General features: G+C 45.7%; 89 protein-coding genes and 1 riboswitch (2 of these 90 only partly in view). Of the genes, 33 read left to right on the forward strand and 56 right to left on the reverse strand.

The features are described from left to right. Positions 1 to 754: the 3' portion of a phosphotransferase enzyme family protein gene (locus BMX95_RS13140; protein ID WP_081204754.1), read on the forward strand. It extends 305 nt beyond the left edge of the window; the window shows 754 of its 1,059 coding nt (coding positions 306–1,059); the start codon falls outside the window, past its left edge; its stop codon occupies positions 752 to 754. Positions 755 to 756: 2 nt separating this feature from the next. After that, positions 757 to 2,064, forward strand: a complete 1,308-nt coding sequence (locus BMX95_RS13145; RefSeq protein WP_081204753.1) for a sugar MFS transporter — start codon at positions 757 to 759, stop codon at positions 2,062 to 2,064. Between the two features lie 165 nt (positions 2,065 to 2,229). Here BMX95_RS13145 and BMX95_RS13150 read toward each other — a convergent pair whose 3' ends face one another. The 3 genes from BMX95_RS13150 to BMX95_RS34500 form a co-directional block, all read right to left on the reverse strand. Further along, positions 2,230 to 2,508, reverse strand: a complete 279-nt coding sequence (locus BMX95_RS13150) for a LytR/AlgR family response regulator transcription factor (protein ID WP_081204752.1) — start codon at positions 2,506 to 2,508, stop codon at positions 2,230 to 2,232. Next, positions 2,501 to 2,857, reverse strand: a complete 357-nt coding sequence (locus BMX95_RS13155) for a LytS family sensor histidine kinase (protein ID WP_081204751.1) — start codon at positions 2,855 to 2,857, stop codon at positions 2,501 to 2,503. Before BMX95_RS13155 ends, BMX95_RS13150 begins: the two co-directional genes overlap by 8 nt. Before the next feature lie 203 nt (positions 2,858 to 3,060). After that, positions 3,061 to 3,273, reverse strand: a complete 213-nt coding sequence (locus BMX95_RS34500; RefSeq protein WP_133054094.1) for a hypothetical protein — start codon at positions 3,271 to 3,273, stop codon at positions 3,061 to 3,063. Between the two features lie 601 nt (positions 3,274 to 3,874). Between BMX95_RS34500 and BMX95_RS13165 the strand changes: the two genes are divergently transcribed. The 4 genes from BMX95_RS13165 (at position 3,875) to BMX95_RS13180 (ending at position 9,925) form a co-directional block, all read left to right on the forward strand. Beyond that, positions 3,875 to 5,572 (forward strand): ribulokinase, encoded by a 1,698-nt coding sequence (locus BMX95_RS13165; RefSeq protein WP_081204749.1) that lies wholly within the window; start codon positions 3,875 to 3,877, stop codon positions 5,570 to 5,572. 62 nt (positions 5,573 to 5,634) lie between these two features. Continuing rightward, the gene (locus tag BMX95_RS13170; protein WP_081204748.1) at positions 5,635 to 6,333 is read left to right on the forward strand and encodes an L-ribulose-5-phosphate 4-epimerase; all 699 of its coding nucleotides are present in this window, start codon (positions 5,635 to 5,637) and stop codon (positions 6,331 to 6,333) included. A gap of 198 nt (positions 6,334 to 6,531) precedes the next feature. Then, positions 6,532 to 8,031 (forward strand): L-arabinose isomerase, encoded by a 1,500-nt coding sequence (araA, locus tag BMX95_RS13175; protein WP_081204747.1) that lies wholly within the window; start codon positions 6,532 to 6,534, stop codon positions 8,029 to 8,031. Between the two features lie 139 nt (positions 8,032 to 8,170). After that, positions 8,171 to 9,925, forward strand: a complete 1,755-nt coding sequence (locus BMX95_RS13180) for a sodium:solute symporter family transporter (RefSeq protein WP_081204746.1) — start codon at positions 8,171 to 8,173, stop codon at positions 9,923 to 9,925. A gap of 212 nt (positions 9,926 to 10,137) precedes the next feature. Here the strand turns inward: BMX95_RS13180 and BMX95_RS13185 are convergent, their stop codons facing one another. The 21 genes from BMX95_RS13185 to rhaT form a co-directional block, all read right to left on the reverse strand. Then, a complete protein-coding gene (locus BMX95_RS13185; RefSeq protein ID WP_081204745.1) occupies positions 10,138 to 11,265 on the reverse strand; it encodes a glycoside hydrolase family 88/105 protein in 1,128 nt (375 codons plus the stop codon). A 7-nt stretch (positions 11,266 to 11,272) separates the two neighbouring features. Then, complete coding sequence (locus BMX95_RS13190) at positions 11,273 to 14,152, reverse strand: exo-beta-1,4-galactosidase (protein WP_081204744.1); 2,880 nt, start codon at positions 14,150 to 14,152, stop codon at positions 11,273 to 11,275. Then, positions 14,149 to 15,006, reverse strand: a complete 858-nt coding sequence (locus tag BMX95_RS13195; protein WP_090519420.1) for a rhamnogalacturonan acetylesterase — start codon at positions 15,004 to 15,006, stop codon at positions 14,149 to 14,151. Before BMX95_RS13195 ends, BMX95_RS13190 begins: the two co-directional genes overlap by 4 nt. A gap of 1 nt (position 15,007) precedes the next feature. Continuing rightward, positions 15,008 to 16,897, reverse strand: a complete 1,890-nt coding sequence (locus tag BMX95_RS13200; RefSeq protein ID WP_081204742.1) for a rhamnogalacturonan lyase — start codon at positions 16,895 to 16,897, stop codon at positions 15,008 to 15,010. A 164-nt stretch (positions 16,898 to 17,061) separates the two neighbouring features. After that, positions 17,062 to 18,738, reverse strand: a complete 1,677-nt coding sequence (locus BMX95_RS13205) for a GH39 family glycosyl hydrolase (RefSeq protein WP_081204741.1) — start codon at positions 18,736 to 18,738, stop codon at positions 17,062 to 17,064. Positions 18,739 to 18,773: 35 nt separating this feature from the next. Continuing rightward, positions 18,774 to 20,234 (reverse strand): glycoside hydrolase family 28 protein, encoded by a 1,461-nt coding sequence (locus tag BMX95_RS13210; protein ID WP_242673273.1) that lies wholly within the window; start codon positions 20,232 to 20,234, stop codon positions 18,774 to 18,776. 161 nt (positions 20,235 to 20,395) lie between these two features. After that, positions 20,396 to 21,355, reverse strand: a complete 960-nt coding sequence (locus BMX95_RS13215) for a glycoside hydrolase family 43 protein (protein ID WP_081204740.1) — start codon at positions 21,353 to 21,355, stop codon at positions 20,396 to 20,398. Between the two features lie 71 nt (positions 21,356 to 21,426). Further along, a complete protein-coding gene (locus tag BMX95_RS13220; RefSeq protein WP_081204739.1) occupies positions 21,427 to 21,753 on the reverse strand; it encodes a hypothetical protein in 327 nt (108 codons plus the stop codon). A gap of 31 nt (positions 21,754 to 21,784) precedes the next feature. Then, positions 21,785 to 22,234: a hypothetical protein gene (locus BMX95_RS13225; protein WP_081204738.1), complete on the reverse strand. Its 450-nt coding sequence runs from the start codon at positions 22,232 to 22,234 to the stop codon at positions 21,785 to 21,787. Positions 22,235 to 22,346: 112 nt separating this feature from the next. Continuing rightward, on the reverse strand, positions 22,347 to 22,619 hold the full coding sequence (locus tag BMX95_RS13230; protein WP_133054093.1) for a hypothetical protein: 273 nt from the start codon (positions 22,617 to 22,619) through the stop codon (positions 22,347 to 22,349). A gap of 21 nt (positions 22,620 to 22,640) precedes the next feature. After that, a complete protein-coding gene (locus BMX95_RS13235; RefSeq protein ID WP_081204736.1) occupies positions 22,641 to 22,898 on the reverse strand; it encodes a hypothetical protein in 258 nt (85 codons plus the stop codon). Positions 22,899 to 22,923: 25 nt separating this feature from the next. Next, the gene (locus tag BMX95_RS13240; protein WP_081204735.1) at positions 22,924 to 23,229 is read right to left on the reverse strand and encodes a hypothetical protein; all 306 of its coding nucleotides are present in this window, start codon (positions 23,227 to 23,229) and stop codon (positions 22,924 to 22,926) included. 34 nt (positions 23,230 to 23,263) lie between these two features. Beyond that, positions 23,264 to 24,280 (reverse strand): 3-dehydro-L-gulonate 2-dehydrogenase, encoded by a 1,017-nt coding sequence (gene yiaK, locus BMX95_RS13245; RefSeq protein WP_081204734.1) that lies wholly within the window; start codon positions 24,278 to 24,280, stop codon positions 23,264 to 23,266. A 160-nt stretch (positions 24,281 to 24,440) separates the two neighbouring features. Then, entirely contained in the window at positions 24,441 to 27,245 is a 2,805-nt protein-coding gene (locus BMX95_RS13250) for a family 78 glycoside hydrolase catalytic domain (RefSeq protein ID WP_081204733.1), read from the reverse strand. Between the two features lie 353 nt (positions 27,246 to 27,598). Beyond that, positions 27,599 to 28,930 carry a rhamnogalacturonan acetylesterase gene (locus BMX95_RS13255; protein ID WP_081204732.1) on the reverse strand — a complete coding sequence of 444 codons (1,332 nt, stop codon included), beginning with the start codon at positions 28,928 to 28,930 and terminating at the stop codon, positions 27,599 to 27,601. Between the two features lie 82 nt (positions 28,931 to 29,012). Then, positions 29,013 to 30,356, reverse strand: coding sequence for a glycoside hydrolase family 88/105 protein (locus BMX95_RS13260; RefSeq protein WP_081204731.1), 1,344 nt, complete (start codon positions 30,354 to 30,356; stop codon positions 29,013 to 29,015). A 705-nt stretch (positions 30,357 to 31,061) separates the two neighbouring features. Then, positions 31,062 to 32,450, reverse strand: coding sequence for an FGGY-family carbohydrate kinase (locus BMX95_RS13265; protein ID WP_081204730.1), 1,389 nt, complete (start codon positions 32,448 to 32,450; stop codon positions 31,062 to 31,064). A 127-nt stretch (positions 32,451 to 32,577) separates the two neighbouring features. Continuing rightward, a complete protein-coding gene (locus BMX95_RS13270) occupies positions 32,578 to 33,852 on the reverse strand; it encodes a sugar isomerase (RefSeq protein WP_081204729.1) in 1,275 nt (424 codons plus the stop codon). 101 nt (positions 33,853 to 33,953) lie between these two features. Continuing rightward, a complete protein-coding gene (rhaM, locus tag BMX95_RS13275) occupies positions 33,954 to 34,268 on the reverse strand; it encodes an L-rhamnose mutarotase (RefSeq protein ID WP_081204728.1) in 315 nt (104 codons plus the stop codon). A 92-nt stretch (positions 34,269 to 34,360) separates the two neighbouring features. After that, positions 34,361 to 36,484, reverse strand: coding sequence for a bifunctional aldolase/short-chain dehydrogenase (locus BMX95_RS13280; protein WP_081204727.1), 2,124 nt, complete (start codon positions 36,482 to 36,484; stop codon positions 34,361 to 34,363). A gap of 31 nt (positions 36,485 to 36,515) precedes the next feature. Next, a complete protein-coding gene (gene rhaT / locus BMX95_RS13285; RefSeq protein ID WP_081204726.1) occupies positions 36,516 to 37,607 on the reverse strand; it encodes an L-rhamnose/proton symporter RhaT in 1,092 nt (363 codons plus the stop codon). A gap of 202 nt (positions 37,608 to 37,809) precedes the next feature. Between rhaT and BMX95_RS13290 the strand changes: the two genes are divergently transcribed. Then, positions 37,810 to 38,841 (forward strand): GntR family transcriptional regulator, encoded by a 1,032-nt coding sequence (locus tag BMX95_RS13290; protein WP_081204725.1) that lies wholly within the window; start codon positions 37,810 to 37,812, stop codon positions 38,839 to 38,841. Between the two features lie 497 nt (positions 38,842 to 39,338). After that, positions 39,339 to 39,962: an RNA polymerase sigma factor gene (locus BMX95_RS13295; RefSeq protein WP_081204724.1), complete on the forward strand. Its 624-nt coding sequence runs from the start codon at positions 39,339 to 39,341 to the stop codon at positions 39,960 to 39,962. 1,324 nt (positions 39,963 to 41,286) lie between these two features. Here BMX95_RS13295 and BMX95_RS13300 read toward each other — a convergent pair. Next, positions 41,287 to 41,559, reverse strand: coding sequence for a hypothetical protein (locus tag BMX95_RS13300; RefSeq protein WP_081204723.1), 273 nt, complete (start codon positions 41,557 to 41,559; stop codon positions 41,287 to 41,289). 23 nt (positions 41,560 to 41,582) lie between these two features. On the opposite strand from BMX95_RS13300, the gene BMX95_RS13305 reads away from it, so the two are divergent. Both BMX95_RS13305 and BMX95_RS13310 read left to right on the forward strand, forming a co-directional pair. Beyond that, entirely contained in the window at positions 41,583 to 42,803 is a 1,221-nt protein-coding gene (locus BMX95_RS13305) for a FecR family protein (RefSeq protein WP_081204722.1), read from the forward strand. A gap of 65 nt (positions 42,804 to 42,868) precedes the next feature. Next, positions 42,869 to 44,044 carry a phospholipase D-like domain-containing protein gene (locus BMX95_RS13310; protein WP_081204721.1) on the forward strand — a complete coding sequence of 392 codons (1,176 nt, stop codon included), beginning with the start codon at positions 42,869 to 42,871 and terminating at the stop codon, positions 44,042 to 44,044. Between the two features lies 1 nt (position 44,045). Here the strand turns inward: BMX95_RS13310 and BMX95_RS13315 are convergent, their stop codons facing one another. After that, positions 44,046 to 45,053 carry a metal-dependent hydrolase gene (locus tag BMX95_RS13315; protein WP_081204720.1) on the reverse strand — a complete coding sequence of 336 codons (1,008 nt, stop codon included), beginning with the start codon at positions 45,051 to 45,053 and terminating at the stop codon, positions 44,046 to 44,048. 339 nt (positions 45,054 to 45,392) lie between these two features. Between BMX95_RS13315 and BMX95_RS13325 the strand changes: the two genes are divergently transcribed. The 3 genes from BMX95_RS13325 to BMX95_RS13335 all read left to right on the forward strand — a co-directional run bounded on the left by BMX95_RS13325 (position 45,393) and on the right by BMX95_RS13335 (position 49,078). Beyond that, the gene (locus BMX95_RS13325; protein WP_081204718.1) at positions 45,393 to 46,709 is read left to right on the forward strand and encodes a gluconate:H+ symporter; all 1,317 of its coding nucleotides are present in this window, start codon (positions 45,393 to 45,395) and stop codon (positions 46,707 to 46,709) included. Between the two features lie 51 nt (positions 46,710 to 46,760). Continuing rightward, on the forward strand, positions 46,761 to 47,870 hold the full coding sequence (locus BMX95_RS13330) for a D-TA family PLP-dependent enzyme (RefSeq protein ID WP_081204717.1): 1,110 nt from the start codon (positions 46,761 to 46,763) through the stop codon (positions 47,868 to 47,870). Positions 47,871 to 48,013: 143 nt separating this feature from the next. After that, the gene (locus BMX95_RS13335) at positions 48,014 to 49,078 is read left to right on the forward strand and encodes an oxidoreductase (RefSeq protein WP_081204716.1); all 1,065 of its coding nucleotides are present in this window, start codon (positions 48,014 to 48,016) and stop codon (positions 49,076 to 49,078) included. A 3-nt stretch (positions 49,079 to 49,081) separates the two neighbouring features. On the opposite strand, the gene BMX95_RS13340 is transcribed toward BMX95_RS13335, so the two are convergent. The 3 genes from BMX95_RS13340 to BMX95_RS13350 form a co-directional block, all read right to left on the reverse strand. Next, the gene (locus BMX95_RS13340) at positions 49,082 to 49,558 is read right to left on the reverse strand and encodes a cupin domain-containing protein (RefSeq protein WP_081204715.1); all 477 of its coding nucleotides are present in this window, start codon (positions 49,556 to 49,558) and stop codon (positions 49,082 to 49,084) included. A 113-nt stretch (positions 49,559 to 49,671) separates the two neighbouring features. Beyond that, positions 49,672 to 50,046, reverse strand: coding sequence for a hypothetical protein (locus BMX95_RS13345; protein WP_081204714.1), 375 nt, complete (start codon positions 50,044 to 50,046; stop codon positions 49,672 to 49,674). A 65-nt stretch (positions 50,047 to 50,111) separates the two neighbouring features. After that, positions 50,112 to 51,098, reverse strand: a complete 987-nt coding sequence (locus BMX95_RS13350; RefSeq protein WP_081204713.1) for a LuxE/PaaK family acyltransferase — start codon at positions 51,096 to 51,098, stop codon at positions 50,112 to 50,114. Between the two features lie 50 nt (positions 51,099 to 51,148). Here BMX95_RS13350 and BMX95_RS13355 point away from each other — a divergent pair, with 50 nt between their 5' ends. The 3 genes from BMX95_RS13355 to BMX95_RS13365 all read left to right on the forward strand — a co-directional run bounded on the left by BMX95_RS13355 (position 51,149) and on the right by BMX95_RS13365 (position 53,692). After that, a complete protein-coding gene (locus BMX95_RS13355) occupies positions 51,149 to 51,619 on the forward strand; it encodes a hypothetical protein (protein WP_081204712.1) in 471 nt (156 codons plus the stop codon). A 43-nt stretch (positions 51,620 to 51,662) separates the two neighbouring features. Next, a complete protein-coding gene (locus tag BMX95_RS13360; protein ID WP_081204711.1) occupies positions 51,663 to 52,505 on the forward strand; it encodes a UbiA prenyltransferase family protein in 843 nt (280 codons plus the stop codon). A 68-nt stretch (positions 52,506 to 52,573) separates the two neighbouring features. Then, positions 52,574 to 53,692 carry a M42 family metallopeptidase gene (locus BMX95_RS13365; protein ID WP_081204710.1) on the forward strand — a complete coding sequence of 373 codons (1,119 nt, stop codon included), beginning with the start codon at positions 52,574 to 52,576 and terminating at the stop codon, positions 53,690 to 53,692. A 17-nt stretch (positions 53,693 to 53,709) separates the two neighbouring features. Here BMX95_RS13365 and BMX95_RS13370 read toward each other — a convergent pair whose 3' ends face one another. Then, entirely contained in the window at positions 53,710 to 54,990 is a 1,281-nt protein-coding gene (locus BMX95_RS13370) for a transglutaminase-like domain-containing protein (RefSeq protein ID WP_081204709.1), read from the reverse strand. Positions 54,991 to 55,099: 109 nt separating this feature from the next. On the opposite strand from BMX95_RS13370, the gene BMX95_RS13375 reads away from it, so the two are divergent. Genes BMX95_RS13375 through bioB form a run of 3 tightly spaced genes read left to right on the forward strand, consistent with a single transcriptional unit; the run spans position 55,100 to position 57,656 of the window. Next, positions 55,100 to 55,279, forward strand: coding sequence for a hypothetical protein (locus BMX95_RS13375; RefSeq protein ID WP_081204708.1), 180 nt, complete (start codon positions 55,100 to 55,102; stop codon positions 55,277 to 55,279). Then, complete coding sequence (locus tag BMX95_RS13380) at positions 55,276 to 56,649, forward strand: class I SAM-dependent methyltransferase (RefSeq protein WP_081204707.1); 1,374 nt, start codon at positions 55,276 to 55,278, stop codon at positions 56,647 to 56,649. The genes BMX95_RS13375 and BMX95_RS13380 overlap by 4 nt, the downstream gene beginning before the upstream one ends. 32 nt (positions 56,650 to 56,681) lie before the next feature. Continuing rightward, positions 56,682 to 57,656 carry a biotin synthase BioB gene (gene bioB, locus BMX95_RS13385; protein WP_081204706.1) on the forward strand — a complete coding sequence of 325 codons (975 nt, stop codon included), beginning with the start codon at positions 56,682 to 56,684 and terminating at the stop codon, positions 57,654 to 57,656. A gap of 170 nt (positions 57,657 to 57,826) precedes the next feature. On the opposite strand, the gene BMX95_RS13390 is transcribed toward bioB, so the two are convergent. The 6 genes from BMX95_RS13390 to BMX95_RS13415 form a co-directional block, all read right to left on the reverse strand. After that, a complete protein-coding gene (locus tag BMX95_RS13390) occupies positions 57,827 to 58,234 on the reverse strand; it encodes a response regulator (RefSeq protein ID WP_081204705.1) in 408 nt (135 codons plus the stop codon). 124 nt (positions 58,235 to 58,358) lie between these two features. Then, the gene (porQ, locus tag BMX95_RS13395) at positions 58,359 to 59,429 is read right to left on the reverse strand and encodes a type IX secretion system protein PorQ (protein ID WP_081204704.1); all 1,071 of its coding nucleotides are present in this window, start codon (positions 59,427 to 59,429) and stop codon (positions 58,359 to 58,361) included. 222 nt (positions 59,430 to 59,651) lie between these two features. Then, complete coding sequence (lon, locus tag BMX95_RS13400; RefSeq protein ID WP_081204703.1) at positions 59,652 to 62,051, reverse strand: endopeptidase La; 2,400 nt, start codon at positions 62,049 to 62,051, stop codon at positions 59,652 to 59,654. A gap of 415 nt (positions 62,052 to 62,466) precedes the next feature. Further along, a complete protein-coding gene (locus tag BMX95_RS13405; RefSeq protein ID WP_081204702.1) occupies positions 62,467 to 62,907 on the reverse strand; it encodes a DUF3276 family protein in 441 nt (146 codons plus the stop codon). Positions 62,908 to 63,043: 136 nt separating this feature from the next. Continuing rightward, on the reverse strand, positions 63,044 to 64,867 hold the full coding sequence (locus BMX95_RS13410; RefSeq protein WP_081204701.1) for an ABC transporter ATP-binding protein: 1,824 nt from the start codon (positions 64,865 to 64,867) through the stop codon (positions 63,044 to 63,046). A gap of 121 nt (positions 64,868 to 64,988) precedes the next feature. Next, a complete protein-coding gene (locus BMX95_RS13415) occupies positions 64,989 to 65,336 on the reverse strand; it encodes a hypothetical protein (protein WP_081204700.1) in 348 nt (115 codons plus the stop codon). A gap of 109 nt (positions 65,337 to 65,445) precedes the next feature. Between BMX95_RS13415 and BMX95_RS13420 the strand changes: the two genes are divergently transcribed. Further along, positions 65,446 to 67,155: a glycoside hydrolase family 13 protein gene (locus tag BMX95_RS13420; protein ID WP_081204699.1), complete on the forward strand. Its 1,710-nt coding sequence runs from the start codon at positions 65,446 to 65,448 to the stop codon at positions 67,153 to 67,155. A gap of 73 nt (positions 67,156 to 67,228) precedes the next feature. On the opposite strand, the gene BMX95_RS13425 is transcribed toward BMX95_RS13420, so the two are convergent. Then, a complete protein-coding gene (locus BMX95_RS13425; RefSeq protein ID WP_081204698.1) occupies positions 67,229 to 68,443 on the reverse strand; it encodes a baeRF7 domain-containing protein in 1,215 nt (404 codons plus the stop codon). Between the two features lie 178 nt (positions 68,444 to 68,621). Here BMX95_RS13425 and BMX95_RS13430 point away from each other — a divergent pair, with 178 nt between their 5' ends. Together BMX95_RS13430 and BMX95_RS13435 are read left to right on the forward strand one after the other, a co-directional pair. Then, the gene (locus BMX95_RS13430; protein WP_081204697.1) at positions 68,622 to 70,616 is read left to right on the forward strand and encodes a serine hydrolase; all 1,995 of its coding nucleotides are present in this window, start codon (positions 68,622 to 68,624) and stop codon (positions 70,614 to 70,616) included. Positions 70,617 to 70,911: 295 nt separating this feature from the next. Further along, positions 70,912 to 71,313, forward strand: coding sequence for a hypothetical protein (locus BMX95_RS13435; protein WP_081204696.1), 402 nt, complete (start codon positions 70,912 to 70,914; stop codon positions 71,311 to 71,313). A gap of 157 nt (positions 71,314 to 71,470) precedes the next feature. Here the strand turns inward: BMX95_RS13435 and BMX95_RS13440 are convergent, their stop codons facing one another. The 14 genes from BMX95_RS13440 to BMX95_RS13505 all read right to left on the reverse strand — a co-directional run bounded on the left by BMX95_RS13440 (position 71,471) and on the right by BMX95_RS13505 (position 90,616). After that, positions 71,471 to 73,048, reverse strand: coding sequence for a RagB/SusD family nutrient uptake outer membrane protein (locus BMX95_RS13440; protein WP_081204695.1), 1,578 nt, complete (start codon positions 73,046 to 73,048; stop codon positions 71,471 to 71,473). Positions 73,049 to 73,059: 11 nt separating this feature from the next. Continuing rightward, complete coding sequence (locus tag BMX95_RS13445) at positions 73,060 to 76,086, reverse strand: SusC/RagA family TonB-linked outer membrane protein (protein ID WP_242673272.1); 3,027 nt, start codon at positions 76,084 to 76,086, stop codon at positions 73,060 to 73,062. A gap of 87 nt (positions 76,087 to 76,173) precedes the next feature. Next, positions 76,174 to 77,196 carry a FecR family protein gene (locus tag BMX95_RS13450; RefSeq protein ID WP_081204693.1) on the reverse strand — a complete coding sequence of 341 codons (1,023 nt, stop codon included), beginning with the start codon at positions 77,194 to 77,196 and terminating at the stop codon, positions 76,174 to 76,176. A gap of 75 nt (positions 77,197 to 77,271) precedes the next feature. After that, positions 77,272 to 77,841, reverse strand: coding sequence for an RNA polymerase sigma-70 factor (locus tag BMX95_RS13455; protein WP_081204692.1), 570 nt, complete (start codon positions 77,839 to 77,841; stop codon positions 77,272 to 77,274). Between the two features lie 64 nt (positions 77,842 to 77,905). Next, positions 77,906 to 78,748 carry a protein NO VEIN domain-containing protein gene (locus BMX95_RS13460; protein WP_081204691.1) on the reverse strand — a complete coding sequence of 281 codons (843 nt, stop codon included), beginning with the start codon at positions 78,746 to 78,748 and terminating at the stop codon, positions 77,906 to 77,908. A 97-nt stretch (positions 78,749 to 78,845) separates the two neighbouring features. Beyond that, complete coding sequence (locus tag BMX95_RS13465; RefSeq protein ID WP_081204690.1) at positions 78,846 to 79,064, reverse strand: hypothetical protein; 219 nt, start codon at positions 79,062 to 79,064, stop codon at positions 78,846 to 78,848. Between the two features lie 103 nt (positions 79,065 to 79,167). Further along, entirely contained in the window at positions 79,168 to 79,677 is a 510-nt protein-coding gene (locus tag BMX95_RS13470) for a hypothetical protein (RefSeq protein ID WP_133054091.1), read from the reverse strand. Between the two features lie 563 nt (positions 79,678 to 80,240). After that, positions 80,241 to 80,996 carry a hypothetical protein gene (locus BMX95_RS13475; protein WP_081204688.1) on the reverse strand — a complete coding sequence of 252 codons (756 nt, stop codon included), beginning with the start codon at positions 80,994 to 80,996 and terminating at the stop codon, positions 80,241 to 80,243. Positions 80,997 to 81,204: 208 nt separating this feature from the next. Further along, complete coding sequence (locus tag BMX95_RS13480; RefSeq protein ID WP_165759120.1) at positions 81,205 to 82,746, reverse strand: DUF5018 domain-containing protein; 1,542 nt, start codon at positions 82,744 to 82,746, stop codon at positions 81,205 to 81,207. A 26-nt stretch (positions 82,747 to 82,772) separates the two neighbouring features. Then, the gene (locus BMX95_RS13485; protein ID WP_081204686.1) at positions 82,773 to 84,440 is read right to left on the reverse strand and encodes a hypothetical protein; all 1,668 of its coding nucleotides are present in this window, start codon (positions 84,438 to 84,440) and stop codon (positions 82,773 to 82,775) included. A 10-nt stretch (positions 84,441 to 84,450) separates the two neighbouring features. Next, entirely contained in the window at positions 84,451 to 86,154 is a 1,704-nt protein-coding gene (locus BMX95_RS13490; protein WP_081204685.1) for a PKD-like domain-containing protein, read from the reverse strand. Between the two features lie 23 nt (positions 86,155 to 86,177). Further along, positions 86,178 to 87,323: a YncE family protein gene (locus BMX95_RS13495; protein ID WP_081204684.1), complete on the reverse strand. Its 1,146-nt coding sequence runs from the start codon at positions 87,321 to 87,323 to the stop codon at positions 86,178 to 86,180. A gap of 9 nt (positions 87,324 to 87,332) precedes the next feature. Continuing rightward, positions 87,333 to 89,315 (reverse strand): TonB-dependent receptor, encoded by a 1,983-nt coding sequence (locus BMX95_RS13500; protein ID WP_207631732.1) that lies wholly within the window; start codon positions 89,313 to 89,315, stop codon positions 87,333 to 87,335. 161 nt (positions 89,316 to 89,476) lie between these two features. Next, entirely contained in the window at positions 89,477 to 90,616 is a 1,140-nt protein-coding gene (locus BMX95_RS13505; RefSeq protein WP_081204682.1) for a DUF5074 domain-containing protein, read from the reverse strand. A gap of 142 nt (positions 90,617 to 90,758) precedes the next feature. Continuing rightward, a riboswitch (cobalamin riboswitch) is annotated at positions 90,759 to 90,960 on the reverse strand. A 208-nt stretch (positions 90,961 to 91,168) separates the two neighbouring features. Between BMX95_RS13505 and BMX95_RS13510 the strand changes: the two genes are divergently transcribed. From BMX95_RS13510 to BMX95_RS13535, 6 genes are all read left to right on the forward strand, one after another. After that, entirely contained in the window at positions 91,169 to 91,597 is a 429-nt protein-coding gene (locus tag BMX95_RS13510; protein WP_081204681.1) for a MarR family winged helix-turn-helix transcriptional regulator, read from the forward strand. Between the two features lie 37 nt (positions 91,598 to 91,634). Then, the gene (locus tag BMX95_RS13515) at positions 91,635 to 92,993 is read left to right on the forward strand and encodes an MFS transporter (RefSeq protein ID WP_081204680.1); all 1,359 of its coding nucleotides are present in this window, start codon (positions 91,635 to 91,637) and stop codon (positions 92,991 to 92,993) included. Continuing rightward, positions 92,902 to 93,453, forward strand: coding sequence for a cysteine hydrolase family protein (locus BMX95_RS13520; protein ID WP_081204679.1), 552 nt, complete (start codon positions 92,902 to 92,904; stop codon positions 93,451 to 93,453). Before BMX95_RS13515 ends, BMX95_RS13520 begins: the two co-directional genes overlap by 92 nt. Before the next feature lie 183 nt (positions 93,454 to 93,636). Beyond that, positions 93,637 to 94,368, forward strand: coding sequence for a glycoside hydrolase family 11 protein (locus BMX95_RS13525; RefSeq protein WP_081204678.1), 732 nt, complete (start codon positions 93,637 to 93,639; stop codon positions 94,366 to 94,368). A 92-nt stretch (positions 94,369 to 94,460) separates the two neighbouring features. After that, positions 94,461 to 95,270, forward strand: a complete 810-nt coding sequence (locus BMX95_RS13530) for a formylglycine-generating enzyme family protein (protein WP_081204677.1) — start codon at positions 94,461 to 94,463, stop codon at positions 95,268 to 95,270. Between the two features lie 403 nt (positions 95,271 to 95,673). Further along, entirely contained in the window at positions 95,674 to 96,135 is a 462-nt protein-coding gene (locus BMX95_RS13535; protein WP_081204675.1) for a hypothetical protein, read from the forward strand. Between the two features lie 397 nt (positions 96,136 to 96,532). On the opposite strand, the gene BMX95_RS13540 is transcribed toward BMX95_RS13535, so the two are convergent. The 5 genes from BMX95_RS13540 to BMX95_RS13560 form a co-directional block, all read right to left on the reverse strand. Then, positions 96,533 to 97,822: a glucuronyl esterase domain-containing protein gene (locus BMX95_RS13540; RefSeq protein ID WP_081204674.1), complete on the reverse strand. Its 1,290-nt coding sequence runs from the start codon at positions 97,820 to 97,822 to the stop codon at positions 96,533 to 96,535. Positions 97,823 to 97,993: 171 nt separating this feature from the next. Beyond that, positions 97,994 to 101,275 (reverse strand): glycosyl hydrolase, encoded by a 3,282-nt coding sequence (locus BMX95_RS13545; RefSeq protein WP_090519404.1) that lies wholly within the window; start codon positions 101,273 to 101,275, stop codon positions 97,994 to 97,996. Positions 101,276 to 101,306: 31 nt separating this feature from the next. Beyond that, a complete protein-coding gene (locus BMX95_RS13550; protein ID WP_081204673.1) occupies positions 101,307 to 102,785 on the reverse strand; it encodes a RagB/SusD family nutrient uptake outer membrane protein in 1,479 nt (492 codons plus the stop codon). 10 nt (positions 102,786 to 102,795) lie between these two features. After that, entirely contained in the window at positions 102,796 to 106,173 is a 3,378-nt protein-coding gene (locus tag BMX95_RS13555) for a TonB-dependent receptor (protein ID WP_165759119.1), read from the reverse strand. A 335-nt stretch (positions 106,174 to 106,508) separates the two neighbouring features. Next, entirely contained in the window at positions 106,509 to 107,042 is a 534-nt protein-coding gene (locus tag BMX95_RS13560) for an RNA polymerase sigma-70 factor (RefSeq protein WP_081204671.1), read from the reverse strand. A 44-nt stretch (positions 107,043 to 107,086) separates the two neighbouring features. Here BMX95_RS13560 and BMX95_RS13565 point away from each other — a divergent pair, with 44 nt between their 5' ends. The 5 genes from BMX95_RS13565 to BMX95_RS13585 form a co-directional block, all read left to right on the forward strand. After that, complete coding sequence (locus tag BMX95_RS13565) at positions 107,087 to 108,358, forward strand: FecR family protein (protein WP_081204670.1); 1,272 nt, start codon at positions 107,087 to 107,089, stop codon at positions 108,356 to 108,358. Positions 108,359 to 108,419: 61 nt separating this feature from the next. Then, positions 108,420 to 109,019: an RNA polymerase sigma factor gene (locus BMX95_RS13570; RefSeq protein ID WP_242673282.1), complete on the forward strand. Its 600-nt coding sequence runs from the start codon at positions 108,420 to 108,422 to the stop codon at positions 109,017 to 109,019. A gap of 102 nt (positions 109,020 to 109,121) precedes the next feature. Further along, positions 109,122 to 110,372 carry a FecR family protein gene (locus BMX95_RS13575; RefSeq protein WP_081204668.1) on the forward strand — a complete coding sequence of 417 codons (1,251 nt, stop codon included), beginning with the start codon at positions 109,122 to 109,124 and terminating at the stop codon, positions 110,370 to 110,372. Between the two features lie 181 nt (positions 110,373 to 110,553). Further along, positions 110,554 to 114,000, forward strand: coding sequence for a TonB-dependent receptor (locus BMX95_RS13580; protein ID WP_165759117.1), 3,447 nt, complete (start codon positions 110,554 to 110,556; stop codon positions 113,998 to 114,000). Positions 114,001 to 114,020: 20 nt separating this feature from the next. Beyond that, positions 114,021 to 115,343 carry the 5' portion of a RagB/SusD family nutrient uptake outer membrane protein gene (locus BMX95_RS13585; RefSeq protein WP_081204667.1) on the forward strand. 180 nt of this gene lie beyond the right edge of the window, so 1,323 of the gene's 1,503 nt are visible here — the first part of the coding sequence; it begins with the start codon at positions 114,021 to 114,023; its stop codon lies beyond the right edge, outside the window.

Raw genomic sequence — 115,343 nt, forward strand, 5'->3', positions numbered from 1 at the left:
TTTTGTGGCCCGGTCGCATTCCATCGACAAGGTGAATACCCCCGAACAGGCTTTTGAGGCAGCCCGCCAGTTTGCCCGCTTTACCCACCTGTTGAGTGGTTTTGATACCCGGTTATTGAAGATCACCATACCCCGGTTTCATGACCTTTCATTGCGATACCAGCAGTTTACTACGGCCTTAAAAAATGGCAATCCGCAACGAATACAGGAAACAGCAGCACTGATCAGCTATTTACAACAGCAGCAGCAACTGGTGCAAACTTATGAGCATATTAAAAACGACCCCGGATTTCGCCTGCGGGTGATCCATCACGACACCAAGATCAGCAATGTGCTTTTCGATGATGCCTACAAGGGCCTGTGTGTAATTGACCTCGATACCGTAATGCCCGGTTACTTCATCAGCGATGTGGGTGATATGATGCGGACCTACTTGTCGCCGGTTAGTGAAGAAGAAAAGGACGTGCAGCTGATCACCATCCGGGATGATTTTTTTGCCGCTATTGCCTGTGGCTACCTGGAGGAGCTGCGCAACGAATTAAGCGATAGCGAAAAGCAACATTTTGTTTATGCCGGACAGTTCCTGATCTATATGCAGGCCCTGCGTTTTTTAACCGACCATTTGAATAATGACGTATATTATGGCGCCCGATACGAAGGCCACAATTTTATCAGGGCCCAAAACCAGGCCGTGCTGTTACAACAGTACAATGCCAAATCTGCTTTGTTCAACCAAATTATTTCAACTATATAACCATGACTACTGCTAACACCCTTGCCGCACCTGCATCCAGGCAACGAACGAATACAACGGCCATTTTCATCATTGGCTTTTTGTTTTTCATATTTGGGTTTATTACCTGGTTAAATGGCAGCCTGATCCAGTTCTTAAAGCTGGTATGCCAGCTTGAGAACGATGTACAGGCCTTTTTTGTAACCACAGCTTTTTACATGGCTTATTTCTTTTTGGCTATGCCTTCTTCCGTTATCTTAAAAAGAACAGGTTTTAAAAAAGGAATGGCGCTGGGACTGTTCGTTATGGCCATTGGGTCTGTTATTTTTATTCCTGCCGCTAAAGAAAGAAGCTTTGGTTTGTTCCTGACCGGTTTGTTTATACAGGGCACGGGACTGGCCTTATTACAAACCGCTTCCAATCCATATATCAGTATTATCGGGCCTATTGAAAGCGCGGCCAAACGCATCAGCATCATGGGCATTTGTAATAAAGTAGCCGGTATTATCAGCCCGCTGATCTTAAGCGCCGTGCTGTTAAGCAATGCTACCGAGCTGGAACAAAAGATCGATGCTACTACCGTGCCTGCTGATAAAGAGCAATTATTGAATGCCCTGGCCGGCCGGGTCGTTAGTCCATATATCATTCTTGCGGTGCTGCTGGCGACCCTGTCTTTTTGTTTGCTGAAATCCCCATTGCCCGAACCGGCTGCTGATAAAGCCGAAACCACTACCCTGCCCAATCTTACTGACAATAAAAAAAGCATCTGGGATTTTCCGCACCTGGTATTGGGTGCCCTGTGTATCTTTTTATATGTAGGAGTTGAAGTGATGGCTGGCGACGCCATCGGCATCTATGGTAAAACAATGGGGATGCCATTGGATGTAACTAAAAAATTCACCTCCTATACCCTGGCAGCTATGCTGGTGGGTTATGTGGTAGGCATTTTCACCATCCCTAAGATCATTTCGCAACAAATGGCGTTGAAGGTCTCCGCCATTTTAGGCATCCTGTTCTCAGTAGCTGTTTTTGTAACCCAGGGTTATACTGCCATTACCTTTATTGCCCTGTTAGGACTGGCCAATGCGCTTATGTGGCCTGCCATTTGGCCATTGGCGATAGATAAGCTTGGTAAATTCACAAAAACGGGTTCTGCCCTGCTGGTAATGGGCATTGCCGGTGGTGCCGTATTGCCCTTATTATACGCCACGCTAAAAAAAGAAACCGGGTTGAACCTGCCCAATAACCTGGCGTTCTTTATTTGTGTGCTGCCTTGTTATTTGTATATACTCTACTACTCAATAAAAGGCTATAAAGCCGAACGTAAGTAATCATCCTTCTTCATATAAGAATGCCACCCGCCGAGCGGGATGGCATTTTTGTTTTTAATGATCTCCCAGGAGGGGATTTCTTAAAACAAGCCTCCCCATCTGTCTGCCTTCTGCTCTCTGCCCTCTGCCCTCTGCCCTCTGCCTTTTAAAGCTGAACCTTATACATTATATCAGGAAAGAACCCGATCTGGTATACCGTGCCCACCTGTTTCTGTACTTCACCACTGGTTTATGTGTGAGTGATTGCAGAAACTGAATGCCGGTAACGCCAGGCATCTGAATATCGAGGAACAGCAGGTCAATAGGTTCGCGGCGCAACACATCCATAGCCTCGTACGCGTTTTTGCAACGCTGAACCAGGTGCAGGAAGGGAATGCGTTTGATGTTGTCTTCCAGCAGATCGAGCGATAAGGCTTCATCATCAACAGCCAGGCATTTAATCATGCGTTACAATTTTAAGGGAGGCGTGAAACCAGTTGTCATTCTTCTGAGCAGCCAACTGGTGTTTACCCGGATATAAGATCTTCAACCGCCGTTCGAGGTTCGTTAAACCAATACCGCCTGTTTTATCGGGCAGCTGGGTAGTATAGGCAATCGTTTTGTTCGACACTGATAACGATACCTCTGTTTCCGTTGCCGTTAGCCGGATATCGATCTCCGGCTCTTCGGCCACATTTACCCCATGTTTGAACGCATTTTCAATAAGCGGGATCAGCAGCATCGGTTCAATACAATGTGTGTAATTGCCCGGCTGCACCATAAACAGGATCTTCACCGAATCGCCAAACCGCATCGTTTGCAGATCGATATAACTGCGAATGTATTACACCTCTTTGTGCAGGCTTACCTTTTCTTCATCCGAATCGTACAACATGTAATGCATCAGGTTCGACATCTTCAGCAACGCCGGTTCAAGTAAATCTGATTGCCCGCCATCACCATCATACAACCAGGCACCAAAGCAAACAGGGCACTGATTACGATTACTGAAAAAATTTACATAAAGATCCGTTTCTTCAACAGGAACCTGGGATACAGCACATAAGCATTGAAATAAAACCCGGCCGTTTCCAGGGCAGTGAAACAGATCCCCGGCCATTGAATAAAATGAGCGTCCGATTCCTTCATCGGGATCAAAACGATAGGCACCACCACTATGAGGGCAGTGAACAACACATGCAACAGAATATTTACGAGCTTTCCTTTCAAGGGGCGATAGTTGATGATACGAAAGTAGATTTTTTAGAATTACACCAACTTATCGAATGACAACCGGGCTTATTTTGGAGACGACAGGCTTTTATGTGGAGACCAGATCCCCGGGGTTAGGTAATGCATTTTGTTTCGAAAGGTGCAGTTGCAGGTTGCAGTCACCGGTTGCCGGTTTCCGACTGCCAGTCGCCTCTTTGGATGCGACGGCATTCAACTTTAAACTTTCAACTTTCGGCTTTAAGCCTTAACCATTGCCTTTTTCTCTCTGCCTACTGCCCACTGCCCTCTGCCTTCTGCCCACTGCCTACTGGCTTTTACAACTTACCACTATCTATCTTATTTTTAACGACTTAGCACCTTTCAATCCCCCAAGCCACTAAAAATCCGCTAAAACTATTAGCTTACCCTGCCGCCAGCTACAGGTTTACCCTGATATTTCCCCAACCGGCCAACAAGTAATTTTTGAATATTCATTCTTTAAGTGTTATTTTGACACAAAATAGACATAGAGGGCGATTCACGCCGTATCTTTGAAGGCAGAAATCACATTCCTGATTTGGATCAGTCAATAAAAACACACTTCGTTTTAGTTGCCGATATGAAAAAAGAAAATTATGTAATAGGGGTTGACTATGGCACTGATTCTGTGCGGTCAATCATCGCAAACGCTGCCAATGGGCAGGAAGTTGCATCAGCAGTTTTTTATTATCCCCGTTGGAAAGATGGTTTGTACTGTGACCCCGGCGTAAACCAGTTCAGGCAGCATCCGCTCGACTACCTGGAAGGCCTGGAGCAAACTATTACCCGTTGCCTGCTACAGGCAGGTCCTTCGGTAACGGCCAACATCAGGGCCATTTCAGTGGATACCACCGGTTCTACCCCCGTAGCGGTGGATGAAACCGGTACTCCCCTCGCCCTGTTACCACGGTTCGAGAAAAATCCCAACGCCATGTTCGTGTTGTGGAAAGACCATACTTCTGTTCCGGAAGCTGCGGCCATCAACGCCCATGCTGAAAAATATGACATCAACTACCTGCAATACGTAGGTGGCATTTACTCGTCGGAATGGTTCTGGGCAAAACTGCTGCACATTTTGCGCGAAGACAAGGAAATTCGTGAAGCCTGCCACTCATGGGTAGAGCATTGCGACTGGATCCCCTTCGTACTGACCGGTGGCAAACAGGCCTCGGCCATGAAACGCAGTGTATGCGCAGCCGGCCACAAGGCCCTGTGGGCAGCTGAATTCGGCGGTTTACCCCCCGATCAATGGTTTGCCGACTTAGACCCCTTGTTAGCCGGTTTTACCAAAAGATTGTTCACCAACACCTATACTTCCGATAAAGCTGCCGGCACCCTGAGCCCTGATTGGGCCGCCAAACTGGGCCTTTCTACCGATGTGGTGATCGGCGTTGGTGCTTTTGACGCCCACATGGGCGCCGTAGGCGGACAAATTGAACCTTACCACCTGAGTAAAGTAATGGGTACTTCTACCTGCGACATGCTGGTAGCCCCGCTGAACGAAGTGGAAGGCAAACTGGTTAAGGGTATTTGCGGCCAGGTACCTGGTTCCGTGCTGCCCGGTATGATGGGGCTGGAAGCTGGTCAAAGTGCGTTTGGCGATGCCTATGCCTGGTTCAAAAAGGTGCTGGCCTGGCCACTGCAACATGTACTGGCTCAATCAACCATAGTAAATACAGAAACTGCAAAAGCCATCATGGATGAAATAAGCGATAAGCTCATCCCTGAATTAAGCAAACAGGCAGCCTTGTTGCACATAGATGAAAACAGCGAGCTGGCACTTGACTGGTTCAATGGCCGTCGTACTCCCGATGCCAACCAGGAACTGAAAGGCGCTGTTACCGGAATGAACCTCGGCAGCGATGCGCCCCGTATTTTCAGGGCCATTGTTGAAGCCACCTGCTTTGGCGCCAAAGCCATTGTTGACCGGTTCAACCACGAAGGCGTTCCCGTAAAAGGACTGATCGGCCTGGGTGGTGTGGCTAAAAAATCGCCGTTCATTATGCAAATGATGGCCGACGTTATGAATATGCCTATCCGTATTCATAAATCAGAACAAACCTGCGCGCTTGGTGCCGCCATGTTTGCCGCTACCGCAGCCGGCATATATAATAAGGTGGAAGACGCCATGGATGCCATGGGTCAGGGTTTTGATGCTACTTACTATCCCGACAAGAACAAAGTAGCCCTTTATCAAAAGCGCTATAATAAATACAATAAGTTAGGTGGGTTCATTGAGAACTCGGTTAAGTTAAAGGAAGCAGTATTGTCAAATTAATAAACAGTTGCCAGGTACCAGTTCCCGGTTACCGGGGCCAGGTAACTGGCAACCTCTTAAATATGAGCAAGTATCAAGATATACAACAAGCCTGTTACAAAGCCAATATGCAACTACCGGAGTTGAACCTGGTTCTTTTCACTTTTGGTAATGTAAGTGTCGCCGATAGAAATCTCGGCGTTTTTGCTATTAAGCCCAGTGGCGTGCCCTACAAAGACCTGGTAGCCGATGAAATGGTTATCGTTGACTTTGACGGTAAGATCGTAAGCGGCAACATGCGCCCTTCGAGCGATACCAAAACACACGCCGTATTATATAAAGAATGGGATAAAATAGGCGCTATAGTGCATACACACAGCACCTACGCTACTGCCTGGGCCCAGGCGCAACGCGATATTCCCATCTTTGGTACCACACATGCCGACCATAACACCGTGGATATTCCCTGCGCACCGCCTATGAGCGACGAGATGATCAAAGGGAACTATGAATTTGAGACCGGTTATCAGATCATCAACTGTTTCAATGAGCGGAAATTATCATACGAAGAAGTGGAAATGATCCTGGTGGGTAACCACGCTCCATTTGCATGGGGAAAGAATGGCGACAAAGCCGTTTATAACGCTGCAGTACTGGAAGAAGTAGCCCGCATGGCCTACCTTACCGAACAGATCAATCCGAAAGCCCCGCGCCTGAAAGATGCCCTGATCGATAAACACTGGCAGCGCAAGCATGGTAAAGACGCTTATTACGGACAATAGGAAGAAAGGCTAAAGCTGTAAGGTAAAAGGTTAAAGCATTCGCAGCAATCTGTATTTCCTTTAGGCTTTCACCTTTAGGCTTTCACCTTGTAACTGCTTTCAACCTGCCTCTTTAGATCACAAGAACTGACTATTAGAATAAATTACATTAATACCTAGCACCCGTCACATGACGATTGCCAACTAAATGACCCATTTATGGAAGATTTGAAAAAACTGGAAGTATGGTTTGTAACAGGAAGTCAACACCTGTATGGCGAAGAAACCCTGAAACAGGTTGCCGACCACTCAACGCAAATTGCACGGTCACTCGATAAAGATCCCCTTATCCCGGTGCGTGTGGTGTTTAAACCCGTGGTTAAATCACCAGAAGAAATATACCAGGTTTGCCAGGAAGCCAACACTACCCCTACCTGTATTGGTATCGTTGCCTGGATGCACACCTTTAGCCCCGCCAAAATGTGGATCGGTGGTTTGAAAGTGTTGCAAAAACCTTTGTTACATCTGCATACCCAGTTTAACCGCGATATTCCCTGGAGCAGCATCGATATGGACTTCATGAACCTGAACCAAAGCGCCCACGGCGACCGCGAATTCGGTTTCATGGTTAGCCGCATGCGCATGAACCGTAAAGTAGTAGTTGGTCACTGGCAGGAGCCTACTGTTGTGAAAAGTGTGGAAGTATGGATACGCGCTGCCGCTGGGTGGAACGACTGGCAAAACGCCCGCTTCTGCCGCTTTGGCGATAACATGCGCCAGGTTGCAGTAACTGATGGCGACAAAGTAGAAGCTGAACTGAAATTTGGTTATTCCGTAAACGGCTATGGTATTGGCGACCTCGTTGAACGCATCAATGCGGTTAGCGACAGCGCTATTGCCCAAACAGTAGCCGAATACGAAGAAATATATACGGTACAGGCGGCCCTGCGTAAAGGCGGCGACCGTCACAATGCCCTCCGTGATGCGGCAAGACAGGAGATCGGGATGCGCACTTTCCTGAAAGAAGGTGGTTTCAAAGGCTTTACCGATACGTTCGAAGACCTGCATGGCATGGTGCAACTGCCAGGTATCGCTTCTCAACGCTTAATGGCGGAAGGATATGGTTTTGGCGGTGAAGGCGACTGGAAAACATCAGCCCTCGTACGTGCCATGAAAGTAATGGCAACCGGTTTAAAAGGCGGTAACTCATTCATGGAAGACTATACCTACCATTTTGACCCCAATAACCAACTGGTGCTGGGTTCTCACATGCTGGAGATCTGTCCTTCCATTGCCAACGACAAACCGACTGTTGAGATCCATCCGCTGGGTATCGGCGGCAAAGCTGATCCCGTTCGTCTGGTGTTCAATGCAGGTTCAGGCCCGGCTTTAAACGCTTCTATCGTGGATATGGGCAACCGTTTCCGCCTCATCGTAAATGAAGTGGTAGCAGTAGATCCTATCCAAAGCCTGCCTAAACTGCCAGTTGCGCGTGTGCTGTGGAAACCTTACCCAGACATGAAGACCGGTTGTGCAGCGTGGATCCTGGCTGGTGGTGCGCACCACACTGGTTACAGCCAGAACCTGACCCCTGAACATATGGAAGATTTTGCAGAAATGGCGGGCGTTGAGTACTTACTGATCGGCAAAAACAGCAATCTGTACGATCTTAAAAATCAATTAAGATGGAATGATCTGTATTATCGTCATTCTATTTAAAAAATAATCTACATATTGCATCCGCTTTTTGGGACAATTTTTTCAAAATGCATCATTTTGAAGGAATTGTCCCAAAATTTAATAGGCTAAATGACTTCTAAACAACCAACATTCATTTAAAAAACTATTGCAGCCCGCTATGAACACGCTTTCGTCAATTGATTACATCATTTTCGTACTCTACTTTGTACTGGTAGCCAGCTATGGTTATTATGTGTTTAAGAAAAAGAAGGCACAGGAACATGACTCAAAAGCATTCTTCCTGGCCGAAGGTTCGCTAACCTGGTGGGCCATTGGCGCCTCGCTCATCGCTTCCAATATCTCTGCCGAGCAGTTTATCGGGATGAGTGGTGAGGGTTTCTTTGTAGGTACGGCGGTAGCGGCCTACGAGTGGATCGCTGCAATAGCATTGATAATAATTGCCGTTTGGTTCATGCCGGTGTATTTGAAAAACCGAATTTTCACCATGCCGCAGTTCCTGAAAACGCGGTATAATGATTCAGTGGCATTGATCATGGCCATTTTCTGGTTATTCCTTTACATTCTGGTAAACCTCACCTCTATTTTATACCTCGGCGCCACCGCCATCACCGGTTTGGTGGGTGATGCAACTGCCGGTACGCCCGAATTTCAAAATATTCTCCACCTCATCATGATCGGATTAGCGGTTTTTGCCCTGATCATCACGCTGGGTGGAATGAAAGTAATTGGTTATACCGACGTAATTCAGGTAGCCGTTTTGATCATTGGTGGTTTGGCTACTACATACCTCGCCTTAACCATTGTAGGCGATAAACTGGGTGTGGGTAACAGCGCCATCGCCGGTTTCAAAGCCCTGATGAACGATTCGCCCGAACATTTTAAAATGATCCTGCCCAGGCCTGCTGCTACCACGGGTACGATCAATACACCGCTCAACCTCGATATTCAAAAATGGGTGGTGTTACCGGGTATCGCCATGTATTTTGCCGGTCAGTGGATCGTGAACCTGAACTATTGGGGTTGCAACCAGTACATCACACAGCGTGCCCTGGGCGCCGATCTGAAAACGGCCCGTACCGGTCTCATCTTTGCCGGTATGCTGAAATTGATGATGCCGGTGATCGTAATGCTGCCTGGTATTGCCGCATTCGTTTTACATAAACACAATGCCCTGCCTGGTTTTAGTGGTAGTAAAGACGGCGCTTATTCAGCCATCCTTAGCTTTCTGCCCAGCGGATTGAAAGGTTTGTCTATCGCTGCCCTGACGGCCGCTATTGTGGCTTCCCTCGCCGGTAAACTGAACAGTATCTCTACGATCTTCACACTGGATATCTTTAGTAAATATATAGCCAAAGAAAAAGCTGATGAAAAGAAACTGGTGATCACCGGTCGCTACACGGTGCTGGTTGCCAGCATTCTTGCTATCCTGTTTACCTGGAATGACCTGCTGGGTATTGGCAGTGAAGGTGGATTTACCTTTATTCAGAAATACACCGGTTTTATTAGTCCGGGGGTATTCGCCATGTTCCTGCTGGGTATGTTCTGGAAACGAACCACTGGCACCGCTGCTATTGTAGGTGTGGTACTGGGGTTTGTACTGGCCATCTTCTTCAATAACTATGCAGTTGGCATCTTTGGTAAAGAAACCTGGTTATATACCGCTTATACATACGAAACACTTGGTAAAGACGGACTGGCTCATGCTACTACCGAAATCCCCTTCCTCATTAACATGGGTTGGTCTTTCGTAATCACCGTAGCTACCATGATTGGTATCTCCCTGGCCGGACCGAAAATTAATCCTAAAGCATTTATGACCGATAAAGCTTTATTAAAACTTGACAACCGCACCATTGCAATGATTGTAATTACATTAATATTATTGTCTGCGTTGTATGTGAAGTTCTGGTAATCGACATTACGGTAATGAAAAAGGCCTCCCGATAAATCGGGAGGCCTTTTTGTTTTCGACAGGCATATTGTGAGTAGTGAGTGGTCAGTAGTGAGTGGGCTCGCGACGACTCAGCATTTACAAAAATTAGTTACCTCGCTAATAATCAGCAGTCACAAATAATTTCGAGCCCACTCACTACTCACTACTGACCACTCACTACTCACTACTCACTATTTCAGCTTATACATCTCGCTCCCCGCCAGTAAAAAACACCCGAGGCCGTAATCTTCAAAATCGGGAATGTGGTCATAGGTTACTGGCTGACCATCTTTGGGTTCTTTGCCTGTTCCCTGTACATAACCCAGCATGCCATCGGTGTGTACACAGTCTTTTACCAGGGCGTTCCAGGCTTTCAGCATTATAGGCCTGTAGGTTGCTTTGTCTATGAGGTTGTTATTGATGCCCCAGGCCATGCCATATACAAACAAAGAAGTACCGGTTAATTCTTTACCACCAAAGTTGGTAGAATCGGCCAGGCTCACGTTCCAGAAACCATCTGTGCGTTGTAAGGGGATCAGCGCCTTCAGCATGTCTTTATAGTCCTGCATGTATTCATTGTAGTGTGGATCGCTTTTAGGCAGCAGCTGCAGCGTACGTACCAGTGCAGCCACTACCCAGCCATTGCCGCGGCTCCAGTAACAGCTGGCGCCATTGGGTTCTTTATACGGCGGATCAAAATCCTTATCGCGCCACCACAGGTGATTCGCGGGGTCGTACAAACCGTTATCGCCATGTTTGTGTTTGGTGTAGGCATACATATCGTACATGCGGTTGTAGTAGCTGGTGTCATTGTACAACTTACCCAGGCGAACATACACAGGCATGCCCATTTGCAGGGCATCTACCCAGCTCCAGTCGTCGACCTTGGATGTAGCCTTCATGGCATCGATTGACGCTTTTATATCTTTAATGCGTTCTTCTTTTTTATCCATCAGGTACAGGTCAATATAGGTTTGACCGCAACATTGGTTATCGGCATTGCGGGTTTGAATGCCGCTGTTCAGCCCCCAGTTGTGTTTTACGCCCCAGTCGATGGCGTAATTGAGGTATTCTTTCTTTTTGTCGATGCTGTACAGGGCCATCAATCCTTCGTAGTATACGGCGCGGGTCCAGATGTTGCTGGGCCGTTCTTTGTTGGTGATAATAGTTTTACCGGCATCGGGCCATTTGTTCATGAAATACTGATTGGTCAAACGCATGGCGCTTAACACCTCTTTCTTTGCCGGCGCTTTTTGCGCCTGCAAAACGGTCGTCAGCAATAACGAGCCGGCTAATAACAATTTTGTTCTATTAAACATATTATCCTTAGTTTACTTTAGGTTTCAATTCATCGGGACTGTCCTTTGTATAGCCATTCCAGGTGTCCCGGGATGGTTCAGTGAATAACGCCTGCACGGCAGACAACTCCACTGTTGATGTTGGGTTAAACGCCTTTGAATGGATATAGATATCAAGGCTATGCCACAATTGCCTGGTAGCCGGCCGGTCCTCTAAATGCTGAAGATCGATACTACACAACAACAATTTGCCCTTGCCTACTTTAGCCTCCAGCAACAGGCCCAGTTTCCGGTTGATGAACCAGGTATTTATTGGCTGCAGCAATGGTTTGAACCCTTTCGGGAAATCTTCCAGGTGCATCACCTGGGCTTTGTTAACTACATCCCACCATTGCAGATCGCTGTAAGAAGTAGCAGGGAAATTTTTAAAGGCCGGATGGCCGGGATCACAAACAATACCCAGGGTATGAGGCGGACGCATTTTAAACCAGCTGGTATTCCAGAATACGGGAGTAAAGTAATTTACAACTTCTTTCCCTTTCCGGATCTTTCCGGCAGCTTTCAGAAACACTTTTCCGCCATTTTGTAAAACAGCCATGGCTTTTTTATCGAGCGTATCGCAGGAATATACATCATCATACCAAACCGGGGCTGGTAATACGGCCGGGAAAACCCATACATTCCAGTCATTGCCATATTCTGTGCCAGCGATAGAGATATCGAGGTTCAATCGCATGGGCGTTTTGATGGCTGACAATGGATATTGTATAGTACCAACCGGTAAACAATTGCCAAGGACATAATCTTTTTTATCGAATGTTCCATTCGCCAATACTTTACCCGTGCTGTCTTTTATTACCCAGTTGATCACCGCATTCTTCAATTCACTTCTACCATAATTAAATAACTCTACCCGGGCAGTCAGTTTCTCATCATTGCTATAAACAAATTTAGGCATCCGGGTAAGCGGCACTACGGCATTACAAAAGCGCTTTACCTGTTGCGGGGTGATGTATGGTTTATCCTGCCACAAGGCATTCAACATGCCAACTAACGCAGTACCCTGACCGGGGAAATCCTGCAGGCCCAGCAATTGTATACCGGCCAGTCCTTTTGTCCGAAATGCTTTTTCTATTTCATTCTTGTAACACAATACCTGCAGTTTGCCGCTGGCCATCAGAAACTGGTTAGCCTGATTGGCCATGCCATGTTCTGCCAGTTGCTCGCGGAACAATTCAAAATTCTTTTCTTTATATACACCGGTGAAGCGGTCTATTTCATTGAAGTCGGGGAATACACACCACTGCCCCATTTCATGCACCACATATGGCACATTGAATTTTTGAATACCAGCACTGTAATCAGAATCACTTTCCGGGGCTGCATTCACCCAGTTCAAACCACGGGCGCCAGCTTTTACCATGTATTCATTCTCCGGCACCAGCGGCCAGCTGTTGCCTACCGAAGCGCCGGTATACACGCGGCGTTTGTCCTTTGCCTGCCAGTAATGGATCATCTCGGTAAGGAATTTCACCTGGTTACGACCAGCGGGTTCATTGCCACCGGGCGCTTCCATACAAAACGAAGCGTAGTTGCCATACCAGTCGGCCATGCGATTGGTCTCTTCGTACATGTATTTATCAATAGGTTTGCCATCGCCTAAGGAAGTGCCATGATTCACCCAGCCCGGTCCTTCGGGTTGTAAATAGAACCCGGTGAGATCGGCTGCTTTGAAGGCAGCCTCGGGTGGACACCAGCTGTGAAAGCGCATATGGTTCAATCCATGCGCTTTGGCGGTAGTAAACAGTTTTACCCAACCGGCTTCATCCATGGGTGGAAAACCGGTTAACGGAAACTCACAATTATTTACCGTACCCCGTAAGAACACCGGGCGGTCATTGATGGTAAACCCTGTTCCAACAATCTTAAACGACCGCATACCAAAAGTGATTTCTTTCAATTCCTTCTCTCCATTAGGCGTTTGCAGGGTCAGCTGCAGTTTATACAAAGCCGGATTGAACTCATCCCACAGCTGGACTTCATCAGTCATAGGCACCATAAACTGGTGGGTGGTAAGCGTATCTTTATTCAGGGCTATTGAGGCAGATACTGCCGGCACCTGGTGCGGAATTTTTGTATTAAAGGCAGTAGCCCCCAGTGTTATGGTGGCCTTGCCTTCCTGCTGTCCTTTTAATGTTACTATTACAATGGCCTGTTTATTGGCCACATCAGGATACACCTGCATGTTTTCAACATGTACTACAGGTGCAGCCTTCAACTCCATTTTACCGATGATGCCATTCCAATTGCCCTCGGTATGATCGGTTATACTATGTGAATCTGGCCCTACATTGATTGCCTTGATGCGGTTATCAACCCGAACCGAGATCACATGTTTACCGGGCGACAGCAGCGTTGTAAGATCATACACATGCGGCGCTACCAAACTGTTTTGCATCCCGGCTTCCTTCCCATCTACCCAAACCAGGGTTTCGGTATGACATCTTTCCAGGAACAGCTCAATGTGTTGATTGGTCCAGCTGGCGGGGATGGTCACTTCTTTTTGGTACCACGCCGCGCCTACATAATATTTGGCCGGGGTTAACCAGAATGGAAACTTCAGGTTACCGGGCTGCCGGTATTTCTCCATCCGCGGATTGAAAAACCAACTGCTGTCATAAATACTGCCGGTCCATTTTGTTTGCAGCGTTACGTCGTCGCCCTTGCCATTTGTCAACATGGAACCGGGCAGTTTGATATTGTCTCCGAGTTTTTTATTGAACCATTGCTCCTGCACGCCCACATCATTGCGGTCGATCTGGAATTGCCAGTTGCCGGCCAGGGAGAGGGGCTGCGCGGATACGAGGTTGCTACAAAAGAAGATGATAATAAATAAGGTCAGTCTCATTTCTTCAGGTATTCTTTTAGGTCGTTATTTCTAAAGCCCTGGATCCCTTTCACTACCATATCACGATTCAGCAGGGAACCATTTTTGTTGGGATGGGTATGATCGCCGGGAAAGAAATGTTTTACCGAATCGGCGCCCAGTTTATCATACTGATCGGCAATGAGGTCGTTCAGGGGAAGAAAGAAAACGCCATTTGCTTTGGCTACTTCCTCTGCCCATTTGCCGTAGTCGTTGTTGGCCCGTTCTACTTTGCCATCCTTAAAAATATTCCTCGGTATAGGCGAACACACAATTGGGATAGCGCCCTTAGCCTTTGCATCCTGAACATATTTGCGCATATACCAGCCATAGGTATGCACCACTTCATTCACTTTACGAATAGGGTTATAAATAGCGGCACTGTCTTCGCCAATACCTTTAATGGTACCACGCGCACGTGCTGTATCATCGAGCGGACCGCTATCATTATGCCCGAACTGCATGATCACATAATCGCCGGGTTGCAGTTTTTCCAGTACACGGTCCCAACGGCCTTCCGTTATAAAGGTGCGGCTGCTTCTGCCGCCGATAGCATGGTTCTGTACGCTTATCCGGGTGGTGTCGAACCGGTCGGCCAAAAAGCTGCCCCAGCCCCACAGGTCCTGTTTACCGGTACCATCACCATTCTTTACGGTAGAATCACCAATGATGTAGATCGTGTGCCTGCGCGCCTGCCAAACTACAAACGAAGAAACAAGGACCAGCAATCCAATCACAGTCAATGAAAGGACCAGCTTTCGGGCCTTCCCCCATCCCCCCTCCAATGGGAGGGGGGCTTGTTCTACATGCGCTTTTTCACTGTTATTATTTGTCATGTTATTTATTTTTTGCATTGTCGTTTTTACGTGGTTCAATAATACTGATCGATGGATGTGGAGGTAAGGGCATGCCTTCACCCATATAAAATCCCGGATGCGGGGGTTGGTTGTAGGCCACATTCTGCCAAACGATGCTGAGCCGGTATTGCGGGTCCTGCATCAGCGTGTAGAATTTATATGTTGTGGGAATGGTAGTGGAGAAGATGCGCAACTCCTGGTTGTCGCTGGTACGGTAAATTACTTCTTCGCGCCAGTCGCCCAGCATATCGGCAGACAAACAGGGATTGGATTTAGTGCCGTTGTTATGCTGACAATTATACACCCGCGCATCGAGCAGGCTGGTCAACGTACTATTGGTATAATCCCATTTGCCTATCTGTGTGGCATTCAGGATCTCGCTCAGTACATCACCATCCCAGTAGATGCCCATATTGCAGGGCGGTGTTTTTTCGGCGATCTTGTTCCCTTTGCAATCAAACAACCCTTTGATGCCTGCGCCGGCTACCCAGCATTCATACCCTTTATAACGGGGATCGATATCCAACGCGCATGCGCGGCCGGGCCCTTCCCCATCTTCACCGGCTGCTACGGAAGCTTTCTTCCAGATCACTTCTCCCGTTTTGGCATCGCGGAAGTTAGCACCCGCATCACCAAAACGTTCCTGCGTACTGAATACTTCCTTGCCTGGTCTTTCGGGGTCCAGGTCGCTTACATGCAAGGCATCTGCATGACCAATGCCGGTTGTATACATGCCCTTGCCATCGTCGTCAACGGTCATTTGTCCGTAGATGATCTCGTCTTTGCCATCGCCATCCACATCGGTTACTGTTAAGTTGTGGTTGCCCTGACCGGCAAAGTCGGGGTAGCCTTTCTCAGTATCAAATACCCAGCGTTGAGTGAGCTTATTATCTTTCCAATCCCAGGCGGCTAATACGCTGCGGCCATAATAACCGCGGCACATCACCAGGCTGGGATGCACCCCATCGAGATAAGCCACACAAGCCAGAAAACGGTCAACCCGGTTGCCATAGCTGTCATTATGCCCATTGCCGCCAGTGCCACCCCAGCCGTCTATACGGCCGCGCAGCGGTACATAATCTGTGGTATACAAGGCAGCGCCGGTACGGCCATCAAAGATGGTGAGGTATTCCGGGCCCTCCAGGATGCGGCCATTGTTATTTACATAGTGTTTGGTGGAGTCGCCGATTACTTTTCCTTGTCCGTCAACAGTACCATCGGCCGTTTTCATGGCAATCTCGGCACGGCCATCGCCATCCAGGTCATATACCATGAACTGCGTATAGTGTGCGCCTTCCCGAATATTGCGGCCCAGGTTGATCTCCCACAATAATTTTCCTTCCAGGGTATATGCCTGAAAAATGGGTGGATCGGTTATCCCATTCTGTGAATTATCTTTTCCTTTTCCTGCCTGATGTAAAATGATCTCATAAGTACCATCTCCATCCAAATCACCCACACTGGCATCGTTGGGTGCATACCCGGCAGGTGTCTTTAAGGGAATAGAAATATAGGCCGGCGCAGCGGCCTTTAAGGTATATGAACGGGCATCTTTTGTTTCTTTACCATTCACAATAGCAGCTACCTGGTAAGTATAGGTTTGGGTGGAATCTGCTTTTTCATCGAGCCAGGAAGTAACGGCAGTGATTGGTTTTGCATTCACTTTGACAGCCTTTCCATTATTAACCGAACGGTACAGGTTAAAAGCAACATTATCCGCATCGGTTGCCAGCATACGCCAGCTTACAAAAGCATGTCCTTTTCCATCGGGCATCGCAACAATGCCTCTGTTAAGATATTCCATTTGGCGTTGCGAAAAGATCGTTACTGGTACTAACAGGATTACCAGGTAAACAAGAATTTTATTCATATGGCTACAAAGTTCTTAGTTCTTGAGTTATTAGGTTCGTAGGTTATTAGGTTCTTTGTTTGCGGTTCTTAGTTCGCGGTTTTCGGCCTCCCCCGGCCCCTCCATTACTATTGCCCATTGCCTATTGCCTTCCATCTCTGCCCTCTGCCTTTTGCCTTCTGCCCTCAATACTCAATCTTTACAAAGACGATCCCCTGTCTGGGGAGTTGCATGTTCATCTGCAATAAGCCATTTTTTACAGTTTCTTTAGAGGAGCCGGTTTGCTCCAGTTGTCCGGCCTTTTCCAATTGTGTTATTTGTGCTGAAGTGGGTTGCTGCGGCGACCCCATCTTTTTCCAAACTTCATAGGAATTGCTGTGGTCTGCATCTATGCGGTATTGTTTCAGGGTAACCTGTTTACCGGTGATGCCGCTGCATTGTAATACTACAGTAGCCGGTTGGCCGGTGGTATCATCGTCGTGGTAATTCCAGATCATAGCCGTGGCGGAGTGATCGCTTTTGGCGGCGACAGCGCCAATATCGGTGGTTTGTTTCCGCACCCCTGAATCGCGGATACTGAATAAAGGATACATCTGATCACTGGTTACTGCCACCCGTTTGCCCTTCATCATGCCAAACATCCGAAATACGTTCAGTACCGGTTTATCAACGCCGTTAGTGGCCAGGTCGCGAAAGCCATAGAACCAGGGCTGGTTCTCAAACTCAAACGACCAGGATACGGCGCCAAGCAGATCTACCTTGTAATAATCGGCCAGTAAATATTTTCGGGCAAATGCGGCAGCCGTATAAGAAGAATACATGGTGCCATTGCGATATGCATTCTCCGGATTGGTAGCCATTCCACAGGCGGCACAACCTTCAGGATCACTCTCCCCTATTACGATCGGTAAATGCTGCCATTTTTTAAAAGAAGCAACGATCCCGAACCCACTGCTGATATCACGCAACTGGTTGCTGATGCCCATACGCACATGGCCGTTTACAATATGAGGGGCTCCCTTGGCATGAAATGCAATGAAATCGAGCGGTGCCCCAATTTTGCCGGTAGCGGCATTGGTATCGCTGATACAATGGTTCAAAAATGTTTTCAGGAATTGTGCAGCACCGCTGCCTGATGGCCCCGTTACATGCGGACCGCCTAAACGGGCAGTTGGCAAGGCGCGTTTCAACGCATCGGAAGTATAATCATACAACTTGCAATAGTCCTGCACGGTGCCTTTCCAGTAGCCGTTGCCGCCATTGGGCTCATTCCATAATTCCCAGTACCAGCTTTCTACTTCTTTTTTTCCATACCGCTTTACACAATGATCAACCCATTTATACACGAGCGCTGCCCATTTTTTATAGTCATTGGGGGGATACGCCCAACCGGTAAAGATCTTACTATAGGGCTGTCCAGGCTGCCAATCGTGTTTATAAGGTTGCGGGTGGCTCGATAATGCTTCAGGCATAAACCCAATTTGCGCCAGCGGCTTCATACCGCGTTTTACGTAGGTATCAAAAATACTGTCGGTGATGGTCCAGTTGTAGATGGGATTGCCACTGGCATCTTCGGTATACGCATTGGTAGAACCCCATTTTAAAGCAGGCGTCCCATCGCCGCTGGTCAATAAATTATGGGCACGTACATGAACCGGCACGGGGCTTAATGCCGCGATCTCTGACAACAACTTTTTCCCATCTTTCATATAGGTATAGTTCGGTTCATCGTAACCAAACCAGGCCCAGATGGGTTTCATGTCGCCGGTTTCTTTGGCGAAATTGATCTGTATAGTAGCTTTCTCCTGGGAAAAGGCACCTGTTGTAAGGCAGCAGCATATGACAATGGCAAATCGTTTCATCAACCTGTTTTTTAGTTCGTATGTTCCTGGGTACTTTACAATTTCATATCCTCAGAATTACTTACCTGTAATTGTTTTCCATCTGCACCAACAATAGATACATGCTCAAATCTCCATCCCTCGCCAAAATCAATTGTGCCGGCGGTATTGCCCTGCACATTTACATTGTTGAAAAGGAAATTCTGTAGCAGCGATTCTTTTATACCGGCTGCGTTTACTACTTTCTTCACCCCTACTGCTTTTATATCTGACACATACACCTCTTTAAAATGCGGAAAGCCTTTTTCTATTGGTTCTACTTTGGTGAGTAATATTTTCCAATGTTTTGGCAGGGAATCGGAACTATATCCATCGGGTAATTTTGAATAACTGTAGGCCGGATTCCAGTTCATAGTGAACGAGAAAGCAGTGCCTACACTGTCCATTTGCGTGTTGCAGAAATGAATGTCTTCGATGGTACCGCCACGGGTAAGGGCTGATTTTATAAGCAATCCATTACTCGTTCCCTTACCATGTAAGTTGGTGGCGTATACATGGTGAATGCCGCCGGAGGTTTCACTGCCCAGTGTCAGTAAACCGGCACCTTTGCCTGCCATACAATTGCGGACCACCACATATTCCGTTGGTTTGTTCACCCTTAAACCATCCCAATCGCGACCGGCTTTTAAACAAAAATTATCGTCGTTACAATCTATGTCGCAGTTTTCTATCAGTACCCAGGTAGAAGAATCCACGTCTACCCCATCGGTGCTGGGGCCTTTGCCATCTTCATTGTTGCGGATCACCACACCGTTTACAGTAACGTAAGAGGAGTATAATAACTGCACCGTCCAAAAACCGGCGTTTTTAACCGTGATGCCTTTGATGGTAACATCCGAAGCATTTTGTACCAGGATGGTGCGCACGCGTTTGGCATCATAGTCTACGATCCAGCGCAGGCCTTTGGCTTCATATTCTTTACGCATGGCCCAGTATTTATCCCAGCAAAATTTTCCACGGGCATTGATGGAGCCTTCGCCGGTAACAGCGGTATTGGTGGCGCCGATCACATTGATCAATGCGGCGGGCCATTTCATTTCAATCCCGGCAATGCGGGTATCTATTTCAGGGTAATCGTCAAAGTTCTGGCTGCCGAGCAGTTCTACGCCTTTATCCAGTTGCAGTTGCACATTGCTTTTTAAAAACAAGGCGCCGGTAACATAGCTGCCGGGCATAAATGTCACCATGCCACCACCTGCATTGGCGCAGGCATCTATAGCGGCCTGAATGGCTTTGGTATTCAGCGTTTGTGCATCTGGTTTGGCACCATATTGATTAACCGGGAATCTCTTTTTGGCAGAAGGGAATTTGCGGGCACCTGTTTGTTTTACCCAGGCTGGTTCTTTGCTGCCCGGAGTGCTTTGGGCGCTGGTTGAAATAACTATACTACAGGCAATACAGGCAAGTATGGCATATTTCAATAAAGTCAACCGTTTCATCATGGTCGTTGCAAACATTAGTACTTGTAAAATTAGGGGAAACGGTTGTGGAGCTATCCTGAAGTATCCTGAAAGGCAGTGGGCAGTAGGCAGTGGGCAGTAGGGAAAACAGCCAAAGTCTAAAGGCAAAAGATGTATTGCTTTATCCTTTCTCCTGCTGATTTTAACCTGATATTAATTTAACCGTTCTTCCTACTGCCCATTGCCCACTGCCCTTCCTTCTTCAATTTATCCAATTCCTTCTTTGTAATAGTAACCACCGTTCCATGGCGAATGCCTGTAGGCATATCCAGTTGCTCAGAGATTTCTGTCCAGTGAACCAGGTCGGTGGAGGTAACGGCGCCATATTTATGTTCGCGGTATTTATCAAAATATACGATCCATTGGTTGCCCTTTTTTAATACGGTAGGCCCTTCGGCCCAGTAATTTCCGGTAATGGGTGCGGAAGGCGCGCTGTAACCGCCAGTTAACGTGGTGCCGGTAGCTATGCGCAGGTTCTTTTGGGCAGGATAACGGGTTTCATCTTTCAGGAACATCGCGTATTGTTTACCATTTTTTTGAATGGTGGCGTCAATTACGTTAAATCCCTGATCGTATAATAGGGCGGCCTTACTAAAGGTTTTAAAGTCTTTGGTAGTTACATAGTAGATGCGGTGATTTTTATCGCTGGCAGAATCGCCCTGGGGAAAACGGCCGGGAATGGTACTGGCCCAATAGATTAGGTATTGTTTACTGGCATCGTCGTAAAAGACCTCGGGAGCCCAGGTATTGAGCGTAGTTGGTTCGTGCTCCATTACGGGGATGGTTTGTTGGGCACTCCAGTGAATGAGGTCCTTGGAAGAAGCGTACCCGATACTTCTTTCGCTCCAGCTAACCGTCCAAACCATATGGAAAAGCCCGTCGGCCCCGCGGATAACGCAGGGGTCGCGCATGAGTTTATCTTTTCCGGCGGTAGGCGTTAAAAAGGAGCTGTCATTTTTCAATGCGGTCCATTTTAAACCGTCGGAACTCCAGGCCAGGTGTAAGCCATCTTCACCATTGCCTTTGAAATAACTAAAGAGGTATATGGATTTGTTGCTTTGTGCAGTAACCAGAGAAATTGGGGCAAAAAGAAGTAGAAGCCAGCAATAGATTTTCATTATGGACCCTCGTTTGGGCAGCAATATAAGACAAATGATGAATATCAAGTGTCAAACCTACGCTCATTGGGTTATGCCACATCAAACGGATTGGTTACCTGGGCAGGTGGCGTGTTAGCCAGGCTTTCGTTAATGGTATGCAGCCTTTTACTAATATCGCCTGCTTTGCCTGCCGAAGCTTTAACGTAGGAAGGCAGGTCTTTAATGATGATGATCGCCATTATTACCAGGAAGCTGATCACAAAAATGCCGCCGGTTAAAATAAAAGGATTGATCTCGAACCAGGTGGGTTGCCGGGAAGTTCCCACGCCACGTAATTTAAATTCAATGAATGCGCCGGTTATAAATACGGCATTGAGGAACGATGCTACGATAAAATAAGGCCAGTTTTTTCGCATGGAAGAATGGTGTGAAGGTTTATAATAATGATTACATGTTTATGTCGTCGTAATACACGAGGAACCATTTGCCGCCTTTCAGCCTGAACCGGCGTTCTACTTTGAAGCCGCTTTGATCGATCCAGAATTTTTCTGTAACCAGTGAATCGGTCATGGTGAGGCTGTGCCTGCATTCCGTTGTATCGGGATCAAGCGCTACCGGTGTTTTTAAAAACTCCCAGTTCTTTTTTGACCACCGGGTATTTTCAACGTCGTTCACACACTGTCCATCTATGGGGAAAGGAATTCTGGAGAGCTGAAAGCCTGAGTCGGCATGGAACTTTGTATTAAAGCTGTCGAATGATTCTGCGCCGGGGATATTAGTGCCAAGGGCGGCGATGGTGGGTGGGGCCTGAATGGCCATGGATGCTTTTTTGTTGTCACTCCTGTTACAGGCAAACAAAACGCTTACAAACAAAGGAAGAAACTGGTAAGGTTTCATAGTGATCAAATTAGGTTTTAGAATAATATCACACCATCCTGCTGATATTTTCTAAAATCCAAATACCGTTCCTTTTCTTACTAATGTTGAAAACTTGTTCGCGGTTGGGCTTCTATATAAAAATAAATAGCTTGAGCACAATGACCGTTATCACAACAAATACTGTTTCAATAAGCCAAATGTATGCAACACGTTTCGTTACTGCTAACTTAACTATTAGATCTGCAATTAAAAGTATCAGCAATACGGGGCTTAACATAACCGCCAGTACTAAGCTCCACCCTCCTGAACTTTTCATAGCTGCCAATGCCCAAACAATTCCAATCACGCCAATCGCTAAAGCCATTATACAGGGAGAAATGTAATATAATTTTGGTCGTTTCATAACGGGCAACTGGTTTATGATTTAAAATGCAAACCGCCAGGTTATTAAAATGGCGCACATAGTAACCGCTTCTATGAGCCAGATGTAATTCACATTTCCTTTGGTCAGGGATTTTATTACATAGTCAACACCCAGCAATACAACTAATGCCGGAACAAAGAACAAAAGGCCTAATCCTTTTGCACTGGTTATCGTAATTATACTAAACACAATAGGGATCAAACAAAGCACAGCTGCTACGATAAACGGCGAGCAATGATACATGATATACTTTTTCATAAGAGGGTCAATCTTTAGGGGTCTTTTATAATGATATTTCGTTTAGGTCAACAGTTAGCAACCAACACTTACATGCAGGCCAACAATTTTCAATACCTGGTTCATCTTCATGAAATGATCCGGTAGTTAAAATCGCGGCAGGGTAATGAACCTTGTCGTTATCAAAATTCAGCGGAAAGTTCTTGAAGCTGGAAGCAGTCGAAGTATCCAGCGCAGCCATTACTGCCGCAGGTGCTGCATCAGGGGGCTTTTCAGTCTTGTTCGACTGACAGGAGTAAAATGCACCTATAAACAGAGGGAATGCGAGTAAACGCATTACACTTTTATGCATATTTAGGGGTTAGTTGCGGCCCCAAAGATAAAAATTATTGGTTTAACGCATTCACTGTTTTCCATACTTCCTTTACTACCGGTATGCCCTGCTGCAGGTTACGCTGCCGGGTTTGCAAAACGCGCTCACCGGGAAAGGTAATGGACTTGTTATTTTCGGGTGTCGATCGGTGATAATCGGTAATGATATTCCTCACCACCTGGGCTATGGCGGCATGGCTGCCGAGTTTATTGGTGTCTATGGCTATAAAGACCTGCGATACGGCCATCTCCGTTTTTTGCTGCGTTATTTCATGAACCGGTAATCCGCCTGATAATACGGCTGCCAGTACGTCCAGCAGCAACGACAGCCCCGCTCCTTTCCAGTAACCAATGGGCAGCGGCCGGCGCGATGTGCGAATGGCGCCCGGGTCGGTAGTGAGTTGTCCATTAGTATCAAAGCCACCGTATACGGGTAATTGCTCTTTTTTCATATCGGCCAGTTCCAGCGCCCCAAACGAATATTGCGACATGGCCATATCCAGCACAATGGCTTCCTGTTCGTAAGGCAATGCCATTACCAGCGGATTATTCCCCAGCTTATTGTCTATTGCCCCCCAGGTAGGCATCAGGGCTGTGGTGTTCGTCCAGCCGATAAATACAAAGCCGGCCTTGGCCGCCTGCCAGCCATAGGTTCCGCCCCGCATCCAGTGGTTGGTATTGGCCAGGGCCACACAACCAATGCCATGTTGCTGTGCCAGCTGCATAACGCTGTTGGTCGCATGGATGGCATTTAACGGACCTGGGCCCAGGTTACCATCCCATTGTTGTACGCCACCAAACTGGTGTTTCAGGGTTGGGCTTGCATTTATATCGATGTATCCTTTCTGTATATATTCTACAAAGCGCGGAAAGCGGTTAACGCCGTGGGTGTATACTCCATCGATGCTATTATTGGTGAATACATCGGCGCATTGCCTGGCCTTTTCAGGGGTAAATCCCTGCTTCAATAAAATGGCAGTAAACAGTTGCAGCATATCCGCCGCGGGTATGGTGATGGTTTGGTTGGTCATACCTGCAATTTAAGAAAATACCCTTCAACCCTATATAGGCAGATAACTATGAGGTATTTGCTCCCCTTTTTATTTTTCATTGCCGTATTCTCCGCAATAACAAATAAAAACGCCCTGACGGTTCCGTCAGGGCGCTGTATTTTATCTTTCGTTTTAACTATTATCCTTTCTTGATAATAAACTTATACTTACCTGATCCAACTTTGAAAATAGTCCGGCCTTTTTCGTAACCTACTAACTTGATCTCCTTGTGTAAATTCATCGGTGAATTACTTTCCATAATATTAGCCATGGGCGGTGTAGGCAGGTAGATGGTAGCTGTTGTATTCGGTGGTACCTGTATGGTAAATACGTGGAATACATACTGGTGGTCCCACTCAGAATAAATTCTTCCGTAAGGTGAGTTGAAGGATACACTTCCTTTTTCCAATCCCATGATCGGCTCGGGATTGATGATGATGTTCTTGTAAGCAACTGAAGTATCTTCCTGGTGTATGCCACCTACGCCATCATAAAACCATTGCATCAGGTGACCTAACATCAGGTGGTCGTTCGATACTTCCGGCAACGCTGCCCAGGATTCTGTTAAGGCAGTTGCACCCTTCTTCAGCTGATAACCATAACCTGGCACTTTTTCGTCGCTGTTCATATCATATACAAATTGGGCTGAACCATTTTTGGTCAACGCATCCACCAAAAAGTGGAAACCGATGTCACCGGCTGTAAGCGCGCTTTCATTGGTAATGATATCTGTTTTCAGCTGATCCAGCACGGCTGCTTTGTTGGCATCTTCAACCAGTCCTACCGCTAATGGCATTGACATGGCCGTTTGGCTGCCGGTTGAATATTTATGAGAAGCTGCATCATAGAACTTCGCATTGAACGATTTTTTTACGTCTGCAGCCAATGAAGCATATTGAGTAGCATCGGCTGATTTACCCATCAGCTTTGCCATTTTCGTCAACAGATCGATATCGTAATAATAGATGGCGGTTGCAGTCAGTTCTTTTGGTGTTAACTGGGCAACGCCGGGGAATTTTGGTCCCAGGTCGTACCAGTCGCCCAAACCATGCGACAAAATATTGCCACTGGCCTTTGACTTAAGGTAAGCTACATATTTGGTCATCATAGGCCATGCTTCCTGCATCACCGTTTTATCGCCATACCATTGATAGATCAGGTAAGGTAATATTACAGCGGCACTACCCCACTCTGGTGAATCGCGGAAACCACCATCAAACAGCACATATTCAGGCGCGATATCAGGTACCAGCCCGTCTGTGGTTTGGTCGGCCATCATATCGGCGATGATCTTTTTGTACAAGCTGTAAATATCATAGTTGAAGTGGATCGATTCGCCCATGAGGTAGGATTGTTCCAGCCAACCCAGTTTTTCCCGGTGCGGACAATCACTCAGCACGCTTTGCATGTTACTGCGGATAGCCCAGTCGATCAGCGAATAGGTATCATTCATCAGGTCTTCCCTGCTATCGAACTTACCTATCTGCGGAGCCGAGTTACGGGTATGCAGCATTTTGATGTCCTTAATTACGGCAGTCAGTTTTTTGCTTTTTATGCTATCGGGTGCTGCATAAGAAACTTCTGCATACCGGAAACCATAATAAGAAAACCGGGGTGTCCATTCTTCATCACCGGTACCTTTACAGGTATAGGAATAGAAATAGGGCTTACCACTGTTCTTTTGGTTAATGCGTTTTTCTTCGCCAAGCAGTTCAGCAGGGAAAATGCGAACAACCTGTCCTTTTTGACCACGCACCGTTATTTTAATGATACCGCTGGCGTTCTGCCCGAAGTCGAACAATACGGTAGTATCGCTGTTCTTCTCACAGGTTTGCGGCGCAAAGGTTTGCATTACTTTTACAGGTGTACCGGTTTCAGCAACCAGTTTGCCGGCCGGCGCTTTTACAGCAATAGCGGCTTTCCAGCTGCCATCGTTGAAAGCTGCTTTGTCCCAGCCATCCTGTTCCAGGGTAGCATTGTATTCTTCACCGGCATAGATGCTTGAAAAAGTGATTGGGCTTGGAGCTGTTTTCCAGCTGTTGTCAGAGATTACCTCCGATTTGGAGCCATCTGCATATTCAATCAACAGCTTCATGATCATTTTGGGATTGCCATAAGCCAGCAGGGCTTTGCGGTAACGCTCGTTCGGGATGTTGTAAAATCCATTGCCAAGCATAACACCGATGGCATTGTCGCCATTGGCCACCTGACTGGTTACATCAAGTACGTCGTATAAGACGCGTTTGTCGTAATTCGTCCAGCCGGGCGACATAAACTGATCACCTATTTTAACCCCATTGATGTGCAGTTCATATTGTCCCAACCCGGTAATAAAAGCAGTAGCTTTTTTAACAGGTTTATTTACGTTGAATGATTTCCGGAGCAAGGGCAACACGTGATTTCCGCTTACTACCGATTTGTATTCTTTGTTAGCGCCGGGAGCATGTACGCCAGGAACATACCGTTTGGCAGCGTCCAGTTCATCGTAACCGATCCACTGGGCATTGCTCCAGTCGGCAGGCTGCATTAAACCCATTGTAAACCGGGCAGTATCTCTGGTGTATTCAGACAGCTGGCCCTGGTTATCCCACACCATTACTTTCCAGTAATAAGTTTGTCCGGCCTTCAGAGGTGCACCGCCATAAGGTACCAGCAGGGATTGCTCGCTGGCCACCTCTTTGGAGTCCCAGATATTACCAGTATTCAGAACCAGTTTTGACCAATCGTCGGCTACCAGAATGCGGTATTTTGTTTGCATTACAGCGCGAGCGGTGCTGGTTATTTCCCAGCTCAGGCGCGGCTGCGACATTTCGAGGCCTGCAGGATTAGTAAGGTTTTCAACACGCGGATTCACTACGACAGGTCTTGCAGGTGTAGTTTGTGCAAAACCGGGTACAGAACCAACCAACACTAAGAGAGAGGCTACAAGAGTACTTTTTTTCATGCCTTATAAGATATTGAATGGGTTTTGTTGTTTAGGGAAAACGATAATAGTTATGCATTATTATATAATAGCAAAATCGACACTCGTAAATATACGAGCATCCACATCGTAATAATAATGGGAAGTTAGATAGTGACCTGATTCACAAGGCGAGCCAAAGTAAGTTATTTAGTTCAGAGTTCAAAGTTTAGGTTATTGAGTTCGTAGGTTATTAAGTTTGTTTGTTATTGAGTTGGGGGATTTCAGCATTCAATTTGAAACTTTCAACATTAAACTTCGTTTTGCCGGCTACCCGAACTTATGAACTCAAGAACCAAATAACTTAATAGCTTTATAACCGGCCTTTCAGAAAATTAATTCCCATCCGGTTTAACCGCCGTAACAGCCGCGCTCAATGGCCAGTAAAATTGTGCTACCGCATCGGGATGGGCGGGATCGAAAGCGATCTTTTCTTTTATCAAATATTTCGCAATGGGCAGGTTGGCAGCCACTATTCCTTTCACCACACACCGGGCCAGTTCATAAGCGCCATAAGGGTTGAAATGCGTATTATCCGCCAGAGCGGTTTCCTGATTTGGAAAGGTATGGGCAGGATAATGTACAAATGCTTTCAGTGATTGTTCCGGTCCCCAGGCTTCGTACAGGGTTTTGCTCATAGCGTTCAGATCGATGAGCGCTACCTTTTCTTCTGCTGCAGTTTGCCGCATAGCTTCGGGATAATCGCTCAGGGTATTGATGATATGACCGCTTGAATCGAAATTGCGGCGATGCATGGAGGTCACCAGTACCGGTGTGATGCCTCTTTTACGCGCCTCTCCTATCCATTCTTTGAGGGTTTGTTTATACGTAGTAAACGGATCCAGGTGATTGCCACCGGGCTTTTGATCGTTGTGGGTAAACTCTATGAATAAATAATCGCCGGGTTTGGCCAGGGTGAACAATTTCTCTAACCGCCGCTCCCGTACAAACGCTTTCATGGTTTCCCCCGATTCGGCATAGTTGGCGATGGCCAGGTTACCGGGTTCAAAAAAACGGGGGATCATTTGTCCCCAGGCGGCCCAGGGTTCGCGGTCCTGGTCAACAACAGTTGAGTTGCCGGCTAAAAAAATGGTAGTCGCTTTTTTATTGGGTGTTATTTCTACCGCACATACTTTGGGCAAGGAGTCGTTGAACTCCAGCGTCAACAGGTTGTCCCAATGCCGATACGTATACTCGCGTGGTTTCAATCTTACACTACCCAATTCTTTTTGTTGCGCATCTCTGATGATGCTATCCTTCACATGTACGGTAATGGTTTTGGTTACCTGTTTTCCATTTTCTGTAAGAATGTTTTCCAATAGCAACCGCCGGTTCTCTACGCGCACGGTAGTGGCAGAATTTCCTTTGGCATCACCCAGGATAAGTTTTACATCATAATTGCCATCGGGTAATTGTATTGAGAAATAAAAGGGTTTGTCACTGGTTATATAATCACCGGTAAGCGCATTGCCACCACGATCAATGGCCTGCACCGCGGATCCCGGTTCAAAACCATAACCGGTTTCTTTTGAAAAAAAGGTATTGGGTGTAACCGCTATATAACCACTGGCGGCTTTATTAGTGCCAAAGTCGAATTTAAAATTAGTTTGAGCTGTCGTTGTCGCAATAAGAATACTTAGTAATAATGATAAGCTTATGTATTTCATATGTGGCAGGTTCGTAAGTTCTTAGATTCTGTGTTATTAGATTTAAATTTATGAACCTAATAACTTAAAAACCTAACAACTGCTACTTGTAATATTGTAATGAACTATCATTTATCTTAAAAGCATCGCTCTTAATCAACCGCAACATTTCAGCCCCGGCGAGTAAAACGGGCCCATATCCATGCGCGGCATATACATTCACCGGGCGATGATAATAGAAAGCCGGATCGAAGGCCATTCCGGTTCCCACGCAAACACCTTCTACCTGTCCCGTTGCATTTACCTTGGTAGTAACTGCATTCCAGGCCAGCATGGCCATTGGCGCGTAGGCTTTGGCGTTTAACCAGCCTTTGTTAACAGCATGGGCAATGCAGTAAGCATAAATAGCGGTGGCTGATGTTTCCAGGTACGAGTCTTCACGGTTCAACAACTGATGCCAGAAACCCGAACCTGACTGAAACGATGCCAGTCCTTTTGCATGCGCCTGTAATTGCTGCAATACAAACGGGCGGCCGGGATGATTTTCAGGCAACACATCCAGCAGTTCAACCATGGTCATAATAGCCCAGCCATTGGCGCGGCCCCAGTAGAACATGGGATGCGGGTTCATATCCTGTACCCAGCCATGCATATACAATCCTTTTTCTTTATCAAACATGCGCTGGGTAAATTGTTTTATCTGTTTTACCGCATCATCAAAATAACTTGTTTTGCCGGTGAGCTTTCCCATTTGGGCAAGGGCGGGCACGCCCATATATAAGTCATCTAACCAAAGGGTATTTTTCTGTGGCCGGTTCCGTGCCAGTGTACCATCGGGCAACCGGTATTCTTTTGTGCTGATGTAATTGATGTAATTATCGATCATTGGACGCAGGTCATTGTTCAGTCCACTGCGGGTGGCTTTGATCATGGCAGCGCAAACAGCGCCGGCATCATCCAGGGCATGTGGTTCTATGGGCTGACGAAAAACATAATTGCCCTTCAGAGATCCATCGGCCACTTTCTTTTTTATGGCAGGCACCCACCTGGCAATAAACGACAGGCGTTGTTTTACATAGTCGCTGTAGCGGGTATCGCCACTGGTTTCAGCTGCCAGCAACATGCCACTATATGTTACACCCCACTCATAGGCCGTGAGCCGGAAATCACCGGGTTTTATGCCATAGGCAGTATCGAACTGCGAAGCATCGGTTACCTCCTGCCCTGTTTGCCGGTTTATCATTTGCGCGGGCGTAGCCCCATCGAGGTAGGTAAATACTTTATCCAGTACCTTTTTTATATCGGCTTCGCTCATGGCGCCATAAGGAACAGGATAATCGGGTTGCAACAGGTGTAGTGGTGCGGTAACATCGTTACCGGGTTTTGCCTGGGAAAAAGCCTGGGATGCAAGCAGCGTTGCCCAAAGCGTACAGGTTAATTTATTCATATGTTCAATCGTCTGTATTTAAAAGTAACTGCCCCTGCAAAGATATTCGTCCTGTGCTATCCTGCTGTAAAAAAACAAAACCGCTGCGTAGAAACGGAGCGGTTTTCTCAATTGTTAAAACATAGATCACAGCTTGTATGATCTGCTCGATATGCTTATAGCAAGCAATACAGTTACTATCATAAGGTCCGTTTTATTTATTGATAACACTAAAATTGATATAATATTCCATTGAGGAACAAACCGAAGACGGGAATAAAGTGATGCAGGAAAAAAATCGCTCTTTCATATGTCTATGGCTGTCAATGGCAGTCCTAAGCAAGTACCTATCAGAAGGGAAGAATTGGCAATCGTTTACACCAGTACAGGTTTAGGGGTATAGGATCCGTTTACACAGCTAACATAATCACAATTTTTTAGAAAAAGAAAACCAGGCGCTTTTTTTTAGTAAGTGTGTCATTTTTGGCCAAAACCGTGTCAATTTGGGGGATAAGTGTGTGCTTTCCAATACAAGAATAAATAAATATGATGTACTTCGTATGGTACAGGCTGTTCGTATTGCAAGAATCAGCTATAAAAGCCTTAAGCCATAAGCTGTAAGCAAATACAGGCAGAGGCCCCAGTTCGGCAGAGAAACCTAAAACTCAGAACTCAATAACCTAAGAACCTACGAACCCAGGAACCCGGAACTTTAAACTTTCAACTTTAAACTTTAGCCAGTGAATATGCTTTTAGTTCAATAAGATCAGATGAGGGATTTGTTTTATTCCAGGCAGCATGTACAGCCAAAGCGGCGCCCATAGCTGATGCCTGGGCCATTGATGCGGCATACACTTCGTGTTTTGGGAAGGCATTCGCCAGCAGATTCATGTACAACGGGTTCTTGCTGAAACCGCCATCCACAAAGATCTTTTTAACCGGACTGTTATGCAATACCAGGTTCAGCGAAGCTACCTGCTGCGTCATGAGATCGGCCATAAACTGATGGTATGCGGCTTCGTAGTTAGCAAAACTGTTCAGGTCGCGGGCGCCAAAGGCACTCTCCTGCACCATGGCAGATTTGCCCGATTTGCTATCGGAACCAGCGCCGGCAGTTGAAGCGGGGGAAGAAAGCAGGTCAGCATTAAATGCCACCGTTTTATAATAATCGAGGGCGACATTGAAATGAGCAGCCAGCCTTTTTGTTTGTTGCTCGTGTTCATACCCGGCAAACAAACGCGATGCCTTGATGGGTTTGCCCCGGTATTCCATATAACACAAACAATCCTGTTGCAGCTCTTCATACGTTAACCGGGTTTGGTTGAACGGATTCAAAGCTATACACCAGGTACCGGTAGACAACAATACAAACGGTTCGGTGAAGTGAAACAGGTATGGGATCAGGGCGGCAGAACTATCATGCAAGCCAACCCCGGTAAGCAGGGCATGTCCCTGAAATTGCGATGGCATCAATTGGTCTGACGGGAAAATGTTCGCCAGTTTTTCATTGATGGCTTCGCGGTAGATCCATTCGTGATAATGGTTCTGGGGAAAGTTCCACAAACCGGTATGACAGCCAATGCTGGTGATATCGCTGTACGCACGACCGGTTACCAGGTAACTCATGTATTGCGGTAAATGCAACGAGTAGTGAATGCGATCGAACAGTTCGGGTTTTGTGTATTTCAGGCGATACAATTGCATGCCTGAATTCAGGTTACCCAATACCGGTGAGGCGGTATAAATAGAGAAAGTTATTTCGCCGCCATATTTTTGGTAGAACCCTTCCTGCAAACCGGCAGGATATGGCTTCAGGTAATTGTACAAAGGAGCCGCAGCCTTTCCTTCTTTATCGATATGAACAAAGCTGGCGCCATAGGTACTGAAGTTCAGGGCACGTACCTGGAAGCGCGCATCATTAAACACATCCTGCAAACAGGCCCGCACCCAGTTGGTAAGGGCGTCCAGGTCTTCACAGGCATCTCCATCTTCATCGATTACTTCAGCAAACTGTTCGCTTTTCTCCAGTACAATGTTGTACTGTTCATCAAACAGGAATAACTTTTTATTGGTTTTTCCAATATCGAAAATCGCTATAACAGAAGTTCTACTCATTAGGCGGCTATTTCACTCACGTGTTCGTTCGGTAATACTAAGAAACAGTTACAGGTTGCAAGTTACAGGTTTCAGGGCTCAATTGTAAAGCGCCCTGTAACCTGCAACCTGTAACCTGCAACGGCTTTTATAAACCGGTAGCTACAGTCTTCTGACCGCGCTCTTTAATTAAATGCTCTCTTACTTTCAGCTGACGGTACAACTGTAAAGGTTGTAATGCAGCACCGGCCTGCAAACGGGCTTCGGCAACCAGGGCACGCACATCGGTACGGTAAGCCTGTTGCAGAATTTCCTGTGCTTTGGCTACATCACTTGCCTCCTGGGCAACCTGTAATGCTTTGGTATCAACCAACAACGCCTGTGCATAAGCGATCTTGATGGCTTCTACTGATTGCAGCAGGTCTTCCAACGGGTCTTTTACGTTGTGCGAGGCATCGATCATCCAACCCAGATCGGTAGCGTGGTTCATACCACGGGCATCCATACCTTCAACCAGTTCATTAAAGATCAGGAACAGCTGATATGGATTGATGCTGCCTACGGTGAGGTCATCATCGCCGTATTTTGAGTCGTTGAAGTGGAAACCACCGAGTTTGCCTTCGCTCAGCAACAGGGCAACGATCTGCTCAATGTTGGCATTGGGCAAATGGTGGCCAAGGTCAACCAGCGTATAAGCTTTGGGGCCTAGTTTGCTGGCATACAGCAGGGATTGTCCCCAGTCACCTACTGTCATAGAGTAGAAGTTGGGTTCGAACGCTTTGTACTCAACAAACATTTTAAAGTTATCGGGCAGCGCTGCATAAATTTCGTGCAGGCTTTCCAGTGTGCGTTGAAATGCCTTGCGGAAGTTCAACTGACCGGGGAAGCAGCTACCATCAGATAACCATACAGTGATAGAATCTGAGCCCAGTTCTACCCCTTGTTTTATTACTTCAATATTGTGATCGATGGCCTGTTTGCGGGTTGCTTTGTCAACGTGTTGCAGGGAGCCGAATTTATAGCTCAGCTTTTGATCGGGCTGGTCCTGGAACGTATTGGAGTTTACGGCATCGAAGCGTAAACCGTGTTGGGCAGCCAGTGCTTTAATGGCTTTGGCATCTTTTGGAATATCCCAGGGAATATGCAGGGATATGGCGCCGCCGCTCTTGTTGAGTGATTGCAACAAACCTACATCTTCGATTTTTTCTTCAATGGTGCGGGGTTCGCCACCACCTGAGAAACGGCCAAAACGGGTACCACCAGTACCTAATGCCCAGCTGGGGATGGCAATCTGGAAGTCGACCAGTTTTTTAAGAATACCGTCTAAACCGGCTACACCTTCGGCGGCAAATTCAAAACGGCGTTTATGTTCTTTAAGGAGACTATTATTGTGCTCGTCTATTTTATACTTATCGATCTGCATGCTCGTTATTTTAGGAATGTTAGTTATTACCTGGACCCTTTATACTTCAAAGATACTGAAGTAGGAAGTAAGAGGTAAGACGTAGGAAACACATCGCCATCTTACGGCAAATAAAACACCTCTTTTAAGGGAATAGTTACAGGTGAATTATCTGAATTACTTTCCATAATGTCTTTCATATACGCCCACCATTTTTGCATAACGGGGTGAGCGGGTAAATTGTCCAGCGCAGCGGGGTCTGTTACGTTCAAAACGCCAAACAGGCTGTTGGTGGTTTCATCCAGAAAGATCGAATATTCGCTAATACCGGTTGTATGCAACAATTCCTTTAATTCGGGCCATAAAGCATCGTGTCGTTTTTTGTACTCGGCTTCCTGGCCCCTGAATAAATTCATTTTGATGGCAACGCGTGGCATGAGCAATATATTAATCGTTGGTATGATGAAAATGGAAATAGGAAGTAAGAAGTAGGAAGTACTTCCTATTTCCTACCTCCTACTTCTGAAAACTATCTTACGAAGGCTGTAGCAACGCCACCGTCTACGTTGATCACGTTACCGGTTGACTTGTTCAGCAAACCGCCTGTAACTGCAAAGCAGGCATTGGCGATATCTTCAGGTAATATTATTTCGTTGAGCAAAGTGCGTTTAGCATAGTAACCAGGTAATTCCTGTACGGTAATGCCATAGGCTTTGGCGCGGCCTTCAGCCCATGCACCTTCCCAGATCTTACTGTCACTGATAACCGCATCGGGGTTCACTACGTTCACCCGGATGTGATCTTTTCCTAATTCAGCTGCGTTCAAACGGCTCAGGTGCAACTGAGCAGCTTTGGCTGAACCATAACCAGCGTTGTTGGGGCCGCTCATCAGGGCGTTCTTGCTCACGATGTTGATCACATCGCCGCCGATTGCCTGTTTGCGCATTACCTCAACACCAGCCTGGGTTACAAAGAACTGTCCTTTTACCAACACATCATACAGGATGTCCCAGTCTTTCTCGGTATGCTCTTCAATTGGTTTTGAAATCGACAAACCTGCACAGTTCACTACGATGTCCAATCCACCGAAGGCCAGGGCAGCTGCATCAGTAGCGCCTTTGATATCGCTGGCTTTGGTAACATCCAGTACAACGGCAGCGAACACATCTTTACCGTATGATTTACTGAAATCTTCTTTTGCTCCTTCGAGGCGGCTGGCATCGTTATCATTGATGATAACGCAAGCGCCTTCGTCGGCAAATTTTTTGGCTATAGCTTTCCCTATACCACCGGCACTTCCGGTTACCAGTGCAATGCGGCCGCTTAATGCTTTGGGCTTGGGCATACGTTGCAATTTGGCTTCTTCCAGTAACCAGTACTCGATGTTAAATGCTTCCTGACGGGGTAACGAAGTATATGATGAAATAGCTTCTGCACCACGCATTACGTTAATGGCGTTGATGTAGAACTCTGCTGCTACGCGGGCAGTTTGTTTGTCTTTCGAGAAAGTGAACATACCTACACCAGGGTACAGGATCACCACCGGGTTAGGATCGCGCATGGCCGGGCTGTTAGGGTGTTTGCAGGTATTGTAATAATCTGCATACATAGCACGGTACGCTTCGAACTGAGGTGCCAGTTTCTCTTTGATCTTGTTTACGTCGCTCAGGTCTTCACCAGGTGTGAGGGTCAACACCAGCGGACTGATCTTCGTGCGCAGGAAGTGATCGGGGCAGCTGGTACCCATGGGAGCCAGTCTGTCGAGATCATTTGAATTGATGAAGTTCAATACTCTTTCATCATCAGTGAAGTGACCCACCATTTTCTGGTAGCTGCTGCAGAAACCACGTAATACAGGCGCCAGTGCAGCGGCTTGTGAAGTACGTTGTGCAGCGGGCAGAGATTGAATTTTAGCACCACCGAAAACAGCTTTTTGTTTGCTTACGTTTTCTTCAATGTACTCAGCGCAACGTTCAATTACTTCCAGGGTATTGATGTAGCTTTCGTAAGCAGTATCGCCCCAGGTAAACAAACCGTGTGAACCGAGCATGATGCCACGGATGCCAGGGTTTTCTTCCAGGCATTTAGCCAGCTTCAACCCAAGGTCGAAACCAGGACGTTGCCATTCAACCCAGCCTATTGTTCCATTGAATAATTCCTGTGTTATTTTCTTTCCGTCTTTTGCAGCAGCAATTGCAATGGCTGCATCAGGATGTAAGTGATCGATGTGTTTGAAAGGAAGGAAACCATGCAGCGGGGTATCGATAGAAGGAGCTTTTGAAGCCAGGTCGAAAATGCAGTGATTGAACAGTTCTACCATTTCATCCTCATGCTCAATACCACGATAAACGTTTTTCAGGCTGCGTAAACGCTCAACATATAAAGCAGCAAGACCGCTTTTCTTCATAGTACCCAGGTCGCCACCTGAGCCTTTGATCCACATCACTTCGGTTTCTTTACCGGTAAGAGGATCCTTGGCAATGGCTTTACATGAGGTATTGCCACCGCCGTAGTTTGTAAGGCGCAGATCGGCACCCAGCAAATTACTCCGGTAAATTAACAATGCTACTTCATCGCCTTGCAGGGCGGCCGCTTTGGCATCGTCCCACAAATAGCTTACATGCTTAAACTTTACTGCACTTGTTGCTGACATAGTCTGTTCTTTAATTTGTTCTTTGTATATGTTATTTCAGCGAATTACCATACCCCACCAGTAATACAGAGGCAATGATGGTAATAATGCCAATAATAACCGTTGTTTTAGTTTTCTTGCTTACGCCTGCCCATTCTTTCAAAATCAATCCCCACGCATTGGCCGTTAAAATAATGAAGGCCATATGCAGGATCCAGCTGCTGGGGCCATTGCCCAATTTGCTTTCTCCCATGCCATAAAAAAAGAATTGCAGGAACCAGGTTGTACCGGCCAATGCGGCAAAAATGTAATTGCTCAGCAGTGGCGTTTTCTTATTCGTATAATCTCCAAAGGTTTTGTTGCGGGCGTTCAGGATCATACACCAGATAAAGTTGGTGGTCAGTCCACCCCACAACACTACCACGTAGGTTACATTGTTTTGATACAGGAAATTTCCAGTTTCACCAGGGTTAGCCGCTTTCCATAATGAATTGGCTACTTCTGCCATCGGCTTACCGGCTTCCAGCCCAAAATTGAAACAAGCGCTCAGCACACCAGAAATGATGGATACCGCCAAACCCAGTCCAAACTTGAATTCGGTTTTAGCTACCACGCCATGCGGATCGACTCCACCTTTTGATAATTCCTTTTCTTTACGCGTACCGGCCTTGCCGCAAATGATGATGCCCAGTACACAAACTGCCAGTCCTATTAAGACGGTCTGGCCCCAGGTATTCCCTAACAACTGACTAAAAGTATCTTTGCCTTCGGCCGGGAACATGTCATAATAGATAGAGGGGATAAGGGAGCCGAACACCATACAAAGTCCCAGGATGATACTGCTGCCCAGCGAAACCCCCAGGTACCGTACACCCAGGCCATAAGTTAATCCGCCAATACCCCACAGAATGCCAAATAAAAACGTATAGCCTAATACAGAACCACTAGTCTGACTAATAATTTCCGAAAAGTTGGGAATGGTGAGCCAGGCTGCCAATGGGGGAACTATCAGCCACGAAAACAAACCTCCCACGATCCAATAACTTTCCCAGGCCCAACCCTTTACTTTTTTATAGGGTATGTAAAAACTTCCGCTTGCAAATCCGCCTAAAAAGTGAAATATAACTCCAAGAATAGCATTCATTTGTAGCAATTTTTTCAATATGGCCAGCCCATGCCGGATTAAAAAGGTGAAAGTATAAGTTACCGATTATTAGCCCATCATGTACCATCATGGTCTTTTTTAATCAAAAACCTGTTCATATTTAGCTTTTTAACTAAGTTTGGGAGCATTAATAAAAGATTGATGATTTGCTTGTTGCAACCAAATCATTGGAGAGGTTATCATGAAAAAAGATTCCATATTTCAGCATTTATTTATAGATTATTATTCTGCCACGCCAAAATACCTGCAGCTTGCCAACTCCATCATAAAAGCTATTGGCGAAGGCAAGATCCAGAAAGACGAGCTGCTGCCTTCGATCAACGAACTGAGCTTTGAATTTGAGATCTCGAGGGATACGGCAGAAAAAGGATACAAACACCTGAAGAAAATCGGCATCCTGGGTTCGGTGCCGGGTAAAGGGTACTTTGTAAAAAACACCGAGGTAGGTCAACACCTGAAGATATTTCTTCTTTTCAATAAACTGAGCCCGCACAAAAAGATCATCTACGATGCGTTTGTAGCCTCCCTGGGCGAAATGGCTTCGGTTGACTTTTACATTTACAACAATGACTTCGCCTTTTTTAAGCGGCTCATTCAAAATAAAAAGAATGACTACAGTCATTATGTGATCATTCCCCATTTTCTCGACGGGGGTGAAAATGCATCCGAGATCATCAACACCCTGCCCAAGGAAAAACTGATATTGATGGACAAGCTGCTGCCGGGGGTTGAAGGTACATTCGGCGCCGTATACGAGAACTTTGAAAAAGATATTTACGATGCGCTGGAACAATCACTGGAGCCGCTGAGTAAATACCATACCATCAAGATCATTTTTCCCGAATACACATACCACCCCGTTGAGATCTTAAAAGGCTTTTACCGGTTCTGCCAGCAATATGCGTTCAACTATAAGGTAGTACACGATATTGCCAATGAGCCCATCAAGGAAGGCGAGGTATTTATAAACCTCATGGAAAATGACCTGGTGATCCTGATTGAAAAAATACTGGCTACCAAATTGAAAGTGGGCAAACATGTGGGTGTTATATCCTACAACGAAACCCCGCTCAAAAAGATCATCCTGAATGGCATAACTACCATTTCTACCGATTTTGAAATGATGGGAGAAAAAACCGCCCAGTTGATCCTGGAGCAATCTACCGAACATATTGAAATTCCTTTTTACCTTACACAACGCTCATCACTATAACGAATAAACTGGATGCAGCACGGCCACAGCCCCGGCCCTGAGGTTTGGGGCTGAATAAAAAAAGGGTATTAAAACCCATTTTATTAGTACAGTAATCTGGACTAACCTATACTGCAATATGGTTTTTGCTTACTGATCATGGTCAGTAAATGCAGCATGCCCCATACAATCATTGTCATTTTGTGCGGTTCTAAAGGCTAATTAAGCGCCAAATAAGTCACCATAATCCATACTTGATTTTGTGAATTTGTTTTTTACGTGTAATCTTGTACTAATAATATTTATTGGAATTTTAATTTGTAAATAATTCCACCCGGGTTACCATTTTTATTCTCTCCGGTAACAGTTCCTCCTTATCTTATTTACCAGTATCCCCATGCCAGGCTGGGCCTGAAACAAAGAAAAGCATGATATACCCATAATAACGTTTAGTATTTACCGTAACTTATTGTATATTAAACTGACTTTTAACCAAGGTAGCAAAAACACTCTTCCTAATGCGTTCAGTTCCGTTGGAAATTGATATAATCGATACTTTAAAAAAAGGTGGTCCCGATGCTTTGCAATCCCTGTTAAAGCAATTTTACAGTCCTTTATGCCTTTTTGCCGAACGCCTGCTTAATGACCGAGCCGCTTCAGAAGATATTGTTGGTGAAACTTTTATAAAACTCTGGAACAAACGGGGTGATTTTGAGACCACCCAAAACATAAAGGCCTTTATGTACATCACGGTGCGTAATGCCTGTTTAAATTATTTAAAACAAGCCAAACGAGATTCATTAAACCAAAAACAGCTGGCTTATTTAACTGGTGAAAGAGAAGAGTACATTTTGAATGAAATGATCAGGGCCGAGGTGTTAAAGGAAATAATGAGCGAGATCAATAATTTGCCCGAACAATGTGGCAAGGTATTGAAACTGGCTTACCTGGAAGGTTTACAAAACAAGGATGTAGCAAAAGTGCTTAACATTTCTGTTCATACCGTAAAAAATCAAAAAGCGAGGGCCATTCAGTTATTAAAGACAAGGCTCCGCGACCGCGATATACTGGCTTTATTGATATTATGTTCCTTTTTAAAAGATACTTCCTATAGCTGCCAAAACATGCATTTACCTGCCTAAACATCAGTTTTATTGCGAAAACACCCACTTTGGGTAGGTGGAAATACGCATTTCTTATCTTTTATTAAATTTTTTTCGCGTTAGACTAGTAAAGAAGGGCCACTTAGTTGTTTTAATACTAAACTGATAATTATTCGGCCGTGCGGGATACACACGTTATGATTTGCAAATAGTTTTTATACTTGAATATGTTTAATGAGAATTGTTTCAGAGTATAGCCATTTAAAACGCTTTGACAATTTTATTAAATAATATCCAGGAAGACACAGCAGATGTTGTACGTAGTTCAGTACCGTTAGTACATATTACAACATGATACAGGCTACTGTTAGGAGTTGTTTAAGCTGTTGCAGGCATTACCAGTGTAAGGGGTTAAGTAACCAATTGAAGGTATTAACCCTGAACTATAAATGAACAATTAGCCTTAACAAGGCCTTTTTTGTCCGCCCGATGTCATCATCTGTACTTCTTGTTCTTTCAGCCAGACGGGAAGACGGAATGTCGAGCGGGAATCTCATGTGACTGTTTGGTTGGGTCACTACAAGGGAGTGTTTCTACTCTCCCTTTCTTTTTTAAAATTTGAAACTCTTTATAAAGCATTTTTCTTTTCGCTTTTAGGCAACAAGTAAAATCTGACCCTTCAATACACCGTTACACAACCCTGGTGTATGTTGAAAATCATCTCAAGGCATCCACATTAGTAGTACAATTTTTCCAAGGCATCTCTGATTAGTTTGTAACCCAGGTATTAAATATCCATAAGGGCTCTTATTGTCCCCTTTGGTTTTTACATGATATTTTATTCTGAATAACAGGATAATTTTTCTTTTCGCATTCCTCATATGTGCATCAATTATCCCTCTTCCTGGTACAGAAGAGGCGCAGGAATCCCCACGGCCGGGTAGTCTTACCCGGCTTTTCTTTTCTCCAGAGTTGATAGGTTGATGAGGTTAACACGTTGATGAGGTTAACACGTTGATGAGGTTAACACGTTGATGAGGTTAACACGTTAACCATTTGATCAGTCAACGAGTCTATAGAACACAATGCAAAAGACCCAGCTGTTCTCCGCCAGCAGGCGGAGAAAACAGAAAGCCGCGAACACAGAACTAAGAACACAGAACCAAAAACTTTCAACTTTAAACTTTCAACTTTAAACTTAAAACCCGGTACAGCTAATTGACAACTATCAATAACCCACTTACCAAACAAGCCATTTGATAAACTCATATTAACAATTATTCAACTTCGCTTGATTACAATCATAACCTTTCCGGTTTTTGAACTTTTATTTAGGTTAATCGTAGAATTATTTGTTTTTATATTATAAGAGGGTAATCTTTTTTTTCAGGGACTGATTGTTACGTTGTGATTTGCTTTTATTAATAGAAACCCTTAGTGTATTGGCTAAACTATTAGCATTCCTACCCTTTCCTTGAATAATTTTCTTTATATCCGTCAATTTATTAAAGATTTCGCCATGCCCTTTAGTACAATTCACATCAATTGTTGTTTTTACAATAATAGCAAATCGCAACACCAGCTCTACTGCACGAAACTGACGCAAACGAACGTGGAAGAATGCAGCAAGTACCATCAATCATGTTATAAACTTTTCTTATGAATGAACAACAAACTGAAAAAGGATTTTACATCGCCTCGCTGATCCTCGGGGACCTGCAGAACAGGCTCAACCCAACGGAACGGCAGGAGCTGGAAACCTGGCTCCAGGAAAATGGTGACAACTATAAACTGTACGAAGACCTGCTTGATCAGGAAAAGCTGGGTAATGATCTGAACGAATTACAATCCTACGATCCCGATGCGGCTTTTGAAAGACTCTCACCCAGGATCTTCACCAACGAACCCGCCGGAAAACGTCTTCACTTCAGGATCTTGTGGTACATGGTGGCAGCTGTATTTATTTTGGTGGCCGGTGGGGTTGCCTGGTTTGTTTTAAACAAGCCAGAGAAATCAGTCCCCCAATCAGCGGTCATTGCCCAAAAGAAAACACCTGGCAGTGCGCCCGATTCTAAAAAGGCCGTCTTGATCCTTGGCGATGGCAGTAACATTGTTTTGAGTGAAATGAACAATGGCGATATGGCGCAACAGGGCAATGTGATAGTAAAAAAGATCAAAAACGGACTGCTGGAATATAAACTAACCGGTGAATCCACCGCTACAAGCGTCTTAAATACCATTCGCACGCCTCGTGGTGGCGAATACGAGGTGATCCTGGATGATGGCTCCCACATCTGGTTAAACTCCGCTTCTACCCTGCAATTCCCTGTTCATTTCAATAGCCCTGATCGCCGGGTTGCCCTAACCGGTGAAGCTTATTTTGAAGTAGAGTCATCCGTGTTGCCTTCAGGTAAAAAGAAATCATTTATTGTTTCGGTTGATAATATGGAAGTGCAGGCCGTTGGTACTGCCTTCAACATTTCCGCTTATAAGGAAGACGACCACTCGCAAACCACCGTGGTGGAAGGACTGGTGAAAGTAAACCGGAACAATAAAACCAATATGCTTTCCCCTGGCAAAAAACTCATAGCAAAAGATGCCACCGTTACCGTTGAAGACGCCGATATAAAACAGGAGATTGCCTGGAAGAACGGCGATTTTGTATTCAAAAATACTTCGCTCAATATGGTGATGAACGAACTGGGCCGCTGGTACGACCTGGACGTGGCCTACGATAAAGGTGTGCCCGCCCTGCACTTCAGTGGTGAAGTGCAACGAACATCAGACATCAAGACCGTTTTGCAAATGCTGGAGTATACCGGCGGTGTTACCTTCTCCATTTCAAAACGCGTCATCACGGTACACCCCGGTAAAAAATAAGCAACCATTTTCTTTTCTTATTCCGGGACTTACACTGCGTGCATAATTTTTGTAGTTTGGCAGCTATGTTGCGCGGTAACAATAAAAAATCTACAGCTTATCTTCCCTATAACCAGGTAAAGTTGGTCAGGGGTGGCAGGGAATATTTTTCTGTGCTCACCCGGTTGATCGAAATGGCGCAACACTCCATACACCTGCAGGTGTATATTTATGAAGATGATGAAACCGGCCGACTGGTAGGCAATGCCCTGATGGCTGCTGCCAAACGAGGCGTTAGTGTTTACCTGCTGGCCGATGGCTATGCTTCAAAAGAATTATCGGCCGGATTTATAAAAGCAATACAAACAGCCGGCGTTAATTTCCGTTTTTTTGAACCCCTCTTAAAAAGCGAACATTTTTATTTTGGCCGCCGTATGCACCACAAGGTACTGGTGGTAGATGGCCATTTTGGATTGGTAGGCGGCATCAACATCAGCAATCGCTACAATGATATGGACGATGAACCGGCCTGGCTCGATTGGGCCCTGTATGTAGAAGGACCAGCCGCCGGTGTGTTGTTCAGCATTTGTACCGATGTTTGGGCCAGGCCTGGCCAGGTATCGCTAAAAAGATCGCTGCGGAATAACCTGCCCATTTTCCCCAATTCCGGCCATACCCCGCTTCGCATTCGCCGGAACGATTGGGTAAAAAGCAAGAACCAGATCTCACGCAGTTATATCGATATGCTGAAGAAGGCTTCTTCGAACGTGATCATTATGTCGGGGTATTTTTTACCAGGTACCATCATCAGACACCACCTGTCGCGGGCTGCCAAACGCAATATCGATATCCAGGTTATTGTAGCCGGCAAATCGGATGTACCGCTGGCCAAACATGCCGAACGGTATATGTACCGCTGGATGTTGAAGCGCAATATCAGGTTGTATGAATATACCAAGGCGGTATTGCACGGTAAAATGGCCACCCGCGATAAAAAATGGGTAACTATCGGGAGCTACAACGTCAATGACATCAGCGCCTATGCCAGCGTGGAACTGAATATAGATGTGAACGATGCAGAATTCGCCACCCTGGTGCAGGGTAAACTGGAAGCCGTTATAAAAAACGACTGCGTGTTGGTAACGCAGGAGGCATTCAATAAAAAGTTCAACCTCTTTCAGCGGTTTATTCAATATTGTTCATACTGGCTGGTGCGGATCATCGTTTACCTGTTCACCTTCTACTTTAAGCAAAGCAGATAAGCTACTCTCCCTTGATCCGGTGCAGCATCGACTTAAACACCGCCTTGTCCCAATTGGCGAAGCGCCCGCGCTGTACCACCATGTTATTGCCATAGGGCCGTTGCAGGTAATAATGAAAAACAAATCCGGCTCTTGGCTTATACCAGCCTGTCATTTGTCCAAACCGGAGGTCGTTGAACACAAGGCTGTTCCCTTCCCTTTCAATGGTATAATAACCCTGGGAGAAAATAAACAGGTCTTTCAGTTCATCCAGGTCTTTTACGGGGTTTAATAAGGAATCGTTACGGGGGAAATAAGTGAAATCGACATCCTCCTTTCTATCGAACACCGACCGATAGCCGATGTGATAGCCCTTGTCATCTTCCAACACCACATACCACAACAGGTTATTCAAAGGCGTGGGCGTGGTAAAATGCCGCCGGTAGGTAATATTTTTTTTTCCGGTAGCCCGGTATACCGCCGCTTCTACAATCGATTTATTTACCACATCAATGATCAGATAGAAAATACACCAACCAATGGAAATGGCTGCCCAGCGTTTTCTTTTGTGATCTGTTCTCATGAACAGCAACGCAATGGTAACCACCAGTGGTAAAATAGTAAACAATGGATCGGCCACAAACATGGCATGCACACAAAACCGCTTGTGCGAGAAAGGCTCCAGTAAACCCGTTCCATAGGCATTGAAGCAGTCAAGCGCCAAATGCGTCATTAATTCCGTGGCAAAAAACCAAACCCAGGTTGTAAAAGCAATATTATGTGGCCGTCGCCATTTATCAGCCAGCCAGGCCAGCAAAGGCGAAACAAGCACCAGGAATAATAAGGAATGGGTAATGCCCCGGTGAGCGATCAGGTCGCGGGTAGTAGGCATCCAGAAAGAGGCAACAAAATCAATATCGGGCAGGCTTTGCGCCACTGCGCCCAGTAACAAAGCCCGCTTGCCGAACTTCTTACCAATAAACACTTCACCAATACAAGCACCTAAAACTATATGCGTAAGTGAATCCATTCCGCCAAGTTAGTTTAAAGTTTAAAGTTTTAAGTTTAAAGTTATTAGGTTCGTAGGTTATTAAGTTCGTTGGTTATTGAGTTCGTAGGTTGTTGGGGTATTGAGTTCGTAGTTCTCGGCTGTCGCGGCTGTTGCCTCGCCCGCTGAAGCCTTGGCATAGGAGGGCCTGCTGCCTTTCCTCTCTGCCCTCTGCCCTTCAGCCTTCTGCCCTCTGCCTTCTGCCCTCTGCCCTTCAGCCCCTTTCAACAAAAAATGCTATATTAGTACCAGAGGGGAAATCCAACCACTAAGTGGGGAATTTCGTTTAACCGGTACCATTACTTGCCATATCCATTTACCATGACAACATTACTTATTGTCTTTACCTGCATCATTGCCCTGGTGCTGCTGATATCCTGGGCAAAATTCAATCCATTTTTAGCCTTTCTCATCGTTTCCATAGGTGCGGGCCTTTGGCTGGGCATCCCATTGAACAAGATCACTACTTCTGTACAAAAGGGCATTGGCGATACACTGGGTTCGCTGGTAGTGATCATTGGCCTGGGCGCCATGCTGGGAAAACTGGTAGCAGAAAGCGGCGCCGCGCAAAAGATCACCCAGGTGCTCATGCGCACTTTTGGGGAGAAACATCTGCAGTGGGCTTTAATGGTAACTGGTTTTGTGGTAGGTATTCCCCTGTATTATAATGTGGGTTTTGTATTAATGGTACCGCTGATCTTTTCGGTAGTATACCAGTACAAATTGCCGGCCGTATACATTGGCCTGCCCATGCTGGCTGCCTTATCGGTAACCCATGGCTTTTTACCGCCCCACCCGTCGCCTACGGCACTGGTATCGCAGCTAAAAGCCAACATGGGACTTACGTTGATGTATGGCATCATGCTGGCAATACCTGCTATCATTGTGGCCGGTCCGCTGTTTGCCAAAACCCTGAAGCATATCCGCAGTGAACCGCTGCAAACCTTTCAATCGAAAGTGATCCCTGCCGAACAGTTGCCGCATGCAGGCAACAGCTTTTTAACCGCCCTGCTGCCCGTGATCTTACTGACCATTACTACTATTATTCCACTGGTCACCACTTTGTCGGGCCCTTCGAAACAAGCGAATGATTTTATCAGCGACCCGGTGATCGTAATGCTGCTGTCACTGCTGGTGGCTACTTTTACCCTGGGCATTCATACCGGCCGGTCAATAAAAGCGATCATGGACATTTATGGCGATGCTATAAAAGATGTAGCGCTGATCTTACTGGTGGTTGCCGGTGCGGGTGTGCTGAAACAGGTATTTACCGATAGTGGTGTAAGTACCACCATTGCGGACAGTATAAAAGACTGGCCCATGCATCCGTTGTTACTGGGCTGGCTGATAGCCGCTGTTATCCGCATTTGTGTGGGCTCGGCTACTGTGGCCGGACTCACAGCTGCCGGAATTATCGGGCCAATTATTCCACAAATGCACGTAAATGCCAACCTGATGGTGCTGTCGATTGGTGCCGGCAGTTTATTCTTCTCCCATGTAAATGATTCCGGTTTCTGGATGTATAAAGAATATTTCAACCTCAGCATTCGCGATACCATCCGCTCCTGGTCAATGATGGAGACCATTGTATCTGTAATGGGGCTCATCGGGGTTTTGATCATGGATATTTTTGTATAATCAGGGAACCTGCTAAAGTCATTACCTTTGATTCCATCGAAATACACACCAATGGAAAATAACTGGTATTTGATCGAGGATATTGACAAACTGGATACGCCCGCCCTGGTAATATTTCCTGAACGGGTAAAGGCAAACATCAATACCCTGAAGGCAATGATCGATGATCCGCAACGGCTGCGCCCGCATGCAAAGACCCACAAAACAAAAGAAGCCACACAACTGATGCTGGCAGCGGGTATCACCAAATTCAAATGCGCCACCATTGCGGAAGCAGAAATGCTGGGGATGTGCGGGGCGCCTGATGTGGTACTGGCTTATCAGCCCGTTGGTCCCAAACTGGAACGCTTTGTAAAGGTAACGCAACAATATCCCAATACGTTTTACTCCTGCCTGGTTGATAATATCCCCAGCGCCTCTGCCATTGGGGAAGCATTTGCGGCGGTGGGTGCTGCCATTGCCGTATACATCGATTTAAATGTTGGGCAGAACCGCACCGGCATAACGCCGGGTGAAAAAGCCATTGAGTTGTACAAATATTGTGCGAACACAAAAGGCCTGTCAATAGCCGGCCTGCATGCTTACGATGGTCATACCCGCGGCACGCTGGCAGAACGCACGGCCCAGAGTAATGAGGCTTATGCCAAAGTGGAAGACCTCTTGCAGGCATTACAATCGACCGGTTATCCGAACATAAAAGTAATTGCCGGCGGCTCGCCCAGTTTTCCCATTCACGCCAAACGGGGGCAGGTGGAATGCAGTCCGGGTACGTTTATTTTCTGGGATAAAAGCTACCAGGACCAAAATACTGAACAACCTTTTCAGATTGCTGCGATCGTTGTAACCCGTGTGGTTTCATTGCCCAACGATACCCATATTTGTGTTGACCTGGGGCATAAATCCATTGCTGCCGAAAACGAGCTCTCCAAACGGGTTTTCTTTATAAATGCACCGGAGCTAAAAGCCATATCTCATAGCGAAGAACACCTGGTATTACAAGCAGGTGAAGGCCATTCCTATAAACCTGGTGATGTGTTGTACGGAATTCCCATTCATGTTTGTCCAACCGTTGCGCTGCATGAAAGAGGATATACTGTTGAGAATGGGAAACTCAGTGATGAATGGAAGATAATTGCGCGGGACAGGAAGATCAGTTTATAGTTCTAAATTGAAAGTTCAAAGTTTAAAGTTCCTTGTTCTGAATTCTTAGTTCTGAGCGCAGCGAAGAATAATCCGCGCTGAGGTGTATTTGCTTACAGCTAATTTCTTAATTCACGATTGTCACTATATAAAAAGATATCACAATGATTAAAGTAGGGCTGGTTGGTTTCGGCATTTCCGCTAAGGTATTCCATGCGCCTTTTATCACTACCAACAACAACTATCAACTGGTTAGTGTGTTAGAACGGAATAAACAGGAATCAAAAGCATTATATCCTTTTGTGCGGGTGGTTAAAACTATTGAAGAGGTGGTGCAAAACGAGGAGATAGATCTGATAGTGATCACCACGCCCAATGAAACACATTTCCCTTATGCCAAGGCCGCCCTGGAAGCCGGTAAACATGTGGTGCTGGAAAAACCGGTTACCAACACCTCAAAGGAAGCTTTGGCATTACTGGAGATCGCCAATAGCAATAGTGTAGTGTTGAGCGTTTACCAGAACCGTCGTTATGTGAGCGATTTTTACACCATCAAAGAGATCCTGGATAAACAACTGCTGGGCGAGGTACACACCTTTGAAGGGCATTACGATCGTTACCGTGCCGAAGCGCGCCCCCAGGCCTGGCGCGAACATGTACTGCCAGGCAGCGGTATCCTGTTCGATCTGGGCCCCCACCTGCTTGACCAGGTATTGTATTTATTCGGTATCCCCCATACCATTACAGCTGATATCCGCCAACAACGTCCGCATGCCAAAGTAGATGATTACTTTGACCTGCGCCTCGATTATGGCTTTTTAAAAGTAATACTGCAGGCCGGCATGCTGGTGCGGGAACCCGGACCGCGTTACCTGATCCATGGCACCAAAGGCTCATTTGTAAAATCAGGCGAAGACCCACAGGAAGCCCTGCTGCGGGCCGGTGAATTACCGGTGGGTGAAAACTGGGGCAAAGAAAGTGAAGACATTTATGGCGTGTTACATACAGAATTGAACGGACAAATCATCCGCCAACACTACCCTTCCCATAAAGGGGATTATGCGGCCTATTACAAAAACCTGTATGACAGCCTGGCAAACGATAAACCGGTTAAGGAAAGAATAGAACATGGCTATAATACCATCCGGCTGATAGAACTGGCTTTTGAAAGCCATAAAAAACAATGTACCATTCCCTGTACGGATCTTCTAAAAGTTGAATATAGATAGCATTTAATCGAACTTAAGGGACGGGCCTACTATTTCCATACCATGCATCCGGTACAGCCGTTCAAAATCGCGCAGGGTACCATCGGGTAACTGACTGGCTTGTTGATAGAATTCATCCATGGTACCGGCGGGCTGATACACAACAAGCATACGGCCATTGGCATCGCCTACTTTGGCAAAAGTGTGTGGAATTTGTCGGGGCGCGTATACGGAATCACCGGTTTTGGCATTAAAAATATCGTCCCCGATCTTGAAAATAAATTCGCCTTCTAAAATGTAAAACCATTCATCCTGCGTGTAGTGAAAATGAAAAGGCGGACCACCTTTTGCCATCTTAGTAGTATCATACACACATAGTCCGCTCCTGCTGTCCATTGCTGATACTTTGCATTCAAAACTGCCACCCAAAAAAGTGATTGATTCATTAAAACGATCCTGACCGGCATCCACTTTAAAGCCGTGCGTAGCTTTGGTTTCCATGATTTTTTGGTTAAAATAACCCTATACGCATGCAAAAAGCAGTCCCCCCACCTTAGCTCGTCCGCCAGCTGGCAGCAAGTTTGGTGGGGGGACCCAATCATTTGAAAACAGTATTAATTCCCTACTACAGACAGATCATTGATGTCGTATTTTACCGCAGGTGGCGCATCGTACATCATGCAGGTTATACAATCATTCCCTTTTGACGGACTGATCTTAAACTTAATGGTAGCACCCGCTTTTATACCACCTGGTAGTTTGCAGGGATTGCTGGCATTAAACACATTATCGTATTGAGCGTTGTTGTTCGATTGGTCTTTCCAGCCATCTTCGCCAATTGAATTGTTGTTCAACACCTGCACAATATAGCTGGCGCATGAAATTCTTATCACCTTGCCTTGCAAATACTCATCGGGTTTTTGAGATTTGTGGCACTTTGATGATAAAGTTGGCATGGCAGCCAACGCAATAAATACTAATAACTTCATATCGGTTTCCTTTTAGTAATTGACTGGTGAAGCAGGCACATCGTTGCACAAGTCGCTGTTAAAATCTAGATGCCGGCAATTAACAAATTACATCCCCTGATGTCGCTGGTATCCATACGACCCAGTATTTCAAAACTTCCATCAGGAGTTACCGTACCTACATCGTCAGTGGCAATAAAAGAACAGGAATACAGGTTGGCCAGGTCAATGATATTGATCACCCCGCTGCCGGATATCCGAACATCGAGCGGGTCATCATCCTGTCGTACCAGCACTTTCATCCACGGCGGACAATCGAACAACCCATGGCCGTATGAATAAGCTTGTGAGAGCAGTTCCGTCATACCATACTCCGAATGTATCAACGGGGTTTTAAAGGCCGTGCTCAGGATGTCATGCACTTCCTCGCGGGTCATTTCGCGGCGGCGGCCCTTCATACCCCCGGTTTCCATCACTACGGTATGCTTCAACGGCATGGGGTACTGCTCCGCAAAATCAAGCAGGCCAAAGGTAACGCCGATTAATAAGGTCTTTTGTCCCTTTTTTTCCAGTTCCTGTAATACGGATGCCAGCTTTTCATGCTCATATAAATAAAAACCGCTTTGTGCATGACCGCTCAGTTTGATCATTTCATTCACCATTACCACCAGGGACGAGTTCTGGCGCTCGAGATAGGCCGGTAACAGCCCTATCACACACCAGTCCTGTACGGGGCCGTAAAACTGCTCCCAGGCCTGTAAAAAACTACGGCGGTAAATACCCAGGTCCTTTACATAGTGGCGGCTGTTGATGGTTTGGGTGGTGCCGCTGCTCTCAAAAACGGCTTCCGGTTCAAAAACAGTAGTCTTTATATCGGCTGTTTTAAAGAACCGGATGGGTAAAAAGGGGATTTGATCAATTGAACGCACGGCCGACCCAACTGTTGACAGCGCATTTACGTAATGCTGATAAATAGCATTATTATTGTACTGAAATTGGAACACTTCGAGCGCCAATTGTTCAAAATCAACTGGTTCAAGGGTAAAAATTTTATCTTCTATTTCACAAATCATAATTTTATTGCAGACTTTAGGCTTTAAATTTGTCACGACAATAACAACATATGCAAAAGCTTGTTTTATATAGCGTCCTTGGCTTATCCTTTGCCTTACTATTGGTTGTTGCCTGCAGCAAAGATAAGTTCCAGACCAAGCCCTCCATCGAAATAAAATCAATTAGTCCGAACCCGCTGCCCAAGGGTGGAAATCTGATCATTGATTTAGAGTATACGGATAAAGAAGGGGACCTCGCCACTGATTCGGCCATCTATATAAGAAAGATACGCATCAATCAACGGCCAGTGGGCCAAACCGTTCGCGACAGCTTTTGGATGCCATTGCCCGGGGAAATACCCAATAACACAAAAGGAACAGTACGGCTTACGCTTGACTGGGAAAATTATGCTAAATCTGCTGCCAACCCTCCGGGCAATCCACCACCACCCGACTCTCTTATCTTTAGGATCAGCATGCGGGATGCTTCCAAAAACGCAAGTGATACCGTAGAAAGTGGGCTTATTATTGTTGAACAATAACTAAAAAAATAGCTTTTATTCATTCGCCGTTTCGTGTTGAAGGATGTTGAAATATTTATTAGACCTGTTTCTGTTCACCAGTTTATTTATTGCCGGTTGTGCGTTGATGATGGTAATTCAAACCAATCAATTACTCCATCTGCAGTACAACCATGTTGCGTACCTGGTGTTTGTATTTTTTTCTACCCTCTGCAGTTATAATTTCCATTGGTACCTGAGTGGCGATGCCACCAGTGAAAATGCCCGCATCCGCTGGACGCAACACCATAAAACGCTGCACCTGGCGCTTACTTCAATTGGCACCATTGTTTCCGTATGGTACTTCTTTCAATTTATTGAACACTGGATCTGGCTGGCAGGCGCAGTATTCCTTACCTTCCTGTATTCAGCCCCCAAACTACAATACGGCCCTTTTGCCCGGCTCAGTAAAATAGCGGTGGGTAAAACCCTGTTCCTGGCTTTTGTATGGATGTATGTAACCACTTTTTTGCCCATTGCCATCGACGACCATCACTGGAACATGACCACCGTGCTTTTCTGCACCAGCCGGTTTACGCTCATTTATGCCATTTGTATCATTTTCGATTACCGCGACCGGGATTATGATAAACTATCCGGCATCCGCAGCATGATCACCTATTTTGATGAACGCGGCATCAACAACCTGTTTGCCGCATCGCTGGCAGGGTTTGCCCTCAGCACGCTTGCTCTATATTTCTACGAACTTTCGCCCCTGACTATTGTTCTCTTACTTATTCCCGGCGTTATAACAGCCGTGCTGTACCCGGTAGCCAAAAAGAACTTCAGCGACTACCTGTATTATTTTGTACTGGACGGATTGATGATGTTTTCATCGTTATTAACGATATTCATCCCAAATAAGTAGTTTTGCGCTGATTAAATCAATATTTTTATCATACATAGAACAGGATTTTACCTTTTAATACAGTAATTATGGCTAAAAGTAAAACGACCGCTTCTGCAAGTACTTACACCTTGACCGATAAGGCATTTACCTTTCTCAGGAATTATATAAACAACCCCTCCCCTGTTGGCTTTGAAAGCAGCGGACAGAAATTATGGTTAAACTATATTTCTCCGCTGGTTGATACCACCTTTGTTGACCCCTATGGTACAGCAGTAGGCGTTATCAATCCCAAAGCCGAATTTAAGGTAGTGATAGAAGCCCATGCCGATGAGATCAGCTGGTTTGTGAACTACATTACGCCTGAGGGCCTGATATACCTGAAACGCAATGGCGGTGTGGACCATGTAATAGCCCCCGGACAACGCGTATTTATACATGGAAAGAAAGGACCGGTGAAAGCTGTTTTTGGCTGGCCGGCTATTCATACCCGCCTGCATAACCCCGATGCCAAAGATCCTTCACCTAAAGTGGAGAACCTGTTCCTCGACAGTGGCGCCCGCAATAAAAAAGAAGTAGAGGACCTGGGCATTCACATTGGAGCGGTAGTTACCTACCAGGATGGTTTTGACGAACTGGCCAACGATTATTACATCGGCCGCGCTTTTGATAACCGCGTAGGTGGTTTTATGATCGCTGAAGTGGCCCGTTTACTGAAAGAAAATAAAAAAACATTACCATACGGTTTATACATTGTAAATGCCGTTCAGGAAGAAATTGGTTTGCGCGGGGCAGAAATGATCGCCCGAAGAATAAAACCCAACGTGGCCATTATTACCGACGTTACGCACGACACCTATACACCCATGATCAACAAGATCATTGAAGGCGATGTAGCTTGCGGAAAAGGCCCTTCACTGGCTTATGGTCCGGCAGTACATAATAAACTGTTGAGCCTGGTACAGGATGTGGCTGAAAAGAACAGTATTCCCGTTCAGTTGCGCACCGTTTCGCGCAGCACCGGCACCGACACCGATTCATTTGCCTATGCCAATGACGGCTGCCCATCGGTACTGATCTCTATTCCCCTGCGCTATATGCACACTACGGTTGAAATGCTGCATAAGAGCGACATCGAGCAAACCATTCGCTTAATGTACGAAACCGTATTAACGCTGACGCCCAAAACAAACTTAAGTTATCTGTAAAATAAGTTTCAAATGGCTTAGGCAGTTTTTTGCCTGAGCCATTTGAAACCAAAGAAGATACTCAGGCCAAGAAAGAAGAACATTATATAAGTACTTATTATTCTAACCATCAATTGCGATCGCCCGATACCGGTATTATCGCCATACACCGCATAATAAGGCTTTGAGTAAAACAACTTAATCCCCCGTTCAAAGAGGTTCTTCGGGTTTTGTACTTTTAAAAAATCACTGAAATAGAATCGAAAGATATTATTGCGGTGAAAATAGGTCCGGGCCGTGGAGGCCACCTGGTTATAAGGTGTTTGAACAATGCTGTCCCCGTTAAAATAATCTGCTGTCAAATCCGGGTCATTAAGCGGGTATCTTAGCAGCCGCTGCACATCTATCGTATTTAAATACTGCATTCCTTTTTTAACAAACACCGTCTTTGCCGTCAGATCAACATATGCCCAGCTGTTATATTCTTTCAGGTATACCTCACTGAATACATGCTCGCCACCTGACATACCAGCCCTGGTATCGCCGCATTCAATAAACCGCACCGGTACCCCCGCCTTGTTTGCAAAAGCACAGAGGATCTTTGTGTACATGCCGCACCAGATTTTTGACCGGCCGGCCTGAACGCATTTTAATTTATTTACCGGCGACAATTGCGCCACAGAATCTGCCGGGGTACCATCCATCCCCTTAACCCGCTGCAGAATAAAATCGGCAATCTTCAATATACGTTCGGTGGTAGTTTCGTTTGCCGTAAGCTGGATAGAGTCCCTTAAATAGTCGTCTACCTCTTTTTTGTCCCTGTCAGACTGGTCATCAAAATTCATTGCCCAATCGGCAAGACTGTATAACGAATTGGGTTCAATGGGCACATTGGAACCGGTCATTTCGAAGTTTACGGCAGTGGTGTTCCCAACCAGGCGGTACACAGAATCCGGCGTATTGTTTAAAGAAACTGTTACATCTCCGGCCGCATCATTGATCTTTATATGGTATTCCCGGGTGTCCGGGAGCGGTTGAAAAGTACAGGTTTCCGCCTTACTGGTAGTCAATAAGGAATCTTTATAGTAAACCCTGAAATCGTTCTGTTTCTGAATGGCCTTGCCGGCAAAAGTTATCGTAATTGAACCGTTTTTGTTATCGGCAAGGTGCGTGATCCGTGTTTGTTCCCGTATTTCGTACAGCTGATTATAGCCTGGCTGGTCGGCAAACGAATAATCCATTTCTTTCCTGGCAAACCAATTTAAGGCGGCAGCCAACAAAAAAAGCAGCAAACAGCTTATAAACGCTTTTGTAGTCATTTTGGGAAAAATACTATCCAGGTTAAAAAATCGTTCTAATAGAATCGAGAAAAGTAAATATTTTTTTTCGTTCTGAGATCTTTTTTACTTTTATTCCCAAATTTTAGAAATGTTAGCTAAAATCTTTTTGATGTATGTAGATCCGGGCAGTGGCAGTTACCTGATTCAGGTAATAATTGCTGCTATTCTGGGTGCACTTTTCTACTTTAAAAACTTATGGTGGAAGGTGAAGGCTTTCTTCTGGAAGCCTAAAAAAGAGGAAGCTGAAGGAGAGGATATAGCTAAATGACAACTTACACCCGACATCCTTCTTCATTTAAAGACCCCTCGGGTTTTATATTTGAATCGGAAGGAACAATATACCGGCAGGTAAATCAATATTACGCCGCGCAATACCGTCAATTGATGGACTCAGGTTTGTACAATAAGCTGGTAGATCGCAAACAGCTTATTGCGCATGAAGAAGTGACGGAGAACTTCACCAATTCGGCCGAATGGTATACTACCCTGAAGCCCGAACCCGTTTCCCCTGTCAGTTACCCATACGAATGGTGTTTTGAACAACTGCAGGATGCAGCCCTGCTCACCTTATCTGTTTTAACAACCGCCTTACAGCATGGCATGATACTGAAAGATGCCACGCCTTACAATATACAATTCCATAAAGGAAAACCGGTTTTCATAGACACACTTTCCTTCGATACCTACGATCCCAAACAACCCTGGATCGCTTACCGGCAGTTTTGTCAATGTTTCCTGTTCCCATTATACCTGGAACATTACCTGAAAACGGATATTCAAAAAATACTCAGTACCTATATAGATGGTATTCCGGTTGATTTTGTGGCTAAACTGCTGCCCCTGAAAAGCCGGCTGAGCCTGGGTGTATGGTTGCATGTTTACCTGCAACACACGGCCACTACCAGCCCGCGGGCCAACAAACAAACCGCCGCATTCAGCAAAAAGAAACTGCTGGATGTGATCAGTCACCTGAACAACATCATCACCAATTTCCCGGCCAGTAAACCTTATAAAACGACCTGGAGCAATTATTACGAAGATACCATTCTGAGTAAGGAATATTTACAGGAGAAGGAAAAGATCATCCAGGAGTTCAGCAGGCAAACCAATGCCCGCACGGTACTTGACCTGGGTGCCAATGACGGTTATTTCTCCCGGTTATTTGCCGGACAGAACAGGCAGGTAATAGCCACCGATTCAGACAACCGCTGTATTTCAAGGTTGTACCAGGAGGTTAAGCAAAACAGCCTGGAGCATATTCTGCCCCTGATGCTGGACATTGCCAATCCCTCGCCTGCCATCGGGTTTCACAACCGGGAGCGCGCAGCCTTTCACGATCGCATTAAACCTGACCTGGTATTAGCGCTGGCCCTTGTTCATCACCTGGTTATTGGCAAGAATATATCCCTGCCGGTACTGGCCGCCTATTTCAACGACATAGCACCAGAACTGATCATTGAATTTGTACCTAAGGCGGATGAAAAAGTACAGCAGATGCTAAAAACCAGGCCCGATACATTCGCAGACTACGATCAAACAATTTTTGAACAATACTTTACATTGTATTTTAATATTATTCAAAAGATACCGGTACCCGGTACCCACCGGATATTATACAAAATGATAAGAAAACGGTAATGTTCTTATATTCGCCTTTTAAATGAAACAGCATGATTAGAAACGACTGGAAGATTGAAGAAATACAGGAAATTTACAATTCCCCCTTGCTTGAGCTCATTTATCGCGCTGCCACGGTACACAGGCAGTACAACGACACAGGAGAAGTACAGGTTTGTACCCTGCTTTCTATAAAAACCGGTGGTTGCTCGGAAGACTGCGCTTATTGTCCGCAGGCAGCCCGCTACAGTACGGGTGTTGACGTACATGCACTGATGCAAAAAGACCAGGTGCTGGAATATGCCGCCAAAGCAAAAGCAGCCGGTTCAACCCGTTTTTGTATGGGCGCAGCCTGGCGCGAAGTAAGGGATAACCGCGACTTCGACCGCGTAATTGATATGGTTAAAGGCGTAAATGAAATGGGCATGGAAGTATGCTGCACCCTGGGTATGCTTACTGAAACACAGGCCCAAAAACTGGCCGATGCCGGTTTATATGCCTACAACCACAACCTGGATACCTCAAAAGAATACTATACAGAGATCATCACTACCCGCACCTACGACGACCGGCTGGAAACGCTGGACAATGTTCGCAAAGCCGGTATTTCTGTTTGCTGTGGTGGTATTGTTGGTTTGGGCGAAACCCATGCCGATCGTATTAAAATGCTGTATACCCTCAGCACCATGCCTGAGCACCCTGAAAGTGTGCCCATCAATGCACTGGTAGCCGTAGCAGGTACACCATTGGAAAACAATCAGAAGGTAGATGTTTGGGATATGGTGAAAATGATCGCTACCGCCCGCATCCTGATGCCCAAAGCCATGGTGCGTTTGAGTGCAGGCCGTGCTACTATGAGCGTTTCTGACCAGGCGATGTGCTTTATGGCCGGCGCCAACTCCATCTTTACCGGTGAGAAGTTACTGACCACGCCCAACCCTTCATTCGATGAAGACCAGGCGATGTTTAATTTGCTGGGAATCACTCCACGTGAAGCTTTCAAAGAAGAGAAAGAGCTTGTTGGGTAAAAACGCCGAAGTAAGAAGTAGGATGTACGAAAAATACAAAAGTCCGAAATCAGTAAAACTGGTTTCGGACTTTTTCATATATGATAATTTCTTATTTCTTACTTCCTACTTCTTACCTCCTAATTCCTAATTCCTACCTCTTACCTCCTGCTTCTGCCCCCCTCTTCGAATCAGCTACTAATTATATCGGAGATCTCTTTACAGAAATACTGCTTCCCCTCCATCACCAGCATAATAGCGCGGATCATTTCTTCACCTGAGGAGTTTTTGGTAACATAGCCATTGGCACCGGCATGCATCAAGGCATTCACATAAGGAAGATCGGTATGAACAGAAATACCAATAATACGGATCTCATCAGTATGTTCCCGGATGATTTTGGTAGCTTCAATACCACTCACCGGTTCCATATTGATATCCATTAGTACCACATCGGGTGAAAGCGTTTTGCAGGCATCAATGACCTGCCGGCCGTTTTCACAAATGGCAATTATCGACAGCCGTTTATCCCTGCTGAGCAGCAGGTTCCAGGCTTCGCGTACTAATTTGTGATCATCTGCTATAATCACTTTGATCATTAAGAAAAAGGTTTATTTAATGGCGAAAATTAAGATTACTGAATTTGTTGGATAAACAAACTTCCATACCCCCTAAATTTTAAAAGTTTAAGGAAAGCGGTTAAGAATAATTAAGGGGAAACAATTACTTATTTCCTGCTCTGTTCAACAACCCGCCTGAGCCGAAATAATCGTTTAGCCTGAGGTTTAAGCCGAATTGGTTATAGGAAGAATTATTTTGATAATAACTCCTCGCGTAGCGGATTTGGATTTTTTTGAATAACACGCCAACACCCATTGAAAAACCGTTTAGTCCGTTGCCGGCGTTTGTTATGTTCAGTTCTTTGCGGCGGAGGTAATTGTACCCTGCTGTTACTTCAATTTTATCACCAACAAATAACTGCACAGCAAGGGTCACATGTCTGAAAAACTTGTCAAATATATATTTTTTTTCTTTGCTATCCTGTGTTAAACCAGTTTCATTGTTAAATAAAGTGTCATTGTAACGAGTATCAAATTGATGCAGCTGATTTAATGTTAACGAAAACTGCAACGGTGCATGGGCCAGTCGTTTTGAAATACCCACTTGCAGATCAAAAGGCAGATCGCCACTGCTGGTCCCTGCATATTGTTTTATTTGAGCACCCATATTCTTCGCTACCAGCGAGGCCTGCCATAAGTTAACAGTATCGGTATAGGCAATGCCTACATCCATGGCTATGCCCGACGAACGGTACAAACCATAAGAAGAATGAATGAATTTAGCTGTAACCCCGTAATGCCAGCGCTCCCCATATTGACGGGTTGCACTCAACTGCGCTACATAATCAGCCGGCCGCATGTTACCCAATACATTGCCTGTCATATCCGTTTCGGCTATTGATCCGTAGCTAAAATAATTAACCCCTATAGCAAAAGTAGTATTGAGTGAAGCGGCATGGTACCCCGACATCAAATGATAATTCTTTATGCCCGCATAAAAAGAATTGAAAACCATAGTTGTTTGGGTATGCATGGCTGGCCGTAATAATGCCGGGTTGTTGAATGCCAACCCAATATCCTGGGTTTCATTGGAGATATTAATGCCCCCTAAGGCAGTTAACTGGGGCGTATTGGAGAGCTTTAGAAAATTATAGACCGTATTACCACCCAATGTTTGCGCATTTGCACGGGTAAGGATCAATAAAAAAAATAATATAAGCAGCTTGCATTTCATGAAGGTCGAAGCGGACAATGCGAAAATAGCTAAAAAGAAACAAGATGCAATCCTCCTTCGCCAAGGCTTCGGCGCATAAAAAAAATTCCTCCATTGACATGGAGGAATTTCTTTAACCCTTAAAACAACCAACATGAAAAAAAATCTCGGTTGAATATTATACTAACAGGGTTCAATTGTTATTTGTTCAAAACTGAGTTCGATGTTCGTATTAAAATCTAATTAAAGGGCAATATCCAACACCTGCTGCATTGTCTTTACATAGTGAAATGTTAACCCTTTTATAAAAGCAGGTTCAATTTCCTTTACATCACGTTCATTTTGCCAGCACATTACTATCTCTTTCAACCCGGCCCTGCGGGCAGCCAGTACTTTTTCTTTAATACCCCCTACCGGCAATACCTGACCGCGTAATGTAATTTCACCGGTCATAGCCAGATAAGGTTTCACCCGCTTACCTGTTAAGGCCGAAGTAATAGCTGTCATGATGGTTATACCAGCGCTTGGACCATCCTTCGGCACCGCGCCTTCTGGCACATGCACGTGAATGTTCTTCTTATCGAACAGGGAAGGATTGATGCCTATCTTTTTAGCATTCGATTGTAAATAAGTCAACGCAGTAACCGCGCTTTCCTTCATTACATTACCCAGGTTGCCGGTAAGCTTTAATTCGCCTTTACCATCACTGAGACTGGTTTCCATAAACAGGATATCACCGCCTACATATGTCCAGGCCAAACCAACGGCCACACCGGGCATGTTGGCAGTCTTGTATATTTCATTATTGTATTTGGCTTTACCCAGGATCTTCTCTACATCCTTCTCGCTAAGCGGGCTTTTTACCGACCCGTTCATGGCAAATTCCTTTGCCTCATACCGCATAATGGAAGCCAGGTAACGGTCCAGTTCACGCACTCCGCTTTCCCGGGTATAGTTTTGAATGATCTTTTCCAGGATGTTATCGCCGATCTTAAAATCAACCGGCTTTAACCCATGCGCTTCTTTTTGTTTGGGTACCAGGTGCCGTTTGGCTATCTGTACCTTTTCTTCCACAGCATACCCACTCAGATTAATGATCTCCAGGCGGTCGCGCAACGCGGGTTGAATATTATTGATATCATTGGCGGTAGCAATGAACAAAACCTTACTGAGGTCGTATTCCAGCTCCAGGTAATTATCGTAGAAATTATTGTTCTGTTCCGGGTCCAGCACTTCCAGCAAAGCGGAAGAGGGGTCGCCACGATGGTCGTTCCCTACTTTATCGATCTCATCGAGAATGATCACGGGGTTCGATGATTTTAACTTCCGCAGCATTTGAATAATGCGGCCGGGCATCGCCCCGATATAGGTTTTACGGTGACCGCGGATCTCGCTTTCATCATGTAAACCACCCAGGCTTACGCGGCCATACTTGCGTTTAACGGCAGTGGCAATACTGCGTCCCAGAGACGTTTTGCCAATACCGGGAGGGCCAACAAAACACAGGATGGGGCTTTTCATATCGCCCTTCAGTTTCAACACGGCCAGGTATTCCAACAGGCGCTCTTTTACCTTGTCCATACCATAATGGTCGTGGTCGAGCACCTTTTTAGCTTTTTTCAGATCGTACTGGTCTTCAGTCACTTCGCCCCAGGGCAGTTCAAGCATCAGGTCGAGGTGATTGTATACCACCGAGTAATCGGGCGTGCTGGGGTGCATGCGCTCCAGCTTTTCAATACCCTTTTTGAACATTTCCCTGGCCGCCTCAGACCATTTCTTGGCTTCGGCCTTTTTCATCATTTCCTTGATCTCCCGCTCATTGGTATCGCCGCCCAGCTCTTCCTTGATGCTTTTCATTTGCTGTTGCAGGAAATACTCACGCTGCTGTTTATCGAGCTCGGTCTTGGTTTTGGTGGTCACCTTGTTTTTGAGTTCGGCAAACTGCAGTTCGCGCTGCAACAACTTCATCAACAGGTCGGCCCGCTTTTCGATATTATTCATTTCCAGCAGTTTCTGCTTTTCAGTCAACTCGGTGTTCAGGTTGCTGGAAATAAAATGAATAAGGAACGAAGGGTTCTCGATATTCTTTAAAATAATGGAAGCTTCAGAAGGGATGTTGGGCGACAGCTGAATGATCTGGCCGGCCAGTTCCTTGATATTGGCCACATAGGCGTTAAAGTCCTCATTCTTGGGGGCATCCGGCTCTTCCAGCAGCTCTACCTGGGCCTTAAAGTAAGGATCCTCGCTGGTGATCCTGTTTACTTTGAACCGGCGTTTGCCCTGGATAATGACGGTGGTGCCGCCATCGGGCATTTTGATCATTTTTATGATCTTGGCCACCGTACCAACAGCTTCCAGGTCTTTTACCTCGGGATCTTCCACATTGCTGTCTTTTTGCGCTATAACGCCTACCAACTTGTCAGCTTTGTAGGCATCATTTACGGCTTTTATACTTTTATCGCGACCCACGGTAATTGGTAAAACAACCCCGGGGAACAAAACGGTGTTACGCAATGGTAACAGGGGCAATTCCGACGGAATGACTATATCTGCATTATTATCTCCTTCATTTTCATTGAGGGGGATAATAGGTATAAAATCCATTTCATCTTCAGGCGTGAAAAACATGTTCGTCTCTTTCATACAAAAATAATCTGTGACAAAATAACATACTCTTGCTTAATTAACCATGAATTGAAGGCAATTGCCATATATGTCAAGTTTAATGCCAGTGCAATAAAGGCATGGGTTTCAGGCCAATAACTACATATTTTGTCAGTCAAACCAGACAATCAGCCTTAATACTAAGAATATCAGGAATATACTATGGAGAAGTAATTGTTATCTATGAGGTGCGGTTGTGGTTATCAGTTATCAGGTTTCAAACTCAAACGTAGTGGCCGCGCCCCCGGCAACCGGTAACTGGCAACCTGCAACCTATATCTTGTAACCTGTAACATTCATTTTATTTCGAATTGCCAATAGCTATTCAGAATATCCATAAAAAGAAAAAAGCTCCTTTCGGGAGCTTGCTAGATCATAAACCATTTATGGGAGATTACCATTTGTCAACTTCTTCACCGGCATCTGCAGAAGAACCTGCACCATTGCTGGCAATAGCACTGCTAACTTGTTGTACTACGGGCGCGCTGGCTGTAGCAGCAGGTGCGTCCATAACATCATCCATATCTGTATCTGCAACTTGATCGTGGTTGTAGGCGTCAAAATCAAAGTTAGGCATCAGTTCAGTTTTCACGTAGTCTACTGCTTCAGTTAATGCCTTCAGGAATTTGTTGAAGTCTTCTTTGTAAAGGAAGATCTTGTGCCTGTCGTACCCGTTTTCATTGAATTTTTTGCGGCTCTCCGTAATGGTAATGTAGTAATCATTTCCACGGGTAGCCCTCACATCAAAGAAGTAGGTTCTTCTTTTCCCAGCTCTTATGCGTTTGCTATAAACGCTTTCCATACGTTTGTCGTTGTTTTCGTACGCCACAGTCATTTAAGTTTTGCAGTTAACAATTATCAAATATTCACAAAAAAAAGCGTTACAAATATAATATTGTTTTAGAATCAACAAAATTTCATTAGCATTTTACGAAGTAATTTCCCTTAGTTATCCCCATTTGTTAGTCATTTTAGCCCTCTTCCCGCTCCTGTTGCAGCTGTTGTTCGTATAAATACGCATAATAACCGTTCAATGACAATAATTCACTATGTGTTCCGGTCTCAACAATTTTCCCTTCGTCGAGCACTACAATGCTGTCAAAATCGAATAAAGTGAAGATGCGGTGGGTAATAATGATTGCCGTTTTATGTTTCAAATAGACACTTAAGTTACCCAGGATTTCTTTCTCGGTACGCGCATCCACCGCACTTAAACAATCATCGAACACTACAATTTGCGGGTCTTTTGCCAGTGCGCGGGCAATGGAGATCCGTTGTTTCTGTCCACCGCTCAGGGTAACGCCGCGCTCCCCTACCATGGTGTCGTATTTTTCGTGAAACTGCTCTATCTCTTTTTCCACGCTGGCCGATCGTGCGGCTTTTACTGCGGTCTCCGTAGTTACTGCACCACCCGGACTAAACAAAATATTATTATTAATGGTATCGCTGAACAGGAATACATCCTGCGGCACATAACTGATCTGGCGGCGCAGCTCCTGCAGGTCCATTTGTTGCAGATCGGTGCCATCCACACTTACCTTTCCAACCGTAGGATCATACATGCGTAATAACAATTGCGCAATGGTGGTTTTGCCACTGCCGGTATGTCCGATGATGGCGATCTTTTGTCCTTTTTTTATATGCAGGTTAAAATTTGTGAGCGCCTGAATGCCGGTGTTTGGGTATACAAAGTCAACATTATCGAAGGTAATACTCCCTTGTAAAACAGGCTTAACGGGGTTAACCGGGTTTACAATGGCAGAGTCGGTATTCAGAAATTCGTTGATGCGCTTTTGCGAAGCAGCCGCCCGTTGTATCATACTGGCCGTCCACCCAATGGCGCCAACCGGGAAGGTGAGCATGTTTATGTACATCACAAACTCGGCAATGGTGCTCATTTTAATATTATGCTGACCGTAAATTGCGTAAATACCGCCAATCATGATGGCCAGCAAGGTGCTAAGCCCGATCAGCAGGGTCATAGAGGGGAAATACAACGCTTCCATTTTAGCCAGCCCGATCGCATTTTCTTTATACTCCTCACTGTTCTTATCAAAAAAACGGTACATAGCTTTTTCCTGTACAAACGATTTTATAACCCGGATGCCGGAATACGATTCCTGGGCATTGGTGGTTAAATCGCTCAACAAGGCCTGAATGCGTTCACTTCTTCTATTGATGATGTTGTTAACTACATAGATAGTAACGGCTAAGATGGGAAGCGGTGCCAATACATACAGGGTTAACAGGGCATCCTTTTTCACCATATAATATACCGACAACGAAATAAGCGACACCAGGTTTATTAAATACATAATGGCTGGTCCGGTAAACATGCGCACACGGCTAACATCCTCGGCCATGCGGTTCATCAGGTCACCCGTACTGTGGGTTTTGTAGAAATTGCTGTCGAGGGTGAGGTAGTGTTGAAAGATCTGGTTCTTTTGGTCGAACTCGATGTGGCGGCTCATAACGATGATGGTTTGCCGCATCAGGAACATAAAAATGCCCCTTATAAGGGCCAACACCAGAATTACAATGCCGCATAACGCAATAACGGAAATAGTTCTGTTCTGTTCGGCAAAATGAATGAACCAGGTAACCAGCCAGTCATACTGAACCGGTTCTTTTTTCGATTCTATGCCAAAAGCCCGTTGCACTACATCAAATACGTAGCCGGTGACCTGAGGGGCCAGTACGGCAAAATAGTTGGAAATAACAATGAATACGATTCCAAGGAGAAGTCTTAACCGGTACTTCCAGAAATATCTTTCTAACGCTTTTAAATGTTTCATCTGAGGGGCGAAGGTAAGCTGAAAAAGTTAACGAGTTGGCGGGTCGACGGATTGACAAGGAATCCTTGATTCAGCCCACCAATTATTTATCAACTCTTTAACTTTCCGCCTGGTTAACTGATCAGGTGGTCAACCTGTTAACCCGTAAACTTTTTGCCACCCCTATCACCAAAATTGCTCCTATTAACCCTATTAATCCTATTAACAGCGGTAACCTGTCAACTTTCTCCTTTTCGCCGACAGACTTCTGAGGTGGCCTCTCACTTATATCCCATTCATTTATAAGATCATATTCATCCCCTGGTACTTCGTTCAGCGGATCGTCTAAGTCGGCTTCATTTTCATTTTTAGCCGGTGATTCTTTGGCCACCGTTTTGAAATTGTTACCAATGCTGGTCTCAAATTCACTATGGACCTGATTGTTCGGGTCTCTATATGGGTTTTTATGTTGGTGTTTACGCTTTTTCATAGGGTAATGCTTTCAAAACTTATACCGCACCGGCCGCTTTTGTCAAAGAATGGCACTGTGGTATGCAGATTGCAAAAATGAATCAGACATTAAAAAATAATTGCTACATATGGAGATAAAAGATAAAGAATGGTGGAAGGAAACCGTGATCTACCAGGTATATCCCCGCAGTTTTAAAGACAGCAATGCCGATGGAATTGGCGACCTGCCGGGCCTCATTTCAAAACTCGATTATCTTCAAAGCCTGGGCGTTGGCCTCGTATGGCTGAACCCCATTTATGCGTCACCCAACGACGACAACGGGTACGACATCAGTAATTACGAAGCCATTATGCCCACGTTTGGCACCATTGCCGACTTCAATACCCTGCTGGTCGGTTTGCATGCCAGAGGCATTAAACTGCTGATGGACCTGGTAGTAAACCATACCAGTGACGAACATCCCTGGTTTGTGGAATCGCGGAAATCGCGGGATAACCAATATCGCGATTATTACCACTGGTGGCCGGCAGAAAAAGGAAAGCCGCCACACCGCTATAGCTTTTTCGACAAAAAAGGCGATGCCTGGCAGTTTGATGCGGCTACCAACGCTTACTACCTGCATTACTTCAGCAACAAACAACCCGATCTTAACTGGGAGAACCCCAAAGTAAGACAGGACATCTATCAAATGATGCGCTTCTGGCTCGACAAAGGCATCGATGGGTACAGGCTGGATGCTATTTCCTACATCGCAAAAGATACCAGCTGGCCCGTGCTTTCGAAAAAGGAAGTCAAAGAAAAATACGACAACGACTGGAGTTACTTTTATGCCAAAGGACCTAAACTGCATGAATACCTGCACGAAATGCACCAGGTGGTACTGAGCAAGTATCCCGGGATGGTGACTATAGCCGAAACACCGGGCATTGAAATAGAGGAAGCCTTAAAATTCGTACACGAAGACCGGCAGGAATTGCACATGCTGTATCATTTTAAAGGTATGGGACTGGGCTATGCCAAAGAGGGGTTTAAACGGCCTGACCCTAACGGCTATCCACTACCTGCTTTTAAAAAATTGTATACCGAATGGAATGATGTGTTTGCCAAAGAAGGCTGGGGCACTATTTATTTAGGCAACCACGATCAGCCGCGGATGCTAACCCGTTGGGGCAACGACGCACCCGAATTCAGGATACCCTCCTCCAAATTGCTCGTCACCTTTTTGCTTACCATGCGCTCCACGCCTATCTTTTACAATGGGGATGAACTGGGCATGGCCAATATAAAGTTTGACTCCATACAGGACTACCGCGATATAGAAACCCTGTACATGTATCATTACCTGCAATACCAGAAGGGAGATCTGGATCAGTTCATCAAAGACCAGCAGTTTGGCGCCCGCGACAACAGCCGTACGCCTTATCAGTGGGATGCCACCCCCAATGCCGGGTTTACTACCGGTGAACCCTGGATAAAAGTAAATGCCGACCATGTGTATATAAACCAGGAAGCACAGGATATGGATGGCAACTCGCCACTGAATTATTTCAGGCACCTGGTGCAATTGAGAAAAGACCACGAGGAACTGATCTATGGCGAATACAGGTTGTACGACGCGGAGCATGAACAGGTATATACCTATACCCGCACCCTCGATAAAACTGCCACCCTGATCATCCTTAATTTTTCCGATGAACTGGTACCCTATACCATTCCCTCAACACTGCATAAAAAACAATTTCAGCTGATCAGCAACAACGAAACCTCGCTGCAACAGGAAGGCCATAACCTTACACTGTTGCCCTGGCAGGCGTTGATCTTTAAATTAAAAATGTAAGTATACCCCGGCATAAAAAGAGCCCACGATATCGAATATCTTGGGCCCGGCTGGAGACGTTATCTATTCACACTCAATACCTGAATAAAGCTGCCAACTCACTTTGATTTGGCATTTGTTCCGCATCCAGAAAGTATACGTCCCCTCCGTTTTGAATAGTTTTTGTTACTGCTTTATCAATCAGGTCATCCGCCTGCTTCAGATCCCCTTCCTGCACCTGCATGACCAGTTTATTATCCTGCTTGTTGAACGTACCAAAAGCCTGTAGGCCTTTCTTCACAAACAAATGCGATACTTTTCCGTAATAAGTTGCAGGAATGATGGTATCGATCATAGAAGAGGTAAGGGCTGTAACCAGTTTGTTGCCATAATCCTTTAGGGCGTTTTGTAAAGGCTGGTCAAAATAAGGTTTTATCACTTTCATCGCTTTTTCATACAGGTCATTATCGCTCTGCTGATGATGATTACCGGTCAGGGCTTCGGGCCAGATATTCTTATACCTGGAAACTGATTTGAATATAGGGATCAGGAAATTCTGTCCGGCTAACAACAAAGGCACATTCTCCTTATTCAAATGACTTTGCCAAATGGTATTATCAACCTCCTGCAGGTATATAGCAATGTTTTCATTTTCCTCCGGTTTGCCACCACCAATGCCATGAAAGTTGGCGCTTCCTCTCCCACCCTTACCGCCGGTTCTGAATAAGGTGTCGCCGTCCTTTTCTTCAAAGTGTACTACATCGTCTACCCCAAAAGGCATTTCTTCAATTTGCAACCGTTCTATCCCAAAACCATCGGCCCGGTAAAAGCGGGGGAATTTTTTAGCAATATCGAGCAAATAAAAATGCTCGGTCCTTACCATATAAGGGATCAACGGACTTACATAAAACGAAGTATTAACATGTATCAATTGAATTACCGGGGCGGCCAGCTTTACATATTTGAAAAAGCCATCAGCAATATAAACAGCCAGTCCATTATCGAGTGAACGCCAGAATATCTCATCCGTTAACAGGTCATACGCCGGTTGCAGTACACTTTTAGTAAGGGCAGGGTCCTTTTTCTTTTCAGCCAGCTTTTTTTCAACCTGTTGTACAACGTTCTTAAACGTTGACTTGTCTACCTGTTCATTTACCTCCACGCCCGATTTATGGGTTGGCATTAGTATACTGACACAAAGATCTCCTTCATAACCGGCCAGTTCAACAAAAATATCTTTGGTAAGAATACCGGGCAACTCTTCCCATTGGGTTTCATTGCGAACGTTGTTCCCACTATTTTTTGCCATACAATATCATTTTAAATAGAAGCCTCAATAAATATACCAGTGCTATTTTCTATAACGGACCACTCATCAATCTTTTATGCAACATATTGGGCAATAAATGCTACTTTAAAATGATATTCTCCATTTCCCTGTAACCTCCCTACCCCGCCAATCGTCATACCACAATTAATTAATTACCATGTTAAATACAATCACTAAAACCATCTCCCTGCTTACTGGCTGTTGCCTGCTGTGCATAGCCGCATGGGCGCATAATGGCAGCATTGCTTATGCTTATCCATTGGGCATTATTGCGATTGACGGTAATTTATCTGACTGGCTCGGCGATGCCAGAAAATACCCCATTGCCATGGACCTGTCGCCTACCAAACCTAAAAACGAAGCAGATTTCTCGGGCTTCTTTCAATTGGGCTATCGACTCGATAACCATTCGCTATACCTGGCCTTCACCATAACCGATGATGATTTTATTGAAGACACTTCTGAAAACGTGCGATGGAATACGCAGGATGGATTGGAAATAAGCCTCGATGCCCGCCACCTGTTATCGGGTTCCGGTGTTGCCTCTTTTATGTACAGTAAAAAACTGCGCAATATCAATAACGCTTTTTATGATCCTTTTGCCGGTACAGCCAACTGGAGCATTGTGGAAGTGGCCATGGTTCGGAAGGGCAACACCCGTATTTACGAGTGGCGTATCCAGTTAGGAAATGAACTGGTGGCAGGCAAAACGATCGGGTTCGACTTTCACGTGTTCGATAGAGACGGCGATGGCAGTTTCTCTTATTCCGCCTGGGGCAAAGGAGGCGAAAAATATATGAACCCCAACAGCCTGGGCGATGTGCTCATTCTGCCCACAACGGCCCAACTGGGCACCCTGTCGGGAAAATTAATGTGGGACAAACCGGTAGCTGTGAAACTGCCCGAACAGGTGTGCCTCATTGCTAATCAGAACCTGTGGGTTGCAGCGGCGTTAGACAGCCTGGGAAACTATTCCGCGGCTGTACCGGTTGGCAAATACGAGATCAGCTTACATGACACCTACTACCAAACCGACGATAAAGTATACGGCACCATGCAGCAAAAGCCGGTTACCGTAAAAGTAAAAGCCGCTCAAAATGTAGTAGCCGGCGATCTCATTATACCATCAACACCTGTTCCGGACTTAATTCCCGACAAGGGTATCCTGTTCGACTTTACGCCTGCCAAAGCAAGCCAGGTAGATAATTTTATTGAAACCTACAGTAAGTACTATGGCATACCTGGTGTTTCCCTGGCCCTAATAAAAGATGGAAAGCTGGTATATCATAAAACCTATGGCGTTCGTAATACCATGACGGGTGAAAAGGTAGATGACAATACGTTGTTTGAAGCCGCCTCTATTACCAAACCGGTATTTGCCCTTGCGGTGGAACGACTGGCAGAACGCGGTGTTATCAACCTCGATAAACCGTTGTATGAATACCTACCCTATAAGGACATTGAATACGATGAACGATATAAATTGATTACTGCCCGGCATGTACTAACGCACCGGACCGGTTTTCCCAACTGGCGCTGGATGAATGAAAACAGTAAGCTCGATCTCAAGTTCACCCCGGGCACCTCTTTTGGTTATTCGGGTGAAGGTTTTGAATACCTGAAAATGGTAGTGGAAAAGATCACTGGTAAACCCGTTGAACAGGTATTAAAAGAAGAAGTGATCGAGCCGATCGGTTTGTATCATACGTTCTTCTCGAAAAACGATTCCCTGCTACGGGTAGTAGCCAACGGGCACTATGACAAACGGCCAAGCAAAGCCGATCCGCCTGAGCATCCCAATATGGCGGCGTCTATGCATACGGAGGCCATCATCTTTACACGGTTCATGCTTTATTTATTGGAACAAAAAGGATTGTCGGCCGGTATGTACGACACCATCCTTTCCAAACATTCTGAAGACACCACCTATCACCCCAAGTACCCAACTTATATGGGCATGAGCCTTGAGATCCGCGAAACACCATACGGCAAATCATTTGGACATGGCGGAAACAATGGCGATTTCAAATGCAAGTTCGAAGTATACAAAGACCTGAAAATGGGATATGCCATTTTCACCAATGCCAATACATCGGATCAGTTGCTCAACAACCTGCGTAAGTTGCTGGTAGAGGGAAAGGACAAGCCATAGTAACGGTAAATCACCCCCGCAACCGTAACGACTGTTAGTTTACAAGTCTTTAAAAGTGTTTTTATAACACTAAAAACGCTTGGGCATCATGGGCCATAATTTATAAAACCCGCTACCACAGCGGGTTTTAACTTTTTATAAGGTCGTTACCGATACTAAAAACGGCGTCAGGTTGATTTCCAGGGCCCTAAAACCGGGTGTATGTTTGCATTACGAAACGCAGCAAACACATCACTAACCGATGTAACGTTCGTAAAAACACGTAAACAAGAAATATACATAAAAGATTACAATTATGAAAGCAAGTAAATTCACAATCACCCTTTTAACATTAATCACTTTAACCGTAGGTTTTTCAACTGTAACCCTGGCAAATGATGAGCCTAAAAAGAGTGGTGCTACTGAACTGAAGTTCATCGGCAATCTCGATAACTCACCAGTATTTGAACTGAACCTGATCAACGATGCAGACGACGAGTTCGTGGTAACTTTCCGTGATGAAGCAGGCAGCGTTGTATACGTTAATACATTCAAAGGTTCCGGCATCAATAAGAAATTCCTGTTGAAATCTGAAGGCTTCGAAAATGCAGCCCTGAATGTAACTGTAAAGTCTTTAAAGAATAAAACTACTGAAGTATACGCAATCAGCACCAACCAGAATTATGTTGAAGAAACAGTAGTAAGCAAAGTGAAGTAATAATCGTCACAATAAGGATCCGCAAGTAATCCCTCCGAAATTTCGGGGGGATCTTTTTTTTATCCCTGAAACGGAAAAAGGGCCCCTCCCGTATCATACGTTTATGGGGGCCCTTTTTTGCCGGGATACAGATTCCATTACCATGGCTCGGGGGTCATTAATAACCATAATTCTGTTGCAAACCTGGGTTCAGTATACGCTCGGCTGCCGGTATGGGAAAAATGCGCTTGTTTTTATCGGCATCTGTTTTGAAGCCCCAGGCATCTTCATACTTCCCAAACCTTATTAAATCAGTGCGGCGCACATTCTCCCAATTGAGTTCACGCGCCCGCTCTTTTAACAGTTCATCGGGCGTAAGGTTAGTCATAGGAGCTGCCTTTCTGGTTGTTCTTACCTCATTCACCAGGGAAAGTGCAGTAGTATTGTAAGTTGGTGCAGCGCCGCGCAAAATGGCTTCGGCCTTCATCAACTGAATTTCTGCTAAACGGAACACAGGCACATCGTTGCTTTGGTTACGATCGGTAGCCGTTACATCAGGATAATACTTATTGTTGCGGATACCCTTTGCTTTCGACAATTCATCACCACCCGCTTCAAACTTAGCCACATCACGGAGTGTAATTTCCGGCGTAAAATCAAGTTGATAAGTTATCTGCGTGGCACCATCTGTACCCGAATAGGTAGCATCCAGCCCAAGCTTAGTGGTAACAATGGTAACTGGATTGCCTGCAAAATCATACTGCTTGCCGGCAAGCCACAGCGACGTTCGCACATCATTCGGGTCATCGAAATAAGCATAGTAAGCGGGAATGGTACTCACGGGATTGCTCAGCCGGTACGCCAGCCCATATTTTGCCTGCAGGGCCGGATGCAGGGAATACCAGGTATATTGTTCGCCCTGCGCTGCTGCATGGTCATAAGGAATGGCAAAGATGAACTCCGTCATTTGCGGGCCATTATCGGGATAGAACATTTTCGCATAATCAGCGGCCAGTTTGTATTTGCCAGACTGCAGAATGGTATCGCAGGCGGCCACGCAATCATCATATCGATTTGCTCCTGTATATACCTCCGCATTCAGGTACAATTTTGCCAGCAACGCATAGGCCGTATAGTAATTAGGCCGGCCATACTGGGTGGCATCTGTTGCCTTCGGCAGATCAGCCAGGCTGGCTTTAATTTCCGATTCAATCAAATCAAACGCCTCCAACCGGTTTTTTTGAACGGGCCTTACAGTATCGCCAAACCCGGTTGGCATCGGAACATTTCCATAGGCATCCATCATATAATAAAACATAAGCGCCCGCAGCAGCCGGAGCTCAGCCCCTATATGCTGTTTAGCCGGACTATCTTTTGATGCAGCAAACAAAGCCAGGATGCGGTTACAGGCGCTGATGGTTGTATAGCCCCAGGTCCAGCCGTCGCCAACAATGGGATTATCGGGTGTCCAGTTATGATAGTGCATCTGCTGATAGCGCCCCCCATCGTACCAGCCACCGGCCCGGCTTGGCAAAATAGCTTCATCGGTACTCAGCGTTTGTAACTGCCAGTAAGCCTGACAAAACGAACCACGAAAACTGATATAAGCAGGTCCCGCTGCCGCAAGGAACTGTTGATCCGTTTCCGGAAAGCTTTGAGGGGTCAGTTGATTTTCTACCGGCACATCTATTTTGGTGCAGGCGCTCAATAAAAAAAAGCCCGCCAGTATGGTGTTGTAGTTATTTATCAGTTTCATAAAGGCATTGTTTAAAAACCAACATTTAAACCAAACATAAAAGCCCTCGTTCGGGGATAATAGTCTTTGTTATCGATGCCGGGCGTAAGTCCACCCAGCATGATCTCAGGATCAAGCCCCCGGTATCGGGTGATCAATGCCAGGTTGTTGCCTGAAGCGTAAACGCGTATAGAACGGATGCCTTTGATCAATGAAGGAAAAGTATAACCCAACGTGGCATTATCGAGGCGGAGATAAGAAGCATTCTCTATATACCTGTTGGAGTAGAAATAACCATACAGGTCCCTGGGTGAGTTATTCGCAGCATATTCCGGAATATTATAGCTGCTGGCTGCATCGGGCCGGTTGAGATCGGCCAGCGTGGCATTCATAACTTTAGCGCCCAATGAAGCCCTTACAAAAATATTCAGATCAAATTTTCTATACTTCAGGTTGTTGTTCCAGCCCAATAGTAATTTGGGTTGCGCATTACCTGCATAAGCATTGTCAATATAAGTTCTGGGCGCAGTGGTGATCTTGCCGTCTTTGTCGTACCACTGGGAAACGCCGTTTGCATCCTTTCCCGCATAGTTGAAAGTGAAGAACTGGCCAACCGGAAAACCAGATTTCAGGATCTGTACATATGCGCCGGTCTGGTTCTGTCCACCCGGAGAAGCGCCTTGGGGATATATCGAATCCAGTTTAAAATTACTGTTCGATAAAGAGAGTACTCTGTTGTTGTTATGCGCAAAATTCAGGGAACTTGTCCATTGAAAATCGCCTGTCTTTACCGGCATGGCATCGATCGTTACTTCAAAACCCTGGTTGGAAATAGAACCGACATTGGCTGTATAGGTAGAGGTGAAATACTGCGTGGTAGATACCGGATAATACCAGATAAGATCGCTGGTCTTTTTATTGTAGTATTCCACGCTGGCTTTTACCTTACCCTTCAGCACAGCGAAATCAATACTGGTATTGAACATGGCCGTCTTTTCCCATTTCAGATTGGGATTGTCGTTTTGAGAAGGGCCAATAGCATTCACAAATGAATTGTTATAATAGAACTGTCCGGTTGAGCTGTACTGTACTTTCGAGATCAGGGGATCAAAACCCAATGAGTTACCCGTAACACCATAGCTCACGCGCCATTTCAGGTCACTGAAAATGTGCTGCGTTTTTAAAAACGCTTCATCGATGGCACGCCAGGCAAATGAAACGGAAGGAAAGGTAGCCCAGCGGTTGTTAACGCCAAAAGCGGAAGAAGCGTCACGACGCAGCGAGGCCTGCAACAGATACTTATCACGGAAGTTATAATTAGCCCGGGAATAAAATGAAATCAACCGCAGCTTCTGGTACATATTAGGTCCCCATTCATTGCGATAGTTCCCGGTAGGACTGCCCAAACCTATATTGGTATATCCCAATGCATCAGTAGGAAAGTTCTGGTTGCTTGCCTGAAAACCATCGCCATTCAAATCTTCCTGCCAGCTATAACCGCCCAGTACGTTAATATCATGTGCACCTAATTTTTTGGCAAAGGTGAAAAAGGTTTCCAGCATTCTTTTGGTGCTCTCATAAGAAGATCGGTAAGCCTTGCCATTGGTACCAGTGATATAAGCATACTGACTTGTATAATAGGTTCCGCTGTTCTCCTGTTTGTTTTGTGCCGTTACACTCATGTCGTATTTAAACCCAAACGGCAACAACACCTGTGCAGACCCATTCAGCAGCGTGGTTTTGGTCTTTTGCTTTTGCCAGGCATTATTTTGTAAGGATACCGGGTTGTAATACTGCACCCGCTGTAAATTCTCTGTATAGCTGCCATCTGCCTGCTTTACAGGCACGGTGGGTAAATAACGCAACATGTTAAACAGAATGATGTTCTGATCGGGCAACAGGTCGGCATTGCTGGTTGAAGAACTGACCAGCATGCCTAGTTTCAGGTGGTTGTTCAACGCTTTTTGTTCCAGGCTGATGCGGCCGATCAATCTGTTCATCCCCGTGTTTCGCAATACGCCTTTGTTGTCGAGGTAACTGACAGCGGCACTGTACGTGAGGTTATTGGCGCCTCCGCTTAAAGAAAGGTGGTGGCTTTGTGATACCGCTGTTTGTGAAACCTCTTTTTGCCAGTCGGTATTAGCCCCCTGGTCGTCAGACGGACTGAGGGCCAGGCTGTTTTTTGACAGAAAGTCTTTCAATTGACCGGCATCCATCATTTTGATGCGGCGTGACACCTTCTCTACAGCTACATAACTGTTATAATTTACCTGTGTTTGGGCGGGACGCCCCTTTTTGGTAGTAACCACTATAACGCCATTGGAAGCCCTTGTTCCATAGATGGCAGTAGCAGAGGCATCTTTCAACACATCGATGGTAGCAATATCATCAAGCACTATCAGCTTTACATCGGCGCCCGGCACCTCATCGATCACATAAAATGGTTCCTGTGCTGCACCGGATCGCAAGGTAGAAGGACCACGCAGCGTAATACTTGGCGCCGCATTGGGATCGCCTGACCGCGTAATGGTTAACCCAGCCACTTTGCCTTGCAACAATTGGGCTGGGTTATTAAAATTTCCCTGGTTGAACTCCTCGCTTTTTACCGTACTGATGGCGCTGGTTAATAATTTGCGCGACTGTCGCCCATATCCAACCACTACCACTTCATTAAGGTCATCTCTTTTTACAGCCGAATCGGAATTGTTTTCATTAAGGCCTTCCGTAAAAGCACCTGAGTTGAGTTGCTTTTTCTGATAATTGGGGTCAGCGGTTAAAATTACCAGGTTGCCTTTGAACGACCAGGTAAGCGGACTGCCAGTAAAGATCTTATTCAGCACCTGGCTGGCGGTTGCATTTTTCAACTGCATCGTTACGGCTTTGCCATACAGCGCTAAATTCGATTCGTTATAAGAGAAACTAAGCCCAAATTGTTTTTCCAGTTCGGCAAAAACCTGACGCAGGTGTGCGCGTTTAAAATGTACGCTTGCCTTTTTCCCATTGTCCTGGGCATACAGATTGATAGTCAGAAAAAAGGCAGCCACCAAGGGTAGAACCATGCTAACCCTGCGGGTTAGATGCCGATATAATAGTCCCTCTGGCTTTCTTTTCATATTAGTAGTTAAGGTTTTTATTACAGGCCCTTTCTATTTTAATACGATCAGGGTTCCCTGGCGGGTGAATGGAACACCTGCCGTCAGGGTTACAATGTCCAGTGCATCTTCCAGTGATTTATTATCAAGCACAGTGGTGATAAGAATATTTTCTGCGGATGGGTTGGTGTATTGAAACCGAACGCCATAGTAGCGTTGTAATTCATCAGTCACTTCTTTCAGGGATTGTCTGTTGAAAGTAAGCAGTCCTTTTCGCCAGGCGCCGGCAAGATCGGCATTGGCCAGGGCTGTTACACCATACTGTTGCGTAAGGGTATCGTATGCCAGCCGTTTACCTGGTTCCAATACAGCTAATTGCTTTTCGCCCTTATGCAATACCTGCACCTTACCACTGGTTACCGCAACTTCAATATTAAGGTCACCGGGATAATAGCGGATATTGAATGCGGTTCCTAAATCAACCGTAGTAATAGAACCGGTTGTAACAGTAAAGGGACGGTGTTCATCGTGTTGTACTTCAAAATAAGCCTGTCCTTCCAGTATTACCAGGCGATCACCATCTGTAGCCTGTTTGAACCGAAGCGTACTGGCGGCGCCCAGGTAAACCCGGGTACTGTCGGGCAACAACACGGTTGTTCTATGGCCCGGTTCATTGTGAAAATACAATTCTTTTGCGGCCAGTTCTTTCGGTTGCCTGTTAACAAAGGCGCGCCACAACCAGCTGCCTGCAATCAATAAGAGTACCGCGGCAGCTGCTGCAGCTATTACCTGCATGCGCCGCACGCGCACTCCCTGAACAGGAACTTTCTCATGTGTAATCCCTTTATTGCGACGGGCCAGATAAAATCGGAATTTGGCATATTGCTCCGGCATGCCTGGCAGCGCAGGAAACTCAGCATTACTTAACAATTCCCACTCGTCCTGCATAAATTGATGCAGGCTTTCCCGGTACGCCTCATCAGTCAGGTATTCTTTTATCTGGAGTAACTGGTCCGTTGAACAATTCCCTTCGATATATATATGTAATAATTGCCTATCTATCTCTTTCGATGACATAAAAAAAGATTTCTATAAGTGAATACACAAAATGGTTTACGAACCCCTAGCAAGTAACAATTTGATAACATACGCTTACAGGAAGAAAGAATGAAGGTATTGCAGCATGGCTACGCGCAGCTGCTTCAAGGCAGAACCAATATGGTTTTCAACTGTTTTTGGGGAGATATTCAATTGTCTGGCTATTTCCTTGTAACTAAGCCGTTCATTACGATGTAACAAAAAGATGGTCCTGCGTTGGGGAGGAAATTCAGACAGGGTGTTGTGATAAACGGTTTCCATCTCTTTTAATAAAACCGGATCGTAAGCATCGGCAACGTTATTGCCCGCAGCCTCCGCTACTTCGCTTTGTAAGGTATCAAGGGAAAGCAGACCGTCGATCTTTCGTTGCCAGTGGTTGATGAGGTGATTACGGGCTGCTGTAAAAAGGTAGTTTTCAAATGTTTCATGGTTGGTTATGGCGGACTTCTTTTCCCAGATGCGCGCCAATACTTCCATAGAGAGCTCTTCGGCCCAGAATTCATTTTTCAGATACCGAAAGGCATACCGGTGCAGTCTCGGATAATAATAAGCAAACACTTCCTCGAATGCTTTTTCTTCATCCTGCAGCCATAACCTGATATGTTGGTGAATATCCTTCTCCATGAAGTACGCGATTCACCGTGCAAAGTAAAAATGAAATATGAACTGAATATTACGCCATAATATTTTAGAAGTATCCTTTAAATTGAATGGCTTCTTTTCTGCAAAACTGGTCAAAACTTCCATTCACGATAAATAACTTTGGGCTGTCGCTGAAATTGAACAATCTATAAAGATGGTAATCCTCCGTTTTATCAACAGAATACTCGTATTCATTTTTCGAGAAAAAGATCGGCGTTTCCTTGGTTAATTTGGTTGTTTTGACTTCAATATATCTATCCGAACCATTGGGGTTCTTTGAAAGAATATCAAAACCCGCGCCGTCATCATATTCAGCCACCCATTCTATTTTATCAGCCCATGATTCCTTTCCTGACTGGGTCAATCTCCATTTTTCATAATCAATAATGAGCAACTCCCCTTTTTTGCCAAGAGAAAGGTTACTTTGCTCACGCTCCAGGTAATTAATTTTAAAGGGCTTTCTTTCGTAGGCAATTTCAGGTTCTGAAACTACGCTACTATTATCTGGCGGCACTTCCAGTATCTCATTATACTTAACCTGTCCTATATTAGAATTTACAGATTCTGCGAATTGGATAAACTTTGGTTCCAGTATAGTTTTTTGGTTTACTATATATGTGATTACTTTATTCTCAAGAATTTGCTGGTAGTTCGGTTTGGACTTGTATCCTTTAATAAATGGGAGTCCCAGTTTGATCAATACTGCGCTTATATTCTGATGTTTAAATTCTATTGACCCATCACTTCTATTATTTAACAGAAGCTTGAGCATTCGTCTATGTGATGTTTTATTATAATCCACTCCAATCAACTCTTTTTCTAACATTGAAAAATAATCAGCGATTATTAGTTCAACTTCAGTACTAGTCCAATCATTCGGTGTAGGCATAAGTTTACTTACTTATTGGGTTATTAAGTAAGATACTCTTTTTTACCAAATGCCTGCCTGATTAAACGGAACATACATTATCATATTACCACATATCTCAATCCGTTCCTTCTTTCAACCTGTGCTCAACCGCCGCATACATTTCCTTTGCATGGCCCGATCGCAGGCTGTCCATCACCCAGTCGTTTGTACGAGCATAGGGCTTTCTAAAATTGAGTTGCAGGTTGCTTACATGTTCACGAAAATTGGCAGACTGATCATTGAAATTACAGGCAGCCAGTAGTCCCAACAGACCTGCAAAAAGAAAGTACTTCATAGCTGTTAATTTGGAATATCACAAAATGTTCAGCCTTCAGAACGGGCAATTGCATTGTCATCAATAATGAGACAGGTCATAGCAGCAGATTTTGGATCTTTTTTTAGTTGGCGTACTCGAAGAAATTCGTTGCACCGGTAAGCAGGGGTACTTTTATTTTAAATTCCATATTGTTTTGTTGCCGGTCGTAGAGGTACAATGAAATATCCCAATCATTATTGATGGCTCCGGAATACATACCTACTGTATCGATTACCAGCAAACCTGTACAATTACCAGCGCCCAAATGATCAGTAAGCATTCCATCCAGTGGCAGCAACAAACCTTCATCGCCGATTTCAGCCAGATCAACCGGTAGGAACCTGCGGATGTTCATGGCAATTTGCACGCGCTCCCGTGATTTGGTAAACCATTCGCGTTTACTATGTCCGTTCAAATACATGATGTATTGCCAGTCCCCTTCAAGATTCAGGGTCCCGTTTTCAAAATCAATGGTAAGATTCAGTAAAGGCAGGTGGCGGGGATACACCTTTTTTCCTTCCATAAGATCCATGGCCTGTGTTGAGAAGGGGACCATGTAGCTTAACTTTTGTAGTGGTGATTGCGGTGTCATAGTTTTACTTTTTAATGCAGTATAAATGTACACCCACCAAAACCCCATTGAAGCCGCCAGTCGTTGAACAGGCAAAATCAGTCGCTCACCCCATCTTATATCTTCTTCACTTTTGACTGGCTGCTAATAAAAAGCTCCCCGACATGCGAGGAGCCTCTACCTAAAACTCACTGTATATTAATAACCGTCCTGTAATGAATCATTGATGACACATCAAAATTAGACCGGCATCAGCGGTTCACCTACCGCCGATCGACCAACAGGCATTTTGAGTCGTTGAATGCGGCATACGCAGGGCGATAGCCATCCTTACCGACAGTTTACGCCTTTTCACCGATTGCGGCGGTGCCATGGTCATCTGCTAAAATAGCTTTGTAAAAAAATTAGCGCTCAACGGCGTTCCTGTGATAAACCCTGAATGGCTCTACCGAAATGGTGGGGCCATTCTAAATTTTAGCGCAATGGTGAATGGGGAATAGTGAATGCTGAGTGGGGAATAGCTCGCGAGTATTTGCAATTAATAACAGACCTTGAGCCGCCTAAAATCTATTGTCTATTGCCTATTACTTCTCATACGTATAACTCAGGATAGTTATCCGGCCATCGCTTTGCTCTGCTCTTTCACCGATCACCCGTTTGTGATCATCAAAAGTGTAAGTATGTTTTGTTTCCAGGGTTGTTCCAAAACGTGTAATATAGGAATGGGAAGGCAGTTGATCATTGGAGGGAAAATAGAAGGGTTGCAGCTGTACAGTATTTTTATTTTCCTTTTCGTACGCGTAGGAGCTTTCATAATCATCAGCCGTTTCTTTAACAAGCGTTCCGTTTATATCGTACTGATAATTAATTGTTCTGTTTAACACAGGAGGCACCAGGGTGCTATTTAAAAATTCCTTTTGCTTTATCAGTTTCTTGTCTTCATTATAATAAAACTTTCCCGATATCGTGTCAGACTTATACGGAGCCTCCTTATATTCACGTCCCCAGGTGCTATCGATCAACGACTGGTTATTGATAAAGTAAACAGAGTGGTATAAAAGCACCGCGTCTGTGTATTTATCGCAGGTAAACGAGTTCTCGGCTGAATATTGATAAACAGTGCGGGCACCGTGTTTATTCGTTGATGCTACACTGGTTATTCTGTTCTGGGCATCATACTCAACTGAATAAGTTTCTACTGTACGTCCGCCGATGGCCGTAATATCTTCGGTATAGGAGATTATCCTGAGACTGGCGTTATCGCCGGCTGAATCTTTTTTACAGGCAGAAGCGGCTATAATAAGCAGAAATATGTAGCAATAAATAAGTGTTAGTTTCATAGCTAAGCAGGCCTTAGGGTTCATAGTAACGGATGCGAAACTATAAAAATTATCCGTTCCGGCCGCATAAATCAGATAAGTGTGTCATTTAGGGGTTTTTTCGTGCAGATTTAACAATAACTGTACATAAAACGACCTGTCAAATACGGCATAACCTCTTGCTAATTATGCAGCAGGAAGCGCACCTGACAGGTCTGTTATGTTTAAGTTACGGCGCTACATAATTACCATTAACCATATCCTGATAACCTGGATTGTATCGGTTGCTGGATACCTGCCAGTTAGCATCGGAAAGTGTAGGTATTACATTTTTTAACCCTGTATAGTCAACCAGGTTCTGATTATCATAAATGAAAACCCGCGATATAAACGTCACTAACGACAAGCCATTGACACTGATCAGGTTGGGAACAGATATTATACTCAAAGAACCACCAATGGTATTCACGGCTGCAAAATTGGCGAGGTTTTGGTCGGTCAACTGATCGAGATACTGCAATAAAAAATTACCCCCTACCTTTTTCAGCGTCTTTAAAGCGGAAACATCCTTTAGCGATGGCAGGGAAGTCAGATTCAGGTCGCCGCCTATTTCCGTCAATGACTTTACTCCATTGAGGTTTTCTATGGCAGTAGAGGATTCAATACGGAATTGCCCCCCCACTTTGGTAAGCGCTGCCAGGTTCAGCGTAGTGAGGGCCGGGTTAGAAGAGAAATCCGCGCCGGCTACGGTGGTTGTTAATTTAGGCGCTTCAATAGTAGTGAGGGCCAGGTCTCCAAGAATGTTTATAGCCGACAGTTTGGTGAGCGCCGGCAACTTTACTGAAACAAGGTTGGTATACTGAATACAAAAGAAATCGCCGCCAATGGTTTCCAGTGCGGGGAAATTGATTGTTTCCAATGCATTGCTGATAAACGTTCCCTGAAAGATCACTGACTGCAATACCCGCTGTAACTTAGGTAACTCCACTGTCTTCAGCGAGTCGAGAAAAATAAGTTGCAAATCGAAATCGATGTTGGTAAGCACCGGCATTTGCAATGAAGTAATGCCAGGCCCATTAACGATCATGCTCGACAGGATGCTGGTAAGTTTTGGAAAGATGATCGTTTTTAGGTTCATCAGGGGTCCCTGTGTATAAGAGTTCAGGTCCTCGCCTATTTTAAAACCACCGATGGTCTCCAGGTTTTCCAACCCTTTCAGGTCTTTCCCCGCATACGTTGGGTTAATGACAAGACCACCCGAAATACCGGTAATGGTCGATAATTTATCCAGCGAATAAATGCTATCGGCGCCTTCGGTTTTGCCAATCGTTAAACTGCCTTTGATGCGGCTTAATTGTAAGGCGGCCAATGTATCTACATCTGCCTGGCGCATTAAAACAATATCGCCCTCTTTTGAAATGATGTTCCGCTTCAATACATACTTATATGTTTTCACCAGTCCATCATAAGAAGTCACCACAAAATCGAGTGGCTGTTCCCAGTTGGTGATCGTGGCAGGGTCAGGTGAAATGCGGGCATGCTCACTCAATACAACAGCAGGAGTAACACCGCTGAGTGAGAAACTCCCGGGCGCGGTGATCACAATACTGTCTTGTTTGATGGCTGCCTGTAAAATAACATCGCCTTTCTTTAACTGAAAGGATGCAATGGTATTATCACGCCCTTCAAAGGGGCCTTTGTCCTTGCTGCAACTGCTTACAATTACGGTTGCCAGCAGCATGCAAACGGTTATATAACTTGAAAGTTTCATTGTCGTTTTTTTGATTTGTCGGGTGATCAGGGTTTTGTCCATTTGCCGGCTTGCAGATCGCTATAGGTAGGGTTATAGTTATTGCCGCTTGCTCTCCAGGCAGCAGCGTTTATACCCGGTATTGCTAGTTGCAATCCGGCAAAAGAGGTGAGCACACTTTGTCCGGAAACATCTATGCTTTTTACTTTGGAAAGCGCAGTAAAACCATCCAGGCTGGTGAGTTTGCTATTGGGGTTGGAAGGCGCCTGCTCTGCAAACAGCCTCAGGTTACCCGTTATTGTTGTCAGTTTTGGAAAGGACACCGTAGCCAGACTGGTAGTACCATACCCCGTACCCACAACCAGGTCTCCGCCTACACTGGCCAATGCAGCACAGCTCAACCTGTTAACCAAAGCAGATTGTATCTGCAGATAAAAATCTACACCTACTTTTTTCAACACGGGCCATTCCACCGCTGACTGCGTCAATTGCGACATTTGCGTGATATTAATACTCCCGCTTACCTCTTCCAGCAGGGGCATGCTGAATGTTCTTAAGGAGTTATCCCACATCAGCAGATCGCCTGAAATGGTTTTCAACAACGGCAATTCAAGGGTATTAATGGTTTTGGCAGCCATGTACCATCCACCTGCCTGGGTAAGCGCAGGAAAACTTATTTGTGTAAGTTTACTTTCACCTGGCAACGTAATATAACCTGCTGTTTGCAATTTGGGACAACTTACATTAAACAGGGAAGTCAGGTTATCCAGTTTCAGGTCACCTGTTTTTGTAAGTACAGGACAATCCAGCTTTGTTAACTGCCTGAAGTTTGAGATGGTGAAATTTCCTGTGGTGGTCAATGCCGGAAAAGAAACTACCTGCATCAGGGCACCCGAGAATGCATCTGTGCTTAAGGTTACAGCGCCTTTCACCTGTTGCAGAATGGGCGCAGTAAAACTGCTCACCGAAGCATTGATGTTCAGGAATTTTGCTACCTGTTTTAACTTAGGAAAATTCAGGGCGTCTATCAATACGCTTTGTATTGATATGCTGCCGGCTGATTCCAAAGCAGGAAAGGCTACTATATCCAGCGTATCGGCCGTTTGAATTTGAATGTCATTACCTACTGATTGTAAATTGTCCAGCCCTACAATTTGGCGGGCCGACAAAGTAGGATAAATGATCAACGAGTAATCAATCCGTTTAAGTTTATACAAAGCAGCCAGGCTGGTAATGGAGTCTTTACCGGCTATACTACCGATGATAAGACTACCGGCAACCTCGGTAGCGCCTTGTTTTGCAAAAGCATCTACATCGGCCTGGGTGGTCAGTACCACACTTCCTGCCACATTGATACTGGTTCTGTTAACAGTGTATTTATATGTTTTCCGTTGTCCATTCCAGGCATTTACAACAAAGAGTGCTTCTTCATCCCATTGGTTGATGGAAGCAGGATCAGGAAACATAGAAGCGTGCTCACTCAGCGATACATCAGCAATAGCCCCATCGAGCGAAAGACCTTCGGGTGCATTAATAACGATCACGCTGTCGGCAATGGATGCAGTAAATGTAGTACCGTCTTTTTTCAGCGTAAAGCCAGTGATGAAATTATCGCGTCCCTGAAAATCATTTTTTTCCTTATGGCAGGCTGTAAAGACCGGCATCGCTGCCACCAACAGGAAAACGAGTGTTCTGTTTATATTGAAGTGGAACATGTGTCTGTAATTATTTTATTAAGTTAAGATCATAGGGCGCACCTGCTTCGGTGGAGAGCTCCCCTACCGCAGCACCTTTCCCCGTCATAGCCGTATGTACTTTTACAAAGTCAACATATTTCAAATTGGCGGGTGTTCCATCGGCCCGGATAGCATCATCGATGTCGAAATTCTTTCTTGAACCATCGCCAACATTGTCAACATACCCCCAGGCATACCCCTCGCTTGTTTCCAGCGCACCTATGGCCATAGTTGATTTTAAACAGGTACCCGTAAGCGTATAGGCATCGGCATTAATGAACATGGGGAAATAATATGGCTGGGAGTGGTACTGGTTATAGTCTATGGAACCGGTGCCGCCAAAATTATCGGTCCACATTACGTCCTGGTTTGGACCGGAAGGTTTGTAATACGTAATGGCATACCGCGTACGGGTTTCCGGATGCGGATGGTCAGGTATGGTGCTTTCACTGCCTTTTAATTCATACCAGGTATCATCGGGCAACCCATTTCCATTCTCATCCTGGCTTACCCAAACAATACCCGGCTCGCTCCAATGCAGGAACTCATTACCTACAATAGAAAGATCTGCATTATCCTTAACATTGTTAACGCTGTGATCGAAACCGGTTATGAAATAACCGCCATAAGCACCTAAAAGGGCAATGAACTCGGTGGCATGCCCATCGAGTGACCGTTGAATATTATCACGCGCCATATCGGCGGTGCTCCAATCGGGATAGTCGGTGAACTGGCCGGGTGCAGGAATAAATTCAAAAGACTTGGTGGCAATTCTTTGGCTGCCGCCATTTGCAGCGCGGAAGTATGTGCCCCGGGGCGCCACGCATTCTACAGTTACTTTGGCGGTGATGCCAGCTACAGTAGCGGTGATCAGATACGTGCCTTTGGCAGCCGGGATAAATTGGAAATATTCACCTGAAGTACCATTTTGCACCACTCCATCAACGGCCCATTGAAGAGTGACAGGCGCGGGAATTTGTGACAATACAGGCGCCATTATCAGGGTATCGCCCAGCGGAACGCTGAGGCGTTTGATGCTGTTGTCAGTCGACAGGCGAAAATGGCCATCGTCGAAAAACAAACCGGGCGGCGGTGGCGGCAGAACATTCAACCCGAATGATTTCAGGTCTTCCCCATCCTCATTCCATACTTTTAAAGAAAGGATATTGGAACCGGTTACCGTTGGTTTATATACAAACACGCTGTCGCTGCTTACCACCACACCATTTAAACGCCAGGCGTATTGGGCACCATCGGCGTAATGTACCGTAGCTGTCAGCCGATTGTCTTTACCCGAATAGGCTACCAGGTTGGCCGGCATGTCTATTTGCGGCGGCAGTTTGCTTACTACGGTTAGCTTTACCTGTTGTTCCATGGAACCGTTCTCTGCATCTACGCGGAAGGTTACAAAGTTCTCACCGGGTTCCGTGCCGGTGAATTTACAATCGATATTATTTGAAATGATCTTACCATTCAACTTCCACGCATATACCGGATTAACGGCATCGGTGACTTTTGCAGAAAGGGTTATCTCCTTTCCTATTTTTACTTTATACTCTCCTGAAACGGTGTTATTGAATTCCACCGCGGGCGTACCAGGAGCTACTGAATCATCTTTGTGTTTGGAACACGATGCCAGGTGTATCAGTAATACCGCTGGCATGATCCATTTCCATGTAGTTATACTTTTCATTGTACCATTTATCTTTTAAGTAGTTATTGTGCACTTAGTTTTGTATGCGTAAAAACAAAATGGGCGGGAATGTCGCCGGTCTCCACATCCCATTTTCGTTTTCCATCGGGGGTAAAACAGTAAAGGCGACCGGGAATAAGGTAGTCCTTTGCATCAGTCACATAGATCTCCCTGGTTTCGGGATTCACCGCTATACCATAAGGGATGGTTATCTTCTTTTCTGTGCCATCTGTTATGAAACTCCGGTTCACCACTGCTTTTTCCCTGGTGTTTATGATAGCATAGGTAATAGTATTCCTATTGGTGATATAACTCCACTCCGTACTGTATACATAGGCCGAGTCGCCGCAAATGGTCAAATTACTGGCAGGCAGGTTCAACACATCGGATACTTTATCGTAAGCATCGAGGATATAGGTGTTGGAAGGAACGGTTTTATAATCGCCGCGCGAAGTGACGTAAATATTACCATCACTATCCAGTTTCATGCGGTCGAGGTTGATGCCCACCGTGATCTTCTTTGTTTCTTTGAAAGCATTGAGATCGATCACAGACACAGTATTGTCGTAATCAGGCACCCGGTAACCGCCGGAATTGGCCACATACAACTTATTGTTCCGGATCACCATCTCTTCGGGCTGATAGCCAACTACGCAGGTGTCTTTTACCGTAAGCGTGGTGGTGTCTATCCGGGCCACATAGCCTAACCGCGCATTGGGATCGATCTTTACCTCACCGGCGTAAGAGCTTACATAGGCATACCCCTTATTGAAGGTGATGTATCGACAATTTGGGATTGAAATAATACCAATGTGTTTGGCGGTGGCAACATCCATCACTTCTACCAAATTTGATACATTGATCACCGCATACAGCTTGCCGCCGTAGATCTGGATGTCGTTGCCTACATCCCCCAGTCCCAATTCTATCTGCCGGTTGCGGGTGTTAAAAATATTTTTGGTGTAAACGCCGGATTCATAATCAAAATAATCCAGCGAAGCTTTGCCGCTGCCCATATTGGCTTCATTCAGCAGAAAGAATCCTTTAATAGGCCCCGACTCACCTGTTGTCACCTGCGTAGTGGTGGGTGGCACGGCAGCCTCCTCTTTTCGACAGGCGCAAAAAGCGAATAACAGCAGGCACCAATAATAAACTTGTACTTTTTTCATAATTGGTTTTTACAGTGTAACAGTGCAAATGAACTTAACATTGGTTCCGGGCATAGGATAAGAAAGCACCACTTCGTATTGCTGGTTCAACACATTGTTTACTTCAGCAGTAAAACGGAATTGGTGTTTATGCAACAGCATTTCTTTTGAGAAGGACAGGTCGTGGGTATACCAGGGTCTGAAATAATTCTCTGGTATATTGGCTACAGCCGTATACCGGTAACCGGTGTAAATGAAACTATAGTTAAGGCTATAACTTTTATAAGTTGGATTAATGATCACCGAACCGCTGTGCCAGGGCGTATAAGGGATCTGGCCGCCATAATAATCACTGCTAACGTCGGTAAAATCCTGTGCCTTCTGGTAGGTATAACTAAGGCGGGCATTGATGTTGGTTTCCTTTTTCAATTGCCAGTTGGTTTGAACCGCCACGTCGAGGCCCTTTATTTTTACATAACCCAGGTTCACCATCGTCCAGCGGAACTGGTTGCTGGTGGGCATGGCAACAATTTTGTTCTTTACCTGGTTATAATAACCGTCTACCTGCATTTCAATCCGTTTCAACGCAGTGTTTGTCAAATTACAGGCGTAGGTAACCCCTACATCATATTGGGTGGTATATTCAGGATCTAATAGCTTGTTCCCAATGAACGTATAGTACAGATCGTTCAATGTAGGCATGCGGAAAATGCGTTTATAAAAAGCGCGAACGTTGAGGTCTTTGTTCGCAAAGGGTTTGTACGAAAAGATCACCGAAGGCGTGTATTCATTTTTATCACTCGCGGCACTCCCTGCCGTAACAGTTGTTTCGTGTACATAGGTACCCAGCAGCGAAGCCTGCAATTTTACCCGTTGCCAGTCAAACGAGGTAGCCACAGCACCTAAGCCGGTATAACGCCGCGGATACACAAAATCATACAGGTCTGCCTTTAGGGTATTATAGATAAAATCGCCGGCCACATTGATGCTCCAATAAGGTAAGATGGTAAAAAGGTTAGCTGAAGAAAAATAAACCTCCTGTTGTTTATAGTGGTTGTTTACATACATGGTACTAACATCGAGGCGGGGATCGGATAAATAATGCAGGTAATCGTTGGCGTATTTACCATTCAGCTGCAGGCTGTAATGACTGCTGTAATTTTTCCGGAACGATGATTGCAAAAAGAAGTTGTTATCCCACTGCTTGTCCTGATGCGTGAATTTTCCCGGCTCCTCCCGAACAACAGCACCGGGATAACCACGCGCTGAAGTATAGTAATAAACCTTTGCTTTCCATTCCCCATTCGTGATCTTTCCAAACAGTCCGCCTTCCAGCCGCATCGACTCCACCTTGCCATTTTTCCGGCTCTCTGTTGTATCGTAACCGTCTTTTTTCGAGTAGCTGAATTTGTATCTGCCGGTGGTGTATACGTATTCTGCGTTGACGGAACTTTTAATGCGGTCGTTTAGTTTGTGCTCCCACAACACAGAAGGATTGATGGTACCGAAGGAACCGCCTTTTATCGTACCCTTTACATTATCATTTTTACCGGGTGTAAATTCCGGGATGCGGGTAGTCATGTATACAGAACCCGCCGAAGCAAAATCTTTGGCCGATTGAAAAATGGCACTTCGCTGTCCATTATAAAGTGTTATAGCAGTCATGTTATCCAGCGAAAAACGCCCCAGGTCAATGGTCCCATTTTGTGCATTGCCCAGTTCTATGCCATCATAAAACACACCTACGTGCTGTGTGCCCAGGCTTCGGATATTGACGGTTTTTAAGCCACCTACACCGCCATAATCTTTTATTTGCACCCCGGCAAAATACCGGATGGCATCCGCCACCGAATGCGCACTCAGGTTATTGAGCGCCGTACCAGATAACGATTGCACCGGAATGATCTCTTTATTTACCCGGTCACGGGCAACCACCACCGAATCAAGACTGGTCACCTTAACGGAATCGGTCTGTTGTGCAAGGGCGCTGCATGCATGACAGACAAGCAGCAAAACAGTTGTGCATTTAAGCAATGAAGGGGTCACAGTTGTTTGATTACTTTATTATTACAATGAAGCAGGAAGTAGGAAGTAAGAGGTAGGAAATACGAAGAATCTGTATCTCTGACTTCTTACTTCCTACTTCTTACCTCCTACTTCTTACCTCCTACCTCTTAATGGAATACCGCTATTGAAGGAAACCAATAGCCGCTATAAGGCAGATCACTGATCTGTGAACCGGTAGCTGCATTATAAATAACCAGGTCGTTCACGGAAAAATGGGTGGTAAAACCCTGTTCAACTGTGGTAACTACCACTGTGTTGTTCGAAGCATCATACCCAACACCGGAGCCATACGTTTCCTTACCAGATGCAATGGTTATAAATGGCGCCGACAACGAAGAAGAGTTTCCAACTACATATTTGTAAATAGTAGTAGCGCCTGCGAAAGTGGCGTTATTCGCAAGGAAGATTTCGTTTGCTGTAGTAGAAGCGGTGATAGAACCCGGATGCCAGGCACCCCATGAATTGTTTGCAGTGAAGGGCAAAGTAACCGTAGTGGTCGTCAACGTTACAGGATCGATGCGTACCAGCGAAGTACCACCGGCACACCATACCGCACCATCAGCCGTTTTAGCAAAACCAACAGCGATGTTTGGTATGGTTTTCACAACAACATTGGTAGTGGCATTTAAAACAACCACGCCGGCAGATTGTGATAAGGCAAACACAAAGTTGCCTGACTTGGTCAAATCGCCTACCTGACCTGAAATAGAAGCGCCGGATAATTTAGTACCTACGGTTAAACCAGGTAACGAAACAGGATAAATACCAGACTGGCTGCTGATAAGGCCATGTGTGGCATCAACGCCCACAAAGGCACGCCAGTCGTTGGAAGAACTGGCTGCAATACGACCAGATTCAACCAGTGTATTTTCATCGCATACTACCAGGGGGCCACCTACTTTAGATACCAGGTATAGTTTACCGTTAAAGATAGTACCATACTGTAACGTAGAGGTAGCCGGATTGAGGTTTTTGGTTGGATTGTTCTTTACAAAAAGACTGTCACCCAGTGTTCCGGTTGCATAATCATAAAAGTTCACCTCACCGGTTCCATGGCCATACCAGCCTTCATTGATCAGGTAAAAACCACCCGTGTAAGAATTGAGCAAAGCAGCTTTTTGAGACACCCTGCCGTTGGTTAACAGATCGGTTTGCTGATCAAATGGCTGATCTACATTTTTTGAACAGGACGTAAACAGAACTACTACGCTTACGGCCAATAAGGCTAAACGTTTAATGGATTTCATTCGTGAAATGGTTATAGTTAATAATTAGTGAAACGCATAATTATTAACCTCCGGGAAGGGATTGTCACCCATGCACAATGCCAACAGTAAAAATGGAAATACAATAGGTATTTACATTCCAGCTTCGATCCCCGAAAGCTATGAATTGCTGAGTGCTTAGGCAGGTCTTCTGACTTACTCCCCCGGGTCCTGTCTTCCCATCCTCTTGATAATTAGAGAACAGTGACTGAGGTGGGACCCTGGTTATCGGAGCTTACAGCTGCGGGCCAGTTCCGGATTTACACCGGATTCCCTTTTAATCCCTGACTTTTTACAATCAGGGAACCAAAAGCGATGCAAATATATAAGCTTCTCTGTTAGCGGCGGTAAATGGCATTAATAATTTAATTCACACAATGGGTATAAGCCCCCCTCCGGCTCCTCCGCCAGCTGGCGGAGAGAGCTATAACAAATGTTAATTTATTGTAATTCCCCCCTCTATTGGAGGGGGGTTAGGGGGAGGTGAAACTTTTTTCGTAAATTTGTAAGGTAAACTAACAAGTTTTACTGACAATGCCACCAATTAAATTATCATCTTCCCTGCGTATGGCAGTTGCAGCCCTGCATAAGGGATTACGCAAGCAGGCCTCTTATACATCGTCTTATTCCATGACCGAGCTGGAAACCATCGGTTTTATATCCCGGAATAATGACATCCTGGCATCGGAGCTGGCTTCACTGACACGAATAACCACTCAGTCGATGTCGCAGATCCTGAAAAAGTTCGAGTCACAGGGACTGATAACGCGTACCGGTTCACCCGATGATAAACGCAAGGTGCATATTTCTCTTACCCCTGCCGGTGAAAAACTGGTAAAACAAAACAGGTATGAAAGAGATGCCTTCCTGCAAAAAAGGATCGAAACCCTGCTTACTGATAAAGAAGTGGCCCTGCTCGAAAAAGTAGTGCCCATTCTGGAAAAACTGGCTGCTGCAGATTAACTGATTATTAATTAAAGATGAAGTAGAGGAGCAAGCAATGAGTTTTACAAATACGTTCAGATCGTTTAAAAGCCGCAATTACAGTTTATTTTTCTTCGGCCAGCTGATCTCCCGCGTTGGCACCTGGATGCAACGTACCGCGGTTATTTGGGTAGTGTACACCATGACCCATTCCGTGTTCATGATCGGGTTAACCACTTTTGCCGAACAATTCCCGTCCTTTTTATTATCACCCGCCGGTGGTATTGCCGCCGACAGATACAACAAACAAAAGCTGGTGCTGATCACCCAGGTTGTGGCAGCCCTGCAGGCAACCGCATTGGCCATTGTTTATATTACCGGGTATCACCAGGTCTGGCTGATCCTTTCGCTGAGTGTGCTGCTGGGTATTGCCAATGCCTTTGAAGTACCGGCGCGTCAGTCGATGGTGAACGACCTGATCGACAACAAGGAAGACCTGCCGAATGCCATTGCTATCAACTCGTCGCTTAATAACCTATCCCGTTTACTGGGCCCTGCCCTTTCAGGTTTTGTACTAGCCCGGTATGGCGCCGGTGTTTGTTTCGCCTCCAACGCCATCAGCTTTATAGCGGTGATCGCCTCCCTGCTTATGATGAAGGTTCCCCAACAACTCATTACTACAGCAAGAAAAAAATTGTCGGCCGATTTTACAGAAGGATTGAACTATGTAAGGCGCCACCACGAAATAGGCAATACGGTATTGTTACTGGCGCTCACCTGTTTACTGGTGAACACCTACATCACATTGATCCCTGTTTATGCCAAAGAGATCTTTAATGGCGATGCGGCCACCTATGGTTACCTCAGTGCGTTTATTGGTTTGGGCGCGGTGATCAGCACCCTGTCTATCGCTTCGCGCAAACCCGGTCATAATATGAAAAAGGTGTTGCGCATCAACATTATTGTGGTGGGACTGGCACTGATCGCATTCTCCTATACTCATTACTTCCCCGCGAATTTACTACTGGCTACCGTGTCTGGTTTCGGTACCATGTCGGTGATCCCTATTTGTAACACCATTATACAACTGGCCTCCACCCCTGCCATGCGCGGCCGCGCCGTAAGCTTTTTTACCATGGCAGCTTTTGGCACTATTCCCATTGGGGCCCTGCTGGTAGGCTGGTTATCTAATTATATCGGTCCGCAAAATTGTATCCTGGCACAAGGGGTTATTGCTCTTGTGATCGCAGGATGTTTCTCCAGGTTCCTGTCGGGCGATATGAAAAATGCCAAAGTAGAATCATCAGGTATCAGAACAAGTAATCATTCAAAACAATATCTACATGAATCAACAAACAGCACTGTTAGTGATGGACATGCAATTGGGCATCTTACAGAACATGCCCAACGCCAGCCAGGTAGTGGAAACAACTAAGGAGGCCATTGCTAAAGCCCGCGCCAATAACATCCCGGTAATATATGTAACGCTTACTTTCCGGCCTGAGTTTCCCGAGTTCAACCCCAACAATAAAATGTTCACGGCGTTCAAACAAATGATAGCCGGCACTCCCATGGATACCTTTGCGCAGGTACATCCCGATCTGGCGCCTGCAGAAAACGAGATCGTGGTACACAAAAAAAGAGTAAGTGCTTTTGCCGGCAGTGACCTGGAAATAGTACTTCGTTCTTTAGGCATCAACCACCTGGTACTAACGGGCGTGGCTACCAGCGGCGTGGTACTATCAACTTTACGCGAGGCAGCGGATAAAGATTACACGCTTACCGTACTGGCCGATTGTTGTGCAGACCGGGACGACGAAGTACACCGCGTATTGACAACGAAAGTATATCCGCGCCAGGCATCGGTTCTTTTCGTGCATGAATGGAATAAATAGATTTAAGCACCAATACGACTACACTATTGCCATAATACAACCATTATTATGCAATCGGTTACGCATACTAACAGCCATCTACATGGCCGAACATTGAGCTATCCTTAAACTTTTTCACTGTAATCGGTTACATGAATGACAAGACTTAGTTAAATTTATAGTTCACTAACAATTCTTGCCATCATGAGATCAAACACATTCCTATCGGAAGTGACCTGCAAGGTTACTTCCGGAGCAGTCCTTTTGCTGCTCATCACCTGCTCCACCCTGGGAACAGGCTGCAACAAAAAAAGCAGTATTGCCGAACCCACGCCTGTGGGTGAACGCCTTACCGGTTATGTGAACGAAGATGCCCAGCCTGAAGCAACAGGCAGCAACAACGGGTATTTCTGGTCGTTATACCGGGAAGGTGGATCTGGTAATATCACTTTTGGCAATGCAGGCAATTTCGCCATCAGTTACAGCAACGTTACCGACATTGTAGGTGGTAAAGGCTGGAACCCCGGTTCCGCCCGCAACATCGGCTACAATGTGGGCGCCCTTAGCGGCAGTTACAATTTCGTTGGTATCTATGGCTGGACCACCAACCCGCTGATCGAATATTATGTTGCCGAAATGGGCAATGTCACCGGCGGCACCTATGTAAACAATGTCAGCAGCGATGGACACTCCTACAGTTTCTACAAATCGCAACGGGTTAACGCACCCTCTATTATCGGCACTGCTACCTTCTGGCAGTACAAAGACACCTGGGGAGGCTCTTCTACCGGGTCGAACCGCTCCGTTAACATGACCAACCACATCAACAACTGGCGCAGCCGCGGCGGCCAGGGTTTTGGCAGTTACAATTACCAGATCCTGGCACTGGAAGCCTGGGGTAACAAGAGTGGTTATATTAATGCTACCGTATGGTAGCAGCGTAATTTTTTTTAGCTCCAGGACAAAGGCAATGGTAAAAAGGTCCAGGGTTTTATCCCTGGACCTATCCTTGTTTAACGATTGACACTATGAACAAATTATTTCTATTAACTGTAGTCGTAATTATCAATTCCTGCAAACAACCCGGCAATATGGTATTGATAAATGGCGGTTCTTTCACCAATATACATTCGAACTACTATAGTCAGGCTGTAACCATCCCCGCGTTTTATTGCAGCCGGTTTGAGGTAACACAAAAAGAATGGAGGGAGGTAATGGGCACCAATCCGGTAACATTCAAAGGCGATCAGCTGCCGGTGGAAACAGTCAGCTGGTACGATTGCATCGAGTACTGTAACAAAAGAAGCCTTCAGGAAGGTTTACAGCCCTGTTACACGATCAATAAGGAGATCAGAGACACTGCCAACACCAACGAGCTCGACACCCTTAAATGGACGGTAACGATCAACCGGCACGGCAATGGTTACCGCCTGCCAACAGAAGCCGAATGGGAATATGCAGCCGGCGGTGGACAGCAAAGCAGGAGTTATGCCTATAGCGGCAGTAACTTCATTAACGACATCGCGTGGTTCTGGCAAAATTCAGGCGATAAATCGTTATCCGGGAACTGGAGCTGGCAGGCTTTGGAAAAGAATAAGAACAAAACAAAACCGGTAGGCAGTAAACAACCAAATGAGATAGGCTTGTACGATATGTCGGGCAACGTGCGGGAATGGTGCTGGGATGGGCCTGAACCGTCGCAAGGCCGCATTTGGAAGGGCGGCGGCTGGATGGGCGCTGATTTTTGTTGTGAACCCGCATTCCGGGCTAGCTATGAAGCCAGCGGCAAAGGACCCGATCAGGGGTTTCGGGTATGCCGGGATGCACAACGCCTGTAACATCGTAATAAGCCCGGAACACCCCTGCCTGAATTTTTACAACCTTTTACTCACCCGTATAACCGAAGGCATTTTAGGGCCTCTGACATCGCCTGAAGAGCAACCCGCGTGAGCGCCTTACCTACTCCTTAGGATATCCAACAATAAGCCTGGTCTTACTTATGACAGATATACGACTTCCCCGGTAATAATGCCACTGGTAATGCCACCAAAATGCCATCATAATGCCACTGCCCAGTGGCAATATGATGGGAGCTTTATGGAATATGGCTTGGATTAGCATCGAATATTGAACGGCATTCGCATATATATCACCTGGGAATGACATGGATGGAACACGGCAAAACTTGGGAAATTTAGGGGGAAAGTAGTTGTTTTGCAGGCAACTTATCAACCCGGAAAAATGAAAATAGTATCAACAATCCTGATTTTTTTAATAGGCGTTTGTGCTTACGCCCAATCTGATGTAAAATTTATAGCATTTGAGCATACCGGAGAGATGGACCATGCCATGACGACCGTTATTTTATCCAATAAAGACTTTAAGGTAGTAAAGAATCATAAATTTCTAAAATACAAGGACCCCACTTTATTTTATAAAATCGACAATGGATTGTTTGCTGCTTTAATTGACAAGCTATCCAATGATAAAAATGTAAAAATAACATACGAAGAGGAGTTAGGTGTTTTTATGACAACTGTAGAGCAGAAAGGAAAAATCGCATACTATACCAATTATACATTTGATGACGCGAAGAAGACAATTGCCGGCATCATCGCTTTTCTTAAATCCAGAAAAGATACAGGCGTATTTATAGAAAAGCTGGAGCGTATGGGAAAGGAAATGGAGGTTCGTAGTAAATAAATGATTGCAGATAAGGTAATGCCAGTTTTCCTAAGGGGTATATAAAAGAAAAAAGGTCCTCTGTAGAAACAGTCGACCTCTAACGATTGCTTGCCATATGAAAAAAAAGTTCAAATCTCTTTTGGGGTGAAGCTTTTGGCTTCGGGTAGCTTCTCACTTTTTCTTTGCTTCTTACCGTGCTACCGTTCGATGATGTAAAAGTACAGCGCGGCCATCCGCCTTCCTAATCAGCTTTTTGCTTATTTTATGATGGCTAAACATGCAAACGATTTGCTAAATCGGTATTCTACAAGGGTTTCAGCGGATTATTCCTGTGATCGCCAGGGCATTTTTAGGCAAAAAAAAGCCGACTGTAGAAACAGCCGGCCATGACGATTACTTGCCATTATGAGAATCTTTAATTCGGTAGGAGGTATTGCTTTATAAATGTCACAAATACATCTAAATCAGTGGGTAACACTGCGTGACCGCCTTCATGCATATAATATCCCAATGGATTCAGCAGGCTGGTATCACCCGGTCCGGGAAATTCATGGCTGCCCGGACCCGCCTTTCCAAATAGTTTGTACACCGGTTCTGCTGCCTGGGCCGACAGGTACTCCCCTTTCGGGTCCGACCAGAAATCGGTATTTCCTGTTTGTAACAACAAGGGCCTTGGTGCTATCAGGGACACCAGCATGTGCGCATCCATAGGCAACTGGTCTATGCGATTGCTATAGTCGTGATAATTGGTAGCAAACTGGTATAAATAACGGGTAGGATCTGTAATATGCCCGATGGTTTCGCCATAGTTCCGGCGGCTCAATGCAGCACCACCCTCTCCGGAGATGCTGGCAATGACCATGGCAAACCGCTGGTCCTGCGCGCCCGTCCACAAGGCAGTTTTACCGAGGCGGGATGCTCCTGTAACCGCGATCTTTTTGGCATTGATATCCTTATCAGTCTCAAAATAATCCATCGCGCGGCTTAAGCCCCATGCCCAGGCGGCAATAGCGCCCCATTCATCGGGGGCTGGCTTTTCTTTACCACCTAAATATTGAGACCGGATGCCATACGGCAGCCCACCGGCAAAATCAGGTTCTATATCACCATAATACACCAGCGCTACCCCAATGCCATTGCTGATGAATTTCTCCACATCAAACTTTCTGAAAGCTGTTTGCGTGGCTGGCACTTTCTTGCCATCCCGCGACCACATCATCCCTTTTTTTACACCTGAATCAGCAACAGAGAGTGAATTAGGCACAAAAGAAATATCGAGCAGCAAGGGAACCGGCTTCGGCGCATTAGCCGGTAAATAGATCAGCACATCCATTTTATGGTCCGACGTATCCTTGGTAAAATAAACCGTCACCTGTTTTCGTATAGCCGTACCATTAAACACCGGTGTACCTTTATCAAACACATTAAACTTCATATCAGCCGGTTTGCCAGGCGCCTTTCCAAACTGGATCTCCTGGTACATTTTAAAGATCTCCGGTCTGCGTTTTTTTACCCACATATCGGCACTGGTTACCTTTTTACCATTGTTCAACGTCAACGGATCGGGTAATATATACGTACCTACTTTGTCTTCTTTATAATTCACCGGAATACCAGCTACTGTATCGGGAGGTTTCTGTTGACCGTAAACTATACTATGTACTGCTGCTATTGCAATCGTTAAAAAGAGGTGCCTTTTGTTCATATGTTACAAGTTCAAAGTTTTAAGTTCAAAGTTTAAAGTTGAATGTTTAACGTTTTAAGTTGTTGCTTCCGGTTGCTAAGTTTAAGTACGAGTTTGTTAGCTTTTGAGTTTTGGCTTTCAACTTAAAACTTTCAACTTTAAACTATATTCCTATTGCCTATTACCCATTGCCTATTGCCTTTTCAATGTCACCGGCCCCAATAACCCCGAAGGAGTCAACTCATATCCCCTTCTCCCAAACGGCATAGGATACGATGACAGTACTTTATGTTCCGGATGGTCCCGGTCGCCGGCCAGTCTGTTTGTCCACTCATTGGTAACTTTTATTTCCAGCTTGTTGCTACCGGCTTTAACTGCCTTGGTGATATCTACCAGGAAAGGTGCTTTCCACAGGAAGTCGACCCGGGTGCCATTTACATAAACTTCGGCCATATCTTTTACGGTGCCCAGGTCAAGGATAATTTGTTGTTTCGGTGTCAGCCACTCCTTTTTCACTTCCATGACCTTTGTGTAGGTACAAGTTCCGGAAAAATATTTAACTCCCTCTTCCTTATTTTCAGTTAATGATAGCAGTTGTGGCAATTGGATGGAGGCAGGCGCTCCCATGTCTTTAGGGAAACTTACCTGCCACGCCCCCTTCAGTTCACTCAATGGCAGGTATTGCTTTTGTGTCGCTGTATGTGCAACCTGCGAGGTGTTGTTACCAAACACTACAAACACGGCTTCATTTTCCAGCAAAGGAAGATCTACCCGGGTTGCTGCACTGTCTATCTTATAGTTTGCTGGTTCCATCACGCCACCATCGGCCCGCCATAACTCCACCTCTTTTCCGGTTACCTGAAAACGGCCGGTTACTGCAATGGGCGCATTGGTGCGGTTCACTACATAATAGATCTCGGTATTCCCATCGCGGCGATGGATCCAGGCAAGTTTGTCATTGCCGTAATTAAAATCAACATCTTTTGCAACACTTGCTTCCGCCAGTACTTCATCGAGTGGCACACCCCATGCCAGCTTTCCTTTTCCATAAGAACGCCGGGTGCGGCTTACTCCATCCAGGTCGCCCCAGAGTTCTGCAGCCAGTTCTTTTACGTCCTCATCTGCAGCGGCCAGACTGGGCGATTGTTCAGGCTTAGGCCCTACTACTATAGCGCCACCGGCCACCAGCTCCTTTATTTTTTTGAGCATCGGCAAACTCATTTGTTCAGTCTGGGGAAGCACCAGGATGGCATACTGCATACCATCGGGCAGCACCAGCTTTCCCTGTTGATCAACCGACATCAAATTCAACAACACATCAGCATTTATATAATCAAACTGATAACCCTTTGGTGTAGCCGGTTGCAAGCCGCCGCCCCAGAATGGCATGGTAGAAGGCGCTCCTTCGTTCAACAGGTAAGCGATGTCTGCCACATACCTGCCTTTTTGCAACATAAATGAATTCCGGGCAAAATAGGTAGTCAATGGCTTTACATGTTCGGCCCAGGTTATGTTGCGGTGGATATGCGTACCTACCATAACGTTACCTGGTTTTGTATCCAACGGCTGATGGGCCGAGGTATGAAATACCAGCCGGTTCACACCCTGGGTAAACCAGTAATCAGCAATGCGCTGAAGTGTTTGCGGCGATTCATAATTTCCACCGGTAAACGATTCTGCCGCTACCAGGTTTTGTCCATATACATGCGACGCGGAAGCAGCGCCGCGTACATCTTCATAATACATAGAAGAGGGATGCAGATCGCGCACCCAGAATTCGCCCATGGGTATATCTACATACTTTTTGTTCAGCAAGGCATCTTCTATCGATTCCAGTGATACCCCGCCTGCTTCTGAATATGTTTTAAGCCCCTGTTGGTGCAGAAAATCAGTCACCACGCCATAATGGTTTTGAGCGATCAGGTCAACCAGTGTACGGCGGAAGTCCCACAGAAAACGATCACTCTTACTTCCATCACCGATCACTCTACCGGCCAAGGCAGGTAAATAAGGAAGGATGTCATAACCGCGGCGTTTTTTAAATTCACTGGGCATAATGTCTGTCCAGTTTTGAATACCGGCTTCCCAGCTGTCCATCATGAAATACTGCAACCGCTTTCCATATAAATCTCCCAGCGATTTCATCAACGGACCGGTATACCCTTTCATATATTCGGTTACATGTTGGGAATTCATCTTGTCTACTTCATACCCCAGGGCTGCAGGTACTGCCGGACGGTTCTTTGCTCCGGTGAGTGCATAACCAAAACGCATGATGGTCCATTTGCCGGCAGCAGGCGTCCAGTTCAACGTACCATCGGCACTCATCTTACTGGTAAGATCTACCACAGTAGCCGGATCTATGGCAGACGCTTTTGACGTGGCCGGCGTTGCAACCCCGCTGTATTCAAACAAAAAATTGAACCCGGCTTTATCTTCCCAGCGATTGATGCGGGCGCCGGCGTGCAATTGTATTTCACTAAAAGTATAAGCAGTATCGGGTGTGGTGGCCTCGGAGATCACATCCGCCGGTCTTGGCGGCACATTGGTACACTCGATGCGATAGTATTTAGCAGTCCATTCCGGGAAGGTGTAGGTCCTTATATTGCCACCCCGGTAACCCGACTTACCGGGAATGGCAACAAGGGTCCTGAAATGAACGCCATCATCACTGGCCAGCACGCGGCCAAATGGAACGCCCCGGCGACCTGCTATAGTAATTGCTTTCGCCCGGAATGGTTGTTGATAACTGAGCTGTACCCACGCATTTTTACCAACTCCGCCCGATTGCAGGTTGATGCCTGTCAGGAGATCATTATCCAGTAACTTGTCAGCATCTTCGTTTCCATTACTACTCGTTACCTGCGGTTTGTTGTTATCGCTTTCATCGGCAGGCTCGGGAAAGGCAATGACGGCCACATCCCGGTAAAACCCATTTGACTTTTCATTATTATTAGCGATCAACGGTCCTGGCCCTTCAGCGGATGGCGGCGTTGGCAGTTTGCCTGTAAATGGTTTTGCGCCTTCGGCGGAGGTAACACTCCACACCAGTTTCTTCATGGCCTGTTCGGGTTTTACCCAGGGGCCACCGGTTAAACTCCAGCCGGGAGAACTGAAGATCGACATTTCCAAACCCAGTCTGTCTGCTTCCGCGGCGGCATGATGTACGGCATCGAGCCACTGGGGGGAACCAAACACAACGGTATCCTTTACCGTTTGGCCACTGCCACTGTTTACATCTGCCAGCTGAAACCCGGCTATGCCAGAACGTTTCATCCATTCCAGGTCTTTGGTAATTCCTTCTTTTGTAACGTTGCTTTTTGTCCAGTGCCACCAGGTACGCGGCCAGGCTGAAGTGGGCGGATTTTTAAAACCCGCCCGTAATGAATCCAGGTTTTGCCCAACGGCCCCTGAATATAAAAAGGATAAAAGCACGAATAATTTAAAACAGGTTGATTGCAGGATTGATTTCATCGGCAAACGTTTTCCTCTTTATGCGGGTGTATTAATAATTGGGATTTTGTAAGATCTTGTCCGGATTCAGGTTTACCTGATAGCGTGGTATCGGGAAAACCAATTCATCGGGTGTAACCTTGTTGCCGCTGCCTATTTCATCGTTAGACCAGTTGCCGGCAAAATGCGCATTCATTACATCGATGAGTTTGTTCGTACGCAACAGATCGAACCAGCGATGTCCTTCACAAAACAATTCCAGCCTGCGTTCCTGTTGTATGGCCGTACGTAGTGCTGCCTGGTCGGCTGCCAATGCGGGGTCAGTGATGAGCCCAGCCCTGTCGCGTACTGCTTTCAGGAATAAAAAGGCATTGCCTGTTTGTCCTGTTTCATTCTGGGTTTCGGCATACATCAAATTTACGTCGGCATAGCGCAACACGATCCAGTCGTTCCCTGCATCTACGGTAGTGGTCATACCATTGTCGTAATATTTCATAGTGAAGATATAATTGCGTCGGGAGCCGGTCAGTTGTTTGATCATACTTCTGCGGGCATCTGTTGCAACGAACTGGTTGTTCAGATCTTCCGTCATCAAAAAAGTACCGGTACCTCTTTTCAGCACCCCGGTGCCAATGTCTTCATTGGCCATGGCGCCATTCACAAAAGGATTGCCCTGCGAGGGGGTATAACCACGTGCATACTGAACCGCAAAGATCACCTCCGCATTATTGGGTTTGGCCGCATCAAATACATCGGCGTAACTGGGCAGTAGGTGGTATTGATTGGCACCGGCGCCAGCTGGTGCATCGATCACCTCTTTTAGTTTTTTATCGGCATCTGCCGGCTTTTGTAAAGTAAGGTACACTTTTGCCAGCAATGCTTTTGCCGCCCAACGCGTAGCGCGCCCTATGTCCTGGTTAATAGCATATCTGGCAGGCAATCCTTCTGCGGCCTGCAGATCGGCCACCACCTGGTCGTACACCTTGTTTTTTGCTTCTCTTGAATACGACAGGGCCTCTTCCGGCGTTTTTATATCATTCAACACCAGGGGCACATCACCATAAATACGAACGAGGTTAAAATACATCAATGCCCGCAGGAACTTTGCCTCGTTGCTGTATTGCGCTTTCGACGAATCAGACATCGGAACCTTATCAACATTATCAAGCACCAGGTTGCACCGGTTAATGGTGGCATAGGAAAAATTCCAGAAATCATTTACCAGGCCGTTGTCCGACACCACATTCGATTCATTGATGGTTATATGATTGGTGGAGTTGTTGAATTTACTGTTGTATACATCATCGGAAGCCAGGTCGCCAAACGCGAAATAATTCAGGTAGGTGTTCCGCAGGCTGAAGTAAGCATCGTTCACCACCTGTTTTACGCTCACCTCATCACTGAAGAACGTATTCTCGATGGGCTGGTCAGTCGGCAGCCGGTCGAAATATTCTTTGCTACAGGAACTGGCTGTTACAATCAGGCAGCAGGAAAAAACAATCGTTGCTGATTTAAGCTTTATAAGTTGCATAGTAGTTTTCTTAAAATGTTAAGTTTACACCCACTGAAATGTTTCTTGCCAATGGGTAAGTACCCGTTTCCACCCCATTATTGGTAGCATTGTCGCCACCGCCATTTCCCTGCGGGTTACCAAAACCTTTGAATTTTGTGAACGTATAAATGTTCTGTCCGGTAACATAGGCGCGTACCCGTTGCAGCTTTAATTTATTCAACAGTTTTGCGGGTACATTGTAACCGAATGTAACGTTGCGGATACGCAGAAAATCGCCATCAGCCAGGTAACGGGTATTGGCTGAAATGTCGGATGACAGGTTCAGGGTACCCGCGCGGTGGTAACGGCCGTTACCGGGATCCGTAGCCGATTTCCAACGGCCCATCGATTCTTTGGAACCATTCTCCAGCCACCTGCTTAAACTCAGCGGCAGTTCCTGGCTTCTGTACACTTCTGCTCCATAAGAACCATCGAGCAAAATATCGAGACTGAAGTTTTTATAAGAAAAATTGTTCCCCAACCCAAAGATGAAATCAGGCTGATAATTTCCTACATATGTTTGATCATTCGCATTGATCACGCCATCGGGCACCACGTCTTTGTAACGCAGGTCCCCTACTCCCTGCGAACCCAGCTTGGGATATTTATTCAGGTCCTCAGGCGTATTAAACGTACCTTCTACCACATACATATACAGATCGCCCATAGGCCGGCCTACATAATTCCGTACCACCCCCTGGTTATTCAATTGCGTTTGCCTGTTAGCCAGGCTTACGATGGTATTGCGGTTAAAGGAGATGTTGAAATTCGTATTCCATTTGAAAGCCCGAACAATGTTAGCCGTATTCAATGTCACTTCCAACCCGCGGTTGCGTACATTACCTACGTTTTGAATAACAGAGGTAGCGCGGCCATTGATACTGGGCAGGTCCATGTTCAGGATGATATTACTGTTCCTGTTATAAAAATCGATGGCCAGATCGATCCTGTTTTTGATGAGACCCACATCCAATCCCACATCAACCTGCCTGTTCTTCTCCCAACCCAGATCGGGATTGGAAAAACCACCAGGGCGAAAACCTACTACCTGCGCATCGCTACTGCCGAAATTATAATACTCGCGTTGCATGGTAGTGATCCAGGGATAATAACCAGGCACCTGGTCGTTACCGGTCTCCCCATAACTGGCCCTTAATTTCAACATGGAAATAGCAGGGATGGCTTCCATAAAGGATTCATCACTGATGTTCCAGCCGGCAGATACAGAAGGGAAAACACCGGCGCGGTTATTGGGCCCGAAACGGCTGGAGCGGTCGCGGCGCAGGGAGGCAGAAAACAGGTACTTGCTGTTCAACGTATAGTTGATACGGCCAAACACCGCATCAAATACATATTCCTTTTTTTCTGTACTGCCCTGGGTGAGTACTGCCCCACCGACGTTTTTGACGTTATTATTTACAAAGGCAACAGGATTGTCTTTATCGGTCCTGGGTTCTACCGTTACATAAAAATCATTTTGCCGGGCTACATCATATCCGAGCAAAGCAGTAATATGATGCGCATCGCCCAGAGAAAAATTATAGGTGGCGGTATTTGACCAGTACCAGTTGAAATTAGTGGTGTTGTTCCTTTTTGCTTTTATCTGGGCCAGGTTGGGCGTGGAGATATTTCCGGTATTGCCATTACCTCTTGCCAGGAACGGTTCTACAAACCATTCTTCTTTTTCCGATACAAGCCCCACATTGAAAGTGGAATTCAACGTTAGTCCTTTTATGGGTTTGTATTCTATATAAGCATTGCCTGTTTGCCGGAAGGTATAAAAGTAATCTTTGTTGGCATCCAGTTTTACGAGTGGGTTCGACAGTTCATCATTGAAAATGGTTTTCATTTCCGGGTCCTGGGTGATTACAAAATAATCTCCGTTATCCCGCCATACCGGTAAAATCGGCGGCATGGTCAATGCTTCAGCCAGTATACCATCTACGCCAGTGGAAGTGTTACCACCCGTTGTTTGCTGCACCCGCCGCTGGGTGTACGATGGCTGCACGTTCATGCCCACCTTTATATTATTGGTAACTTTCGCATCAAAGCTGGCCCGGATGTTATAGCGCTTCATAAAGGTATTTTTCAGAATACCCTGCTGGTCCATAAACGCACCGGAGATCGAGAATTGCGCTTTATCCGTTCCGCCTCTTGCACTGATCTGGTAATTTTGAAAAGGCGCTGAGCGAAAGATCACATCCTGCCAGTCGGTATTGGCCCAACGTTCGGGTGAATTTAAAAATGCAGGTATGGGTTTGTTCTGATAGGTCAATCCTTCTTTTGCCATATCAACAAACTCCTGTGCATTCATGAGATCGTATTTCTTCATCACCGTTTCAAAACCTGTAACAAGGTCCATATTGAATTGTGTTTTACCTGATCTGCCTTTTTTGGTGGTCACCATAATAACACCGTTACCCGCCCTTGAGCCATAAATAGCAGCGGAGGCGGCATCTTTCAGGATTTCCACACTCTCGATGTCTTGTGGGGAGATGGCATTCATCAACGAGGCATCACTGGTAGGATAACCATCTATTACATATAAAGGACCATTGCCACTGGTAATAGAACCATTACCTCTTATGCGCACAACCGGTGGATCGCCGGGTGCGCCGCTGGTTTGTTGCAGGAACACACCCGATACCTGACCTACCAATGCCTGGGTAGGATTGGCTACCGGCAGATCAGCCAGCTTTTCTCCTTTTACAGAAGCGATGGCCGTGGTTACATTTCTTTTTGTTTGTGTACCATATCCTACTACGATCACTTCATTCAGGCCCGATACTTTTCTGGTAAGTGTTGCGATCAAATTATTCTCCGCCGTAACTTTTATCTCTTTGGTAGTAAAGCCTGCTGAAGAAACCACCAGCCAGGCACCCACTTCCGCATCGATGGTAAAATTACCTTCTTCATCGGTCATGGTGCCGGCCTCTTTTCCTTTTATTACCACATTAGCGCCCGACACCGGGCTGCCCTGGTCGTCGAGCACGCGGCCTTTTATGGGGTTGAACACGGGGTTAACCTCTTTTTCAGCAGTACCAGGCAATGCAGCGGGCATTACCTGTATGGGCGCTGCCTTTTCAGACACCATAATGGTTTTTCCTTCCATAACGAACCGGAATGGCTGGCCTTCGAAACACTTTGATAGAAAGGATTGCAGGGGCATCCCCTTGGCATTGATGGTAACCGGTTTGGCCTTCTTCAGGGCGCTATAATTATAAAATACAACATAGCCTGTTTGCTTTTCAATGGAGCTGAAGACATCTACCAGCGGAAGGTCTTTCCCGCTTAAGGTAATGGTTTGAGAGATCCCATTCGCACTTATCCGCAGGCAGGCAAGCAACAGTAAGATCGTTAGTTTCATAATCAGCAGCGGTTTGATTCTACACCGAAGCGGTGTTGCCGCTCTTACCGCTATAGCAACATGCGGCGAGTTGGGCAATACAATCGTTCGGTTACAAATAGCTTTTAATTGCATACTTTTGTAACAGTTGTGGGTTAATGAATATATATGTCTCGCAGACTAAATAAGCGTTAGCCCTTACATGACCGCCTCGCGCCAACGGGGCGGTTTGTTTTTCAGCTAACCCTGTAATTCAATAAAGACTGTTACAAATAAGTTTATGGCTAATGATGTAAAAAAAATATTTTGCGTTGCGTAGACAATTAAAAGGCGTGCTGTATTTGTGAAGGAAAGTATTAGTGGCCTTTCTTATGTAGTACTAATTGTTTTCTGATCTGTGACAAGGCAGCCACAAGATGGTGCTTAACGGTATCGAATGATAATCCTAAACGATCGGCTATCTCCTGAATTTTCAAGCCCTCGTTACGACTTAATTCATAAACATATTTACGGCGTGGCGAAAGTCCGGCAATGGCTTTATGCAACCGGTCCTTTGCATCATTGTAATCGATGTTATCGGCAACATCGTTCACGGCCGTTTTCATTTTAGCCTCAAGATCTTTGGCAAGCTTTATATTTTTACCAATTTGCATAAACCAATTCATACAACTGTTATGGGCCATCCTGAAGATATACTGATCGATTTGTTCAATCTCATTTAATTTATCTTTCCTTTTCCATAACTTTATAAATAGTTCCTGTGTGATTTCCTCGGCGGCATAAGGGTTTCTGGTTATGCTATACACATAATTATGAACAGGCGCCTTGTAGATCTCGAATAATTTCAGAAATTGCTTGAAGTGTTTATCGGGTAGCTGGCAATCGTACATACTTAAATAATATGTACTAGCAAGTTAAAGAAAAAATTCTTTCAATGGAAATACAACGTATACAGGCTCTCCTTGAAAAATATAAAAACGATCAGCTCAATGAAAAAGAACTGGAAGAATTATCGAATGGATTGTCGCAACTGAACGAACAGGAGAAAGAAGACCTTACCACCACGTATGCTCCCTTATGGGAAAAGGCAAAAGCCGGTGAATTACCTGCTTCCCATAAAGAACCCGACTGGCAGCAACTGCTGCATGCTGTAGTAAATACAGAAACGACAAAACCGCCGGCACGGGTTATACCATTATATAAACAAACCTGGTTGCGCTATGCAGCCGTATTTGTTTTAGCAGCTGCTGGTGCCTATGTATGGTTACAACAAAAGTCAGTTACACCGGCCGCACAATCCACGCCAATAAGTTATACACCACCAGCATCTATACACCCCGGCGGCAACAAAGCAACCTTAACATTATCAAATGGAACCAGTATCACACTAGACAGCGCCACCGATGGATCGCTGGCCATGCAGGGCACCACACAGGTAATGAAACAACAGAACGGCGCCATTATATATAAAGGCAACGCTGCTTCAAACAGCGAAACCATCTACAACACCATCACCATCCCCAAAGGCGGACAATACCAACTCACCCTTTCAGATGGCACCAAAGTGTGGCTCAACTCGTTAACATCCCTGCATTACCCCGTTTCCTTCAATGGAAAAACCAGAACCGTTACCCTGGAAGGCGAAGCCTATTTTGAAGTAGCAAAAGATAAAACAAAACCGTTCCAGGTATTATATAAGAATATGCAGGTAGAAGTACTGGGCACTCACTTTAATATTATGGCGTACGATGATGAGGCGACAAAGACGACATTATTGGAAGGCAGTGTGAAAGTTGGCAGGCAGCCCTCCTACGCCAAGGCTTCGGCGGGCGAAGCAGAAGGCAGAGAGCAAAGCATCGTGCTAAAACCAGGAGAACAGGCTATTGTAGCAGCGAGCCCACTCACCACTCACCACTCACCACTCACTACTCACTACTCACCACTTACCATTGAGCAACTGCCTGATGCCGAACAAACCATCGCCTGGAAAAACGGGTATTTTCATTTCGACAAGGCAGACATGCCTACCGTATTGCGCGAAGTGGCCCGCTGGTTCGACCTGGACATCGTTTATAAAGGCACTGTTTCCCAGGATCTTTTCTCAGGAAAAATGCAACGTAACCTGCCCCTGCAAACCATTCTGAATTATTTTAAGGACAGCAATCTGAATTTTGAAATTCAGGGCCACACCCTGATCGTATTGTAAAAAAGTGTACCTGTAACATTTTTTTTCTTAACTTAGATACAGGATACAAACGATTGCCTTGGTGCCAAACAACCATACTAACAATGAACTGCTTTTGCTGAAGCAAACTGCTGCGGGTGATGAAAAAGCCTTTCAGCTGTTGTTCATTTCTTACTGGGATAAACTCTACGCCAACGCATTACACCTCATCAAATCACCTGAAACAGCACGCGATCTCACACAGGAAGTCTTTATTAAAATCTGGTTAAAACGGGAGAAACTGTCAGCCGTACTTTTATTTGAACCGTGGTTGTACCGCGTAGCCAAAAATGTATTCATAGATCATTTGCGCAAACAACTGGTGCTCGATTCGCTGCACGACATACAATCAATAGAAGACAACGAAGAACAATCCCCACAAAGAAAACTCGAACTGAATGAATTGATTATGCAGGTGAACAGCGCCATAGCCAGTTTGCCCGCGCAAATGCAGGCCGCTTTCCGGCTGAGCCGTTTCCATGGCCTTACGCATGAGCAAATTGCCCAACGGATGAACATCTCAAAAGTAACTTCCCAAAACTACATCGCCCGCTCTTTAGTAGTGATCCGCAAATACTTAATGCAGTTCCTCACCTCCTGGACAATAGTCTTTATGTTGCTTGCTGAAAAATTTTTAAAATAATTTTTTAACCGACGGATTAGCCGCTTTCATTTTTACGTCTTTATATACAGACAGCCGCTGTCGCTAACGATTTGCATTTATCACAAGCCAAATGAAAAAGGTATGCCTGTTGGGGAAGAACTAAGGTATTTACTGGAAAAACAACTGCAGGGCCAGCTCACGGCCGCAGAGAGAAGCCGATTTTTATACCTGCTTCGCCAGCCACAAAACAGGCTTCTGGTAGAAGACAACCTCGAAGACATCTTACACCAGCATCGTTATTCCGACACTGCCCACTTCGATAAACAAACCCTGTTTGAACAGGTAATGCAGGCTGCAGGCGATGCAGACACTACTACAGAAACACCCGTTATTTCACTATATACAAAAACGCGAAAATGGTTGCCGTATGCAGCAGCGATTCTTATAACCATACTGGCCGCCACCTGGTATTTTACACAGCATTCCAGACGCAATGAAACGCTGGCAGCAACAACCACTACCTCACTAACTCATTCACCGGATAACGCCAATAAAGTGCTGCTTACCCTGGCCGATGGCACACAGGTAGCGGTTGACGAAGTGCGCGATGGGAATATCGATAACCGGCTGGGCGCAAACATCAAAAAGGAGCAGGGCGTTATTGTCTTCAATGCTTCATCAACTGCATCCCCCAATACAAAAGAAACATACAACACCATTACTACTACCCGGGGCAAGCAATACCATATTATTCTGCCCGATAAAACTGAAGTATGGTTAAATGCTGCTTCTTCCCTGAAATTCCCCCTTGCGTTCAATGGAAAAGAACGCAAAGTAGCATTGACCGGTGAAGGCTATTTTGAAGTAACGAAAAACCCCGGACAGCCATTTATAGTTACAGCAAATGGACAAACGGTGAAAGTGTTAGGCACTCATTTCAATATCATGGCTTATACTAATGAAGAAGCGATCAGAACTACCTTATTAGAAGGGTCAGTAAAAGTGGGTAGAAGGCAGCCGGCAGAGGACAGAGAGGAATCTGTAATATTGAAACCAGGAGAACAGTCAATTGCAGTAGCGAGCCCACTCACCACTCACCACTCGCCACTCACCATCAACCACTCCCCTAACTTAGAACAAATAATGGCGTGGAAAAACGGCGAGTTCCGGTTTGAAGATACCGGTATTGAAACCATTATGCGGCAGGTGGAAAGATGGTATGATCTGGACGTTGTTTACAAAGGAACCCTTCCTTCCGACCTGGGTCTTTCCGGCGTAATAGCCCGAACAGAAAAAGTTACACAACTACTCGAAATACTGGAAACAACACACAAAGTTCACTTTATCCTGGAAGGGAACAAATTAGTAGTGATGCCTTATCAATCAAAGTAACATCATGGCTTAAAAAAAACCGGAAGCGCTTGCAACACTTCCGGGGCTACCTGCCTTGCAACAGGTAAAAGTTGAGCCAATCGATAATAGCCGAATCAAGACTTCTATCTTTTAACCCAAACTTTCCAAAAGTATGGATAATCTATTGCTTTGCCACACAATTAACAAATTACTTCGCGTCATGAAAATTGCTGCCATTCTGATCTTTCTGGGCACCACTGCCGTGGCCGCGAATACATTTTCGCAGGTAGTATCAATCACCGGTAAGAACATGCCGCTTACCGCCATTTTTGAATCCATTCACAAACAGGCTGGTTATTCATTTGTGTACGAACAAAAATTAATAACCCAGGCCACCCCTGTTACCGTGAATTTTAAAAATGCCACTGTTACCGATGTGCTAAATACCTGTCTCAAAGGCCAGCGGCTTCAATATGAGATCAAATTCAATACAATAATTATAAGAGAAGGCGCAGTTGCAACACCGCCTGCGCCCGCAAAAAATATTACCGCCGATATCCCGCCTAAGGTAATCAAAGGCAAAGTGACAGATGACAAAGGACAACCACTTGCCGGCGTTACCGTTAACGTAAAAGGGTCCGACAAGTCAGTTACCACCGATGGCAACGGTGAATATACCATCAACGTGGCCGACGACAATTCTGTATTACGATTCAGCTATGTGGGATTTACCGCCTATGAATTAAAAGTAGGTGCCTTAGATGTAATGAACATAAAGCTGGTTGCCGATACAAAAGACATGAACCAGATTGTAGTGGTTGGTTATGGTACCCAGAAAAAAAGGAATATAACCGGCGCTGTGGCCTCTTACAATGCAGACGATATACAGGACAGGCCACTGGCAAGAGTAGACCAGGCTTTGGTAGGTCAAATGGCCGGTGTACAGGTAAAACAAACCACCGGTATTCCCGGCAAAGCATTTAGTATCCAGGTAAGAGGTTCAGGTTCTATCTCAGCCGGCAATGAACCCCTGTATGTGGTAGATGGTTTTCCATTAGCGCAGGCAAGTCCCAATGGATCGGGAAGTTTTGGTACGGGTAATCCGCTCGACAATTTCAACCCCAATGATATTGAGTCGATCCAGGTGTTGAAAGACGCTGCCTCTGCAGCCATTTATGGGTCAAGGGCCGCTAATGGCGTGGTGCTCATTACCACCAAAAAAGGGGTAAGTGGTAAAGCTTCCATTAACGTTAACGCCTACCTGGGTTTCCAGGAAGCAAGCCGTAAACTGGATATGCTAAGCGGGGAGGAATGGATCGATCGCGCTACGGAAATGATCAATGCGCAATGGGAAGCATCCGGCACAGGCAGAAGCGCCAGTCAATCCACTGCAGAAAGAAAAGCGATCCTGGGTTTGGGCCCCGACCAGGTAAATACCAATTATATCCTGGACGATCGCTGGGCACAGCCTGGTCACCCCGGTTTGTATTTGATAGACTGGCAGAAAGAAGCATTACGAAAAGGGTTGGTACAGAGTTACCAGCTTTCTGGAAGCGGGGGCAATGATTTTGTGAAATATTATGCATCTGGCAACTACACCCATCAGAACGGGATGTTGATCGGCATGGACTACACCAATTATTCAGCCCGGGCCAATCTTGAATTCAATGCTTCTAAAAAACTGAAACTGGGCATCAACCTCGCGCCTTCGTATTCTGTTACCAACGATCCCGGCGTAGAAGGAAAAAGCAGCATCTGGCGCATGTTGATCTCCTTTACACCCGTACAGGAAAATCCGGCGGGCAGCGCCAATGCAGGCAATACGGGTCAATACCAATGGGCCAATCCCGATGTAGATCCTATTTACCGCCTGAGAAATAACGTTGGCGTTACCAAACGCAGCAGGTTATTGTCTTCTGTTTTTGCAGAGTATAAGATCATTGACGGACTGATATTCAAAACAACCGCCAATTTCGACAATACCGACAACGAGAATAAAACCTATATCCCCGCTGGTTCTGCCAGCACCCTGCTGATCAGGCAAACCAACCCCGGCTCCATTACCTCAGGTACTTTCGCTGCCTACAAACAACAGACTTTTGTAAATGAGAATACCCTTTCCTATTACAAACTCATCAATGGGGTGCATGATATCTCAGCGGTTGCGGGTCTTTCATACAACACAGACAAATATGATCTGTACAGTCTCAGCTCCGTGGGCGGTTATACCAGCAGTGTAGTAACTACTTTAAACTCGGCCCTGAGTACAACAGGTTCTACCTCAGAAACAAAGAACCTGCTGCTCTCCTATTTCGCCCGCTTGCAATATGGGTTCGATAATAAGTACTTGTTCTCGGCCAGTTTACGGCGCGATGGTTCCTCCCGTTTTGGTACCAATACCAAATGGGGCTGGTTCCCCTCCGCCTCTGTTGGCTGGCGCATATCACAGGAGAGTTTCATGGAGTCATTGACCTTTATCAATGACCTGAAATTAAGAGCCAGCTGGGGACAAAGCGGCAACTACAATATTGGCGATTACAGCAGCCTGCCCTTACTCGCCACCAGCAACTATACGGTTAACAACACCGTGGTAGCCGGTCAGGCCCCGGGCGGTATTGTGAATCCGGACCTGAGTTGGGAAAAATCAAAAACAATGGATGTTGGGTTCGATGCCTCGTTTATCAAAAGCCGCATCAACCTCTCATTCGACTATTACACCAAGTACAGCAGTGACCTGTTGCTGAACGCGCCCATTCCCGGTCAAACCGGTTTTACCACTTCCCTCACCAATGCGGGCAAGGTAGAAAACAAAGGCTGGGAAATAGAATTGCGCACCAACAACCTGACCGGTGCATTTCAGTGGAGCACAACCGTAAACGTAAGCCACAATACCAACAAGGTAACAGAATTGCCCGGCGGCCAAACACAGATTTACATCCCTACCAAATATGACATCCCCAACAGTATTCTGCGAGTGGGTGAGCCTATGTACAGCATCAATGTGGTGAAACAGATCGGCATCCTTACACAGGATGACATCGCCGGTAAAGCAGCCTTGTTCGGCTCTGAAAAGCCGGGCGACCCCAAGTACCTCGATGCCACACCCGATGGGGTTATTGACGCAAATGACCGCGTGATCGTTGGCCATCCTACTCCGGATTATACCTATGGGGTTACCAATACCTTCCATTACAAAATGTTCGATCTGAGTGTACTGGTACAGGGGCAACACGGCGGGTCCATTTATTCCCTGCTGGGCCGGGCTATTGGCAGAACCGGATTATCCTCTACAGAAAACGAACTGGGTTTTTATCGCGATCGCTGGCGTTCACCCGATCAGCCCGGTAATGGCGTAACGCCCAAAGCCTATTCCACCTTCGGTTCTATAAAAAACACCGACTGGTTGTATTCATCAGACTACTGGCGCATCCGCAATATCACGCTTGGTTGCGATCTGGGAAAAGTGATGAAAACCAAATTCACGCGCAGTGCGCGGGTATATGCCACACTCGAAAATTTCTTTGGCAAGGATAAATACAAAGGAGGGTTGAATCCTGAGGCAGTGAATGAAGACCTGAGCGGAAGTTCCATCTTCCCCGATGCCGGTGATTACGGCGGTCTTCCATTACCCAAATCATTTATTGTGGGACTGAACTTAACCTTTTGATCAACTAAAACGCATTTACCATGAACAAGAACATCTTTATTATATCAGGCTTACTCCTTTTTTTGATCACGTCGTGTAGCAGGGATCTCAATCTGAAACCTATTTCTGCTTCTACCACCGTAACGTTTTATGCCAACGCAAATGATTTTACCCAGGGCGTGTATGCTGCTTACAGCTCGTTGCGCACTTATCCCGACCGGTTACTCAACCTGTCAGAAACCAGGTCGGATAATTTGTATGCGGTATCAGACGGCGGCGTACGGGATTGGGAAGGCATCAACGATTTTCAAAAAACCATTGCCAGCAACCCGTATGTCGGCAGCGCCTGGACAAACAATTACAATGGCATTTATAAATGCAATGTACTGATCGATGAACTGGCAAAGAATGGCAGCGTAATAAACGACAATGTGTTACAAACAAGAATGGAAGCAGAAGCAAAATTCCTGCGCGCCTTTTTCTATTTCGATCTCATCAGAACTTTTGGCAAAGTGCCGCTGGTTGACAAACCACTTTCGGCAGCAGAAGCACTGAAGATTGGCCGTACTGCAGTATCAGCCGTGTATGACCTGGTGATCAGCGATCTCAAATTCGCCAGTGACAACCTGCCCGAAAATGTACCATCGGCAGAAAAAGGCCGCGCATCGAAATATGCAGCTAAAGGCATGCTGGCCCTTGTGTATATGACGCGTTCAGGGCCTACTTACGATATCGAGGGACCGGGACTGGGGTTGAATGAATGGGGGCAGGCAGTTGCGTTGCTCAATGAGATCATAGGCAGTAACAAATTCAGCTTTCTTACTTCGTACCCCGACATCTTTAATTATGGCAATGAAAACAATGGAGAAGTGGTGTTCGACATTCAATATGTAAGCGGGGCCAACCCCTCCCTGGGTTCCACCTTCCCTTCCTTGCTGGTTCCGGATACTTACTTCCGGTCAATGGGAAAAGTGGACCAGAACGGCCTGAGCATCCGGCCCATTTCCAATAGTTTGTTTAATTCGTACGAACCGGGTGATACGCGAAAAGCATTCTCCATTAAAACCGGTTATGTGTACAACAGAGATGCTGAAACGCGTTCCTTCTATTTAAAATATCTCGACACCACCAAAGTGCCCACTAAAGCGGTTGACTGGTCCGTCAACTACATTGTGCTGCGCTACACCGATGTATTGATGCTGAAAGCAGAATGTGTATTACATGGTGCACCCGGCTCTTTGGCCACCGATGTAGACGCGGTAGTTAACCAGGTAAGGACACGCGCTGGTTTAACCACCCCAAAAACAAACATTACCCTGCCACAATTGATGGACGAGCGGCGCCGCGAATTTGCAGCCGAAGGC

It is taken from the genome of Niastella yeongjuensis, assembly GCF_900110245.1.
In the GTDB taxonomy this organism is placed as follows: domain Bacteria; phylum Bacteroidota; class Bacteroidia; order Chitinophagales; family Chitinophagaceae; genus Niastella; species Niastella yeongjuensis.

Excerpts from the sequence above, each read along its gene's own strand:
- BMX95_RS13265 (WP_081204730.1), bottom strand. The coding sequence starts at position 32,450 with ATGAGTAGAACTTCTGTTATAGCGATTTTCGATATTGGAAAAACCAAT.
- BMX95_RS13515 (WP_081204680.1), top strand. The coding sequence starts at position 91,635 with ATGAGTTTTACAAATACGTTCAGATCGTTTAAAAGCCGCAATTACAGT.
- BMX95_RS13340 (WP_081204715.1), bottom strand. The coding sequence starts at position 49,558 with ATGGAAACCAAAGCTACGCACGGCTTTAAAGTGGATGCCGGTCAGGAT.
- BMX95_RS13250 (WP_081204733.1), bottom strand. The coding sequence starts at position 27,245 with ATGAAAAAAAGTACTCTTGTAGCCTCTCTCTTAGTGTTGGTTGGTTCT.
- BMX95_RS13290 (WP_081204725.1), top strand. The coding sequence starts at position 37,810 with ATGAAAAAAGATTCCATATTTCAGCATTTATTTATAGATTATTATTCT.
- BMX95_RS13455 (WP_081204692.1), bottom strand. The coding sequence starts at position 77,841 with ATGGAGAAGGATATTCACCAACATATCAGGTTATGGCTGCAGGATGAA.
- BMX95_RS13505 (WP_081204682.1), bottom strand. The coding sequence starts at position 90,616 with ATGAAATCCATTAAACGTTTAGCCTTATTGGCCGTAAGCGTAGTAGTT.
- rhaT (WP_081204726.1), bottom strand. The coding sequence starts at position 37,607 with ATGAATGCTATTCTTGGAGTTATATTTCACTTTTTAGGCGGATTTGCA.
- BMX95_RS13280 (WP_081204727.1), bottom strand. The coding sequence starts at position 36,484 with ATGTCAGCAACAAGTGCAGTAAAGTTTAAGCATGTAAGCTATTTGTGG.
- BMX95_RS13305 (WP_081204722.1), top strand. The coding sequence starts at position 41,583 with ATGAATGAACAACAAACTGAAAAAGGATTTTACATCGCCTCGCTGATC.
- BMX95_RS13145 (WP_081204753.1), top strand. The coding sequence starts at position 757 with ATGACTACTGCTAACACCCTTGCCGCACCTGCATCCAGGCAACGAACG.
- BMX95_RS13310 (WP_081204721.1), top strand. The coding sequence starts at position 42,869 with ATGTTGCGCGGTAACAATAAAAAATCTACAGCTTATCTTCCCTATAAC.
- BMX95_RS13535 (WP_081204675.1), top strand. The coding sequence starts at position 95,674 with ATGAAAATAGTATCAACAATCCTGATTTTTTTAATAGGCGTTTGTGCT.
- BMX95_RS13435 (WP_081204696.1), top strand. The coding sequence starts at position 70,912 with ATGAAAGCAAGTAAATTCACAATCACCCTTTTAACATTAATCACTTTA.
- BMX95_RS13465 (WP_081204690.1), bottom strand. The coding sequence starts at position 79,064 with ATGAAGTACTTTCTTTTTGCAGGTCTGTTGGGACTACTGGCTGCCTGT.
- BMX95_RS13370 (WP_081204709.1), bottom strand. The coding sequence starts at position 54,990 with ATGACTACAAAAGCGTTTATAAGCTGTTTGCTGCTTTTTTTGTTGGCT.
- BMX95_RS13215 (WP_081204740.1), bottom strand. The coding sequence starts at position 21,355 with ATGAAAATCTATTGCTGGCTTCTACTTCTTTTTGCCCCAATTTCTCTG.
- yiaK (WP_081204734.1), bottom strand. The coding sequence starts at position 24,280 with ATGACCAACCAAACCATCACCATACCCGCGGCGGATATGCTGCAACTG.
- BMX95_RS13380 (WP_081204707.1), top strand. The coding sequence starts at position 55,276 with ATGACAACTTACACCCGACATCCTTCTTCATTTAAAGACCCCTCGGGT.
- BMX95_RS13365 (WP_081204710.1), top strand. The coding sequence starts at position 52,574 with ATGGCTAAAAGTAAAACGACCGCTTCTGCAAGTACTTACACCTTGACC.
- BMX95_RS13540 (WP_081204674.1), bottom strand. The coding sequence starts at position 97,822 with ATGAACAAAAGGCACCTCTTTTTAACGATTGCAATAGCAGCAGTACAT.
- BMX95_RS13580 (WP_165759117.1), top strand. The coding sequence starts at position 110,554 with ATGAAAATTGCTGCCATTCTGATCTTTCTGGGCACCACTGCCGTGGCC.
- BMX95_RS13165 (WP_081204749.1), top strand. The coding sequence starts at position 3,875 with ATGAAAAAAGAAAATTATGTAATAGGGGTTGACTATGGCACTGATTCT.
- BMX95_RS13445 (WP_242673272.1), bottom strand. The coding sequence starts at position 76,086 with ATGGTTCTACCCTTGGTGGCTGCCTTTTTTCTGACTATCAATCTGTAT.
- BMX95_RS13240 (WP_081204735.1), bottom strand. The coding sequence starts at position 23,229 with ATGCATAAAAGTGTAATGCGTTTACTCGCATTCCCTCTGTTTATAGGT.
- BMX95_RS13350 (WP_081204713.1), bottom strand. The coding sequence starts at position 51,098 with ATGATTTGTGAAATAGAAGATAAAATTTTTACCCTTGAACCAGTTGAT.
- BMX95_RS13520 (WP_081204679.1), top strand. The coding sequence starts at position 92,902 with ATGAATCAACAAACAGCACTGTTAGTGATGGACATGCAATTGGGCATC.
- BMX95_RS13260 (WP_081204731.1), bottom strand. The coding sequence starts at position 30,356 with ATGAATAAATTAACCTGTACGCTTTGGGCAACGCTGCTTGCATCCCAG.
- BMX95_RS13430 (WP_081204697.1), top strand. The coding sequence starts at position 68,622 with ATGTTAAATACAATCACTAAAACCATCTCCCTGCTTACTGGCTGTTGC.
- BMX95_RS13560 (WP_081204671.1), bottom strand. The coding sequence starts at position 107,042 with ATGTACGATTGCCAGCTACCCGATAAACACTTCAAGCAATTTCTGAAA.
- BMX95_RS13485 (WP_081204686.1), bottom strand. The coding sequence starts at position 84,440 with ATGTTCCACTTCAATATAAACAGAACACTCGTTTTCCTGTTGGTGGCA.
- BMX95_RS13355 (WP_081204712.1), top strand. The coding sequence starts at position 51,149 with ATGCAAAAGCTTGTTTTATATAGCGTCCTTGGCTTATCCTTTGCCTTA.
- BMX95_RS13345 (WP_081204714.1), bottom strand. The coding sequence starts at position 50,046 with ATGAAGTTATTAGTATTTATTGCGTTGGCTGCCATGCCAACTTTATCA.
- BMX95_RS13440 (WP_081204695.1), bottom strand. The coding sequence starts at position 73,048 with ATGAAACTGATAAATAACTACAACACCATACTGGCGGGCTTTTTTTTA.
- BMX95_RS13480 (WP_165759120.1), bottom strand. The coding sequence starts at position 82,746 with ATGAAACTTTCAAGTTATATAACCGTTTGCATGCTGCTGGCAACCGTA.
- BMX95_RS13555 (WP_165759119.1), bottom strand. The coding sequence starts at position 106,173 with ATGAAACTAACGATCTTACTGTTGCTTGCCTGCCTGCGGATAAGTGCG.
- BMX95_RS13200 (WP_081204742.1), bottom strand. The coding sequence starts at position 16,897 with ATGAATAAAATTCTTGTTTACCTGGTAATCCTGTTAGTACCAGTAACG.
- BMX95_RS13425 (WP_081204698.1), bottom strand. The coding sequence starts at position 68,443 with ATGGCAAAAAATAGTGGGAACAACGTTCGCAATGAAACCCAATGGGAA.
- BMX95_RS13230 (WP_133054093.1), bottom strand. The coding sequence starts at position 22,619 with ATGAAACGACCAAAATTATATTACATTTCTCCCTGTATAATGGCTTTA.
- BMX95_RS13170 (WP_081204748.1), top strand. The coding sequence starts at position 5,635 with ATGAGCAAGTATCAAGATATACAACAAGCCTGTTACAAAGCCAATATG.
- BMX95_RS13545 (WP_090519404.1), bottom strand. The coding sequence starts at position 101,275 with ATGAAATCAATCCTGCAATCAACCTGTTTTAAATTATTCGTGCTTTTA.
- araA (WP_081204747.1), top strand. The coding sequence starts at position 6,532 with ATGGAAGATTTGAAAAAACTGGAAGTATGGTTTGTAACAGGAAGTCAA.
- BMX95_RS13360 (WP_081204711.1), top strand. The coding sequence starts at position 51,663 with ATGTTGAAATATTTATTAGACCTGTTTCTGTTCACCAGTTTATTTATT.
- BMX95_RS13530 (WP_081204677.1), top strand. The coding sequence starts at position 94,461 with ATGAACAAATTATTTCTATTAACTGTAGTCGTAATTATCAATTCCTGC.
- BMX95_RS13375 (WP_081204708.1), top strand. The coding sequence starts at position 55,100 with ATGTTAGCTAAAATCTTTTTGATGTATGTAGATCCGGGCAGTGGCAGT.
- BMX95_RS13180 (WP_081204746.1), top strand. The coding sequence starts at position 8,171 with ATGAACACGCTTTCGTCAATTGATTACATCATTTTCGTACTCTACTTT.
- BMX95_RS13295 (WP_081204724.1), top strand. The coding sequence starts at position 39,339 with ATGCGTTCAGTTCCGTTGGAAATTGATATAATCGATACTTTAAAAAAA.
- bioB (WP_081204706.1), top strand. The coding sequence starts at position 56,682 with ATGATTAGAAACGACTGGAAGATTGAAGAAATACAGGAAATTTACAAT.
- BMX95_RS13330 (WP_081204717.1), top strand. The coding sequence starts at position 46,761 with ATGGAAAATAACTGGTATTTGATCGAGGATATTGACAAACTGGATACG.
- lon (WP_081204703.1), bottom strand. The coding sequence starts at position 62,051 with ATGAAAGAGACGAACATGTTTTTCACGCCTGAAGATGAAATGGATTTT.
- BMX95_RS13405 (WP_081204702.1), bottom strand. The coding sequence starts at position 62,907 with ATGACTGTGGCGTACGAAAACAACGACAAACGTATGGAAAGCGTTTAT.
- BMX95_RS13490 (WP_081204685.1), bottom strand. The coding sequence starts at position 86,154 with ATGAAAAGTATAACTACATGGAAATGGATCATGCCAGCGGTATTACTG.
- BMX95_RS13475 (WP_081204688.1), bottom strand. The coding sequence starts at position 80,996 with ATGAAACTAACACTTATTTATTGCTACATATTTCTGCTTATTATAGCC.
- BMX95_RS13210 (WP_242673273.1), bottom strand. The coding sequence starts at position 20,234 with ATGTTTGCAACGACCATGATGAAACGGTTGACTTTATTGAAATATGCC.
- BMX95_RS13415 (WP_081204700.1), bottom strand. The coding sequence starts at position 65,336 with ATGAAAAAGCGTAAACACCAACATAAAAACCCATATAGAGACCCGAAC.
- BMX95_RS13575 (WP_081204668.1), top strand. The coding sequence starts at position 109,122 with ATGCCTGTTGGGGAAGAACTAAGGTATTTACTGGAAAAACAACTGCAG.
- BMX95_RS13190 (WP_081204744.1), bottom strand. The coding sequence starts at position 14,152 with ATGAGACTGACCTTATTTATTATCATCTTCTTTTGTAGCAACCTCGTA.
- BMX95_RS13325 (WP_081204718.1), top strand. The coding sequence starts at position 45,393 with ATGACAACATTACTTATTGTCTTTACCTGCATCATTGCCCTGGTGCTG.
- BMX95_RS13255 (WP_081204732.1), bottom strand. The coding sequence starts at position 28,930 with ATGAAATACATAAGCTTATCATTATTACTAAGTATTCTTATTGCGACA.
- porQ (WP_081204704.1), bottom strand. The coding sequence starts at position 59,429 with ATGAAATGCAAGCTGCTTATATTATTTTTTTTATTGATCCTTACCCGT.
- BMX95_RS13525 (WP_081204678.1), top strand. The coding sequence starts at position 93,637 with ATGAGATCAAACACATTCCTATCGGAAGTGACCTGCAAGGTTACTTCC.
- BMX95_RS13390 (WP_081204705.1), bottom strand. The coding sequence starts at position 58,234 with ATGATCAAAGTGATTATAGCAGATGATCACAAATTAGTACGCGAAGCC.
- BMX95_RS13470 (WP_133054091.1), bottom strand. The coding sequence starts at position 79,677 with ATGACACCGCAATCACCACTACAAAAGTTAAGCTACATGGTCCCCTTC.
- BMX95_RS13235 (WP_081204736.1), bottom strand. The coding sequence starts at position 22,898 with ATGAAAAAGTATATCATGTATCATTGCTCGCCGTTTATCGTAGCAGCT.
- BMX95_RS13205 (WP_081204741.1), bottom strand. The coding sequence starts at position 18,738 with ATGAAACGATTTGCCATTGTCATATGCTGCTGCCTTACAACAGGTGCC.
- BMX95_RS13335 (WP_081204716.1), top strand. The coding sequence starts at position 48,014 with ATGATTAAAGTAGGGCTGGTTGGTTTCGGCATTTCCGCTAAGGTATTC.
- BMX95_RS13195 (WP_090519420.1), bottom strand. The coding sequence starts at position 15,006 with ATGACAAATAATAACAGTGAAAAAGCGCATGTAGAACAAGCCCCCCTC.
- BMX95_RS13220 (WP_081204739.1), bottom strand. The coding sequence starts at position 21,753 with ATGCGAAAAAACTGGCCTTATTTTATCGTAGCATCGTTCCTCAATGCC.
- BMX95_RS13550 (WP_081204673.1), bottom strand. The coding sequence starts at position 102,785 with ATGCAACTTATAAAGCTTAAATCAGCAACGATTGTTTTTTCCTGCTGC.
- BMX95_RS13270 (WP_081204729.1), bottom strand. The coding sequence starts at position 33,852 with ATGCAGATCGATAAGTATAAAATAGACGAGCACAATAATAGTCTCCTT.
- BMX95_RS13510 (WP_081204681.1), top strand. The coding sequence starts at position 91,169 with ATGCCACCAATTAAATTATCATCTTCCCTGCGTATGGCAGTTGCAGCC.
- BMX95_RS13450 (WP_081204693.1), bottom strand. The coding sequence starts at position 77,196 with ATGTCATCGAAAGAGATAGATAGGCAATTATTACATATATATATCGAA.
- rhaM (WP_081204728.1), bottom strand. The coding sequence starts at position 34,268 with ATGCCACGCGTTGCCATCAAAATGAATTTATTCAGGGGCCAGGAAGCC.
- BMX95_RS13460 (WP_081204691.1), bottom strand. The coding sequence starts at position 78,748 with ATGCCTACACCGAATGATTGGACTAGTACTGAAGTTGAACTAATAATC.
- BMX95_RS13185 (WP_081204745.1), bottom strand. The coding sequence starts at position 11,265 with ATGTTTAATAGAACAAAATTGTTATTAGCCGGCTCGTTATTGCTGACG.
- BMX95_RS13315 (WP_081204720.1), bottom strand. The coding sequence starts at position 45,053 with ATGGATTCACTTACGCATATAGTTTTAGGTGCTTGTATTGGTGAAGTG.
- BMX95_RS13565 (WP_081204670.1), top strand. The coding sequence starts at position 107,087 with ATGGAAATACAACGTATACAGGCTCTCCTTGAAAAATATAAAAACGAT.
- BMX95_RS13495 (WP_081204684.1), bottom strand. The coding sequence starts at position 87,323 with ATGAAAAAAGTACAAGTTTATTATTGGTGCCTGCTGTTATTCGCTTTT.
- BMX95_RS13410 (WP_081204701.1), bottom strand. The coding sequence starts at position 64,867 with ATGAAACATTTAAAAGCGTTAGAAAGATATTTCTGGAAGTACCGGTTA.
- BMX95_RS13150 (WP_081204752.1), bottom strand. The coding sequence starts at position 2,508 with ATGATTAAATGCCTGGCTGTTGATGATGAAGCCTTATCGCTCGATCTG.
- BMX95_RS13300 (WP_081204723.1), bottom strand. The coding sequence starts at position 41,559 with ATGGTACTTGCTGCATTCTTCCACGTTCGTTTGCGTCAGTTTCGTGCA.
- BMX95_RS13225 (WP_081204738.1), bottom strand. The coding sequence starts at position 22,234 with ATGAAACCTTACCAGTTTCTTCCTTTGTTTGTAAGCGTTTTGTTTGCC.
- BMX95_RS13155 (WP_081204751.1), bottom strand. The coding sequence starts at position 2,857 with ATGCGGTTTGGCGATTCGGTGAAGATCCTGTTTATGGTGCAGCCGGGC.
- BMX95_RS13420 (WP_081204699.1), top strand. The coding sequence starts at position 65,446 with ATGGAGATAAAAGATAAAGAATGGTGGAAGGAAACCGTGATCTACCAG.